At 63.7% G+C, this 112,989-nt stretch carries 103 protein-coding genes, 3 tRNA genes, 1 other RNA gene and 11 pseudogenes (1 of these 118 only partly in view); 60 read left to right on the top strand and 58 right to left on the bottom strand.

Annotated features, from left to right (window positions below):
* Nucleotides 1-2,149: the 5' portion of a pyruvate dehydrogenase (acetyl-transferring), homodimeric type gene (aceE, locus tag ACLLJI_RS12415; RefSeq protein ID WP_434612660.1), read on the bottom strand. Its footprint begins 605 nt before the window's first position; the window shows 2,149 of its 2,754 coding nt (coding positions 1-2,149); its start codon is at nucleotides 2,147-2,149; its stop codon lies off the left edge, out of view.
* A gap of 407 nt (nucleotides 2,150-2,556) precedes the next feature.
* Here aceE and ACLLJI_RS12410 point away from each other — a divergent pair, with 407 nt between their 5' ends.
* From ACLLJI_RS12410 to ACLLJI_RS12350, 13 genes and pseudogenes are all read left to right on the top strand, one after another.
* A complete protein-coding gene (locus tag ACLLJI_RS12410; RefSeq protein ID WP_283560909.1) occupies nucleotides 2,557-2,976 on the top strand; it encodes a DUF3052 domain-containing protein in 420 nt (139 codons plus the stop codon).
* Nucleotides 2,973-3,494, top strand: a complete 522-nt coding sequence (locus ACLLJI_RS12405; RefSeq protein WP_434612657.1) for a peroxiredoxin — start codon at nucleotides 2,973-2,975, stop codon at nucleotides 3,492-3,494. The genes ACLLJI_RS12410 and ACLLJI_RS12405 overlap by 4 nt, the downstream gene beginning before the upstream one ends.
* A gap of 144 nt (nucleotides 3,495-3,638) precedes the next feature.
* Complete coding sequence (locus tag ACLLJI_RS12400; RefSeq protein WP_434612655.1) at nucleotides 3,639-4,538, top strand: Sir2 family NAD-dependent protein deacetylase; 900 nt, start codon at nucleotides 3,639-3,641, stop codon at nucleotides 4,536-4,538.
* Between the two features lie 168 nt (nucleotides 4,539-4,706).
* Nucleotides 4,707-4,779: transfer RNA gene (locus tag ACLLJI_RS12395), tRNA-Val, on the top strand.
* A gap of 516 nt (nucleotides 4,780-5,295) precedes the next feature.
* Nucleotides 5,296-5,478 (top strand): annotated as a pseudogene (locus ACLLJI_RS12390) (DUF4411 family protein); the annotation flags it as partial.
* A gap of 465 nt (nucleotides 5,479-5,943) precedes the next feature.
* The gene (locus tag ACLLJI_RS12385) at nucleotides 5,944-6,120 is read left to right on the top strand and encodes a hypothetical protein (RefSeq protein WP_434612653.1); all 177 of its coding nucleotides are present in this window, start codon (nucleotides 5,944-5,946) and stop codon (nucleotides 6,118-6,120) included.
* A gap of 495 nt (nucleotides 6,121-6,615) precedes the next feature.
* Nucleotides 6,616-7,413, top strand: coding sequence for an IclR family transcriptional regulator (locus ACLLJI_RS12380; RefSeq protein WP_434612651.1), 798 nt, complete (start codon nucleotides 6,616-6,618; stop codon nucleotides 7,411-7,413).
* 182 nt (nucleotides 7,414-7,595) lie between these two features.
* Nucleotides 7,596-7,973, top strand: a pseudogene (locus ACLLJI_RS12375) (MFS transporter); the annotation flags it as partial.
* 362 nt (nucleotides 7,974-8,335) lie between these two features.
* A complete protein-coding gene (locus ACLLJI_RS12370) occupies nucleotides 8,336-8,869 on the top strand; it encodes a pyridoxamine 5'-phosphate oxidase family protein (protein ID WP_434612649.1) in 534 nt (177 codons plus the stop codon).
* Between the two features lie 75 nt (nucleotides 8,870-8,944).
* On the top strand, nucleotides 8,945-10,006 hold the full coding sequence (locus ACLLJI_RS12365) for a zinc-dependent alcohol dehydrogenase family protein (protein ID WP_434612647.1): 1,062 nt from the start codon (nucleotides 8,945-8,947) through the stop codon (nucleotides 10,004-10,006).
* A 104-nt stretch (nucleotides 10,007-10,110) separates the two neighbouring features.
* A complete protein-coding gene (mgtA, locus tag ACLLJI_RS12360; RefSeq protein ID WP_434612645.1) occupies nucleotides 10,111-12,747 on the top strand; it encodes a magnesium-translocating P-type ATPase in 2,637 nt (878 codons plus the stop codon).
* A 94-nt stretch (nucleotides 12,748-12,841) separates the two neighbouring features.
* Complete coding sequence (locus tag ACLLJI_RS12355) at nucleotides 12,842-12,964, top strand: hypothetical protein (protein WP_434612643.1); 123 nt, start codon at nucleotides 12,842-12,844, stop codon at nucleotides 12,962-12,964.
* A 172-nt stretch (nucleotides 12,965-13,136) separates the two neighbouring features.
* Nucleotides 13,137-14,538: pseudogene (locus ACLLJI_RS12350) on the top strand (IS1380 family transposase).
* Between the two features lie 314 nt (nucleotides 14,539-14,852).
* On the opposite strand, the pseudogene ACLLJI_RS12345 reads toward ACLLJI_RS12350, so the two are convergent.
* The 5 genes and pseudogenes from ACLLJI_RS12345 to ACLLJI_RS12325 all read right to left on the bottom strand — a co-directional run.
* A pseudogene (locus tag ACLLJI_RS12345) lies at nucleotides 14,853-15,536 on the bottom strand (ISL3 family transposase); the annotation flags it as partial.
* 16 nt (nucleotides 15,537-15,552) lie between these two features.
* A complete protein-coding gene (locus ACLLJI_RS12340) occupies nucleotides 15,553-16,863 on the bottom strand; it encodes an ISL3 family transposase (protein WP_434621468.1) in 1,311 nt (436 codons plus the stop codon).
* A 156-nt stretch (nucleotides 16,864-17,019) separates the two neighbouring features.
* Nucleotides 17,020-17,653: pseudogene (locus tag ACLLJI_RS12335) on the bottom strand (ISL3 family transposase); the annotation flags it as partial.
* 522 nt (nucleotides 17,654-18,175) lie between these two features.
* Entirely contained in the window at nucleotides 18,176-18,883 is a 708-nt protein-coding gene (locus tag ACLLJI_RS12330; RefSeq protein WP_434612641.1) for a hypothetical protein, read from the bottom strand.
* Between the two features lie 56 nt (nucleotides 18,884-18,939).
* Complete coding sequence (locus tag ACLLJI_RS12325; protein WP_434612639.1) at nucleotides 18,940-19,665, bottom strand: hypothetical protein; 726 nt, start codon at nucleotides 19,663-19,665, stop codon at nucleotides 18,940-18,942.
* Between the two features lie 271 nt (nucleotides 19,666-19,936).
* On the opposite strand from ACLLJI_RS12325, the gene ACLLJI_RS12320 reads away from it, so the two are divergent.
* Together ACLLJI_RS12320 and ACLLJI_RS12315 are read left to right on the top strand one after the other, a co-directional pair.
* The gene (locus tag ACLLJI_RS12320) at nucleotides 19,937-20,122 is read left to right on the top strand and encodes a hypothetical protein (RefSeq protein WP_434612637.1); all 186 of its coding nucleotides are present in this window, start codon (nucleotides 19,937-19,939) and stop codon (nucleotides 20,120-20,122) included.
* 504 nt (nucleotides 20,123-20,626) lie between these two features.
* Nucleotides 20,627-22,894, top strand: coding sequence for a putative transposase (locus ACLLJI_RS12315; protein WP_434612635.1), 2,268 nt, complete (start codon nucleotides 20,627-20,629; stop codon nucleotides 22,892-22,894).
* A 9-nt stretch (nucleotides 22,895-22,903) separates the two neighbouring features.
* On the opposite strand, the gene ACLLJI_RS12310 is transcribed toward ACLLJI_RS12315, so the two are convergent.
* A complete protein-coding gene (locus tag ACLLJI_RS12310) occupies nucleotides 22,904-23,110 on the bottom strand; it encodes a hypothetical protein (protein WP_434612633.1) in 207 nt (68 codons plus the stop codon).
* A 154-nt stretch (nucleotides 23,111-23,264) separates the two neighbouring features.
* Between ACLLJI_RS12310 and ACLLJI_RS12305 the strand changes: the two genes are divergently transcribed.
* The gene (locus ACLLJI_RS12305) at nucleotides 23,265-23,684 is read left to right on the top strand and encodes a hypothetical protein (protein ID WP_434612631.1); all 420 of its coding nucleotides are present in this window, start codon (nucleotides 23,265-23,267) and stop codon (nucleotides 23,682-23,684) included.
* Between the two features lie 529 nt (nucleotides 23,685-24,213).
* Here ACLLJI_RS12305 and ACLLJI_RS12300 read toward each other — a convergent pair.
* Nucleotides 24,214-24,618: a recombinase family protein gene (locus ACLLJI_RS12300; protein ID WP_434612629.1), complete on the bottom strand. Its 405-nt coding sequence runs from the start codon at nucleotides 24,616-24,618 to the stop codon at nucleotides 24,214-24,216.
* A 323-nt stretch (nucleotides 24,619-24,941) separates the two neighbouring features.
* Between ACLLJI_RS12300 and ACLLJI_RS12295 the strand changes: the two genes are divergently transcribed.
* From ACLLJI_RS12295 to ACLLJI_RS12285, 3 genes and pseudogenes are all read left to right on the top strand, one after another.
* Nucleotides 24,942-26,420 carry a tyrosinase family protein gene (locus ACLLJI_RS12295; RefSeq protein WP_434612627.1) on the top strand — a complete coding sequence of 493 codons (1,479 nt, stop codon included), beginning with the start codon at nucleotides 24,942-24,944 and terminating at the stop codon, nucleotides 26,418-26,420.
* 490 nt (nucleotides 26,421-26,910) lie between these two features.
* Nucleotides 26,911-27,504, top strand: a complete 594-nt coding sequence (locus tag ACLLJI_RS12290) for a recombinase family protein (RefSeq protein ID WP_434612625.1) — start codon at nucleotides 26,911-26,913, stop codon at nucleotides 27,502-27,504.
* A gap of 812 nt (nucleotides 27,505-28,316) precedes the next feature.
* A pseudogene (locus tag ACLLJI_RS12285) lies at nucleotides 28,317-28,447 on the top strand (IS4 family transposase); the annotation flags it as partial.
* Nucleotides 28,448-28,592: 145 nt separating this feature from the next.
* Here the strand turns inward: ACLLJI_RS12285 and ACLLJI_RS12280 are convergent.
* Complete coding sequence (locus ACLLJI_RS12280; protein WP_434612623.1) at nucleotides 28,593-29,783, bottom strand: aminotransferase class V-fold PLP-dependent enzyme; 1,191 nt, start codon at nucleotides 29,781-29,783, stop codon at nucleotides 28,593-28,595.
* Nucleotides 29,784-30,207: 424 nt separating this feature from the next.
* Between ACLLJI_RS12280 and ACLLJI_RS12275 the strand changes: the two genes are divergently transcribed.
* The 8 genes from ACLLJI_RS12275 (at nucleotide 30,208) to ACLLJI_RS12240 (ending at nucleotide 39,335) form a co-directional block, all read left to right on the top strand.
* On the top strand, nucleotides 30,208-32,067 hold the full coding sequence (locus tag ACLLJI_RS12275) for a glycoside hydrolase family 15 protein (protein WP_434612621.1): 1,860 nt from the start codon (nucleotides 30,208-30,210) through the stop codon (nucleotides 32,065-32,067).
* A gap of 47 nt (nucleotides 32,068-32,114) precedes the next feature.
* Nucleotides 32,115-32,891 carry an SDR family NAD(P)-dependent oxidoreductase gene (locus ACLLJI_RS12270; RefSeq protein WP_434612619.1) on the top strand — a complete coding sequence of 259 codons (777 nt, stop codon included), beginning with the start codon at nucleotides 32,115-32,117 and terminating at the stop codon, nucleotides 32,889-32,891.
* A 343-nt stretch (nucleotides 32,892-33,234) separates the two neighbouring features.
* Nucleotides 33,235-34,509: an ergothioneine biosynthesis glutamate--cysteine ligase EgtA gene (gene egtA / locus ACLLJI_RS12265; RefSeq protein ID WP_434612617.1), complete on the top strand. Its 1,275-nt coding sequence runs from the start codon at nucleotides 33,235-33,237 to the stop codon at nucleotides 34,507-34,509.
* Complete coding sequence (egtB, locus tag ACLLJI_RS12260; protein WP_434612615.1) at nucleotides 34,506-35,861, top strand: ergothioneine biosynthesis protein EgtB; 1,356 nt, start codon at nucleotides 34,506-34,508, stop codon at nucleotides 35,859-35,861. The genes egtA and egtB overlap by 4 nt, the downstream gene beginning before the upstream one ends.
* 3 nt (nucleotides 35,862-35,864) lie before the next feature.
* On the top strand, nucleotides 35,865-36,644 hold the full coding sequence (gene egtC, locus ACLLJI_RS12255; RefSeq protein ID WP_434612613.1) for an ergothioneine biosynthesis protein EgtC: 780 nt from the start codon (nucleotides 35,865-35,867) through the stop codon (nucleotides 36,642-36,644).
* A complete protein-coding gene (gene egtD, locus ACLLJI_RS12250; RefSeq protein WP_434612611.1) occupies nucleotides 36,641-37,627 on the top strand; it encodes an L-histidine N(alpha)-methyltransferase in 987 nt (328 codons plus the stop codon). Before egtC ends, egtD begins: the two co-directional genes overlap by 4 nt.
* An 84-nt stretch (nucleotides 37,628-37,711) precedes the next feature.
* Nucleotides 37,712-38,926 (top strand): methionine adenosyltransferase, encoded by a 1,215-nt coding sequence (gene metK / locus ACLLJI_RS12245; protein WP_434612609.1) that lies wholly within the window; start codon nucleotides 37,712-37,714, stop codon nucleotides 38,924-38,926.
* 244 nt (nucleotides 38,927-39,170) lie between these two features.
* Nucleotides 39,171-39,335 (top strand): hypothetical protein, encoded by a 165-nt coding sequence (locus ACLLJI_RS12240; RefSeq protein WP_434612607.1) that lies wholly within the window; start codon nucleotides 39,171-39,173, stop codon nucleotides 39,333-39,335.
* Between the two features lie 24 nt (nucleotides 39,336-39,359).
* Here the strand turns inward: ACLLJI_RS12240 and ACLLJI_RS12235 are convergent, their stop codons facing one another.
* The 7 genes from ACLLJI_RS12235 to ACLLJI_RS12205 form a co-directional block, all read right to left on the bottom strand.
* A complete protein-coding gene (locus ACLLJI_RS12235; RefSeq protein ID WP_434612605.1) occupies nucleotides 39,360-39,917 on the bottom strand; it encodes a tyrosine-type recombinase/integrase in 558 nt (185 codons plus the stop codon).
* Nucleotides 39,833-40,447: a DUF4158 domain-containing protein gene (locus tag ACLLJI_RS12230; protein ID WP_434612603.1), complete on the bottom strand. Its 615-nt coding sequence runs from the start codon at nucleotides 40,445-40,447 to the stop codon at nucleotides 39,833-39,835. Before ACLLJI_RS12230 ends, ACLLJI_RS12235 begins: the two co-directional genes overlap by 85 nt.
* A gap of 174 nt (nucleotides 40,448-40,621) precedes the next feature.
* The gene (locus tag ACLLJI_RS12225) at nucleotides 40,622-40,795 is read right to left on the bottom strand and encodes a hypothetical protein (RefSeq protein ID WP_434612601.1); all 174 of its coding nucleotides are present in this window, start codon (nucleotides 40,793-40,795) and stop codon (nucleotides 40,622-40,624) included.
* 347 nt (nucleotides 40,796-41,142) lie between these two features.
* On the bottom strand, nucleotides 41,143-41,922 hold the full coding sequence (locus tag ACLLJI_RS12220) for a DUF427 domain-containing protein (protein WP_434612599.1): 780 nt from the start codon (nucleotides 41,920-41,922) through the stop codon (nucleotides 41,143-41,145).
* A 62-nt stretch (nucleotides 41,923-41,984) separates the two neighbouring features.
* On the bottom strand, nucleotides 41,985-43,067 hold the full coding sequence (locus tag ACLLJI_RS12215) for an SDR family NAD(P)-dependent oxidoreductase (RefSeq protein WP_434612597.1): 1,083 nt from the start codon (nucleotides 43,065-43,067) through the stop codon (nucleotides 41,985-41,987).
* A complete protein-coding gene (locus tag ACLLJI_RS12210; protein ID WP_434612595.1) occupies nucleotides 43,057-43,710 on the bottom strand; it encodes a hypothetical protein in 654 nt (217 codons plus the stop codon). Before ACLLJI_RS12210 ends, ACLLJI_RS12215 begins: the two co-directional genes overlap by 11 nt.
* Before the next feature lie 76 nt (nucleotides 43,711-43,786).
* Nucleotides 43,787-44,962 (bottom strand): zinc-dependent alcohol dehydrogenase, encoded by a 1,176-nt coding sequence (locus ACLLJI_RS12205; protein WP_434612593.1) that lies wholly within the window; start codon nucleotides 44,960-44,962, stop codon nucleotides 43,787-43,789.
* A gap of 153 nt (nucleotides 44,963-45,115) precedes the next feature.
* Here ACLLJI_RS12205 and ACLLJI_RS12200 point away from each other — a divergent pair, with 153 nt between their 5' ends.
* Together ACLLJI_RS12200 and ACLLJI_RS12195 are read left to right on the top strand one after the other, a co-directional pair.
* A complete protein-coding gene (locus ACLLJI_RS12200; protein ID WP_434612591.1) occupies nucleotides 45,116-45,727 on the top strand; it encodes a hypothetical protein in 612 nt (203 codons plus the stop codon).
* Nucleotides 45,728-45,898: 171 nt separating this feature from the next.
* Nucleotides 45,899-46,372 carry a hypothetical protein gene (locus ACLLJI_RS12195; protein WP_434612589.1) on the top strand — a complete coding sequence of 158 codons (474 nt, stop codon included), beginning with the start codon at nucleotides 45,899-45,901 and terminating at the stop codon, nucleotides 46,370-46,372.
* 317 nt (nucleotides 46,373-46,689) lie between these two features.
* On the opposite strand, the gene trxA is transcribed toward ACLLJI_RS12195, so the two are convergent.
* The 5 genes and pseudogenes from trxA to ACLLJI_RS12170 form a co-directional block, all read right to left on the bottom strand.
* Complete coding sequence (gene trxA / locus ACLLJI_RS12190) at nucleotides 46,690-47,016, bottom strand: thioredoxin (RefSeq protein ID WP_434612587.1); 327 nt, start codon at nucleotides 47,014-47,016, stop codon at nucleotides 46,690-46,692.
* A 23-nt stretch (nucleotides 47,017-47,039) separates the two neighbouring features.
* Nucleotides 47,040-47,252 (bottom strand): annotated as a pseudogene (locus tag ACLLJI_RS12185) (DUF4193 family protein); the annotation flags it as partial.
* Nucleotides 47,253-47,776: 524 nt separating this feature from the next.
* Nucleotides 47,777-48,960 (bottom strand): IS3 family transposase gene (locus tag ACLLJI_RS12180; protein WP_434612585.1). Its coding sequence is split into 2 segments (ribosomal slippage): nucleotides 47,777-48,720 and nucleotides 48,720-48,960, totalling 1,185 coding nucleotides; the frame shifts between segments, so codons are not numbered across the junction.
* Nucleotides 48,961-49,026: 66 nt separating this feature from the next.
* Nucleotides 49,027-50,040 carry a YncE family protein gene (locus tag ACLLJI_RS12175; RefSeq protein ID WP_434621508.1) on the bottom strand — a complete coding sequence of 338 codons (1,014 nt, stop codon included), beginning with the start codon at nucleotides 50,038-50,040 and terminating at the stop codon, nucleotides 49,027-49,029.
* A gap of 5 nt (nucleotides 50,041-50,045) precedes the next feature.
* Nucleotides 50,046-50,378, bottom strand: coding sequence for a hypothetical protein (locus tag ACLLJI_RS12170; protein WP_434612583.1), 333 nt, complete (start codon nucleotides 50,376-50,378; stop codon nucleotides 50,046-50,048).
* Nucleotides 50,379-50,488: 110 nt separating this feature from the next.
* On the opposite strand from ACLLJI_RS12170, the gene ACLLJI_RS12165 reads away from it, so the two are divergent.
* Nucleotides 50,489-51,082 carry a Chromate resistance protein ChrB gene (locus ACLLJI_RS12165; protein WP_434612581.1) on the top strand — a complete coding sequence of 198 codons (594 nt, stop codon included), beginning with the start codon at nucleotides 50,489-50,491 and terminating at the stop codon, nucleotides 51,080-51,082.
* A complete protein-coding gene (locus ACLLJI_RS12160) occupies nucleotides 51,027-51,428 on the top strand; it encodes a chromate resistance protein ChrB domain-containing protein (RefSeq protein ID WP_434612579.1) in 402 nt (133 codons plus the stop codon). The genes ACLLJI_RS12165 and ACLLJI_RS12160 overlap by 56 nt, the downstream gene beginning before the upstream one ends.
* Nucleotides 51,429-51,625: 197 nt before the next feature.
* Here ACLLJI_RS12160 and ACLLJI_RS12155 read toward each other — a convergent pair whose 3' ends face one another.
* Nucleotides 51,626-51,916: a hypothetical protein gene (locus ACLLJI_RS12155; protein WP_434621756.1), complete on the bottom strand. Its 291-nt coding sequence runs from the start codon at nucleotides 51,914-51,916 to the stop codon at nucleotides 51,626-51,628.
* Between ACLLJI_RS12155 and ACLLJI_RS12150 the strand changes: the two are divergent.
* A pseudogene (locus ACLLJI_RS12150) lies at nucleotides 51,917-52,054 on the top strand (ISAzo13-like element transposase-related protein); the annotation flags it as partial.
* A 27-nt stretch (nucleotides 52,055-52,081) separates the two neighbouring features.
* Here ACLLJI_RS12150 and ACLLJI_RS12145 read toward each other — a convergent pair.
* Together ACLLJI_RS12145 and ACLLJI_RS12140 are read right to left on the bottom strand one after the other, a co-directional pair.
* The gene (locus ACLLJI_RS12145) at nucleotides 52,082-52,693 is read right to left on the bottom strand and encodes an ISL3 family transposase (protein ID WP_434612577.1); all 612 of its coding nucleotides are present in this window, start codon (nucleotides 52,691-52,693) and stop codon (nucleotides 52,082-52,084) included.
* A 25-nt stretch (nucleotides 52,694-52,718) separates the two neighbouring features.
* Nucleotides 52,719-54,995 (bottom strand): putative transposase, encoded by a 2,277-nt coding sequence (locus ACLLJI_RS12140; protein WP_434612575.1) that lies wholly within the window; start codon nucleotides 54,993-54,995, stop codon nucleotides 52,719-52,721.
* 104 nt (nucleotides 54,996-55,099) lie between these two features.
* Here ACLLJI_RS12140 and ACLLJI_RS12135 point away from each other — a divergent pair.
* The 5 genes and pseudogenes from ACLLJI_RS12135 to ACLLJI_RS12115 form a co-directional block, all read left to right on the top strand.
* Nucleotides 55,100-55,663: pseudogene (locus ACLLJI_RS12135) on the top strand (zinc-binding dehydrogenase).
* A 142-nt stretch (nucleotides 55,664-55,805) separates the two neighbouring features.
* Nucleotides 55,806-57,242, top strand: a complete 1,437-nt coding sequence (gene gndA, locus ACLLJI_RS12130) for an NADP-dependent phosphogluconate dehydrogenase (protein WP_434612573.1) — start codon at nucleotides 55,806-55,808, stop codon at nucleotides 57,240-57,242.
* 201 nt (nucleotides 57,243-57,443) lie between these two features.
* A complete protein-coding gene (locus tag ACLLJI_RS12125) occupies nucleotides 57,444-57,698 on the top strand; it encodes a type II toxin-antitoxin system Phd/YefM family antitoxin (protein WP_434612571.1) in 255 nt (84 codons plus the stop codon).
* The gene (locus ACLLJI_RS12120) at nucleotides 57,695-58,114 is read left to right on the top strand and encodes a type II toxin-antitoxin system VapC family toxin (protein ID WP_434612569.1); all 420 of its coding nucleotides are present in this window, start codon (nucleotides 57,695-57,697) and stop codon (nucleotides 58,112-58,114) included. The genes ACLLJI_RS12125 and ACLLJI_RS12120 overlap by 4 nt, the downstream gene beginning before the upstream one ends.
* Nucleotides 58,115-58,127: 13 nt before the next feature.
* Nucleotides 58,128-58,541, top strand: a pseudogene (locus tag ACLLJI_RS12115) (GNAT family N-acetyltransferase); the annotation flags it as partial.
* Nucleotides 58,542-58,634: 93 nt separating this feature from the next.
* On the opposite strand, the gene epsC reads toward ACLLJI_RS12115, so the two are convergent.
* The 3 genes from epsC to msrA form a co-directional block, all read right to left on the bottom strand.
* Nucleotides 58,635-59,234, bottom strand: coding sequence for a serine O-acetyltransferase EpsC (epsC, locus tag ACLLJI_RS12110; RefSeq protein WP_283560894.1), 600 nt, complete (start codon nucleotides 59,232-59,234; stop codon nucleotides 58,635-58,637).
* A 158-nt stretch (nucleotides 59,235-59,392) separates the two neighbouring features.
* A complete protein-coding gene (gene cysK, locus ACLLJI_RS12105; protein ID WP_434612566.1) occupies nucleotides 59,393-60,328 on the bottom strand; it encodes a cysteine synthase A in 936 nt (311 codons plus the stop codon).
* A gap of 81 nt (nucleotides 60,329-60,409) precedes the next feature.
* Nucleotides 60,410-60,934 (bottom strand): peptide-methionine (S)-S-oxide reductase MsrA, encoded by a 525-nt coding sequence (gene msrA / locus ACLLJI_RS12100; protein ID WP_434612564.1) that lies wholly within the window; start codon nucleotides 60,932-60,934, stop codon nucleotides 60,410-60,412.
* Nucleotides 60,935-61,055: 121 nt separating this feature from the next.
* On the opposite strand from msrA, the gene ACLLJI_RS12095 reads away from it, so the two are divergent.
* Together ACLLJI_RS12095 and ACLLJI_RS12090 are read left to right on the top strand one after the other, a co-directional pair.
* Complete coding sequence (locus tag ACLLJI_RS12095) at nucleotides 61,056-62,012, top strand: Nif3-like dinuclear metal center hexameric protein (RefSeq protein WP_434621505.1); 957 nt, start codon at nucleotides 61,056-61,058, stop codon at nucleotides 62,010-62,012.
* A 60-nt stretch (nucleotides 62,013-62,072) separates the two neighbouring features.
* Nucleotides 62,073-62,810, top strand: coding sequence for a zinc ribbon domain-containing protein (locus ACLLJI_RS12090; protein WP_434612562.1), 738 nt, complete (start codon nucleotides 62,073-62,075; stop codon nucleotides 62,808-62,810).
* 210 nt (nucleotides 62,811-63,020) lie between these two features.
* Here ACLLJI_RS12090 and ACLLJI_RS12085 read toward each other — a convergent pair whose 3' ends face one another.
* Entirely contained in the window at nucleotides 63,021-63,797 is a 777-nt protein-coding gene (locus ACLLJI_RS12085) for a YaaA family protein (RefSeq protein ID WP_283560889.1), read from the bottom strand.
* Between the two features lie 306 nt (nucleotides 63,798-64,103).
* Between ACLLJI_RS12085 and ACLLJI_RS12080 the strand changes: the two genes are divergently transcribed.
* From ACLLJI_RS12080 to ACLLJI_RS12065, 4 genes are all read left to right on the top strand, one after another.
* Complete coding sequence (locus tag ACLLJI_RS12080; protein WP_434612559.1) at nucleotides 64,104-65,582, top strand: glyceraldehyde-3-phosphate dehydrogenase; 1,479 nt, start codon at nucleotides 64,104-64,106, stop codon at nucleotides 65,580-65,582.
* 127 nt (nucleotides 65,583-65,709) lie between these two features.
* Nucleotides 65,710-66,099: RNase P RNA component class A (rnpB, locus tag ACLLJI_RS12075), an RNA gene on the top strand.
* 426 nt (nucleotides 66,100-66,525) lie between these two features.
* Nucleotides 66,526-67,278 (top strand): HNH endonuclease family protein, encoded by a 753-nt coding sequence (locus ACLLJI_RS12070; RefSeq protein WP_434612557.1) that lies wholly within the window; start codon nucleotides 66,526-66,528, stop codon nucleotides 67,276-67,278.
* 141 nt (nucleotides 67,279-67,419) lie between these two features.
* Nucleotides 67,420-67,608, top strand: coding sequence for a hypothetical protein (locus ACLLJI_RS12065; RefSeq protein ID WP_434612555.1), 189 nt, complete (start codon nucleotides 67,420-67,422; stop codon nucleotides 67,606-67,608).
* 92 nt (nucleotides 67,609-67,700) lie between these two features.
* On the opposite strand, the gene ACLLJI_RS12060 is transcribed toward ACLLJI_RS12065, so the two are convergent.
* From ACLLJI_RS12060 to orn, 6 genes are all read right to left on the bottom strand, one after another.
* The gene (locus ACLLJI_RS12060) at nucleotides 67,701-69,332 is read right to left on the bottom strand and encodes a peptide chain release factor 3 (RefSeq protein ID WP_434612553.1); all 1,632 of its coding nucleotides are present in this window, start codon (nucleotides 69,330-69,332) and stop codon (nucleotides 67,701-67,703) included.
* 107 nt (nucleotides 69,333-69,439) lie between these two features.
* Complete coding sequence (locus ACLLJI_RS12055) at nucleotides 69,440-70,312, bottom strand: acyltransferase domain-containing protein (RefSeq protein ID WP_434612551.1); 873 nt, start codon at nucleotides 70,310-70,312, stop codon at nucleotides 69,440-69,442.
* 81 nt (nucleotides 70,313-70,393) lie between these two features.
* Nucleotides 70,394-70,966 carry a peptide deformylase gene (def, locus tag ACLLJI_RS12050; RefSeq protein WP_434612549.1) on the bottom strand — a complete coding sequence of 191 codons (573 nt, stop codon included), beginning with the start codon at nucleotides 70,964-70,966 and terminating at the stop codon, nucleotides 70,394-70,396.
* Between the two features lie 51 nt (nucleotides 70,967-71,017).
* The gene (locus tag ACLLJI_RS12045) at nucleotides 71,018-72,172 is read right to left on the bottom strand and encodes an acyl-CoA dehydrogenase family protein (protein WP_434612547.1); all 1,155 of its coding nucleotides are present in this window, start codon (nucleotides 72,170-72,172) and stop codon (nucleotides 71,018-71,020) included.
* Nucleotides 72,173-72,374: 202 nt separating this feature from the next.
* Nucleotides 72,375-72,450, bottom strand: a tRNA-His gene (locus ACLLJI_RS12040).
* Between the two features lie 172 nt (nucleotides 72,451-72,622).
* Entirely contained in the window at nucleotides 72,623-73,225 is a 603-nt protein-coding gene (gene orn, locus ACLLJI_RS12035; protein WP_283560882.1) for an oligoribonuclease, read from the bottom strand.
* Nucleotides 73,226-73,501: 276 nt separating this feature from the next.
* Between orn and mptB (ACLLJI_RS12030) the strand changes: the two genes are divergently transcribed.
* Nucleotides 73,502-75,202, top strand: a complete 1,701-nt coding sequence (gene mptB, locus ACLLJI_RS12030) for a polyprenol phosphomannose-dependent alpha 1,6 mannosyltransferase MptB (RefSeq protein ID WP_434621502.1) — start codon at nucleotides 73,502-73,504, stop codon at nucleotides 75,200-75,202.
* A 224-nt stretch (nucleotides 75,203-75,426) separates the two neighbouring features.
* On the opposite strand, the gene ACLLJI_RS12025 is transcribed toward mptB (ACLLJI_RS12030), so the two are convergent.
* On the bottom strand, nucleotides 75,427-76,689 hold the full coding sequence (locus ACLLJI_RS12025) for a glycosyltransferase 87 family protein (RefSeq protein WP_434612544.1): 1,263 nt from the start codon (nucleotides 76,687-76,689) through the stop codon (nucleotides 75,427-75,429).
* Nucleotides 76,690-76,723: 34 nt separating this feature from the next.
* Nucleotides 76,724-78,085 carry a glycosyltransferase family 87 protein gene (locus ACLLJI_RS12020; RefSeq protein WP_434612542.1) on the bottom strand — a complete coding sequence of 454 codons (1,362 nt, stop codon included), beginning with the start codon at nucleotides 78,083-78,085 and terminating at the stop codon, nucleotides 76,724-76,726.
* 280 nt (nucleotides 78,086-78,365) lie between these two features.
* Between ACLLJI_RS12020 and mptB (ACLLJI_RS12015) the strand changes: the two genes are divergently transcribed.
* The 3 genes from mptB (ACLLJI_RS12015) to ACLLJI_RS12005 all read left to right on the top strand — a co-directional run bounded on the left by mptB (ACLLJI_RS12015) (nucleotide 78,366) and on the right by ACLLJI_RS12005 (nucleotide 81,530).
* Nucleotides 78,366-79,943, top strand: coding sequence for a polyprenol phosphomannose-dependent alpha 1,6 mannosyltransferase MptB (gene mptB / locus ACLLJI_RS12015; protein WP_434612540.1), 1,578 nt, complete (start codon nucleotides 78,366-78,368; stop codon nucleotides 79,941-79,943).
* Nucleotides 79,944-80,235: 292 nt separating this feature from the next.
* Entirely contained in the window at nucleotides 80,236-80,433 is a 198-nt protein-coding gene (locus ACLLJI_RS12010; RefSeq protein ID WP_434612538.1) for a hypothetical protein, read from the top strand.
* Between the two features lie 101 nt (nucleotides 80,434-80,534).
* Nucleotides 80,535-81,530, top strand: a complete 996-nt coding sequence (locus tag ACLLJI_RS12005; protein WP_434612536.1) for an NAD-dependent epimerase/dehydratase family protein — start codon at nucleotides 80,535-80,537, stop codon at nucleotides 81,528-81,530.
* Here the strand turns inward: ACLLJI_RS12005 and ACLLJI_RS12000 are convergent.
* A complete protein-coding gene (locus tag ACLLJI_RS12000) occupies nucleotides 81,527-81,706 on the bottom strand; it encodes a hypothetical protein (RefSeq protein WP_434612534.1) in 180 nt (59 codons plus the stop codon). The genes ACLLJI_RS12005 and ACLLJI_RS12000 overlap by 4 nt on opposite strands.
* A 35-nt stretch (nucleotides 81,707-81,741) precedes the next feature.
* Nucleotides 81,742-82,587 (bottom strand): SDR family oxidoreductase, encoded by an 846-nt coding sequence (locus ACLLJI_RS11995; RefSeq protein WP_434612532.1) that lies wholly within the window; start codon nucleotides 82,585-82,587, stop codon nucleotides 81,742-81,744.
* Between the two features lie 289 nt (nucleotides 82,588-82,876).
* Here ACLLJI_RS11995 and ACLLJI_RS11990 point away from each other — a divergent pair, with 289 nt between their 5' ends.
* Both ACLLJI_RS11990 and ACLLJI_RS11985 read left to right on the top strand, forming a co-directional pair.
* On the top strand, nucleotides 82,877-83,374 hold the full coding sequence (locus ACLLJI_RS11990; RefSeq protein ID WP_434612530.1) for an SRPBCC family protein: 498 nt from the start codon (nucleotides 82,877-82,879) through the stop codon (nucleotides 83,372-83,374).
* A gap of 84 nt (nucleotides 83,375-83,458) precedes the next feature.
* Nucleotides 83,459-84,022 (top strand): GNAT family N-acetyltransferase, encoded by a 564-nt coding sequence (locus ACLLJI_RS11985; protein ID WP_434612528.1) that lies wholly within the window; start codon nucleotides 83,459-83,461, stop codon nucleotides 84,020-84,022.
* A gap of 3 nt (nucleotides 84,023-84,025) precedes the next feature.
* Here the strand turns inward: ACLLJI_RS11985 and ACLLJI_RS11980 are convergent, their stop codons facing one another.
* Both ACLLJI_RS11980 and ACLLJI_RS11975 read right to left on the bottom strand, forming a co-directional pair.
* Nucleotides 84,026-84,244 (bottom strand): hypothetical protein, encoded by a 219-nt coding sequence (locus ACLLJI_RS11980; protein WP_434612526.1) that lies wholly within the window; start codon nucleotides 84,242-84,244, stop codon nucleotides 84,026-84,028.
* 255 nt (nucleotides 84,245-84,499) lie between these two features.
* Nucleotides 84,500-85,153, bottom strand: coding sequence for an SDR family oxidoreductase (locus ACLLJI_RS11975; protein WP_434612524.1), 654 nt, complete (start codon nucleotides 85,151-85,153; stop codon nucleotides 84,500-84,502).
* Between the two features lie 243 nt (nucleotides 85,154-85,396).
* Between ACLLJI_RS11975 and ACLLJI_RS11970 the strand changes: the two are divergent.
* Together ACLLJI_RS11970 and ACLLJI_RS11965 are read left to right on the top strand one after the other, a co-directional pair.
* Nucleotides 85,397-86,365: pseudogene (locus ACLLJI_RS11970) on the top strand (4-alpha-glucanotransferase); the annotation flags it as partial.
* A 28-nt stretch (nucleotides 86,366-86,393) separates the two neighbouring features.
* On the top strand, nucleotides 86,394-87,671 hold the full coding sequence (locus ACLLJI_RS11965; RefSeq protein WP_434612522.1) for a 4-alpha-glucanotransferase: 1,278 nt from the start codon (nucleotides 86,394-86,396) through the stop codon (nucleotides 87,669-87,671).
* On the opposite strand, the gene ACLLJI_RS11960 is transcribed toward ACLLJI_RS11965, so the two are convergent.
* Nucleotides 87,634-88,155 (bottom strand): hypothetical protein, encoded by a 522-nt coding sequence (locus ACLLJI_RS11960; protein WP_283560872.1) that lies wholly within the window; start codon nucleotides 88,153-88,155, stop codon nucleotides 87,634-87,636. The two genes, ACLLJI_RS11965 and ACLLJI_RS11960, sit on opposite strands and share 38 nt — an antisense overlap.
* A gap of 222 nt (nucleotides 88,156-88,377) precedes the next feature.
* Here ACLLJI_RS11960 and ACLLJI_RS11955 point away from each other — a divergent pair, with 222 nt between their 5' ends.
* Nucleotides 88,378-89,571 (top strand): zinc-dependent alcohol dehydrogenase, encoded by a 1,194-nt coding sequence (locus ACLLJI_RS11955; RefSeq protein WP_434612519.1) that lies wholly within the window; start codon nucleotides 88,378-88,380, stop codon nucleotides 89,569-89,571.
* Between the two features lie 68 nt (nucleotides 89,572-89,639).
* Here ACLLJI_RS11955 and ACLLJI_RS11950 read toward each other — a convergent pair whose 3' ends face one another.
* The 8 genes from ACLLJI_RS11950 to ACLLJI_RS11915 all read right to left on the bottom strand — a co-directional run bounded on the left by ACLLJI_RS11950 (nucleotide 89,640) and on the right by ACLLJI_RS11915 (nucleotide 96,534).
* Nucleotides 89,640-90,215 carry a DUF3618 domain-containing protein gene (locus ACLLJI_RS11950; protein ID WP_434612517.1) on the bottom strand — a complete coding sequence of 192 codons (576 nt, stop codon included), beginning with the start codon at nucleotides 90,213-90,215 and terminating at the stop codon, nucleotides 89,640-89,642.
* Between the two features lie 2 nt (nucleotides 90,216-90,217).
* Nucleotides 90,218-90,679: a phage holin family protein gene (locus ACLLJI_RS11945; RefSeq protein WP_283560869.1), complete on the bottom strand. Its 462-nt coding sequence runs from the start codon at nucleotides 90,677-90,679 to the stop codon at nucleotides 90,218-90,220.
* Entirely contained in the window at nucleotides 90,676-91,338 is a 663-nt protein-coding gene (locus ACLLJI_RS11940) for a hypothetical protein (RefSeq protein WP_434612515.1), read from the bottom strand. The genes ACLLJI_RS11945 and ACLLJI_RS11940 overlap by 4 nt, the downstream gene beginning before the upstream one ends.
* 368 nt (nucleotides 91,339-91,706) lie before the next feature.
* Entirely contained in the window at nucleotides 91,707-92,822 is a 1,116-nt protein-coding gene (locus tag ACLLJI_RS11935; RefSeq protein ID WP_434612513.1) for a YihY/virulence factor BrkB family protein, read from the bottom strand.
* A gap of 242 nt (nucleotides 92,823-93,064) precedes the next feature.
* On the bottom strand, nucleotides 93,065-93,526 hold the full coding sequence (locus tag ACLLJI_RS11930) for a hypothetical protein (RefSeq protein WP_283560866.1): 462 nt from the start codon (nucleotides 93,524-93,526) through the stop codon (nucleotides 93,065-93,067).
* Nucleotides 93,523-96,051, bottom strand: coding sequence for a molybdopterin oxidoreductase family protein (locus tag ACLLJI_RS11925; RefSeq protein WP_434612510.1), 2,529 nt, complete (start codon nucleotides 96,049-96,051; stop codon nucleotides 93,523-93,525). The genes ACLLJI_RS11930 and ACLLJI_RS11925 overlap by 4 nt, the downstream gene beginning before the upstream one ends.
* Nucleotides 96,052-96,245: 194 nt before the next feature.
* A complete protein-coding gene (locus ACLLJI_RS11920; RefSeq protein WP_434612508.1) occupies nucleotides 96,246-96,368 on the bottom strand; it encodes a hypothetical protein in 123 nt (40 codons plus the stop codon).
* A 34-nt stretch (nucleotides 96,369-96,402) separates the two neighbouring features.
* Nucleotides 96,403-96,534: a low affinity iron permease family protein gene (locus ACLLJI_RS11915; protein WP_434612506.1), complete on the bottom strand. Its 132-nt coding sequence runs from the start codon at nucleotides 96,532-96,534 to the stop codon at nucleotides 96,403-96,405.
* A 504-nt stretch (nucleotides 96,535-97,038) separates the two neighbouring features.
* Between ACLLJI_RS11915 and ACLLJI_RS11910 the strand changes: the two genes are divergently transcribed.
* Nucleotides 97,039-99,246: a catalase gene (locus ACLLJI_RS11910; RefSeq protein WP_434612504.1), complete on the top strand. Its 2,208-nt coding sequence runs from the start codon at nucleotides 97,039-97,041 to the stop codon at nucleotides 99,244-99,246.
* Between the two features lie 145 nt (nucleotides 99,247-99,391).
* Here the strand turns inward: ACLLJI_RS11910 and ACLLJI_RS11905 are convergent, their stop codons facing one another.
* The 4 genes from ACLLJI_RS11905 to ACLLJI_RS11890 all read right to left on the bottom strand — a co-directional run bounded on the left by ACLLJI_RS11905 (nucleotide 99,392) and on the right by ACLLJI_RS11890 (nucleotide 101,284).
* Entirely contained in the window at nucleotides 99,392-99,814 is a 423-nt protein-coding gene (locus tag ACLLJI_RS11905; protein ID WP_434612502.1) for a hypothetical protein, read from the bottom strand.
* A 665-nt stretch (nucleotides 99,815-100,479) separates the two neighbouring features.
* The gene (locus ACLLJI_RS11900; protein WP_434612500.1) at nucleotides 100,480-100,734 is read right to left on the bottom strand and encodes a hypothetical protein; all 255 of its coding nucleotides are present in this window, start codon (nucleotides 100,732-100,734) and stop codon (nucleotides 100,480-100,482) included.
* Nucleotides 100,731-101,141 carry a hypothetical protein gene (locus tag ACLLJI_RS11895; protein WP_434612498.1) on the bottom strand — a complete coding sequence of 137 codons (411 nt, stop codon included), beginning with the start codon at nucleotides 101,139-101,141 and terminating at the stop codon, nucleotides 100,731-100,733. The genes ACLLJI_RS11900 and ACLLJI_RS11895 overlap by 4 nt, the downstream gene beginning before the upstream one ends.
* Nucleotides 101,135-101,284, bottom strand: coding sequence for a hypothetical protein (locus tag ACLLJI_RS11890; RefSeq protein WP_434612496.1), 150 nt, complete (start codon nucleotides 101,282-101,284; stop codon nucleotides 101,135-101,137). The genes ACLLJI_RS11895 and ACLLJI_RS11890 overlap by 7 nt, the downstream gene beginning before the upstream one ends.
* Nucleotides 101,285-101,489: 205 nt before the next feature.
* On the opposite strand from ACLLJI_RS11890, the gene ACLLJI_RS11885 reads away from it, so the two are divergent.
* From ACLLJI_RS11885 to ettA, 4 genes are all read left to right on the top strand, one after another.
* Complete coding sequence (locus ACLLJI_RS11885) at nucleotides 101,490-101,729, top strand: VOC family protein (RefSeq protein ID WP_434612494.1); 240 nt, start codon at nucleotides 101,490-101,492, stop codon at nucleotides 101,727-101,729.
* An 804-nt stretch (nucleotides 101,730-102,533) separates the two neighbouring features.
* Nucleotides 102,534-102,606: transfer RNA gene (locus ACLLJI_RS11880), tRNA-Arg, on the top strand.
* Nucleotides 102,607-102,856: 250 nt separating this feature from the next.
* A complete protein-coding gene (locus ACLLJI_RS11875) occupies nucleotides 102,857-103,432 on the top strand; it encodes a single-stranded DNA-binding protein (protein ID WP_283560855.1) in 576 nt (191 codons plus the stop codon).
* 97 nt (nucleotides 103,433-103,529) lie between these two features.
* Nucleotides 103,530-105,212, top strand: a complete 1,683-nt coding sequence (ettA, locus tag ACLLJI_RS11870; RefSeq protein WP_434612491.1) for an energy-dependent translational throttle protein EttA — start codon at nucleotides 103,530-103,532, stop codon at nucleotides 105,210-105,212.
* A gap of 200 nt (nucleotides 105,213-105,412) precedes the next feature.
* Here the strand turns inward: ettA and ACLLJI_RS11865 are convergent, their stop codons facing one another.
* Nucleotides 105,413-106,333 carry an acyl-CoA thioesterase gene (locus ACLLJI_RS11865; protein WP_434612489.1) on the bottom strand — a complete coding sequence of 307 codons (921 nt, stop codon included), beginning with the start codon at nucleotides 106,331-106,333 and terminating at the stop codon, nucleotides 105,413-105,415.
* 93 nt (nucleotides 106,334-106,426) lie between these two features.
* Between ACLLJI_RS11865 and ACLLJI_RS11860 the strand changes: the two genes are divergently transcribed.
* Nucleotides 106,427-107,020: an acyl-CoA thioesterase gene (locus ACLLJI_RS11860; protein ID WP_434612487.1), complete on the top strand. Its 594-nt coding sequence runs from the start codon at nucleotides 106,427-106,429 to the stop codon at nucleotides 107,018-107,020.
* Nucleotides 107,017-107,685, top strand: coding sequence for a hypothetical protein (locus ACLLJI_RS11855; protein WP_434612485.1), 669 nt, complete (start codon nucleotides 107,017-107,019; stop codon nucleotides 107,683-107,685). Before ACLLJI_RS11860 ends, ACLLJI_RS11855 begins: the two co-directional genes overlap by 4 nt.
* Nucleotides 107,686-107,784: 99 nt before the next feature.
* Here the strand turns inward: ACLLJI_RS11855 and ACLLJI_RS11850 are convergent, their stop codons facing one another.
* Nucleotides 107,785-108,303: a globin gene (locus tag ACLLJI_RS11850; protein ID WP_434612483.1), complete on the bottom strand. Its 519-nt coding sequence runs from the start codon at nucleotides 108,301-108,303 to the stop codon at nucleotides 107,785-107,787.
* A gap of 14 nt (nucleotides 108,304-108,317) precedes the next feature.
* Complete coding sequence (locus ACLLJI_RS11845; protein ID WP_434612481.1) at nucleotides 108,318-109,016, bottom strand: mechanosensitive ion channel family protein; 699 nt, start codon at nucleotides 109,014-109,016, stop codon at nucleotides 108,318-108,320.
* A gap of 292 nt (nucleotides 109,017-109,308) precedes the next feature.
* Here ACLLJI_RS11845 and ACLLJI_RS11840 point away from each other — a divergent pair, with 292 nt between their 5' ends.
* Complete coding sequence (locus ACLLJI_RS11840; RefSeq protein ID WP_434612479.1) at nucleotides 109,309-109,641, top strand: hypothetical protein; 333 nt, start codon at nucleotides 109,309-109,311, stop codon at nucleotides 109,639-109,641.
* Between the two features lie 86 nt (nucleotides 109,642-109,727).
* Here ACLLJI_RS11840 and ACLLJI_RS11835 read toward each other — a convergent pair whose 3' ends face one another.
* Together ACLLJI_RS11835 and pepN are read right to left on the bottom strand one after the other, a co-directional pair.
* Nucleotides 109,728-110,198: an OsmC family protein gene (locus ACLLJI_RS11835; RefSeq protein WP_434612477.1), complete on the bottom strand. Its 471-nt coding sequence runs from the start codon at nucleotides 110,196-110,198 to the stop codon at nucleotides 109,728-109,730.
* Between the two features lie 6 nt (nucleotides 110,199-110,204).
* The gene (gene pepN / locus ACLLJI_RS11830; protein WP_434621499.1) at nucleotides 110,205-112,754 is read right to left on the bottom strand and encodes an aminopeptidase N; all 2,550 of its coding nucleotides are present in this window, start codon (nucleotides 112,752-112,754) and stop codon (nucleotides 110,205-110,207) included.
* Between the last annotated feature and the right edge of the window lie 235 nt (nucleotides 112,755-112,989).

Here is a 112,989-nt window from a genome sequence, read left to right as displayed (position 1 = left end):
TGTAGACCGTGATGTAATACATCACGTTCCGCGACGAGTCGCCGGACGCGGGTCCCTTGCCGTACATGCGCTCCAGGCCATCGCGCATGATGACGCCGATTTCGTACCCGTAGGCCGGGTCGTAGGTCACCACTGCCGGGTTCGTGGAGGCCAGCAGCGGGGAATGCCCGTCGGCGTGCTGCAGCCCTTCGCCGGTGAGCGTGGTCCGGCCGGCGGTGGCGCCGATCACGAAACCGCGCGCCATCTGGTCCGCGGCAGCCCACAGGGAATCTCCAGTGCGCTGGAACCCGAACATGGAGTAGAAGACGTAGACCGGGATCAGCGGCTCGCCGTGGGTGGCATACGCGGTGCCCGCGGCCGTGAACGCAGCGACGGAACCGGCCTCGTTGATCCCAGCATGCACAATCTGACCGGAGATGGATTCCTTGTACGCCAGCACCAGGTCGCGGTCCACGGAGAGATAGTTCTGGCCGTTCGGGTTGTAGATCTTCGCCGTCGGGAAGAACGCGTCAATGCCGAAGGTCCGGGCCTCGTCGGGGATGATCGGCACGATCCGCTTGCCGAACTCCTTATCCCGCATCAAGTCCTTGAGCAGACGAACGAAGGCCATCGTGGTGGCGGCGTACTGCTTGCCGGAACCGCGGTTCGCCACCTCATAGGTCTTGTCACCGGGAAGGGCAACCTCGGCATGCTCGGTGCGGCGCTCGGGCAGAAACCCTCCCAGCTTGGCCCGGCGATCCATCAGGTACTTAATTTCCGGTGCATCCATCCCCGGGTGGTAGTACGGGGGCCGGTACAGGTCCTTTTCCAGCTCGGCATCACTGATCGGGATGCGGAGGTGGTCGCGGAACAGCTTGAGGTCCGGCATGGTGAGTTTCTTCATCTGGTGCGTGGCGTTGCGGGCCTCGAAGTTGGTGCCCAGCCCGTAACCCTTAACCGTGTGGGCAAGGATGACCGTGGGCTTGCCCTTGAACTCGGTGGCGGCCTTGTATGCGGCGTAGACCTTGCGGTAGTCGTGACCGCCGCGCTTGAGGTTCCATACCTCGTCGTCGCTCAGGTCCGCAACCATTTCCTTGGTCTGCGGAGTCTGGCCGAAGAAGTGCTCACGGACAAAACCGCCGGACTCGCCCTTGTAGGTCTGGTAATCGCCGTCGACCGTGGTATTCATGACCTTCACCAGCGAACCGTCGTCGTCCTTGGCCAGCAGGTCATCCCACTCGCGGCCCCAGACAACCTTGATCACGTTCCAGCCGGCGCCGCGGAAGAAAGCCTCCAGCTCCTGCATGATCTTGCCGTTGCCGCGCACCGGCCCGTCCAGCCGCTGGAGGTTGCAATTGATCACGAAGTTGAGGTTGTCGAGCTTGTCGTTGGCCGCGAGTTGCAGCAGTCCGCGGCTTTCCGGCTCGTCCATTTCGCCGTCGCCCAGGAACGCCCAGACCTGTTGGTCGGAGGTGTCCTTGAGACCGCGGTTGTGCAGGTACCGGTTGGACTGCGCCTGGTAGATCGCGTTCATCGGGCCAATGCCCATGGAAACGGTGGGGAATTCCCAGAACTCCGGCATCAGGCGCGGGTGCGGGTACGAGGAAAGCGCGTGCCCTTCCTTGGATTTTTCCTGCCGGAAGCCGTTCAGGTCCTCTTCGCTCAACCGGCCTTCCATGAACGCGCGGGCGTACATGCCGGGGGAGGCGTGGCCCTGGAAAAAAATCTGGTCTCCGCCGCCGGGGTGGTCCTTGCCGCGGAAGAAGTGGTTGAATCCGACCTCATACAGCGTCGCGGCACCGGCGTAGGTGGAAATGTGCCCGCCCACGCCGATATCGGGGCGCTGCGCACGGTGCACCATGATGGCGGCATTCCAGCGCAGCCAGGCGCGGTACTTGCGCTCGATCTCCTCGTTACCGGGAAACTCCGGCTCCTGGTCCGCGGGGATGGTATTGACGTAGTCCGTCGTGGTCACCATCGGCACGCCGACGCTCTGCGCGCCGGCCCGCTGCAGCAGGCTGCGCATAATGAATTGGGCACGTTCGGTGCCCTGATCCTGAATCAACGCATCCAGGGACTCGATCCACTCAGCGGTCTCCTCTGGATCCCTATCAGGCAGCTGGTGGGTCAACCCGCTTAGGATATGGGAATTCTCTTCGCCTGCGGCCACGTCAGACCTCTCTTAAAGACAGTATTTCCGGCCCTCAGCTGTGGCTGCGGGCGCACACCGAACACTCTAGTCCGGGTTAGGCCCTACCAAGTAGCCGGCGGCCTGCGGGAAGTGCCCGGGTCCCCGTACCATTAGGGGTAGTACTGTTGGCGGCGTGCTCCTGGCCGCTGACACCGCGCTGGATGTCTGCGCCGAAAACGCATGTCCCGCAGGCACTGGCTTGAAGCTGAACGCGTTAGGGTGTTGGCTTGTAGTAACGCAAATCACGGCGGCGCCGGGCGGATGCTGTCATCGACGGCTTCCGAAAACGAGCCAAAAGGTTTTGCAGCGTGACCGCAGTTCGTAAAATAGACATCAAGACGACAACTTCAACGAAGCGCGGATGCGTTTCAAGCAGGAGGAACAACGTGAGCGAGGCCGACGCCGGCACAGTAGTTAATGTGGCGGGCAAATTGGGTTTCAAGGATGGCGATTTGATCCAGGAACTCGGGTACGACGACGACGTTGATTTTGCTCTGCGCGACAGTGTTGAAGAACTGGTCGGGTCCGAGCTGCTTACCGAGGAGGACCACGACGTCGTTGACTCTGTTCTTTTGTGGTGGCGGGCCGACGACGGCGATCTGGTGGACGCGCTGGTGGACTCGCTGACGACCTTGGATGAGGGCGGCATCGTGTGGGTGCTGACGCCGAAAAACGGACGCGTCGGTTATGTCCCGCCATCGGAAATCCAGGAGGCCGCGCCGACGGCCGGCCTGCACCCAACTACCACTGTCGGCGTTTCGACCGACTGGGCGGCCACCCGGCTCGCGCCGCGCAAGAAGCCATGACCGCCGCAGCGGCGGACGTGACGGCGGCGGCGGCGAACGCACCGGTGGCGGATGAACCGGCAGGTGTGCCGGTTGTGGGCGAGGCTGCTCCCGACTTCGACCTTCCCAATCAGTTCGGCGAGCGGATCTCGCTTGCTTCGCTGCGCGGCGGGAACGTCGTCGTCGTGTTTTATCCCTTTGCTTTTTCCGGAATCTGCACCGGCGAAATGTGTACTCTTCGGGACAATCTGGGCGAATTTGCCACCGCCAAGGCCCGGGTGCTGGCCGTCTCGGTGGACAGCAAATACACGCTGCGCGCGTACGCCGAGGCCGAGGGGCTGGACTTTGACCTGCTGGCCGACTTCTGGCCGCACGGCGAAATGGCGCGCCGCTATGGGGTTTTCGACGACGAGCGCGGCATGGCGGGGCGGGGAACCTTTGTCATTGATGGAGCCGGGATCCTGCGCGACGCCTTCAGCACGCCGACGGGCCAGGCCCGCTCCCTTGACCGGTACCGCCAGGCCCTCGTGGAACTCTGATCTGGCGGATGTGGAAATGCGCCCGGGGCCGAGTGCCGGTACTGCTGGGGTGACGGGCTCTGCGGTGGCGGGCTCTGCGGTGGCGGACTCCGCGGTGGCGGACTCCGCGGCATGATGGATACGCGTCCGCCGGTCGGAATCGGCATGACTGGATTTGCCAGCGCACCGGCGCGTGTCGGCGTCCCCGAACCTTCCGCGGCAGAACTGCCCGTGCTGGAGCAGATCACGGCGCTCTTGGGCGGCCTGAAACTGGCCATTCTGACCGGCGCGGGGCTTAGCACCGATTCGGGCATTCCGGATTATCGGGGACCCGGCTCCGTCCCGCGCAGCCCCATGACTTACCAGGAGTTTGTCGGCGACAGCGCCCTGCGGCAACGATACTGGGCCAGGAACCACCTCGGCTGGCGGCACCTGCGCCACGCCGGCCCGAACGCGGGCCACTATGGCGTGGCCACACTCGAACGCAGCGGGCTGACCACGGGCATTGTCACCCAGAACGTCGACCGTCTGCACGAAGACGCAGGTGCGCTGAACGTCGTCGATCTGCACGGGCGCTTCGACAGGGTCGTCTGTCTGAGCTGCCGCACTGTCGTCAGCCGCAGCCATCTCGCCGACGTCCTCGACACCCTGAATCCGGGGTTCGTTGAGCTGGTCGAGGCGGAAGGTCCCATCGAAGCGGCCCCGGACGCCGACGCCGCGTTGGAGCAGGAAGCCTACATCGCGCGGTTTGTGATCGCCGACTGCGAAATCTGCGGCGGAATGCTCAAGCCGGATTTTGTCTTCTTCGGCGAAAGCGTCCCCAAGGAACGTGTTGAGCGGTCCTACGCGATCGTGGACGGAGCGGATGCCCTGCTGGTGGCCGGCTCGTCGCTGACGGTCATGAGCGGACTTCGATTTCCCCGCCATGCCAAAAAGACCGGCAAGCCGGTGGTCATCATCAACCGCGGGCCAACCCGCGGCGATGACACCGCCAGCATCAAGCTCGACGCCGGCGTGAGCGAGAGTCTGCAGTACCTGGCCGACCAGCTGGCTCCGCCCGGCTGAGGCGCTTGCCGATTCCCGCTGTCCCAACTGTTGTTCGGCGCGGCTGAGTCCCTTGCGGTTATGCCCCGATTCTGCCCGGTTAGCATCGACGGCCTACTTTCGGGTACAGTTATTCCTCGTTGGCTGGCGCAGGAAATCCGCAGAAGCGGACGGTCGCGGCAGCGTAAGGGGCCTTTAGCTCAGCTGGTAGAGCGCCACGTTTACACCGTGGATGTCATCGGTTCGATCCCGGTAGGGCCCACAAAGATAAAGCCTCGGCAACCAAGGTAAAAGCCTTGTGTTGCCGGGGCTTTTTGCTGCCCGATGGGGCCGTCGACTCCGAGAGGAGGCCGTTGCGCTGATGCCTATAGCGTGAAAAATAGCGTGATCAGCCACAGTCGCTCGGCCTCGCGTGAAGCCCGGTCAAGGAGTAGCATCAATGTCTGCGTTGAACGGATCAGGGGTATCTGGAATCCCTAGTTCTCAGCGCATATCACCAAGCAGGACGAGCTCAGGGTGCGGGGATCGGATCGAGAGCTGAGCAAGACTGTGGCGGAAAATGGTCCAGGCCTTGGGCAGGGAATCAACCAATGCGTTCGTCCAGGTTCTCGGCCTGGACTGCACCCGCGAGAAGATCAGGCACAGCACCTGCCTAGTGGCCATGATCTTCCCCGACCATCCTTCAACGGCGGAAGGCGGGAATCCTTAAAAATGATGGGTTCGACGGCCTGTTTCAGGCGGAACTCGGTCGGGTCATGAAGCGGAAGCCAAGGCCTCGGCCGACCTCCACTGTTTAGTGACGCGCGAACGACCAAACCCGCAGAGCCGCAAGCGCGTTAGGATTCCAAATGTTTGTAGCGCCCTCGGGGCCAGGCATATGGATCCATTCACTATGTTTCGCCAGCTCGGGTTAGTGTTTCGCGCGGATCCGGAATCGTCCGGACAGCTCGATCTGGGATAGTCCGGCGGCTTCGCCTCCTGGAGCACGTGCGCTGCGCACCGGGAGACCACGCTACAAGGCCAGCGCGTGCGGGGGTGGCCCGTGCCGCCGTCGTTGCTCTTTTCCTGACCATACTGTTGGACGTGCTGGGCATGGACTGGAGGCATGCAGTAAACGGCCGGCGACCGGGAGGGCGTCATGAGAACCTCCGCCGCTCAGTGGGACGCAATCAAGGTCTTGAGCTAGTGGTGACTGAACCGATCCAGGGCATCGGCAAAGCCGCGCTTATGCGGTTGATTGGGCGCCGCCCGTCAACAGTCGGTCCTACACATACCCTCCAGCGGGTTTTGTCGGTGGGCCCGCATAACGTTCAGGACTATGGAACATGTAGTGGTGCGTACGACGGCGGCCGGGTTGCCTTTAGCAGTCCAGCGCGCTGGGCGCGAGTGGTTGATAGGCGCCGAGCCGCTGCGATGGTTCGAGCGTGTGAGCTGGTGGGAAAGCCAGCGGCGGATGCCCAAGGGGTTGGGCCGGGTGGATATAGAGGTTTGGCGTGTTCAGGCACGGCTGGGAAGGAACCTTCGGAGTGAGCTCACCACGATGGAACTGCTCAGGGACCAGCAGGGTGGAGGGTGGAAACTGCGCTCGGTCACAGCTGCCTGATCATGTACGGCCGACGACGGGCGGCGGTGCTGGCTGGTCTGAACCGTTGCGGAAATTAAAAGACTCCGCACCATCGCTATTGGGGGATGCGATGGTACGGAGCCAGTACTCGAATATAGCCGGTGGTCGGGATGACCGCAAGGCCTCCGGGCCCCGCTCGTTCAATTGGACCCACGGACAACTTCGGGCGGGTGCCGGCGACGAGCGTTAAATTGGAAAGCCCTCCGCTGCGGCTATTGGGGGATGCAGCAGTGGAGGGCCTGAAACAAATATACACGGCCCCGGACGGAAAAGTAAAGAGGGATGTTCTACGTCCTATCTTAATCCATGAGCCAACCGTCCTGCCGGCGCCCGGTAGGACGGTCGGCGGAGGCGGCGCGAGCCGCGCGGCGAGGGGTGAACAACGCGAGACTGTCCTGGCGCAGCGGCGATGCTCGGGGAGAGGACAGTATGATGGTTTCTGTTCATTCCAATGAACCCACCTGGAGGATGGTCATGACTGATGCCCGGATAGCACGCACCGTGGATGGACAAGGCAGCGCGTCTCCAGCGCCCGCGGTGACCCGGGCGGCTGCGGTCCTGGAGGCTCTGGTCGATGCGCCATCGGGGCGGCTCACCCTCAGCGATCTGGCCCGGGAACTCGGAATCCCGAAATCCTCCACTTCGAATCTACTGCTCGCGCTGGAAGAAGCCCGACTGATCAGTCGGCAGGGATCGGGATTTTCGCTGGGCCGAAAGCTGGTGGAACTTGGTGCCGCGTATTTGAGCCGCCTGGATGAGGTCCAGGAGTTTTACCGCTTCTGTGAGCAGGCACCGACGCTGTCCGGGGAGACGGTCCGGATTGCGATGCTCGATGGCGGCCATGTGATTTACCTGGCGAGGTATGAGGGCCACCCGGCTGTGCGGCTGACGTCGAATATCGGCGACAAGATGCCCGTGTCCCTTTGCGCCGTCGGGAAGGCGCTGATTGCGCGACTGCACGATCAGGACCTTGCCCTCATGTTTCCCGATGACCTGCAGTTGCCGGTCCTCACGCCTCAATCCCTGCGGACAGGTGCGGAGCTGAAGGCGCAGCTGCGCAGTATCCGCCAACAGGGGTTCGCGTTCGAGGATGAAGAGTCCGCCACCGGCGTAGTTTGTCTGGGAGTCGCCGTGCCCACGCGTGGTGCGCACCTGCCCAGCCTGGGCCTCTCGGTTACCGCATTGAAGGCGACCTATTCCGAAGCCCAAGGCGAGGCGATGGTGGAGGAGCTTAAGGAGCTGGCACGCTCGCTGGGTAACCCGATGGGGTGAGTCTTGGAGGGGAACACGGACTCTCGGCTAATCGTTCAGGTGACTGTACGTTGTTCACTATAATAATCAGCGTCTCAGCCGCTGCCGCTACCCCGGCAGACCAACGAGAGTCTGGAGCCAATTGAGGGAGTGTCTGTGATAAATCAGCCCGAGGCACGCCAAACTGGACGGCTGCGGCGCGTGCGGGCACGTTCGCGCCGATTGCAGTGGCGGACAAAAACGTCCTGGAGGGCTGGCTCTGGCGCGTTCCGTTCCTGGCCGGCCTGTTGCTGGTCGCAGTGGCGATCTTCATCCGGCTCCGGCTGAACGAACCGCCGGTTTTCCAGGAGCCGGAGAAGCACAAGAATGTGGTCAAGAACCCCATCGGCGAGCTTTGGAGGAGCTCGAAGAAGAACGTCCTGATCGGTATCGGGCTGCTGATGGGAGAGAACGGCAACTCCTCCCTCTATTCCGCGCTTTTGGTCGACTTCATCAGCGCCAAGGCGGGTGTCTTCCCCGGCGACAGATTCATTGGGCCCGCAGGACTGTTCATCGACGAGGGGTTCTCCGCGGTACTGATGCGCCGTGGCCGACGCCTATAGTGGGCCACGAGAACTGGACCTAAGAAGCCAGCCATGATGATGCCGTGGTCATCGTTCTGCTGACAGGGATCGGGCCTTGGGTTTCAGATTTCCTATGGAATGTCGGTCCCCGGGCATGATAGCCGTCGGCTGAAGGACGACGGTGGCAGGTGGCCACGAGCGAATCGAACCGTTGAGGGAGTGCGTGGATTCGGCATGACGCCGGCCGCAAACTCCGCCACCACCGCAGGCGCCGACGCGCGGGCCCGGAACCGCCGCTTAAGATGTGGATGATCGCAGCAGCAGGCCCGGCAGCAAAGCAGTGTCCGGCCCTGCGGAGAGGATCTGCGGCAGTGGAGAGTGTGTCCGACGAAGTCAAGGCGTCATTTGTAGACGAATGTGTCAACGCGGGACGTGTCATCGGGTATATGACAGGCAACGAGCAGCCACAGGTAGAAGACCTTCCGGAAAACGTCTGCTGGGAGTTCCTGCGCTCCACTGGCGTGGGTCGGCTGGCTGTCATCGTCGATGGTCACCCTGATATTTTCCCGGTGAACTTTGTCGTGGACCATGGCACCGTGGTGTTCCGGACGGCGAAAGGTACAAAACTGACAGCGGCCGTATCCGAGTCGCCGGTTGCCCTCGAGATTGATGGCTACGATGCCAAGGCAGAACAGGCCTGGAGCATTGTTCTCCGTGGCGAAGCAGAGCAGATCCGGGAAACCCAGGAACTGGTGGACACCCTGTCCCTTCCTCTTTTCCCGTGGCAGGCAGGGGCCAAAGAACAATTCGTACGCATCAATGTGGCTATCATCAGCGGGCGCCGCTTCAAGGTTGCCAGGCCGGACATCTGGGCCACCCCCCTCTCCGACGCGCGGCGGGCGTCCTTTGAATAGCCCACGAGTGCTGGCGCATACCGGTTAAGCGGGACATCCCGGCCACGGGAGAATGTTCAGTCAAGGAGCGATATCGTGAAGGCACTTGTGTACGGTGGGCCGGGCAAGATGACGTGGCAGGACGTCCCGGATCCGGAAATCATCCATCCCGCCGACATCATCGTGCAAGTTGACACGATCACCATCTGCGGAACGGATCTGCACATCCTCAAGGGCGATGTGCAGGCCGTGCAGCCCGGCCGAATCCTTGGCCCCGAAGGTGTCGGGACCATTACGGAGGTCGGATCGTCCGTCAGCACGCTGGCGGTGGGGGACCGGGTCATCATCTCCTGCATCACGTCCTGCGGGCACTGCTCCAATTGTCGGACCGGACTCTCCTCCCATTGTCTGGGCGAGGAAGCACAGTCCGGAATCGGCTGGGTCTTCGGACATTTCATCGATGGCACTCAGGCCGAATCCGTGCGCGTCCCGTATGCGGAGAATTCGGTGCATAAACTACCCGCCGGGGTCAGCGATGAACAGGCCGTCATGCTTTCGGACATCCTGCCCACGGGTTTCGAAATTGGCGTCCAGTACGGTCGGGTCAAACCCGGAGACGTGGTGGCTGTCATCGGGGCAGGCCCGGTTGGATTGGCGGCCATCATGACGGCCGGGCTCTACGGTGCCGCAACAATTATTGCCATCGATTTGGACGAGAAACGCCTCGACCAGGCCAAGGCTTTTGGCGCGACGGACGCAGTCGTCTCCGGCTGGGCCAACTGGAAAGACCAAGTGCTGGCATTGAGCGACGGGACCGGTGTTGATGTGGCAATTGAGGCCGTCGGGATCCCTCAGACCTTCAGCATGGCCACGGAACTGGTCCGCCCCGGCGGCAATGTGGCTAACATCGGGGTGCATGGCAAGCCGGTCGAATTGCATCTGGAGACGTTGTGGATCCAGAACATCAACATCAGCATGGGACTGGTCAACGCGGACACGACGCCCCTGTTGCTCAAGCTTGTGGCACAGAAGAAGATCCCGGCGGAGAAGTTTGCGACCCACCATTTCAACTTCGACGACATACTGGGTGCCTACGACACCTTCGCGCGGGCGGGCGAAACAAAGGCGCTGAAGATCGTCATCAGCCGCCAGAGGTAGCGCTCTGAGAATGCGACGACGGCGGCCCGCGACAACGTCGCCGTTTGGCCGTGTTGCGGACGGCTTGTTGTGATCCCGGAGCCACTATTGACGGAGGCATTTCTATGGCAGAGCTGGACCTACAGGAAATTGGCGGGTCGGCGCAGCGCACCGCGGAGCAGATGCTTCGGGAGCTGAAGTCGGGTGTTGCCGGACTGACCGGGGCAGAAGCCGGACGCCGTCTGGCCACCGTGGGCCCCAACGCGGTCAGAACGCACCAGGCCAGTCCCTGGTCGGTGTTGGGCCGGCAGCTGCGCAGCCCGATCCTGATTCTTCTGGTCATTACCGCTGCCCTGTCCCTGTTTCTTGGTGATGCCACCAACTCGATCGTCATCGGTGTAATCCTGCTGGTCAGTGTCGGCCTGGGCTTCAGTAACGAATTTCGGGCAGAGCAGGCGGCCGAGGCCCTGCATTCGCGCGTTACCCACAGCGTCGTCGTCACCAGGGACGGCAGCCCCCGTGAGATTGACGTCGTCGAACTGGTTCCCGGGGACCTGGTCCAGCTGGGGCTGGGAGCCATAGTTCCGGCGGATATCCGGTTGCTGAGCAGCAAGGATCTGCTGTGCGATGAGAGCATCCTTACCGGGGAATCGTTGCCCGTTGCGAAGGATCCCGCACCGACCGGCACGGACGCTGCGCTGTCTGATCTGACCTCGTGCATCCTGATGGGCACAGTGATCCAGTCCGGCAGCTGCACCGGCGTGGTGGTTGCCACTGCAGGAAGGGCGGAATTCGGCCGCATCGCTCTGGGCCTGGGCGAGCATCAGCCTGAGACCGAATTCCAGTCCGGTCTCAAGAAGTTTTCCTTTCTGCTGCTGCAGGTCGCCATCGGACTCACATCGCTGATCTTCATCGCGAATCTGCTGCTGCACCGGCCCCTGCTCGAATCGCTGCTCTTTTCCCTCGCGATCGCAGTCGGAATTACCCCGCAACTGCTGCCGGCCGTCGTGAGCACCTGCCTGGCCTCCGGCACCCGGCAGCTGGCGCGACGGAAAGTCCTGGTCAAACGCCTGGTCTGTATTGAGGACCTCGGGGATATGGATATGCTGGTCACCGACAAAACGGGTACCCTGACCGAGGGACGCGTCAGCTTCACCTGCACCGTGCCCGTCGACCCGGGCATCTCCAACGACCAGCTGTGCACCCTCGGCCTGCTCGCCACCGAAGCCGACTACTCCTGTGAAAAAGTCACCACGGTCGGGATGAACCCCTTGGACGCAGCCCTGTGGGAATCCGCCCAAGCCGCCGCCTTCGTCACCGCCGCCCACCAACGCTTGGACATCATCCCCTTCGACCACCAACGCCGGATGACCAGCGTCCTCGTCAGTGACGGTGCCGGAAACCCAACCCTGATCACCAAGGGCTCCCCGGAGGACGTGATGCGCCTCTGCCGGACCATTCCGTGGCAGGCGCAGGCTCTGTTGGATGAACAGTTCGACGCCGGCTCAAGGGTTGTCGCCGTCGCCACCCGTCCGGCCCCGGGGCTGGCCGCCATTGAACCAGCGGACGAGAAAGACCTGATGCTTGTCGGCTTCCTCATCTTCCTGGACCGGCCCAAGAGCAACGCGAAACAATCACTGGAAAAGTTGGCGTCCTTGGGCATCACGGTCAAAATCGCCACCGGCGATAACGCGAGGGTGGCCGAAAAAGTCTGCAGGGAGATTGGGCTGAACTCGGGCGGCACGCTCACCGGAACCCAGATCGATGCACTCTCCGACCCGGAATTAAGCGAAGCCGCCCGAAGTGCCAGCATCTTTGCCCGCGTCTCACCCGAGCAGAAGGCCCGGCTGATCCAACTGCTGCGCCAAAATGGCCGGGCTGTCGGCTTTATGGGCGACGGCGTCAACGATGCCCTGGCGCTGCACCATGCCGACGTCGGGATTTCCGTGGAGAGTGCCAGCGACGTCGCAAAGGATGCCGCAGACATCGTGCTCATGGACAAGGACCTCGGTGTCCTGGCCGAGGGCGTGATGGAAGGGCGGCGGATCTTCGCCAACACGATCAAATATGTCCTGATGGGCACCTCGAGTAACTTCGGGAACATGTTCAGCGCCGCCACGGCGTCCGTGGTGCTGAGCTTTCTGCCCATGCTGCCCGGACAAATCCTGTTGAACAACCTGCTCTACGATTCCGGGCAGCTGGCCATCCCGGGGGACCGCGTGGACAAGGAACAGCTGCTGGCACCCTCGCACTGGAACATCGGCTTCATCCGGCGATTCATGCTCCTCTTCGGCCCGATCAGCTCACTCTTCGACTTCGCGACCTTCGCACTGATGCTGCTGGTCTTCCAGGCCGCGCCCGGGGAGTTCCGGGCCGGCTGGTTCATCGAGTCCATTGCCACCCAAACCCTGATCATCTTCGCCATCAGAACCCGACGGGTACCGTTCCTGCGCAGCCGACCCTCATTGGGACTGATCGCGGCCTCCCTGGCGGTAGTCACGGTGGGAATCTACCTGCCACTCTCACCATTGGGCGCCGTGCTGGGTTTTGATCTGCTGCCGGTTCCGTTTTTCCTGGCCCTGCTGGCGATGACCGTGATCTACCTCGTCATGGTCGAATTCGCCAAGCAATGGTTCTTCTCCCGCGCTGCCCAGCAACCCTCCCCTGCCGCGCATCCCCGCGGCCGGACCCATCACCTGCACCGGCGGGCAGCACGGTTCAGCGTCCCAGCGTCCCTTCCGTCCACAACCGTACGGTTATGAGACGGCGACCTGCGCGTTTCGAGTGCGTGCGGTGACGCTATACACGGCACTGAGCGGCTCCGGGAAGTACGCCGAGCTGGTCGAGGCTTGAGCCGTGATCGAACCCGCCGACGACCTGCACCGCACCTGTGCCGAGTGTGACGCGGACTGCGCGCCCGAGCCATTCGAGGTGGACCGGGGCAGGGCGCCATACACCGATACGTTCACCAGCTGGTAGCGCGCATGCCTGTAACGCGCAGGCCACCCGCCAGCGCCGCCGGACTAGCTAGCCTCGAGATTTCATCGGGGTGTGACCGTGCGACGTCAATAAAGTCTGAAAGGTGCCTCTGACGTGGGAAAATGTAGTTACCACACAACATTTCCTAGACACATTCAGGAGCACCTCGCAGGTGAACCAGCTTACCGGTTTTTACCCCTCTGTCCGAGTTGATGCCGCCGGCGACGGTGTCGTGTCCCAGGCCGGAGGGGTGGTCCTGACCGAGATGGTGAAAAGCTCGGGCATCGCTGCGGGGTTGTCGGAAGCGTTGGCGCCGTGGCGCAAGCCATTTGCCATCCACAATCCGGGAAAGATCCTCACCGATTTGGCGCTGTCTTTGGCAACGGGCGGGGATTTCGTTTCTGACATTGACCGGCTCCGCAACCAGCCCGATGTTTACGGGCACGTTGCCTCAGACCCGACCATCAGTCGACTCCTCACCACGCTCTCACGGGTAAGGCCAGGCAAAGCCAAGGTCCTGGCAGCCATCAACACTGCCCGTGCCGCAGCCAGGGCTCATGTGTGGGCGCACGCCGGCGAGGACTCCCCGTTGCACGGTGTCAGCACGGAAAACCCTTTGGTAATCGACTTGGATGCGTCCTTGCTGAATTCGCATTCCGAGAAGGAAGACGCCCGCCCAACCTGGAAGAAGGGGTTTGGCTTCCATCCGTTGTGTTCCTTCGTTGACCACGGCCTCCTGGGTACCGGGGAGCCATTGGTGACACTACTCCGCCCCGGTAACGCCGGCTCAAACACCGTGGCGGACCACATCCAAGTCGTCAAGGACTTCCGTCACGCAGCTGCCCAAGGGGTACCGGTCCGGGCGGAAGATCATGATCCGCACCGACTCCGCCGGGGGCACGCACGGATTCCTGGACTGGCTGACCGCCAAACACCGCAACTTCTCCTACTCCGTCGGGTTCCCCATCCACGGCCCCGCTGCCGACGTTTTGCCATTGGTCCGCAAAAACGGGTGGAGCAAGGCGTACGACAGCGACGGGGCCGAGCGTGACGGCGCGTGGGTCGCCGACATTACCGGGATGCTCGACTTGAAGTCCTGGCCGGACGGGATGCGGGTCATTGTTCGCAAGGAAGTCCCGCATGTGGGTGCGCAGTTGCGGATCACTGACATCGACGGGCACCGGTACACGGCCATCGCCACGAACCAAGAAAAAGGCCAGCTGGCCGCCCTGGAGGTCCGGCACCGGCTCAGGGCACGTTGTGAAGACCGGATCCGTAACGCCAAGGACACCGGGTTGGCGAACCTGCCGTTGCAAGCCTTCGCCGGCAACGAGCTCTGGTGTCATCTGGTCATGCTCGCCTCCGAGATCATGGCCTGGACCCAAATGATCGCCTTCACCGGCACGAGGGCCAGGCGCTGGGAACCCAAGAAACTCAGGGCCCGGCTGTTTGAAATCGGCGGGAAAATCGCCACTCACGCCCGCCAAACCATCCTCCATCTGGCCGCAACAGCACCAGATGTGCAATTGCTGCTCAAAGGGCTGAAACGTGTTGCGGCACTGAGCCCGCCATAGGCAAAACCGCCATCCGTCCGCACTCACCAGAAAGCAAAACCAGCACCACCGTGACCGGCGTGGAACCCGTCACCGACAACCGCCACCAGGTCAGCGGCCAGAATGTCGCACCCAAATGCCAAAATAGGAACCATCAGGCAGACAGTCAGCCCTGATCCACAAGAAATCCCGCCTCATGAAATTTCGAGGCTAGTCTCCAGCTACTTTCAGCACAGCGCTGAACGCGCTGACCCGACGATGAGATGAATGGCGCTGCTATCGCCGAAAACCTCGGCGATAGCTTGAAGCGTCTTTCATACTCCATTTCCGGCTCTTCAGAATTGAGGGTGTAGTTTCGGTCTGAATCCGCCGGATTCCAGCAGTGATCTTGCGACGTAGTTGGTGAGGTTGCGGAAGCCAAGAGCGGATCCGCGTAGGTGTTCGAGCCGGCCATTGATGGCTTCCGTTGGCCCGTTGGAGGTGCCTGGTCGCTCGAAGTATGCCAACACATCTGCTGCCCGGCGATTGAGGGTCCGCCCGAGTCTTCTGAGCTCGGTGAGTGCGCTGGGAACACCGGTGCTGACGGCTGCGATCACGGCCTGCATCAACTCCCGCCCTTTGGGCCGGTCTGGTTCCCGGTAGGCGGCAACCATGCGTTGGTAGATGCCCCAGCTCGCTTCAACTTCGACATGCGTATCCGTGGAGAACAGGGTTTCAAGGCGTTGACGTTGCTTGTCCGTGAGCAGATCCGCCCCGGTATGAAGCGTCAGCCTAGCCGAATACAGTGGGTCGCCGGCCCGTCCACGGTGCCCGCAGCTCTGCTGCTGGACGCGCCGGCGGCAGCTATCCAAAGCCTCCCCAGCCAAGCGGATGACATGGAACGGATCCATGACCGGAACAGCGTCGGGGAGCTCTTCGGCGGCGCTCTTGAACCCGGAGAACCCGTCCATGGCAACGACCTCGATCCCTTGCCGCCACGGTTGTGGGCGTGCTTTTAGCCAGGTGGCGAAGACCTGTTTTGGGGGCTCTTCGCATTTAGGCATGGTTTGCCGCTTTTTTCCGGTATGGGCGATGGCCGCCGGCTGCGAGTAGGCATCTGAGTCTGTAGTGGTCGAAGTTCCGGAATCCGCGGGCGATCCGCCGTGTGGTCTCGATAACACCGTTGATCGCTTCGGTCGGTCCGTTGGAGGCCCCGTGTGTCTCGAAGTACGCGAGGATCGCGCTCTTCCATTGCCGTAGGGTCCTGCCGAGTCTGGCGATCTCCGGGATCGGACAGGACGGGAAAGAAGTGAGTATCCCGGTCACCAGATCCCGGCCTCTGGCCGGGTTGGAGTGGTATACATCCCGGAGCTTCTGGTAGCACTGCCAGGCCAGCGTGACTTCATGGCCGGGATCTCCGGCGATGAGTTTGTCCTCCAGCCGTTTGGCCTGTTTGTCGTTGAGGTGTTCGGCACCGATCTGCAGGGTGCGGCGGATCCCAAAGAGCGGGTCCCCTTTACGTCCGCGGTGTCCCAGGGTGCTTTGTTGGACGCGGCGGCGGACATCGTCCAGAGCAGCACCACCAAGCTTTACGACGTGGAATGCGTCAACGACGGTGATTGCTTCGGGTAGCTCATCACGGACGGCGTTGGCGTAACCACGGAATGGATCCAGTGTTGCGACCTTGATCCCCTCGGCGAAGTCCTTGCCCTGGGCCTTGATCCAGTCCGCGTAGACCTTCCCCGACCGTCCCGGCATAAGATCCAGCAGCCGGGCATGAACACGGCCCTTCTCATCGCGGGTGTGGTCCACGATCCCGGTGACCATGCCCGTGCCGGGGAAGCCGGTATGGGACCAGACATGCTCGTCAACGCCGAGGGCGTCCACCCCGGTCAGCCGGACCTTGTCCGCGAGCCGCCGGAGTGCTTCGGCTTCGATTCCGTCCCAGACGGTCCGCCACGCCACGCCGAGCTGGTGTGCCAGGGCCGAGACGGAGGTATCGAAGCGTTCCAGTGCGTCCACGGCCCAGTGCACGGCCCGGGTCGTGAGTTTCGCCCGACGACCGGCCAGGGCGTGTTCCTCGGTGAAGGTGCCTCTGGGGCAGCCGGTGTCCGGACACCGCCATACCCGCTTAACCCAGACCAGGGACACCGGCCGCCCCAACGACGGTGCGTCGTGCAGGCGGACTTTACGGCGGCCGTGGCCGATCGCCACAACCCCGCAGTCCGGGCAACCGGTGGTGTTCTGATCGGTTTCGACATGAAGGAGGAGTCTGCTGGCAGCATTCGCGGCAGAGATGACGTGCACGCCGTCGACGGCGAACATCGTGTCTGCCCGTTCGCACCAGCGCCCATTCGGGCAGGACATAGAATTAGACAAGTCAGGGTCTCTTTTATGATTGGAAGCTTGGTCGCTACCAATTCAAGGAGACCCTGACCTCGTTCCGCCTCACGCCACGCCGCGCAGGCCGGAGAACATCCCACAAATCCCAATTCTTAGGCCGCCCTAACCATGCTCAAATGCGAAGAGCCGTTTTGGGCGGCCTTCGACCATGTCCAGCAGGCGGGAAGGGCCCGTGCCATCACGGATCGGTGTGAGATCAATGATGACGGTGACGTACTTGTCTCCGCGGCGGGTGTGCCGCCAAACATGCTCATCGACACCAATGACCTTGACCGCGTCGAACCGGTGCGGGTCATCAATCAACACACACTTGCCTTCGGCCAGGACGGCCTTGTTCGCGGTATTTCCAGGTCACGCCCAGGCCTTCGGCAACGCGGGCGACAGTGAGGTGTTGGCACACGATTCCTTCCAACGCCCACCGCAGCCCGCGGCGGGAGAGTTTCGCCCGCGGTTCGGCGGCCTTGGACGTGTCTTGCCGCCATACTTTCCCACACCCAGAGCATTTGTACCTGCGCACTCTCAGCAGCAGTGTGGTTGGGCGCCAACCGAAGGGTTCATGGCCCAGCCGACGAGTCACCGTGTCCCGAGGGATGCCTTGACTCCCGCAGTTCCGGCACCAGTCATCCGGATCAACAACACGGCAGGCCAGGACGGCCTGATCGCGGCTCAGGTACTGCCCCGTGGCCTCGAGTCCGAGCTCATCGAGGCGGCAGAATGTGGTCAGGTCAGGGCTATGGAAGGTAGCGTGGAACACGAGGGCCAAGAGGCAAGAGGAATCAAGATCTAGACAATCCGATTCTCTCCCAAGGCCCTCACCTCAACCGAAACAACCTCCCGCCCCGGACTCCTCACGCGGCAACGCTGACTACACTCTCAATTCTGAAGAGCCACTACACTCTCAATTCTGAAGAGCCGATTATGCTGTTGTATTTCGAACCCGTCTGTATAGCCCGCCCCCGGAATAGGAAGGCCAGCCGGGTCGCCTGATGGATTAGGAGATACAGTCATGAGAATTCACAGCGCCAAATTCGGGGGATCGCACAAAGTACAAGTAAGTCGACGGCTGACCTTCCGTAAAGGAACCGGAGCGGGATCGCCCGAGCTGGATTCATCCACGGCCGCCGTGTCAGTCTCCTACATGAATCCACCTCAATCGCGCTGAGGAAAGACTTGCCTTCGTCTGCACACGCATGCAGGTTTTCGTGCAGTTTCGTCCTCTTCATGCCCGAAGATACTGGGGTTCCGTGCGAGCCATGTTAGGGCGCGATGGCGGATACTAAATCACAGTGACCTGCTGGAATTTGACCTTGTCTTTGTCATCGCGCGCTGTGCCCATTTGACCGGGAGCGCCGCTGGGCCCCGCAAGGCCCGGTGTGGATGGCTGGCCAGGGTCAGTGGTCGCGTGGCTGAAGTCGCCTCGGGCGCCGCTGTCTCCGGTGACCCCCGCAGCCCCACCCGGGCCCGGGTCTCCACCTTTGCCGGGGTCTCCTGACTTCGCCTTGAACACGCTTTGGCCACCGCTCTGGTCGGAAATGTAGAAGACAAGGATATCGCCGGCCGCGCCCGCGTCGCCGCCCCGGCCTCCGACGCCGCCTTGGGCTCCGTTCCCTCCTGCGCCGCCATAAGCGCCGGGTTCGCAGTCGTTTCCGTCGCCGCCCTTGCCGCCCTTGCCGCCGTTGCCGCCTTTTCCGCCGTTGCCACCCTTTCCTCCGTTGCCGCCTGAAGCGTCGACTGATACGTCGCTGCCGAGGACTCTCACGTGTAGTTCAACGGTGCCGCCCTTGCCGCCCGGCAAACCATCCGCGCCGGGCCCGCCGACCCCGCCGTCGCCGCCACGCCCGCCACGTGTGGCACCAGTGTCTCCGACGAAGAACCAGCCGCTGCACACCGCATTAAACCCCCCTTGTCCCTGCGGTCCGTCCCCCCCTGCGGCGCCAACCGCGCCTTCGCCGCCATCCGTTCCTCGCTTGTCGATGCCACCCATGATGAGTCTCCTGTTCCGGTGAGGATGAGTGTCTGATGGCTTACTGCTGAAAAAGTTCAGCGCCAGCCGCTAGTGACCGCCTCTACTCGAGCTAAGATCTCGGACACGGCTAGACGATCCGTATAGCCCTCAATGGGCGGATGAGGCCCAGGCTTGCTCATTTCTTCGACCACCAGCGGAATCTCTAGTGGGTTAGTGGGAACACCGACCATCTCGTTGCAGGTGAGCAGGAAGTGGCTACTTTCCGGGAAAATCCAACCATGCGTATGGAACTTCACGTTCCCGGCCGTTAGCGCGTTGATCGATCGCTTGAGGAACAACAGGCCACGCACTTCGAGGTCGCGGTCCAGAAACCGGACCTCCTTCCACACTGGAAATGCGTCGCGGACCGGTGAAATGAAACGCGCACCTTTCTCAGCTGTCAGCTTCGCCAGGGCGGGAGAATGGCCGCGAGCAATAAGCATCGACGTTGCGCGCCTGACCGCGTCACGCACCATTACGACCTCGAGCGGTATGGTTGCAATCCCATCGAACTCTCGGGACGACACAACGCCATGGTTGCCCTCGGAGAAAACCACATCGGGCACAGAGGCATGCTCAAGACTTCGTCGGATATCGTTCAGGTCTTCCTCCGGAATTGCGGGGTGGATGATTCCGAGGCGATAGAGGTCGCTGATCGAACGCGGTCTTTCTTCGACCAGAAACTCAGCGGCCGGAGAGTCAGGGCTGTCAGAGAAGACGACCGGGTCGCGCGACTCCTCAATTACATATGTGCCAGACATGATCCTGTCCTTGCTTGAACGGAACCTGATTGCGGGAAGGCGGGTACGGACACGAAGCGGGGACCTGCGCGCGGCTTGTCAGAGCTAGGTAATCCAACCAGCCGGCAATTACGGCTTTCTCTTAGAGACGCATTATAAAAAATGAGCTATTAGCCTGTCAACTGTTCGACGAGACTCAGCTAAAGTACTCGCGAAATGGGGTGCGTGCCTCATTCGAGAAATGCTCGCGAAACCTCTGGTCACGGCCGGGCACTCTTGGTGTGCTGGAGGGATGGGTTATGGGTTGACGTTGTCTGCGCGCAGGGAAATCACGAAGAAGGAAGCTGCGGAGTATTTTCGGGCTTCGAAGAAGGGCCGCGGTGAGGTTCTGGACCGTTTGGTGGCCGAGGTTGGTTGGTCCCGGGCCAATGCCCGCCGTCAACTCCACAGTGCGCTGATCCGGCGCGGGCCGGCCTAGGCGGTGAAGCGAAAGCCCCGTCCGCGTAGCTACAGCTATGACACGGTGTTGGTGTTGCAGCGGGTCTGGGTAATCGCCGGGGAGCCCTGCGGGAAGTACCTTGCCCCGGCCATGGCAGCGACCCTGGCGAACATGGAGGCCCATGCCAGCCCGGGGTCTTTTCGGTCCTTCTCGGACGCGCTATGGCCCAGCCGTGAGGGAGCAGCTGCTGGCCATGAGCGCGGCAACCATCGACCGGTTGCTGGCCCCGTACAAGCTCAAGCTCTACCCGACTGGGAAATCCACCACCCGGTCCCGAAAGAACCGCCATACCGAGCAGATTCCAATCATGACTCGGATCCCAATCATTGACAGGCAACCAGGGCTCAGGACTCTGGACATAGGGCGTGACTGTCGCGATGGCTTCCGTGTGATTCCGGTGTTTTTGTTGAGTGGTCGGCTGTTAATTTTCCCTCAGACGCGATAGAATCTAAGCAAGATAATCGGCGGCTTCGGGAGGGGTGGATGATGGGCGTGATGACATCTCAACTGCCCCTTCCGATGGCCATGGACGCCGGTGCCGTCCCGATTGGTCTGGCGGTGTCGCTGGTCGAGGATGAGACGGGTGGCAGGGCTTTTGTTCATGGGGAACTCTCTTACGCCTGGGATGTCGGGGAAACCGCGACGCGCCGGTTCACGGCGGCGAAACTGGCGGACATTAAGGCCGCGTCGGTGGCGGAGATTTCTGCCGCTTTCGGTGTGGATCCGGGCACGTTGTGGCGCTGGCGCAAGGTCCTGGCCATGGATGGGGTGTTGGGTCTGGCCCCGGAAAAGCCGGGCCCGAGGGGGCCCAGCCGGCTGACGGAATCCATGATGTCCGAGATCCGCGCCTTGCGCTCCACCGGCCTGCCACTGCGCGCAGTCGGTGCGAAAGTGGGTGTCTCCGAATTCACCGTCCGGCGGACATTGGCCATGGAAACCGCCGCACAGGAACCGGCCACTGCGCACCCGTCCCGGCAGGACCCGGAAGCCGGTCCCGTCATCACCGAACCGGCGGAAGGGCTGCCGGTTCTGCCGGCTGCGGCGGACCGGTCCGGGGAACGGGCCTGGGCCCGGACCGGGCTGCTGGAATGCGCGGCCCCGGCGTTCGCCCCGGCGGCCCGGGTGCCGTTGGCCGGGCTGTTCCTGGCCCTGCCCGCCCTGGTGAACACCGGATTGCTGGAGTGTGCGAAGGAGGTGTTCGGGGCGTTGCCGAACGGGTTTTACGGTCTGGACACCATCCTCACCGGGGCGGTGTTTCAGGCCCTGGCCGGGGAACCCCGGGCCGAGGGGATAACCCGGATCGACCCGGTCGCGATGGGACGGGTGCTGGGTCTGGACCGGGCGCCGGAAGTGAAAACCCTCCGCCGCAAAACCGCGGCCCTGGCCGGGACCGGCAGGGCCGGGGAACTGCTGACCGCGATGGCAACCAGACACCTGAACGGCAGCGGTGACGAGGAGGGCGGGGGTCTGGCCGCGGTGCTCTACGTTGACGGGCATGTCCGCGCCTATCAGGGCACGAGGAAGATCGGGAAGGTCCATTCCACGAGGTTGAAGTTCCCGGTCCCGGCGACCGAGGAGACCTGGGTCGCCGACGGACACGGGTCCCCGGTGCTGGTGGTCATGGCCGAACCCGGGGCCGCGCTGACCGGGGAACTGCGCCGGCTCCTGCCGACCCTGCGATTGATTATCGGCGATGACCGCAGGGTGCTGGTCGGTTTCGACCGGGGCGGCTGGTCCCCGGCCCTGTTCCAACACATGAGTTCAGCAGGTTTTGATGTGCTGACCTGGCGCAAGGGCACCACCGGGGACATCGACGACTCCCTCTTCAGCGAGGTCACGCACACCGATGAACACGGACAAACCCGGTCCTGGGCCGCGGCCGACATCCGGGTCGAGGTGCCTGTCGGAACTACCGGGGAAGTGTTGTCGATGCGCCAGATCAGCCGCAAGGTCAAGGTCCCGGCAGGCGGGTTACGGCAGATCCACATCCTCACCACCGACACAGACCTCGCTACCGGGGAAGCGATTTACCGTATGGGTGCCAGGTGGCGGCAGGAGAACTACTTCCGCTACGCCAGGATCCGCTTCGCCCTGGATTCCCACGACGCCTACACCAGTACCGATGATGATCCGGAACGGTCGGTGCCGAACCCGGCCAAACGCAAGGCCTACCAGAACGTACTTACCGCCAAAACCCGGTACGGGAAGGCCCTCGCCGACACCGATGCCGCGTTGCTGGCGGCCCGGACCCCGGCGCCGGGAACGGCCACGGTCCTGATCACCAATGCCGGGCACAACGCGATCACCGCGGACCTTTTCACCGCCCAAACCGTCTTCGAGGAGGCGCAGGCGGTGCATAAGGAGATCCCGGCCCGGGTACCCCTTGGTGACATCGCCCCGGGCCAGCAGGTCCTGGACACCGAGACGAAACTGCTCACCCACGCGATCCGGATGGCCGCGTTCAACACCGCGTCCACCCTGGCCAGGGAGATCCGCACCAACACCGGCTACGCCCGCGCCGACGACGAAGCCCACGCCCTGATCCGGCAGGCTCTCACGACCAGCGGCGACATCGACCCCGGCCGGGACGGCTACCTCACCATCCGCCTCGACCCCCTCCCCACCAAACGGGCCACGGCCGCGATCGCCGAACTCTGCGACCACCTCACCAGCACCGAAACCCGTTACCCAGGCACGGACCGGATCCTGCGATTCGAGACAAAGAAACGCGAAACGTCGCTCAGCGATTAAAGCGCTAGGTCAGGAGTCCTGGGGCTGGTCGCCATCGATACCGTCGCGCACTGCGGAAACACGGCTAAAGGCCAATACGCCTTCACGCTCACCGTGACTGATCCGTTCACTGGCTGGACGGTGAACCAAGCCATCAAAAACAAGGCCGCCAAATGGGTTGCCCAAGCCTTGGCTTAAATCCAGCACCAGTTCCCGTACCCGATCGACCATTTGCATAGTGATTATGCCGAGGACAACGCTAAGCCGAGGGACCGTGCTGCGGTCCATGTTCTGCGGGGAATTGGGATTCTTTCCTCGGCTTAGTTCGGACAATGGCTCTGAATTTCTTAATGATCCCGTCGCTGCGTGGGCTGATAGCCAGAACATCCGCATGACCCGCTCACGGCCCCACCACTCGAACGACAACCCGTTCGTGGAGCAAAAAAACGGGGATATCGTGCGCCGCTCAGCATTCAATTACCGCTACGACACTGAGACCGAACTCGCTCTACTCAACGAGCTCTGGCCATTGGTGAACCTGCGCAAGAACCTGTTCCTGCCCACCAAGAAAGCCATCGGCTACTGGCTCACCCGAACGGGGAAACATGTCCGGGACTACGATGCGCCCCGCACCCCAGCGGACTGGGTCAAGGACACCGGCATCATGCTGCCGCCGGAGCGTGCAGCCATGGAAAAGCTATACCGAAGCGTTGATTTAGCTGCCTTAACCAGACGGATCGTGGACATCCAAGACCAGCTCATCAGGCTCGCGGCAGCCAAGACTCACTCCCAATCAACACGGGTGGCCTAATAATTTCGCGAGCATATTAGATGAGGCACGCAGTATTCATTTGACGAGCATCTTGACATGAGGCACTACGCTGTTTTATCTAAATGTCGGGAATCAAAAGCACTTACCACCGCCGACGAAGGCAGAGCAGGCTGGGCAAACTGACGCCGATTGAATATGAAACAATCAACCGGACCGCGCTCACCGCGGACTAAGACCCCAAGTCAACAAAAGTCGGGGTAGTCTTCAACGTCCTGATCATCGGATAGCACACCCGGTGAACCTGTAACTAAGGTCGCCTTATTTGCGACGTCTCACAGACCGAGCGAACGCTGCGGCGGTAATGCTCTAGTTTTCGCGAAGTTGTGCCATTTTCAGTACTCGTCTGCACCCGCTCCCGCGGAATTCCGGGGCTGTGCAGACGAATGCGAACATGGAAATGTCAGAGGTCCCTTGCATAGAACTGCATTCCGCTCAATACTCCCCTGCGCAAACCGTCACTTTTTAGAAGTCGACTACACGAAACGGCAGCGGCTATTGAGCCGAAGCCTCAGCAGCGTCTGCTGCCGGAACCCACCGGTAGAGGGTGGGAACAGATACACCGAGGCTGCTGGCAGCTTCCCGCGGCGGTGTTCCTCGGTTGAGAAGTTTCCGTCCGGATCGGATCTTGGCTTCCGTCATGACGCGTTTGCGGCCGCCGACCCCTGCCTTGTTCGCGCGCGACCTGCAGGCCGGCCTGTGTACGTTCGACCATGAGCTCCCGTTCCATCTGGGCCAGGGATGCCATCACGTTGAAAAAGAAGCGTCCGGAGACGGTAGTGCTGTCGATCGCGTCGGTGAGGCTGACGAAGCCTATCCCACGTTCGTTCAGGCCTCCGGCAAAGTCCAGGAGGTCTTTCACGCTCCGGCCGAGACGGCCCAGCTTCCACACCACCAGGGTGTCGCCGTCGCGCAAGGTGTCCAGAGCCTGGTAAGGCCAAGGCGTCGAACTGCAGGTCCCGGGTTGTGGATTGCAGTGTTTTGTGACGATGTTTTTGTGACGATCTCTGTCGTACGCTTAGCTGAGGGAAGATTGGTGAGTGGAATCACACAGCCCTAGCTAGGGAGACGGATGTGCTAGATCGTCACGTAACCAGCGCTTTTCGGGACGCAACCGGACACACACTTGCCGTGTGTGGTGACGGCGCGGACTGGTCGCCGCGCAGCGTTTCTGCGGTAATTGAGGACATTCGAGGCCACCTTTTCGCGTACTACGTGCAGATTGACTCGGAACCTCGCGTGACTCTTTTTGTGGTTGATGATCCTGCGGGCCCTTACCTACGCACAGGACCTGATGACTCTGAGGCCAACAATCTGAACAGGCTTCCCGACTGTCTCAGTGGGCACACGTCCGACGGTTCACCGCTACCCCCCGCGGTGAGGCGGAACGTCGCCTCGATTTCTGTCGCCGAGCGCGATCGTCTTCGCGACGCAATCCTTGAACTTAACCGGAGGCTATATCCCGACGGTGTCACGGAATGGTTCAAGCAGGACCAAATTCACCAAGCGACTCACGTCCATGGCAGCGCGGCGTTTCTGCCGTGGCATCGCGAGCTCATTAACCGTTTCGAGGCACTGCTCCGTCGGGTGGATTCCGGCGTCGCGTTGCACTACTGGGATTGGCAGACGGATCCGCGGAAAGTACCGGATGGTCGCGGCGGAGAGGTCGATCTGTTCACTGAGGAGTTCATGGGAGCTGCCCAGGACAGGATGGGGCCGCCTTTCGATGGCTTTGACAACGACGGGGTGCGGAGGGGGAGCCGATATGAGCCGCCCGGGTCATATCATCCTGAGCTTCCGCCGACGTTGGTAACAAGGTTTGTAGCCGATGGGGCACCAAATCAGGGTCCAGAACCATGGCCAATCACCAGCGACAACCAGATCATCAGCAGCGGCGACGACAAGCCCCGCGCACAACAATTCGACGCAATGCAAACTGAACTACAGCGTCAGCACGGGCTTGTTCACTTCTACATCGGCGGAAATCTCGCGGGAACGACTGGTCCGGGTCGTGTTGCCTCAGTGCCATCCGATCCTGCACACTTCGCATTTCAGGACCCTTTCGTCTTCCTCCTGCATTCAAACGTCGACCGTCTATGGGCCAGTTGGCAGCTGCGCCGGGTCGGCGATTCTCGGGCCTATTCGTGGCGACTTCTACCGGACGAGACTTATGGCGAAAAGGGAAGCGACCATTCGATCACCGAGAACATGCTGCCTTGGAGTGGGGGCAAGGGAACACAAATACGACCCTGGATGCCGCCAGACAACCAGCAGAAGGTCAAGACGTCCAGTGACCGCTCAATCGTGGCGCCGCCCCTCTATGATCGTTACATCGACGAGGACATCTGCTTTTCCTGGCAGGCCATGCAGCTCGCTCGGACTCTTCCAGACGGTGACGTAATCTCAGTCGGTATCGAATACGGAGCTGTCAACCCGCTCAATATCGAGTTCGTCCTCGAGGCTGCTCCTCAGGTCCGCTGGTGGAAGATGATTCGGGTATCCGACGGGGAGGATCCGGTCGGTATTTTTGACATCTTCACGGAAGGTGCCCGAACATCCGATCGCGTGACCTTGTGGGCGTCTCAGGTACGAAGCGGTCAGCAATTGGAGTTTCGCAAAGCGAAGTTCGGCGGCGCCAAGCGTTGGGTTTATCGCTTGGGCGATCTCGACCGGCTGCCGGCTGGTGCTCGTGTGACTTTTCGCTGGCTCAAGGATTGACGGTCCAGCTAACCGCGCGATGCCGGACGCGCTTATTGCGGTAACAGGGATGGCCCGGTGTCGGCCACTCGTGGCCGGGCGGCTCAGGACATCACGGGGTTGCTCACCAGAGCTGACGACCCTGGTGTCCCGGCTGCCAAGCGCGTGTTCTACTTATCTGAACTCGATTGCCTCCAGCTGCATCGCCACTTCAAGACACAGACGACGCCCTCGAGGTCGCTGCAGAAGTAAGTCCACACTTGGCCTCACCAGATCATCCTCTCACCATCGGACACAGACATACTCGCCATCAAACGTTCAAAAGCAGGACTCCGAACCTAAGGGACTGGCGCGTCTCGAAAATCTACAGCTTCTTGAGACATTGTCATGCGTCGCCATGCCTTGACCCTCTGCGCTGGAGAGGCGGGGCACCAGATGTCTCGAAAAGCCATCCCACCATAAAGTGTCTTAGCTGGTTGCCGGTCAGGGGTTTCTAAGCCGAAATGATGGTGTGAGACATTTGGGATACACGCGTGTGAGTACATCGAGCCAGGATGCGAAGTTGCAGCTTGATGCGTTGGTCACTGCCGGGGTGCAGAAGAGGGATGTGTTCGCCGATGTCACTTCCGGTAGCCGGACTGCGATCGAGCGACCCGGGATGAAGAAGCTGCTTGAATACGCCGAAGCAGGAGACACCGTGGTTGTCGACCGGGTCGACCGGCTCGGCCGGTCCCTGATCGATGTTTTGAACACCGTAAACCTGTTGCGTGAACGCGGCGTGCAGGTCCGGTCCATCTCGGACGGGATCGACCCGGCGACCTCGACCGGGCGGATGATGCTGAACATGCTGGCCTCCTTGGCCGAGTATGAGCGCGAGCTGATCGTTGAGCGCGTCAACGCCGGGATCGCCGCGGCACGACAAAGCGGCACCCTTTTTGGTCGGCCACTCTCCGACCCCACGGTGATCGCCGACAAGCTCGCGATCGCGAAGGACGCCCGCGCGAAAGGGCGCACCGCGGAAGACGCGGCACACCTGGTCGGGTGGAGTCGTGCGACGCTTTACCGCCACCTCGGCGCAGACGCCAGATCCCTCAAGAGTCGGTGAACCTCAATCGCCCAGTGGAGCGTTGCAGAGAAACTCGCATGGCTGGGCCAGCACGATGATGGCGCCTTAGGGAGGCGCATCTCCGACGAGCCGGGGGTGCCGCTGCTGACACTGACACGCTGGTCCCCGAAATACCATGCCAACCCAAGAACCCGCGGCCTGCAGCGTAACCCACCAGCCAATGCGAAGGCCTCCAAATAGCCATGGGTCACTACGGCGAGTCCTTGGGTGAAAGGAACGCTAGCAGCCAGGCCAAGAAGGCGTCGGCGCGCTGGGAAGCCTTGCGACGGCATGTCGAAGACGGGGTCCCCCTCACGGTCTTGGCCGCGGAAAACCATGTTGGGTTGAGGACCCTCCAGCGTTGGCATTGGACCTTCAAGACGTGCGGAAAGGATGGGCTGGAACCGTCCGCACCCCGAAAGAGCGGACGCCGCTCACCGCCGGAACTCATCAACTTGGTCGAGGGACTCGCCCTCCTGAAACCGCGCCGGACCACGGCCGCGATCCACAGGCAAGCCAATGCCCTGGCCGTCCAACGCGGCTGGGCGCCCCTGTCTTACTCGACGGTACGCTCGATCACGACCGGGCTGGATCCGGGAATGCTGACCATGGTGCATCAAGGCTCCGTCGCATACCGCGATCGATATGAGCTGGTGTGGAGGCGGCGGGCCGAGCGCCCGAATGCGGTCTGGCAGGCCGACCACACCGAGCTCGATATCTTGGTTCTGGATGCCGAGCAGCACACGGTCCGGCCATGGCTCACCACCATCCTGGATGACTACTCCCGTGCCATCTGCGGATACATGCTTTTCAGGTCCCTGATCGCCGGGGTCGCCCAACACTTCGAAGAAGACCCCTTAGGATTTCCTTCACCAGGACTCTCCGGGCTGCCAGGCGTTCCCTCGCCGGCAGCCCGGCTTTTCCCCCCTCAAAAACAGGCTAAAAACTGCTTCGTGGCCTTCGCCACCGAAATCCTCCACGAGCTGCTGCCTCCTGCGAAGATCCAGATCCAACCCCCGGGTCATCAAACGCAAAATGTCCAACTGGCCACTCAAACGCATCCCCAAGCCTAAGTAAACGGTATTGGGTCAAGTGCCGTTCACGCCAAGGGTGTCAACCAGGCGCAGGATTTCGTCCTCGGTGTTGTAATAGTGCGCCGAGGCCCGCACGACCATCGTCGGCGCCGATGCCCACTGGAGGGCCGGGTCGGACGGGGCAGTGACCAGGGGGGCCACGGAGACATTGATCCGGTGTTGCGCCAGCCGCCACCTGATGGCCTCGGCGTCGCGTCCCTGCACCGAAAACGTGACGATGCCACACCGGGTAAGCCCCCGGTCGTGGACGGTGAGGCAGGGAACTGCACCGAGTCCGGCCCGCAGCAGTTCCGCCAGGCCGGCCACACGGGCCTGGATAGCGTCCAGTCCCAGGTCCAGGGCGTAATCAACTGCCCGTCCCAGGCCCAGCCTGCCGGCAGCGCTGGCCTCCCAGCTCTCGAAACGGCGGGCATCGCCGCGGACTTCATAGGAGACGGGACCGGAGCCGACGGCGGAATGCTGGTCCAGCAGGACCGGTTCAAGCCGGTCCAGCACCGATCGACGCACATAGAGGAATGCGGTGCCGCGCGGTCCGCGCAGAAACTTCCGCCCTGTCCCCGTCAGGACATCACAGCCCAAGGACTGCACGTCCAGCGGCAGTTGGCCCACCGACTGGCAGGCATCGAGGACAAACATCACCCCGGCAGCACGGCAGCGCCGGCCCACCTCCGCCGCCGGATTCACCAGACCGTTAGCCATCGGCACATGGGTCAACGCGACCAACGCCACGTTTCCGCGATCAAGCTCGTGCTGCAGCTGATCCACATCCACCTGCCCGTAGGAATCGTCCTCGAGCACTACTATCCGCAGATCATGGCGAAGCGCCAGCTGCCGCAGCGCAATGACGTTGCTGACGTACTCCGTGCGGCCAATCAGGATCCGCGCCCCGCGGACAAAGGGAATACTGTACACAGCCATCGCCCAGGCGCGGCTCCCGTTCTCGGCCAGGGCAATCTCCTTCGGCTCCGCCCCGACCAGCCGCGCCACGGAGGAGTACACGTTCTCCAGCCGATCAGCAGCTTCTTCCGCCGCTTCGTAGCCGCCTATCTCTTCCTCACGGCGCAAGTGAGCCACAACGCTGTCCATCACGGGGCGCGGGACCAGCGCGCTGCCCGCATTGTTCAGGTGAGTCACCCGCTGAACACCGCGGGTCTCACGGCGCACGGCTTCGACATCGATCGGCATACACAACATCCTGCCCCATTCACGCTAAGCAGCAACCCCCCAACCCGGCATTTGGGGGTCGGGATACGGCTCCTCGGGCGGTCGGTGGATGCCGAGGTGACGGGGAGCGGACGGTCAGGCCTCTCTTTGTGGCCGGAGTTGGGAAGCTTTGCTTCGGTGCCCGCAGGACGGATGGTGTTTGAAGCATCCAAGTCGTTCGGCCTGCACTGCGGGCAAAGCAGGGTGGCCAGGTCGGTGAGGAAGGCTTTGATCTCCAGCATGTGGGCGGTACGTGGACCCGCGGAGCTGAACGCGCTGCGACGCGGAGGGTAAAGGCTATGGTGGGGTTCAAGGCTTGGAAGCAATGTCGTGGTGAGGATCGTTGCGCTGGGGAGGCGCTGCAGCAAGACACGTGTAGTCGGGCAGGAAAAATCGGAGGACGTGTATGAATACGAGGAATTCCGGTGGGGAGGAGCAGGCGGCGGCGGTCATTTCGGATTATGGTCTGCTTGGTGACTGTCAGGGAGCGGCTCTGGTCTCGCGGGAGGGATCGGTGGACTGGTGGTGCCCAGTGCGGTTTGATGGGCCCAGCGTCTTTGGCCGCCTGCTGGGTGTGGATGCCGGGTACTGGCTCATCCGTCCGACAGAGAATTTCACGGTCAGCCGGCGGTACCTACCGGGCACGATGGTCGTGGAAACGGACTTTCACTGTGAAAGCGGGGATCTCCGGCTCACGGATGGCCTTTCTTTGGGAATGGGGGAGCGGGGGCACCAGATCGGGCACAGCTCCCCGCATATGCTCGTCCGGCGGCTGGAGGTAAGCCGGGGGCACGTCCAGGTGAGGGTCGAGTTGGCGCCAAGGCCGGAATACGGGCTCATCACACCGGGCTTCACACGGACTGCAGCAGGGTGGGAGATAGCAGGAGGCGCTGACCGGTTGTCCCTGACCGGCGACATCGTACTCGATGTCGAAAACGGGTGTGCGGGCGGAACGTTCATCCTTAACGCCGGTGAGAGCGCGGCGTTCGCCCTGCAACACCGTAGTTCGGTCGACAGTTCGGTTGATGGTTCGGTTGACGATGTTGGTGGAGAGCCGGGCGGTGCGGCCCGGCTCAGGGACACGATCGAGGCGTGGCGGTCCTGGAGCGAGATCCATCAAAGCTATCAGGGGCCCTACCGGGAGCAGGTGCAGCGCAGTGTGCTGGTGCTGCAGGCTCTGACGTACCGCCCGACCGGGGCAGTGGTCGCTGCGGCGACGACTTCGTTGCCGGAGGAACTTGGAGGAAGCGCGAACTGGGATTACCGGTTCGGGTGGCTGCGCGATGGCAGCCTGACCCTTAAAGCGCTGTGGATTGCTGCGTGCGCCGATGAGGGACAGCAGTTTTTTGATTGGATCACTTCTTCAGCTGGCCCGACGCGGGAGGGCCACCTGCAGATCATGTTCGGTGTCGGCGGAGAACACGATCTGAGCGAACATTCCCTCGACCACCTTACCGGGTACGCGCAGTCCCGCCCGGTACGGGTCGGTAATGACGCCTGGGACCAGACGCAGCTCGATGTCCTCGGGGAGGTCTTCGAATGCGCGTGGATACTGCGTGATCAGCTTCGGGAACTACCAGCCCAGACAGTGGGGTTTCTGGTGGCGGTCGCTGACCGGGCCGCGGGGACCTGGCACGAAAAAGACTCAGGAATATGGGAAGGACGAGAAGGCGATCGGAACTACCTGACATCGAAGCTGATGTGCTGGGTCGCACTGGACCGGGCGGTGAAACTTGCTGACCGCCTCGATGCCGCTGACAGGGTGGCGCGGTGGGAATCCGAACGCGATAAGATTCGGGCGGCGATTCTGGAGCGGGGTTGGAACAGCGACGTCAATGCGTTCACCGGTGCCTTCGATTCCGATCACCTCGACGCCGGTGTCCTCCTGATGCCGATGATGGGATTCCTGCCCGCCAACGACAACCGTGTCCTGGCCACGATGGACGCCATTGAACGGGATCTTTCCACCGGGGCCCTGGTCCAGCGGTGGACGGATGCGGGAGATGAGGGCGCGTTCATTATCTGTTCCTACTGGCTGGCCGCCGGACGGGCCATGGCAGGCCAAATCGGGCAGGCGAAAGAAATCTTCGAGACCGTCACCGGGTACGCCAACGATCTCGGGCTTCTCTCCGAAGAGGTTCACATTCATGAGGGGACCCTGATCGGTAATTTCCCGCAGGGACTCTCACACATCGGCCTCATCACTGCCGCCTCGGCTATCGCGCAGGCCGAACACCATGAAAACCAGCAGGACCGCCAACGCTAAACCCCAAAGCACCAATGAGCACCAACTAAAGGAGATGGAAAGAAGTTATGGGAAAACTGGAGAACAAGGTCGCATTCATCACCGGATCCGACTCAGGGATAGGTCAGGCCACAGCCGTCGAATTCGCCCGTGAAGGCGCCGACATCGTCGTGCATTACCTCGAGGACGAAAAAGGCGCCAACACCACCCGGGAGCAGGTCGAAGCCCACGGTCGTAAAGCGATCGTGGTTCAAGGAGATCACGGCGACGAAGCCAAGGTGCAGGAAATGTTCCAAGCCGCATTCGAAACATTCGGGCGGATCGATATCCTCATGAACAACGCCAGCGTCGACGCGTCCGGCACCTATGTCGCGGATCTGGAGATCGCCGACTTCGAACGTACGATGCGCAGCAACCTCATCGGGCAGCTTATCTGCTGCAAACACTTCATCAACCATCGCAAGCAGCAGGGCGGCGGCGGGAAAATCATCAACACAACCTCGGTCCATCAGGAGCAGGCACGGGCAGGCGCGGCAGATTATGACTGTTCCAAAGGCGCCCTGCGCAACCTCACCCGCACCCTCGTGCTGGAGGTTTCCGAGCTCGGCATGACGGTCAACAACATCGCCCCCGGCATGGTCCTGACCCCGTTCAACCAGAAAGCGATCGATGACCCCGAATACCGCAAGGAGCAGGTTAAGAGCATTCCGCTGAAGCGAGCCGCTGAGCCCGGGGAGATCGGTCGTCTGGCAGTATTCCTGGCTTCCGCCGACGGAGATTACGTGACCGGGGCGACGTACGTGATGGATGGCGGGCTGATGCAAATGTCTGGTCAAGGCGCCTGATCCCGCATTGCACAACAAGCAGCACAGGCCGGGATCCGGGTGACCCGACAGGTTTCACACCGGCATACCCATCCCGCCCGTCGGAGAGTTGCGGCCGGGCGGAGTGAAAACCTCAGCCCGGCGCGGGCCCTCAAGTGAATCACGAAGCCGGGCGCTCTTTGGCCGGGAGGGGCCGGGGAGGCGCCGGGAACCATCGGTACAGCCGCCCTCAAGAAAATCACGAACCGCGTTGGAAAGAACGTGTTGTTGCCGACGGATAGGAACAAGAACTACACGGGCTTCGTTGCTGGTTGAAGGACTGTTTAGCTATTGAAGTGATCGCATCACGATGAAAGGATTATTGATGGTGTCGGGGTTGGAGCGGGGTTCCAGAGCGCTGTCGGAGACCGAGGCGGAGATCTATGTCGCGTCGGTGTGTTTCAAGACCGGCCCTCCAGGGGCAGTGGGCGTGGAAATCGAGAGAATTGTGCACGATGCGTCCGATTATCGGCGACCGGTGCCGGTAGCTGAAGTGCAGGCCGTTGCTGGTCAGGTGACCGATCTTCCCGGTGGTGGGGTCATCACCTTCGAGCCGGGAGGGCAGCTTGAGCTGAGTTCGGCTTGCGGAGCGGACCTTCCCTCGGTCATCGAAGCTACAAGAAGAGACCTCGCCGGCATTGACGGTACTTTCGGGGACGCGGGACTTTCCTTCAGCAGCGTCGCCCTGGATCCAGTCCGTCCGCCGGTGCGGACGCTGGATCATCCCCGGTACGCAGCCATGGAAACCCATTTTGATCGTTCTGGGCCTGCCGGTCGGACCATGATGTGCTCCACTTCATCCCTGCAGGTATGTCTGGATGCCGGTCTTTCCGGAAACGGTACCGGCAGCGCCGTGCAGCGCTGGCAGCGTCTTCACCATCTCGCGCCGGCGCTCGTCGCACTTTTTGCCAACTCCCCCTTCCGCAGCGGGGCGCCCAGCGGCTGGCAGAGCACACGTCAGGCAGTGTGGCTGAAAACCGACCCGTCCCGTACGTCCCCCGTTCCGGATTCCGAGGATCCTCCGGTCGCGTGGGCACGCTACGCCCTCGATGCGTCGATCCTGTGCATACCGGCGTCACAGGGTTCATGGGAAGCACCGCGAGGACTGACCATGCGGGAATGGCTCCGCGGACAGGGGCCCCGGCCAGTCACCGGTGCGGACCTCGACTACCATCTCAGCACCCTCTTTCCCTTCATCCGCCCCCGAGGATTCCTTGAGATCCGGGTGATCGACGCCCAGGTCGGCTCCGACTGGGAAGCGGTCGCAGCCATAACGACCGCCTTGGTGGAGGACGAACGGGCAGCCGACACCGCTGCCGATGCATGCACTCCGGTGACTGCGCTGTCCGATCCAATGACCGTCGCGGCACGGGATGGGCTGGCGGACCCTGTCCTTGCTACAGCGGGGCGGGTTTGCGCTGAGGCAGCACTGGGCGCGATGGAACGGCTGGGCGCCGATGCGGCCACACGGTTCCGGGTGGAATCGTTTCTTGAGAACTACACCGCGCGGGGCCGCTGTCCCGCAGACCAGCGGATCGACGATTGGCGCCGCACGGGCCGGTTCTCAGATTCCGCACAGCGAAAGGAAAAAGCCCAATGACGAATCCGCAAATCTCGCCGGACACCGGCGCTGTCCCCGAGAAACTTCGTGCCTCCATAGCGGAGGGCTTGGAGCGCGCGCGTCGTCGTACCCATGCCCTCACCGCGTGTGACGAGGAGGAACTGCTCAAACAGCATTCACCCCTGATGTCTCCCCTGGTATGGGACCTTGCGCATGTCGGCAGCCAGGAAGAACTATGGCTGGTCCGCGACGTCGGCAGGATGGAGCCGCTCCGCCCGGAAATCGACAAACTCTACGACGCCTTTGAACATTCGCGCAGCAGCCGCCCCTCGCTGCCGCTGCTGACACCGTCGGACTCCCGGGGCTACCTTGCCGAGGTACGCTCCAAGACGCTGGACATCCTTGAGCGGGTTCCCCTTGAAGGGTCACCGCTGCTGGAGGGCGGGTTCGCTTTTGGCATGATGGTCCAGCACGAACAGCAGCACGCGGAGACCATGCTCGCGACCCATCAGCTCCGGGTAGGCGAACCTGTGCTGCACCCGGTGAATCCGGAGCCCGGTGTGCTGGCCCGCGGTGTCACCGGGCTTCCGCGGGAAGTGCATGTGCCGGCCGGCTCCTTCACGATGGGCACCTCGGTGGAGCCCTGGGCACTGGATAACGAACGGCCTGCCCATGAGGTGCACGTTCCCGGCTACTGGATCGACACGGTTCCGGTAAGCAACGGTGCCTTCATTGATTTCATCAACGACGGCGGATACTCGAATCCGGGCTGGTGGACCGCTGAGGGGTGGAGCCACCGCAACGATGATGACCTGACTGCACCGAAGTACTGGAGGCGGGACGGTCACCAGTGGTGGCGGACCCGGTTCGGCGTTCTTGAGCCGGTCCCCCTCGATGAGCCGGTACAGCACGTGTCCTTCTTCGAGGCCGAGGCATATGCCCGCTGGGCGGGGCGGCGCCTGCCCACAGAGGCAGAGTGGGAGAAGGCTGCTCGCCACGACCCGGTCAGCGGCCGCTCCCGGCGCTACCCGTGGGGCGACGAGGACCCGACGGCCCGCCACGCCAACCTGGGCGGTGCAGCGCTGCGGCCTTCCCCTGTCGGGTCCTACCACGAAGGGGCATCTGCGCTGGGCGTCCACCAACTGATCGGCGATGTCTGGGAATGGACCTCCAGCGACTTCGGTCCCTACCCGGGATTCCAGGTGTTTCCCTACGCCGAGTACAGCAAAGCCTTCTTCGGCGGAGGTTACAAGGTGCTGCGCGGTGGGTCCTGGGCTGCCGACAAAGCAGCGAGCCGGGGAACGTTCCGGAACTGGGATTACCCTATCCGGCGCCAGATCTTCACGGGCTTCCGGACCGCCCGGGATGCCGCTTCAGCCGGAGGGGAGTAGCGGATGTGCCGTCACCTGGCTTTCCTTGGACCGCCGACGCCGCTGGCCACGCTGATTTCGGGACCAGAACATGGCCTGCTCCGGCAGTCCTGGGCGCCGCGACGTCAACGCAACGGCACTATGAACGCGGACGGGTTCGGCGTCGGCTGGTATGCCGCGGAAGATCCCCTCCCGGCCCGCTACCGGCGCGCTGTGCCCATGTGGACGGACCAGTCCTTCGCTGACCTGGCGCGGGTCACCACCAGCACAGCGGTGCTTGCCGCCGTCCGTTCAGCCACACCCGGTACGACGCCGGACGAGGCAGCCGCCGCTCCCTACACCTCGGGGAAATGGGTGTTCAGCCACAACGGGCGGATCGACAACTGGCCCCGGTCCGCGGAGGCACTGGCTGCGACATTACCGCCGGCCCGGCTTCTTGCCCTCGAAGCCCGGGTGGATTCGGCCCTGCTGTGGGCTCTCGTCCTTGAGCGGCTCCAATCCCCGGATTACGCTGTCAAGTACTCCGCCGCCGACGTGCTGGCACGCGTTGCGACCGACGCAGCCGCCGCGAGCACGGGCAGGTACAACTTCCTTTTGACCGACGGAACGACCATCGCGGCCACAGCGGCCGGCGATACCCTTTTCTGGCGCTCAGATAACAGGGGAACCGTCGTGGCCAGTGAGCCCTCCGACGACGATGCCGGATGGCATGAGGTCCCGGATCAGTCCCTGCTGGTAGCCACCTCGCACGGCGTCGACATAAGCCCGATAACCCCCGCAGAGATGGAGCCCACGCTCACATGAACCCCTCAAAAACAGCACTTGAGATAGTCCATCACCTGCCGCCGCACTACCTCGAGCGCACCCTCCGCGAGGACGTGCGGGCAGGGCTGAGCAAACCGGCGAAAACGCTACCGCCCAAGTGGTTCTACGACCAGCGGGGCAGCGAACTGTTCGAGCAGATCACACAGCTGCAGGAATACTTCCCCACCCGCGCCGAACGGAGTATCCTCGAGGACCATGCGTGGGAGATGGCGGCGGCAAGCCCGGCAGAGACGCTCATTGAACTCGGCTCCGGCTCATCGAGGAAAACCCCCCTGCTGCTTGACGCATTGAAGGACGCCGGGGACCTCCGGAGCTACGTTGCCGTGGACGTCAGCGACAGCGCGCTGACGGAGGCCAACAGCGGGCTGTCCCGGGCCTATCCCGATCTGATCCTGCAGGCGGTGGCCGCTGATTTCGAATCACAGCTGCAGCTGCTTCCGAAGGACGGACGACGGATGGTGGCGTTCCTGGGCGGTACGATCGGGAACCTCGAACCGGATCCCCGTGCACAGTTCCTGACCCAGGTGCGGGAACTGCTGGGGCAGGAGGGCGGATCATTGCTGCTGGGCACGGGCCTGGTGCAGCCGCCGGAGATCCTGATTCCCGCCTACGACGACCCCAGCGGTGTGACAGCCGACTTCAACCGGAACGTGCTGCGTGTCCTCAACGCCGAGTTGGGGGCGGATTTCGACGTCGAGGCGTTCGAGCATGTGGCCGTGTGGAACGCGGCTAAGGAGTGGATCGAGATGAGGCTCCGAGCTACGCGGGCCATGCAGGTGCAGGTACCCGGCGCAGGGCTTGAAATCAGTTTCGACTGGGGCGAGGACCTGAGGACCGAGATATCGGCGAAGTTCCGTCGCGAGGGAATTGTCGCTGAGCTGGAGGCGGCGCGACTGACCGTCGTCGGGCAGTGGACGGACGCGGACGAGCGTTACGCGATGACGCTGGCCGAACCCTCCTGAGCCACCGATCAGCGGAACGGCTGTTCAATTTCGGAGAAGCCACGTTCGCGTGTGACTGTCCGTCCAATCAAGTGAAGTGAGCACATGAATTCAGGCATTCCAAATACTTCCGTCCTGCGGCTTTTCACCTCGGAATCAGTAACCGAGGGCCACCCGGATAAAATGTGTGACCAGATTAGCGATGCCATTCTTGATGGTCTGCTGGCGCAGGATCCCAACTCGCGCGTGGCTGTCGAAACGCTGGTTACCACCGGGTTGGTTCACGTTGCAGGTGAAGTGACTACCGAGGCTTATGTTGAAATTCCGGAGATCGTGCGGCGGACCATCCTTGAGATTGGGTACGACTCCTCAGCCAACGGGTTCGACGGAGCACGCTGCGGGGTTTCCGTGTCGATCGGGCAGCAGTCCCCGGAAATCGCCTCGGGGGTCTTCACCTCCATTGAAAGTCGTGAGGGCACCGGGTTGGACCCCTACGACACGCAAGGGGCAGGCGACCAGGGCATCATGTTCGGGTACGCCAGCGACGAAACTCCGGTCCTGATGCCTACACCCGTATGGCTGTCACATCGTCTTTCCGAACGGCTTACCTCCGTGCGCAAGGACGCTACGCTCCCCTACCTGCGGCCTGACGGCAAAACCCAAGTCACCGTTGGTTACGACGGGGATCGTCCGGTGTCGGTCGACTCGATCGTTATATCATCCCAGCACGCGGCAGGCGTATCACTTGAGGAACTTCGGGCGGACCTCATAACGCACGTGATCAATCCCGTCCTGAAGACCACTGATCTTGATACTTCCACGGTCCGGCACATTCTGAACCCGGGCGGAGAATTTGTGATCGGAGGGCCGGTAGGGGATGCGGGATTAACCGGACGTAAGATCATTGTCGACACCTACGGTGGGATGGCCAGACACGGCGGAGGCGCGTTCAGCGGCAAGGACCCCTCAAAAGTCGACCGCTCGGCGGCCTATGCCATGCGGTGGGTGGCCAAAAACATTGTGGCTGCCGGTTTGGCCCGCCGCGTGGAGATCCAGATCGCCTACGCCATTGGGATGGCGCAGCCCGTGGGGATCTACGTCGAAACCTTTGGCACCGAAACGGTGGATCCGACCGCTATCGGATCAGCAGTGCGCGAGATCTTCGACCTGCGGCCGCTCGGAATCATCAATGCACTCGACCTCTTGCGCCCCATCTATCAAAACACTGCAGCCCACGGGCACTTCGGCCGCGAGACCGAAGGATTTACCTGGGAGCTGACAGACCACGTGGACAAGCTGCGAAGCTATTTCAACGCTTAAGTACGAACGTAAACGCTCACCCATCGCATACGACCACTAGATCCACTAGGAATCCATCCTCTAGCGGCGATAACCGGCTACTGACGCGTTGGATCATTCCGTTAGCTGAAGCCACCGTAGCCCGAGAGAGTTTAGGGCGGCAATGCACCGCCCGCCGTGAGGGTGCACAGACGGTTATGTGCACCCAGATGCAAGAGACCGGGCAGGATTTGTCGTTTGAAGGGCGCTGGGAGCGAACGTCCTTATGGAAAACGAACAGCACCGTGACTGCACCGAAGACCAGGTGCGCAAGGACCTCGAAGGGCTGGTTGGGCATTTGGAACTGCGGGAGTATGAACCGTCCGATCAATTGGAAGTTCACGAGGTAAAGGACCAACCCGTATACAAGGCCCAGTCCTCCCGAGGGTGACCCAGGCCGCAAGGTAGCGGCGGGTCAGACGGGGAATCGAGTGATGGCTTCGTTGTAGTGGTCTTGGGCGTCGGCGAGGGCGAGGCGGCTGTAGATCTCGAGGGATTTACGGCTTTCGTGTCCGCTGTAGGGCTGGATGAGGGCGTCGTCCATGCCCTGGGTCTTGAGCCAGGTGAATAGGAAGTGCCGGAGTTGGTGGGGGCTGATGGGGTGGGTGAGCCCGGCAGTTTTGGCGTAGCGGGTGAGCATTGCCCGGACCCCGCATGTGCTGTAGGGCTTTTTCCAGTTGGACTCGAACAGGTGGACCGCTCCGCGGTGCCGCATTGCGTCCATGTGCAGTGCGAGGGTTTCAGCGAAGGTGGCCGGGAACGGGACGAGACGGTCCTTGCCGCCTTTGCCGAGGTTGACCCGGATGCGGTTGGCATCGAGGTCGACGTCGTCCAGGCGCAGTGCGACGAGCTCGGCGACCCGGACGCCGGTGTAAAGCAGGGTCTTGATCAGTACGATGTCGCCGGTGCGGCGGCCCTGCCAGACGGTTTGGTAGTAGAGGCGGATTTCGTCCTGGGTGGGGACGCAGGGCAATGTCTTGGGTTGCCGGCGGGCGGATCCAGCCGGGCCAGGGTGGCGGCGCAGAATCGTTCGGCCGCGATGGCCCGTGCCTTGGCTACCAGCCGGTCGAGACGACCCAGGGGTTCGAGCCGCTCAGCACGGCAGCGGACCAGCAGTGCCTCGCGCATCCGCTCGTCGGACGCCTCGAAGGGGGCGATTTCGGCAGCCAGCCAGTCGGCAAGGGTCTCCTCGTCGGCGCGGGTTGCCGAGCGGAACCCCAGCGCGCCGCGGATCTGCGCCCGGTGGTACTCGATGGTACGCCCCGCCCATGCGTACCCGGCGCACAAGCCCGGATCGACCCGTACCTGGCTGGCGACATAGTCCACCGCGGCCGACGGCACCTCCCCGCCGTGGCGGGGGAACCGGCCCTCCAGCTCGAAGAACTTCGGCAGCAGGGCGAAACCGAGCCGGGTGGGTCCGGTCTTGTTGCCGACCAGGCGCCAGTCGTCCTTGACCAGAGTCCAGACACCCACCAGTTCTTCGGGCTCGCACTCACGGCGCATCCGCACATCACCTTTTCCTTCCTTTGCCCGCTTCCCGCCTCTCAGAGGAAGTGCCGAGAAGAAGTGGAGGCGGAACTTTCAAAGTATCGACCAGCCTGACACCTCGCGCAACGACGCACAAGAGGCTCCGAATGCCCCCGAAATGCCGACTACCGAAACCAAAGCGGTACTTCGCTAGGCAGGTGCGGGGGCCAGTTCGCCGAGCAACGCACGGACGCGGCGGTCGATGTCCTCGCGGATCAGCCGCACCTGATTGACGGGCAGGCCGGCCGGGTCGGGCAGGTTCCAGTCGAGATAGCGCTTGCCGGGGTAGACCGGGCAGGCGTCCCCACAGCCCATGCTGAGCACGACGTCCGCGGCGTGGACTGCGTCCTCGGTGAGCGGTTTGGGGAACTCCCGCGACAGGTCGAGCCCCCACCTCGGCCATCACCGCCACGACTGCGGGATTGCCTTGTGACCTCTTCGTTATGCGCGCCCTTCAATAGGCAATCCGGGCCGACAACGGCGACCAGCGAGACCATCGTTGGTCCAGCCTGCGTTGCGTTAGCTGAGGAACGTTGCTGCAATCAGGTTGCCGAAAGCACTCACGTCGCCTCCGGTTCATCCTCAGCCGCTGACCCGGCGGCAGTAAGAGATTCAAAACGGATGGCATGCCAGCAACAGGGCTCATGTAACCGGGCTCGGTCCCGGGGAAATTATCCTAGCCGTGACCGTGCTGGCCACCATTTGGGCACAGGACGTGTTTGCGGTACGCCGTCGACGGAAATGTCCAGTTCCTCGTGCAGGAAGGCGACTGCCCCGGCGATGTTGCGGTACGGGAAGAATGGTTCGGAGTAGGACCATGCAATGTCAGTGAGAGAGGATTTGCTGGTAACGCTCCAGTAGTCGGTGGCGAAGCCCTTGTAGGGGCAGATGCTCTCCGTGGTCGTCGGCGTGAGAAGGTCAAAGTCGATGTCTCGCCTCGGCAGGTAATAGCGCAGTGGCAGCCCTGTTTCCCAAAGAAAGATCGCATCGCGAGACTCGCCGAGCACGACGTCGTCGTGGCGCACTGTCACCAATCGCGAGCTGGACAGGGCATCGATGTGGACGAAGGGGTCATGCGGATGCTCGAATACTTCCTGATTTTCTTCACACCAGTGCTCAAATCCGCCGCGTTCCCACGTCACTCCCGTATAACCGGCAAAACCCTTTATCCGCCACGCCCCATGGCGGATAAAACGGTCATCAACAACTACATCGAACCAGGACTCGACCTCGGAATTTGGGTGGTGGTAGCGCAATTCGTCCGGGGCTCCGGTGGGTATCAGATGCTCTGAGCGGACGTCCTCGTCCCGGAACAAGTACCGCGGTACCGGCAGTTCTTCTTCCCATACGAGTAGCTGATCGCGGCTGTCGACCACAAGTACGTCGCCCACGAATCCGCGCACCCATCGCGTACTCGGGAGTGGTTCTCTCGGGTTTTGTTTCATTGACATGGCATCCTTCCAACTTTTGTGGCTGTCCTGACTGCCTCAGCTCGTCCCGGCACAAGCTGGGCTCAACTGTGATCATGCGTGAAGTGGTTTGTTTTCGAGCGATGGTTTCTCCTTGTTGGAGCGGCGCGTTGTCCTCCTCTTATGCGTCGGATCAATGACCAGACGGTAAGGATGGCGCCGGCTGCGCCAAAGCGTCTGGTCCGGCTGGTCCGCCAGTTCCCGGTGATCTGGTTGCTTGAGGGGTCCGGGGTGAAGACCGTACCGTTTGAAGGGGCTGTGGGGCCTTTCCGTAGTGTAAGCAGGTTCATGACCGGGTTAATGCATTGGTCGTAGAGCCGTGGAAAGAGGCTGTGGATCGGGATGATGGTTTGTTGGATCTGACCGACCACTGTTACCGGCCGTGGTCGTTTCGAGTTCCGCAGGATCACCTTAGCGACACGGTGTGGGGAAATGACGGGGGGTAGTGGGTGGACGTGCTTGCCGGTGTAGTTCGCGGCGTGCTTGTAGATGGGGGTGTTGATTGTTGCCGGCAGTACGAGGCAGATGTGAATGTCTTTGGCTTTTCGTAACTCCTGGCGCAGTACTTCCGTGAAACCGAGCAGCCCGAATTTGCTGGTCACATAGGGGGAGACGTATGGGGAGGTGATTTTGGAGTACACCGATCCGATGATGATCAAGGTCCCCCGGCCCTGGCTTCGGAAGTACGGCAGCACAGCGCGGGCAGTGTGGATCGGGCCGAGAAGGTTCGTCTCGATGATTCGGCGGAACACGTCGGACGGTGTGGTTTCGAAGGTTCCGTAACTATAGACGGAGGCATTACCGACGCATACGTCGATCCGTCCGAAGGCTTCAACTGCCGAGCGCATGAGGGCTACTACCTGGGATTCGTTGCTGATATCGGTGGGCGTTGTGATGACCTGCGCCCCGTACGCGGCACATTCGGCGGCGACCTCTTGCAGGGTTTCGGGACTGCGGGCCGCGAGAATGAGCCGGGCACCGTCTTTGGCGAACGCATGCGCGGTGGCCCGGCCAATGCCGCTGGAAGCGCCGGTGATCACGACCACGGCACCATCGGCACTGTCGGCGCCGTCTATGCCGACGGTGCCGTACGGCGCTGGTGCAGGGTCGTGGTGGTCAGCGGACACGGTCGGAAACCCGCAGGACGGTTTCGGTGGCGATGCCCAGCACGATGTGGGAGACCAGGCCCCTCACGTGTGCCTGCCACGGGTAGTGCGTTGGCCCGGCGGCGATGCCAAGGGCCGGGGCGACGGTTTCATCCATCAGCGCGAACAAACCAAATCCGTACAGGGCGCCATAGCCCGCGCGCAGTGCCGGGACTTCATGGCGTGCTGCACCGTAGAGGGCTCCGGGCAGGACCCCCAGCGCGTAGTGCATTGCTATTCCGGCCGAGTTCGGTTCACCGGTGGGCAGGTCAATTCCTGTCATGTCGGCTGCTTTTTCGATGGCGGCATGGGCGACGTCCTTGCCGCCGGCCCGGGCCTGGTGTTCGCGTTCTAGCGCGGCGGGATCTTCGTGGTTGTACAGAAACCATCCGACGCGATCCATCGCCCACACACCGGCCGCACCGGCTGCTGCCCCCAGAATCATATCCAAAGCGATGCTGCGCTCCGGCGTCACATGATGCGCAGGCGCAGGCGCAGTGGCCGGGTCCCCGGCAGGACTGGGCAGGACGGGAGACGGTTCCGTGGGCTCCTGACGGGAGGGCTCCGGTGGACTGGTGCGTCCGTCGGGGAGGTTCTCGGTGGTTGTGGTTGTGGGATGCGTCATTTGGAGTGTGTCCTTTCTCCGGTTCAAGGGCAAAATCCCCGGCACCGGAAAAATCGGGTGCCGGGGAGGGGGTCGATCAGGGTTTGAGGACGACCTTGATGCAGTTGTCCTGCTTTTTCTGAAACACCTCATACGCTTCGGGCGCTTCATCCAGGGAGACTTCGTGGGTCATCAAATCGGTAACACCGAGCGGATCGGAAGGATCCTCGACCAAAGGCAGGAGGTCATCGATCCACCGTTTGACGTTGCACTGGCCCATGCGCAGCTGGATCTGCTTATCGAACAGGGTCAGCATCGGCATCGGATCCGCCATGCCGCCGTAAACACCGCTGACCGAGACAGTACCGCCGCGGCGGACAGCGTCAATGCAGGCATGCAGCACATTCAGCCGGTCCACCCCAACCTTCTCGATGGCTTTCTGCGCGAGCGGGTCCGGCAGCAGGCCGGCTGCCTGCTGGGCGAAAGCCCCCACCGGGGAGCCATGGGCTTCCATGCCCACCGCATCCAGGACCGAGTTCGCGCCCCTGCCCTCGGTCATTTCACGCAGCTCATCGCCAATGGTGTCGCTGTAATCCAACGTTTCCACGCCGTGCCGTTCGGCCATGGCACGCCGCTCAGGCACAGGTTCAATACCGATGACCCGGTAACCCAGATGCTTACCAGCGCGGGCGGCGAACTGCCCTACCGGGCCCAACCCGAAGACCGCCAGGGTGCCGCCGTCGGGCACGCCCGCGTACTGCACGCCCTGCCAGGCAGTGGGCACGATGTCGGAGAGATAGAGGTAACGCACATCGGGCAGGTCATGGCCCACTTTGATAGGGCCGTAATCGGCGAAGGGAACCCGCAGGTATTCCGCCTGCCCGCCCGGAACCGAACCATACAGCTCGGAGTACCCAAAGATGCGCGCACCGAGCCCGTTTTCCCGGACCTGCGTGGTTTCACACTGCGACTGCAGGTTCAGGGAACACATCAGGCATGTCCCGCAGGCGATGTTGAAGGGGATCACCACCCGATCGCCGACGCTCAGATTCGTGACGGCGCTGCCGACTTCCTGGACGATTCCCATGGATTCATGACCCAGGACGTCGCCCTTGCTCATGTAGGGGCCCAGTACCTCATACAGGTGCAGATCCGAGCCGCAGATCGCCGTGGAGGTGATTTTGATGATCGCGTCGGTGGGTTCCTGGATGATGGGATCCGGTACCTCTTCAACGCTGACCGACCGCTTTCCCTGCCAGGTAAGTGCCCTCATGATCCCAAGCTCCTCTTTGTGGTAAGTATGCTTATCAGTCCCAGTATGTTCACGTTTACTGCCGGAAAGAAAGGAACCGCTTGTGTTGGGTCCAATTTCGCACCGCAGAGGTCGGCAGTCATCGGTCGGCAATTACTGTCCAGGAAAGAGGGGTTGATCGGGTTGAATAACCACCGCACCACCCGGGCAGGAGTCCCGGTGGCAGGACTGCGCTCTGCAGGCCTTAATATGGTTTCGGGTGCTGCCGCGGGTGCTGCCGGCGTCTGGGCCATGGACCAGGTGGGGTGGTTCATGCTTCGGAGCGAAAACACGCACACTCTCACCCGAGACCTGCAGGCCCGCTTCCCCGCGGATGCAGCCGAGAATGCGGGAACCGCAGCCCAGATCCGCGGTGTGCAGGCGGGCACACCGGGCAGGCCCGGCACTGCCAGCGCGTTAAGAACGGCCACGCAGGTCAGCGGGGTCAGCTCGACCGACCAACAGCCGGGACCGGGCGCGACCGTGTTTCACTATGCTCTGGGCATGCTGCCCGGGGCCCTTTACGGTGCAGTACGCCGGATACGACCGTCGGTGCGCACCGGATCCGGTGTCCTGTACGGTGTGGCGTTGTTTGTGGTCATGGACGAGACCGCCGCTCCGCTGACCGGGATTGCCTCCGCACCGGGCCGGTATCCCTGGCAGGCACACGCACGCGGCCTGGTCGCCCATGTCGTGCTCGGCGTGACGACCGAAATCCTCCTGCGCGCAACGGATCGCCTTCGATGAACACCGCTTCCAACGAACACCGGCCGGTACACAGCTGCCTGGGAAGCCTCCCCCGGGAGGGTGGCTTAACCGGTAATACCGCCGAAAGCTCCACTGAAACTCTATCAATGATGGCCACACTGGCTTTTGCGGTGGTTGCGGATAGTGCCAGGCAAGACAATAATCGACAGCATGCTTACTAAAGAAAAGCCTTCCATGATGGGATCGATCGTCCGGGGTATGGCGGCAGGTGTCGCCGGGACCGTAGTGATGACGGCCTTCCAGAAATTCGTTGAAATGCCTCTGACCGGGCGCGAAACCAGTTACGCACCCGCGGACTTCGCGGAACGGATCCTGCCCATCCATCCAACGACGCAGCAGGGGCGCGAACAGCTGAACTGGGTCACCCACTTCGCACTGGGAACCATGTGGGGCTCGGCCTACGGCGTCACAGCTCACACCGGCCTGCATGGAGCCAAAGCAATCGCCGTCGTTTTCCCCGTCGTTTACACCGGCGATGTCCTGCTCAACACTGCCCTCGGGCTGTACAAGCCCGGCACCTGGACCGCGGAGGACTGGACCGTGGATTTGGTCAACAAATTCGTCCAGGCCGCAGCGACCGGCGTGCTCTACGACCACGTTTTCAAACCAACCCAAGCATCCTAGATAATCTCCCGGCAGGAACCCCCAGGCCGGACATCCGCCAGCGAAGCACGCGATCCCAGAATCTCCCGGACCGCTGGATTTACAGAGTAAGAGACAGTAAAGCCAAGACGACTGCGGGTGCGTGGCCATGAAGTGGGGCGCCCAGGAGGGCTAGTCTCAGGCGCCCACAATCGCTACCGGTTTCGTGCCCCGCGGAAGGTGCAGTTGCCGGGAACGGAGGGAGTCCCCCAGCCGCGCCGTTCCACTCCAAGTCTGCCGGATAAACACTGCCGGTGGGGGTGGATCCGGGGTGGATTACAAGTACTGGTTTGTAGCTGTCAGCTGATGAAGGCCGCGAATTCCTGCTCGAGGACCTGTTTGGGTTTCGCTCCGATCGAGGTCGCCGCAATTTCGCCGTTGTTGAAGACGTAGACGGCGGGGATGGAAGTGATGCCGTATTTGGCCGCGATCGCGGGGTTATCGTCCACATTGACCTTCACGACATCAACTTTTCCTGCGTGCTCAGTGGCAATGTCGTCCAGGATGGGAGACAGCATGCGGCATGGTCCGCACCATTCTGCCCAGAAATCTACGATGACTGGTTTCGAGGCCTGAAGTACGTCCGCGTCGAACGACGCATCGGTGACGTTTTTTGTGGTGCTCATCTTTGTCTCTCCCTCGTTGGGTTCTCGTCGTCCTGCTCGGGAATGACCTGGATGAGCAGCTCTTCGTGCGACAGATCAGCACCGGGCAAATCAAAATCTTCAGCCGTGTCGCTATCCTCGAGGTCGATGACCGCTGTCTGAGTGGTTGCGCTGCGCTGAGCCTGAATCGCTTCGAGCGACTCATTGACGGGCTGATCTTCTCCCCTGACGCGTGGTTCGTCGTAATCAGTTGCCATGAAGCGGTTTTCTCCTTCAGATGAGCTTCACTATCGCAGGTGTGCAGGCAACAACCCAGCAGATGCTGCGCCTATTCCCGCACTGGTCAAGGCCCAGCCCGGCCCGTTCATTCACGCACCCATCGTTACGAGCAAGGAGGAAAGGCCTCACGCGGCGTCGCTGGTGGACCGTCGCGGCTAGCCCTTCCATCTCGGGGTTAAGCGGGTGCTTTCCCCAGTACACCTGTTGCGACAGATCCGGGTGAGGTAAAGCCGCTCTTCTCAGGGGACCGGTTCCAGGCAGTACGGGGGAAGCGTTTTGCCGCGGCGGTGGGATCGGGAGCCGGGCGTGCAGGAGCTCACGAGGAAACGTGTGGGTTGTGTCAGTCTTGGCGGGACCGTTCGTGCTGGTGTCCGGGTTGTGTGCATGCATGCCGTCGGAGCGGCGCCGGTTTCGGCGGCCGGTCACCGTACCGCGTCCATGACGCGCAGGACGGGGTGTGAGCTGCCGCGAGGAATTCGGACAGCGGAATTGGTGGATTCTTCTACGCTGCAAGGGCTGGCTGTTGATAACCATAGTGGACTTCATTAGGGCGTCGGTAATCGAGCGCAGAGTGTCGGCGCCGACTATTGTAAAACCCCTCAATATAGCGGATCACGTCGCTGCGGGCTTGTGATTTCGTCGCGTAAACGGTCCGGTAGACACGCTCGTTCTTGAGCATCGAGAAGAAGGATTCCGCCATACTGTTATCCCAACACACGCCCGTGCGGCCCATCGATGAGCGCATCCCCAAGCCGGTCACCAAGGCCCGAAACCCGGCCGAGGTATACACGCTGCCGCGGTCGGAATGCCAGATCGCGTCCGGCTCTATCAGGGTCGTTGCGGCGGCGTTGTTAAGGGCGTCGGCGACGAGTTCGGTGCGCATGTGATCGGCGATGGACCAGCCGACGACCTTCTTGGAGTAGCAGTCAATGACGGTGGCCAGGTAGATGAACCCTTGCCAGGTGTGGATGTAGGTGATGTCGCCGACAAACTTCACCCCGGGGCGAGTGGCGGTGAAGTCACGGTTGACGAGGTCGGGCATGTTGGCCGCAGCCAAGGCGTCGGCCTCGGTCGTGACCCGGAATGGCCGGGGTTGGCAGGCCACAAGGCCCTCCTGGCCCATGAGCTGCCGCACAAGTTCGGGTGAACATTCAGTCTGCTCCGCGGCGAGGTCGGCGTGGATCCGACGATACCCGTAGGTGCCTTCAGACTCCTCGAAATAGTGTTGGATCCGCGCTATCAGGGCCTTCCGGCGAGTGGCAGTCGCCGATTGCGGGCGCGTCAGCCAGTGGTAGAAGCCGGACGTCGAGACGCCTAACCAGCGGCACATCTTCACGACCGAATTCAGGTTGGCGGGCTCAGTTTTTTGGGAGTCGATGTATTCGTACTTGCTCACTACCGCTGCTCCCGCGCGAAGTAAGCGGCCGCTTTTTTTAAGAAGAGAGTCTCGGCTCGAAGCTCCTGATTTTCCCTCTCGAGCTCCTTCAAGCGAGCCCGTTCCGGCAACGTCAGGTCCGTCTCGGTGCCCCCGTTGGCCTCACGGTATTTGTTCAGCCAGTTGCGCAGAGTCTCGGGGCCGACACCGTAAGCGGTGGCAACATCCCTGATGGGTCTGGACGTGTTGATCACCTCACGACACAACTCGTCTTTGAACTCCTGGGTGAAACGCCGGCGTGCTGCAGTCATGCTGATCTCTACTTTCAGTAGACCCCCATTTTAAGAGGGCCCACTGTCCGAAAACTCCACAGCAGCTCAGTGGCCGTTGACGTCCTGGAGGGGGAAGTAGACGCGGTGGGTGGCCTGGTCGACGGCGACAGTGTGGGCGTTATCGGCGAGCTTGGCCGATGCTTTCCGGTGCAGGGCCCGGTTCTGTTCGTCGAAAACGGTGACGACGCCGCTTTCGGAGGCGGCGTAGAGCCGGTGCAGGCCCTCGTCGAAGGCGAGCACGTCTGGGGTGTCTCCGGTGTCGAAGCGTCCCGTCTCCTGGCCTGTGTCCAGGTTGAGGACGAGGAGTGTGGCGTTGCCTTCGCAGGCGATGAAGGCCAGTCGGTTGGCGCCGTCAACGTACAGGCCGTGGTTGCTGGCGCAGTCATTGAGCCGGGTCCTGCCGGTGATGGTGTCGGTGGCCGGGTCGATGGTGAGCAGTTCGTTGGTGCTCTGGACGTTGACCATGATCTTGCCGCTGGCGGGGTCGTAGACTGTGTTCCCGGCCTCGCCCCCGATCTCGATCGAACCCTTGGCCCGGCCGGTGGCAAGGTCGATCACGGTCTCGGCATGGTCGTGTTCATTGGACACGTAGGCCTTGCCGTGAACGGGGTCGTAGGCGATGCCGTCGGGGGTGTTCCCCGTCGGGACCCGGCCGGTGACGGCGAGAGTTCCGGTATCGATGAGGGCGGCCTCGTTCGTTCCCGAGGCAGCAGCCAGGACCGTGTGCCGGTCCGGGGCCAGTGCAATACCGTGGACGGAGGAGATACCCGGGATGGTGGTGATGACGTTCAGCCGGTCCAGGTCCACGACGTGGATGGTCCCGTCCCCGAGATGGGTCACATACAGCCGTTTGGCTGCCGGATCGATGGCCTGGTAGTCCAGGCGGCTCGCTGCGCCGGGCAACGAAATGTCCTGCACCGGCGTCAGTGGTAGGTCCGACGCGGGCCCGGGGGCAGGCCCCGAGCATGCGGTGACGAGGGCCAGTACGCACACCGGCAATACCCGGCGGAAGGCCGCGACGTGCCGGGGCCCTGAACCACTGCGGGTGCCGGTCTTCATGAGGTTCACAGGATGATGACGTTGACGACAATTGCGGCCAGGCCCCCGGCCAGCGCCGGGAGAACCTGGTGCGGCAAGGCCCTGCCGGCCGCGGCAACCACGCCAGGTGCAAGTGCTCCGGCGATCAGACACCCGACATCTCCCACGCTGACGGCCGGCATGAAGTCCTCATTCAACGACAGGGCATTGGCTATCAGGCGCCAGAGAATGACGGCCAGCAACGCCCCGATGCCTGCGATCAGCGTCCGGCGGGCAGTCCACCGGCTGAACCCCGCTACGAGGCCGACGGCTACGGCTGTCAGGAGGGCCGAGAGGAGGATCAACAACGGGGAAATCATGGGGACTCCTTGAAACTTTTCACGGGCGCCCGCTCCATCGATCGACGTGCGTGACGGACCCGACGCTAACAAGCACAGGCGGGGGATGCAACCGTGGTTACAATTCTAGGATGAGCAGTGATTCCCTGATGCCCGGAGGCTGGGTTCTTTTGAGTTACCGCATGCCTCGTGAGCCATCGAGCCCCCGGGTTGCGGTTTGGCGAAGGCTGCAGCGGCTGGGCGTGGCGCAGCTGGCCGACGGCCTCGTGGCTTTGCCCGCTGACGCCCGCACACGGGAGCATTTTGACTGGATCGCCGCCGAAGTCCTCCAGGCCGGAGGCTTAGCCACGGTGTGGCTGGGGCATCCGTCGTCCCGTCAGCAGGAGCGCAACATCGCCCAGGCCATGACGGAGGACCGCCGCCAGGAATATGTCGCCCTGATCCAGGAAGCGCAACAGGCTCAAACCCTGGCCGACCCAGAACGTGGCCGCGCCGTGAAGCGCCTGCGCGGACAGCTGCACAAAATCGGCAGACGCGACTATTTTCCTCCCCTCGAACGTGATGTCGCGGTCACGGCGGTCGGCGAACTTGCGCGCACGGACGCCGTCGTGGGAGCAGCCCGGGCAGTGGGGGACCGCGGTGAGGTGGGCAACGAGGCCAGGGGTGCACGTGGACCGGGCCGGCTGCGCCTGGCTGATCCGCCGGCTCATCGACCCGGCCCCTGAATTCATCTTCCTCACCGACCCTGCGGACGTCCTGGGTGACGCTACTGCCTTTGATATGCCCGGCGTCGACCTCACCCACCACGGGGCCGATTGCACCTTCGAAACAATGCTTCACCGGTACGAGATCCAGGACCCGGTCATGTGGAAGCTGGCTGAGATCGTTCACGAAGCCGATTTGGACGACGAACGATACGACGCCCCGGCAGCACCGGGTCTGGACGTCATCATCAGGGGCCTGTCGATGACCCTCACCGACCACGAAGTCCTGTCCGCGGCAGGACCCATCTTTGACGGCCTGTATGAGTACCTCAAGCGCAGCCACATCCTGGGCCGCGAGAGCGCCTGACACAACCAACAGGGCGACACCTAACGCTGCCAAAAACCTGCCATTTAGCTCTGAAACTCACAGAAATGGGTGGTGTTTGGTCACGGTGGCTGGGTGGGCTGGCTCTATCACAGACGGGCCGTTAGCGATCCGGCCCTACTGACACCGGGCGGCGGGAGAAGAGATCACCCCTCTAATATACCTACGAGCGACTACTGTCAGTTGGAAATGGCGGTGGCGCTAAATTCCAGCCATCGCACCGTGGCCAGCAGTGTGGCGATCTTCTTCTCGTACGGCAACCGGTCAAGCTTGTTCGCCGTCTCGTTCCTGCCCTCCTTCGCCAGAGCGATCAACCGCCGCTTGGGCACCCCGGCCACATCCACCTCGCCCAAGTGCAGCCCAGCGATCTCCGATACCCGGTCCAGCGCGATGACCATGCCGCGCCCGGTCGTGTACTTCCCCGCCTTGCGCCACATCTCCAACTGCGACCAACGGCTACGCTCGGGCACCTGCAGTCCAACACCAAGCAGATCGAGGGAACTGCCCATCCCGACCGTGAGGCCCAATTCGCCTATCTCAACAGCCGAAGCGCCGCGCATATAGACGCCGCCCAGCCGGTGATCAGCATCGACACCAAGAAAAAAGAGGCTCTCCTGACGTAAGTGTGGGCCAGGTTATTTCTGGTACGGGAGTTTGATTTCCACTGGGCCGCAGGCGAGCATGATCAGGGCGAGAGCGGCTTCTGGGGTGTGGAATCCGTAGGATCTGCGGGTCATGGTTCTGATCTTGTTGTTCAGGCCTTCGTGGCGGCCGTTGGAGAGTTGCCTGGTGACGGCGGCGTGGATCCCGTCGGTGTGGGAGCGGATGGTGGCGGCGGCCCAGGCGAACTCGCGGATGTTGGGTGTGGCGGCGAGTTCGCACCAGGTGGTGATCATCTCCATCACGTCAGCGGGGTTGAGGTCGCCGGCGAAGACTTCCCTCAGGGATTCCTTGAGCTGGTAGGCGTCCCATAGAAGCCCTCCGGCCTGTTCGAGCCCGGCCAAGGTGACTTGTTGCTTCCCGGTGAGGTTCTGCGGGTTTTTCAGCAGCACCCAGCGGGTTCCCTTGAACTTCTTCGCGATGTCCTGATCGGGCAGATCACGGGCCCGTTGCCAGATGGAACGGCGGAAGGATTCCAAGGCGTTGGTGGCCAGCTGGATGACGTGGAATGGATCGTAACAGATGACCGCGCCGGGGGCGTTGGTCCTCACGGACTTGGCAAAAGCCGGTCCCATGTCCATGCTCACGGCCTCTATCACCAGGACTCCTGACCTAGCGCTTTATTCGCTGAGCGACGTTTCGCGTTTCTTTTGTCTCGAATCGCAGGATCCGGTCCGTGCCTGGGTAACGGGTTTCGGTGCTGGTGAGGTGGTCGCAGAGTTCGGCGATCGCGGCCGTGGGCCGTTTGGTGGGGAGGGGGTCGAGGCGGATGGTGAGGTAGCCGTCCCGGCCGGGGTCGATGTCGCCGCTGGTCGTGAGGGCCTGCCGGATCAGGGCGTGGGCTTCGTCGTCGGCGCGGGCGTAGCCGGTGTTGGTGCGGATCTCCCTGGCCAGGGTGGTGGCGGTGTTGAACGCGGCCATCCGGATCGCGTGGGTGAGCAGTTTCGTCTCGGTGTCCAGGACCTGCTGGCCCGGGGCGATGTCACCAAGGGGTACCCGGGCCGGGATCTCCTTATGCACCGCCTGCGCCTCCTCGAAGACGGTTTGGGCGGTGAAAAGGTCCGCGGTGATCGCGTTGTGCCCGGCATTGGTGATCAGGACCGTGGCCGTTCCCGGCGCCGGGGTCCGGGCCGCCAGCAACGCGGCATCGGTGTCGGCGAGGGCCTTCCCGTACCGGGTTTTGGCGGTAAGTACGTTCTGGTAGGCCTTGCGTTTGGCCGGGTTCGGCACCGACCGTTCCGGATCATCATCGGTACTGGTGTAGGCGTCGTGGGAATCCAGGGCGAAGCGGATCCTGGCGTAGCGGAAGTAGTTCTCCTGCCGCCACCTGGCACCCATACGGTAAATCGCTTCCCCGGTAGCGAGGTTTGTGTCGGTGGTGAGGATGTGGATCTGCCGTAACCCGCCTGCCGGGACCTTGACCTTGCGGCTGATCTGGCGCATCGACAACACTTCCCCGGTAGTTCCGACAGGCACCTCGACCCGGATGTCGGCCGCGGCCCAGGTCCGGGTTTGTCCGTGTTCGTCGGTGTGCGTGACCTCGCTGAAGAGGGAGTCGTCGATGTCCCCGGTGGTGCCCTTGCGCCAGGTCAGCACATCAAAACCTGCTGAACTCATGTGTTGGAACAGGGCCGGGGACCAGCCGCCCCGGTCGAAACCGACCAGCACCCTGCGGTCATCGCCGATAATCAATCGCAGGGTCGGCAGGAGCCGGCGCAGTTCCCCGGTCAGCGCGGCCCCGGGTTCGGCCATGACCACCAGCACCGGGGACCCGTGTCCGTCGGCGACCCAGGTCTCCTCGGTCGCCGGGACCGGGAACTTCAACCTCGTGGAATGGACCTTCCCGATCTTCCTCGTGCCCTGATAGGCGCGGACATGCCCGTCAACGTAGAGCACCGCGGCCAGACCCCCGCCCTCCTCGTCACCGCTGCCGTTCAGGTGTCTGGTTGCCATCGCGGTCAGCAGTTCCCCGGCCCTGCCGGTCCCGGCCAGGGCCGCGGTTTTGCGGCGGAGGGTTTTCACTTCCGGCGCCCGGTCCAGACCCAGCACCCGTCCCATCGCGACCGGGTCGATCCGGGTTATCCCCTCGGCCCGGGGTTCCCCGGCCAGGGCCTGAAACACCGCCCCGGTGAGGATGGTGTCCAGACCGTAAAACCCGTTCGGCAACGCCCCGAACACCTCCTTCGCACACTCCAGCAATCCGGTGTTCACCAGGGCGGGCAGGGCCAGGAACAGCCCGGCCAACGGCACCCGGGCCGCCGGGGCGAACGCCGGGGCCGCGCATTCCAGCAGCCCGGTCCGGGCCCAGGCCCGTTCCCCGGACCGGTCCGCCGCAGCCGGCAGAACCGGCAGCCCTTCCGCCGGTTCGGTGATGACGGGACCGGCTTCCGGGTCCTGCCGGGACGGGTGCGCAGTGGCCGGTTCCTGTGCGGCGGTTTCCATGGCCAATGTCCGCCGGACGGTGAATTCGGAGACACCCACTTTCGCACCGACTGCGCGCAGTGGCAGGCCGGTGGAGCGCAAGGCGCGGATCTCGGACATCATGGATTCCGTCAGCCGGCTGGGCCCCCTCGGGCCCGGCTTTTCCGGGGCCAGACCCAACACCCCATCCATGGCCAGGACCTGGCGCCAGCGCCACAACGTGCCCGGATCCACACCGAAAGCGGCAGAAATCTCCGCCACCGACGCGGCCTTAATGTCCGCCAGTTTCGCCGCCGTGAACCGGCGCGTCGCGGTGTCCCCGACATCCCAGGCGTAAGAGAGTTCCCCATGAACAAAAGCCCTGCCACCCGTCTCATCCTCGACCAGCGACACCGCCAGACCAATCGGGACGGCACTGGCGTCCATGGCCATCGGAAGGGGCAGTTGAGATGTCATCACGCCCATCATCCACCCCTCCCGAAGCCGCCGATTATCTTGCTTAGATTCTATCGCGTCTGAGGGAAAATTAACAGCCGACCACTCAACAAAAACACCGGAATCACACGGAAGCCATCGCGACAGTCACGCCCTATGTCCAGAGTCCTGAGGCCGGTGCCGACGAAGCCGTGGTGGAAATTGTGTACGGCGGCGTCTGCGGCTCTGACCTGCATTACTGGCTGGAGGGGGCGGCCGGCGAATCGATTCTGAAGGCTCCCATGATCCTTGGCCACGAAGTCGTGGGGGTCGTCGCGGTGCCGGCGGCGGACGGCAGCGGCCCGGTGGAAGGAAGCGGCCGTCGAGGCCGACATCGAGATCGAGTCGTCGGGCAGCCACCACGGCTTCGCCTCGGCGATCAACGGAGCGGCGCGCGGGGGCATGGTGGTCATGGTCGGGCTGCTGCCTTCGGGGCCGCAGCCCGTGGCCATTTCGCTGGCCATCACCCGCGAGCTTGAGCTGGTCGGCTCTTTCCGGTTCAACGATGAAATTGATGAGGTCATCAAGGCGCTGGCGGATGGTTCGCTCTTCGTTGATCCGGGGTGACCCACGAGTTCGCCCTAAACCGGGGTCTGGAGGCCTTCGAGGTGGCCATGGATTCCGCGGCCTCCGGCAAGGTACTGCTGAAGTTTCGCCACTGACGCAGGGTCAGCCAGTGACTCGGCTGGACCGTTACGGATACCCGCACGTCACATTCTGATTCATGAAACGGAGTTTTCTTCTGGTTGCGTGACCTCCGGGCTAGGCTGGAGGTAAATTTCCAAAACCAATTATGGAGGATGTATGTCTGCACAAATCGGCGTAACGGGTCTGGCTGTTATGGGGGCGAACCTGGCCCGGAATCTGGCCCGCAACGGCTTCACAGTCGCGCTGCACAACCGCTCGGTTGCCAAAACCGACGCGCTGCTGGAAAAGCACGGAGGCGACGGAGATTTCGTTCGCACCGAGACCCTGCAGGAACTGGTGGACTCGCTGGAGAAGCCCCGCCGGGTGCTGATCATGGTCAAGGCCGGAGCGCCGGTGGATTCGGTGATCGAGGCCTTGGAGCCGCTGCTGGAACCTGGCGACATTGTCATTGACGCTGGTAACTCGCACTTCCAGGACACCCGCCGCCGCGAAGCCGCACTGGCTCAGAAGGACCTGCATTTCGTGGGCATCGGTGTTTCCGGCGGTGAAGAGGGCGCGCTGAACGGCCCCTCCATCATGCCGGGCGGATCGCGGGAGTCCTATGAGGCACTGGGCCCGCTGCTGGAGAAAATCTCCGCGCACGTGGACGGCAAGCCGTGCTGCGCGTGGATCGGCACGGACGGTGCCGGCCACTTTGTGAAGATGGTGCACAACGGCATCGAGTACGCGGACATGCAGGTCATCGGGGAGGCTTTCGATCTATTGCGCGCCGGCGCCGGCATCGAGCCGGCCGAGCAGGCGAAGATCTTCACCGAGTGGAACAAGGGCGAGCTGGCTTCGTTCCTGATCGAGATCGCGGCTGAGGTCCTGGCCCACACCGACGCCAAGACGGGCAGCCCGTTTGTTGACGTCGTCGTCGACGCCGCGGGCCAGAAAGGTACCGGCCGCTGGACTGTCATCTCCGCGCTCGAACTGGGTTCGCCGACGTCGGGCATTGCCGAGTCCGTTTTTGCGCGGGCGCTGTCCTCGCAGACGGCGCAACGCACCGAGGCGCAGGACAAGCTCGCCGGCCACGAGGAAAGCATCACCGTGGGCGAGGGCTTCGTCGAGGACGTCCGGCAGGCCTTGTTCGCGTCCAAGCTGGTCAGCTACGCGCAGGGCCTGGATATGCTCACCGGCGCGGCCAAGGAATACAACTGGGACCTGAAGCTGGACGAGATTGCCGGTCTGTGGCGCGGCGGCTGCATCATCCGCGCGGAGCTGCTAAAGGACATCACCAAGGCTTACTCGGCGCAGGATAAGCCGGCGAACCTGTTGTTCGCGCCGGCGTTCAGCGAGGCCATTGCCGGTGCGCTACCGGCGTGGCGCCGTGTGGTGGCCACCGCCGTCCAGCTGGGCATTCCCGTTCCGGTGTTTTCCTCCTCGCTCGCCTATTACGACGGTCTGCGGCGCAAGCGGCTGCCTGCCGCGCTGACGCAGGGCCTGCGCGATTTGTTCGGTGCGCATACCTACCATCGCGTTGACGGTGACGGCACGTTCCACACACTCTGGGGCGAGGACAAGTCCGAGGTTGAAGCGGTGGACACGCACTAACAGCCCCACACCCATCGGTGACGCATTAAGGCCCATGTTTTTTAGGACATGGGCCTTAATTGCATTATCGGTGAGGAGACCTGCCGGTCAGTGCGTGTGCAGGGCAGTTGTGGCTACAATTAACGGCATCAAAGACGCCAGAAATACTTGCGAGGAACCGGAGGTGGCCATGGATATTGGAATACGGAACCGGAGGCGGCCATGGATATTGGAATACGGGACCTGAGTGACTCGCTCAGCCGGCACTTGCGCGCCGTTAGCGCGGGCGCATCCGTGACCATCACTGACCATGGTCGGGCAATTGCCCGGATTGTTCCGATGGAGGGATCATCGGCCTTTGAGGTGCTGCTCGCGGGTGGATTGTTGCGGCCGCCCGCTACGGCCGGGGGAGATCTTCCGGAACCCGTCGGCATCGCTGGGACGGTCAGTGACTTGGTCGATGAGCAGCGACGGTGATTGCCTACTTTGACACCTCGGTGTCCCTTCCGTTGTTCATCACCGAACCCGGTACTCAACGGTGCCGGCGTTTGTGGGCCGCTGCTGAGGTGGTGACCCGTCTGGTCTTTGTAGAGGCTTCCGCGGCCTTGGCGCAGACCGGGCGTCTCGGTCGTTTGACCGACAGTCAGCACGGTGACGCCCTTGCCCGGATGGGCTTGGTATGGGGGCTTTGTCATATCCGGGAACTGGACGATCTGCTGATGCGGGAGGCGGGGCAGTTGGCTCGACGCTACGGCCTGCGCGGCTATGATTCCGTGCACTGTGCAGCTGCTGCTGGCTTCACGGACACGGACTTCGCGGCGGCGAGTGGAGACCGCCGGCTGCTGAATGCCTGGAGCAGCCTTGGTGTAACCACCATGGACCCCAACGCCTAGTTAGACTCTCTGAATGGCCGGCTCCCTTGGTATCTTCACCGCCCGACTCATCCTGCACCCCGTCACGCTGACCGGAACGCAACGGATCCACGCCGGGACTGCCCTGCCGAGGGATATCTGGGCCGCAGATTATCCGTTCAACGGCGACCGCGACGCGCTGGCGGCCGGCCTCGGGGGAAACCAGTTCACCGCCAAGCCGGCGCTGTGGGCGTACTACCAAATCCGCCGCCGGATCGACGGTGCCGCCGTGGGCGGGATCGGATTCTTCGGGGCGTCAAACGCCGCTGGTGCCGTGGAGATCGGCTACGGGCTCGCCGAGGGGGCGCGGGGGAACGGCTATGCGGCCGAGGCCCTGGCCGCGCTGACGGCCTGGGCACTTTCCTCCAGGGCATCCCAAGTCCATGCGGAGACGACGCCGGATAATCCGGCATCCCAACACTCGTTGATTACGCCGGCCTGCGGCTGGTATCGCGGGGCGATGAGGTGCTTCGCTACTCGACGCGCTGACGCTTCTGCTGCCTCAGATGTACATGGCCGGATCGATGTACTCGGCCGGGTCCACGGCCGGGGCGGACTCCCGTGCCGCATCGCGGTGCCGCCATTTCGCAGGGATGCCAGTGATGATGGAATCTGCCGGTGCATCCTTGACGACGACGGCGTTAGCGCCGATGGCGCTTCCGGCACCTATGGTGATGGGACCCAACACCTTGGCGCCGGCACCGATGGTGACGCGGTCCCCGATGGTCGGGTGCCGTTTGATCTTGGCCAGCGAGCGGCCACCGAGAGTGACGCCGTGGTAGATCATCACGTCGTCACCGATCTCTGCTGTTTCCCCGATGACCACGCCCATGCCGTGGTCGATGAAGAAGCGCCGCCCCACCGTGGCTCCTGGATGGATTTCGATGCCGGTGGAAGACCGGGCCAGCTGGGACAGAGCCCGGGCGGGAAACCTCAGCGCCGGGTGGGCCCACATTCTGTGCGTCAGCCGGTGCACCCAGATCGCGTGTAGGCCGGAGTAGACAAAGAAGTTTTCGAAGGAACCACGTGCCGCCGGGTCGTGCGACCGGGCGGCTTCGAGGTCCTCACGTAACCGGGCGACGGCCCGAACGAGTAAAGTCACGAACTTCCTTCAGTTGAATGTTCGCCGGCTGAATGTTCCCCGGCAGTGTTTCGGGCGGATGTTCCCTGGCAATGTTGCGCCTAGATCCCCCCGGCCACGGTGCGCGTAGGTTTTCCGCGGCTGCCGCAGTCCGCGGCTGCCGCCGCGCCGCGGGAGGATCAGCCCCGGATGTCGTCGTAAAGGACAGTGGAGATGTAGCGCTCACCGAAGTCCGGAACCACCGCAACGATCAGTTTGCCGGCATTGTCCGGGCGTTTGGCCAGCTCCAAGGCGCCCCAAACGGCAGCGCCCGAGGAGATGCCGCCCAGGATGCCCTCCTCGGTGCCCAGTGCCCTCGCCACCCGGACCGAGTCCTCGATCGTGGCGTCAAGCACCTCGTCGTAGATCTCGCGGTCCAGCACCTCCGGAATGAAGTTCGCGCCGAGGCCCTGGATCTTGTGCGGTCCGGGGGCGCCGCCGTTGAGGATGGCGGAGTCCTTGGGCTCTACCGCGACAATCTGGATTCCGGGCTTGCGTCCCTTGAGGACCTGGCCCACGCCGGTGATGGTTCCGCCCGTGCCGATGCCGGCCACAAAGATGTCAATGGCACCGTTGGTGTCTTCCCAGATTTCCTCCGCCGTGGTGGTGCGGTGGATCTCGGCGTTGGCCGGATTGGCGAACTGCCGGGCCAGGACCGAGTTTTCCGTGCTGGCCACGATTGCCTCGGCCTTCTCGACGGCGCCGCGCATGCCTTCGGACCCGGGCGTCAGGACAATTTCGGCCCCGTAGGCGCGCAACATGACCCGGCGCTCGGTGGACATGGTCTCCGGCATGGTCAGGATGACCTTGTAGCCGCGGGCAGCGCCCACCATCGCCAGCGCGATCCCGGTGTTACCGGAGGTGCCCTCCACGATCGTCCCGCCGGCCTGGAGCGCACCGGCCTTTTCCGCGGCATCAACGATCGCCACACCGATCCGGTCCTTGACGCTGTTGGCCGGGTTATAGAACTCCAGCTTCACGGCCACCGTGGCATCCAGACCTTCGGTGAGACGGTTCAGACGCACCAGAGGCGTGCTGCCCACCAGCTGCGTGACGTCGTCGTAAATGCGGCCCATTGATTTATACCTTCTTCTCTGCAGGGAAAATTGCCGTAAAGCATATATAGCGCCAGTTTATTCAGCGCGGTGATGATCGGGCTAAGCCGCAAGCCACGAAGAGTAATATTTCCGGGCCTTGGCCAGCTTCGGATTGATAATCACCTGGCAATAGCCCTGCTCCGGGCGTTTCGCGTAAAAGTTCTGATGTTCCTCCTCGGCCACATAGAACTCCGGCAGACGGGTCACCTCGGTGACGATGGGCTTATCCCAATGGGCCTGGTTCCGCTCAATGGCGGCGCTGAAGGCTTCCTCCTGCACGGCGTCGGCGTAGAACATCGATGAACGGTACTGCGTGCCCACGTCGTACCCTTGCCGGTTCAGCGTGGTGGGATCGTGGGAGACAAAGAACATGTCCAGGATTACTTCCTCGGGAACGATGTTCTCGTCAAAGGAAACGGCCACCACTTCGGCATGGCCGGTCATCCCGTTGCAGACGTCATAGTAGCCGGGACGGCGCACATGGCCGCCGGTATAGCCGGAGACCACGTCCGTCACCCCCAGGGTCTGCTGATACAAGGCATCCAAACACCAGAAACAACCTCCGCCGAGCACAAATGTCTTCATATCCTGTATCAATGTCCGGGCGGCCCAGAAGATTCCCGCGGCACGAAAATTGCCGCGGCGCCCGCGCGGTCCGCGTCTTATGTTGGACAATGGGAGCCGGACCTACGGAAGAATGGGACGCATGGAACCGGTGGATAAAGCGGACGACGACGGCGGCACGCAGTTCGGTGGGAGCGCGGGCGAGGCGCGCGCGGAAACCGGGGCTCCACCGGCGTCCCGGCCGGGATTGGCCGACGTTCTGCTCGCGGTGGAGGAGCTCTGGCCGGAATCTCTGGCGGAGGATTGGGACGCCGTTGGTCTGGTGGTCGGGCGCCCCGATGCCACCGTGGAGCGGATCATGTTCGCGGTTGACCCCAACCTGGAAGTCATCGACGAGGCCCTTGACTGGGGAGCGCAGCTGCTCATCACCCACCATCCGCTGCTGCTTAAAGGGGTTAAATCGGTCGCTGCCACCAGCGGCAAAGGCCGGGCAGTGCACCGGCTGATAGAAGGGGGCTGCGCCCTGCTGACCGTCCACACCAACGGGGACAGCGCCGTCGGCGGAGTCTCGGATGTGTTGGCCGATGCTCTGGGGTTGATTGCGGTATCGCCGCTCACCCCGGCGACGCTCGGATTGCCGGAGGAAGGCATCGGCCGGGTGGGGGAGCTGCCGGGGATCATGAGCCTGGGTGATTTTGCCGAACACGTTTTCCGGGTGCTGCCCTCCGTCGCCGGAGGAGTGCGCGTAGCGGGGGACCGGCAGGGGCTGGTGCGCCGGGTTGCCGTCTGTGGGGGCGCCGGTGACAGCCTCTTCGACGAGGTCCGGGCCAGTGGGGCCGACGTTTACGTCACGGCGGATCTGCGCCACCATCCCGCCTCGGAGGCCCGGGAGTCTGCCGTCAACGGCCGTCCCTACCTGGTCGACCTGTCGCATTTTGCCAGCGAGTGGCTCTGGCTCCCGGCGGCGGCACGAGCGCTCGGCAACGTGCTCAGGGACCAGGAATTCGACGTCGAACTTGTCGTCAGCCAGACCAACACCGATCCGTGGGATTTCATCCTGACACCAGGACTGGGCGGCGGCGGCGCGGGTTGGACGTAACCTAGGACGTAGAAGGGCGGCCGCGTTTTTGCCGGGCGCCGGCACACCGAGAGGATTTCGATGGCGAAGGCAGCACCCGCGGAGCAGTTACGTTTGCTGGAATTGCAGGCACTGGACGCGAAGATCAGGCAGCTGGACAACCGCGCCAAAATACTGCGGGAAGACCCGCGTCTGACCGATCTGTACGCCGGCCTGGCCGTGGCACAAAGCGACCTGGTGGTCCGGACCACCGAGGCGGCCGACACCCAGCGTGAACTGACCCGTGCCGAGACAGATGTGGAGCAGGTCGCCACCCGAATAACCCGTGACGAGGCCCGGCTCAACAGCGGCAGCGGCCTCTCCAAGGATCTGGTCGCTTTGCAGAAGGAGCTCGAATCGCTCGCCCGGCGGCGCTCCACTCTCGAGGACATTGAGCTCGAGCTGATGGAACGGCTCGAGGGCTGCGCGGCCCGGGCGGCCAAGCAGCAGGGCGTGGTGGATGACATTGACGGCTCGCTCGGTACCATCCGCAATGACGTGGATGCGCAGTTGGCCGAGGTTTCCGCAGAGCGTTCGGCCGTGGTCCGGGACCGGACCGCACTCGCGGCGTCCTTCGATGCCGCGTTGTTGGCCATCTACGAACGGGCTTTGACCAAACGCGGAATCGGCGCGGCGAGGCTTTTCCACGGAACTTCGGAGGGCTCCGGGATGCAACTTAGTCCGGGAGACCTCGCGGACATCCGCAAGGCAGCCGACGACGACCTCGTCATGTGCCCGGACGCCGGTTGCATCCTGGTCCGCTCGGCGGAGTGGAGCTGACCGGCTAACCCGCTGGTTGAGCTTGTCGCCCTGGTCGACCCGCCATAAACGCTGCCGGGTCGGCCGTGCGGCTAAAGCTGCGCGGAGTTGGCCCGCTACAGTGCGCAGGAGTCGATCGTGCGCCGCGCCGACACTCAACGGTGCGCAGGATGATCTGCCAGCCACCAGCCACCGGCCGCGCGGCGGGCGATCCGGGCAGAGGAGAAGCTGTTAGCGCAGGATGAGATTCAGCGAGTGTGCCTTCCGTGTCGTCCCCGGGATGAGTTCGGCCTCCCAGCGCCCGTGAAACGCGGGAGTGCCGGCAAATTTGAGCAGCTGTGCGGGCGTCTGTGGGGCCTTGCCCGGTCGGGTGAGCAGCTCGCGTGCCAACTCCCCGCGGGTGTGCTTGGCGAAATGTGAAACGACGGTCCGTTTGCCGTCGATCTCCCGAAAGACATTCACGGCCACGGTCTGGGCTGCCGGCGGAGCCCAGGCGGCGGCGTAGGTGCTGGAACGGCAGTCGACCAGCAGATGCCCGGCAGCGAATTCCTCCAGTGCCGGCGCCAGCCGCGGCTTCCAGTAGGCCGCCAGCTTGCCCAGTTCCGGCAGGCCGACTGCCATCGAGAGGCGGTAGGCCGGAATCCGGTCCGCGAAGCCGATCACACCCCACAGCCCGGACATCACGACGACTGCCTCGTCCGCCTTGCGCCGCTGGGCGGCGGAGAGGGTGCGGTAGCCCAGCGCATCGTAGAGCACGCCGGAATAGACCCGGTGCGCTTCCGCCGCCGGTTCGGTCCCCAGCCGGATGTTCCGGGCCACCTCGACAGCAAGCGATGCCCCGACACCCAAATGGGTCAGCGCATCGTCTTTGCCGGAAACATGGGCCAGCGCCTCCATCACCTGCGCCCGAGCGGCGTTCAACACCGGGAAGTGAAGCTCATCGAGACGGAGGGGGAAGCCGGAGAGGACCGGAGTTTTGCCTTCGGAAGGCGGCAGCAGAATACGCACCCGATGAGCCTAACCGGTGCGGCACCGCGGTCGCCGCGCGGAACGTGCGGGTCGTTCCCTGGACGTGATCCTTAGCACGTTCGGCCATCCGATGAGCCATGCAGGCGCCACCTCATCTAGAATGAATAGCGGGCAGGGCGGCCCGAAAACTCACCGCTCACCTCATCCCGCGTTTGACCGCAGGATGAATTTTCCGGAACGTTCGGCAATCCGCGCCGCGTGACCGGGCGCCGTGTCCGCACCGAGGGGATCCGGCAAGCCGCCGGCACCGAAGGCGTTTCCGGTTGGGACAGGAAAGGGAAATCTGTGAAACCGACCTCTGATGTAGCTCTGGACATCTGGATCAGGCGCGAGGCCTTGGCCGAAGAAATGATTGGCCTGATCGGCCGGCTGTACCGGGAAAACAACGTGGTCATTTCTGTCCACGGCCGCAGCTTGATCAACCAGTCCGCCATCAGCGTGTTGAAGGCGCACCGCTTCGCCCGCCACGTCGACAACGTCGAACTCCGCCCCGAGGAGACGCTGCCGCTGCTCCAGGCGCTGAGCGCCCTGAAACTGGGCCCGGCTTCGATCAATCTTGCCAAGCTGAACCTCCTCTATGCGCAGGAAGGTGCAGGCAGGACGCGGGACGAATTCCTGCGCGCCGAACTGGCCGACGTCGTCGACCGCCAGGGCACCGACGAGCGCAACAGCACCGACGTCGTGCTCTATGGCTTTGGACGGATCGGCAGGCTGCTGGCACGGATCCTGATCGAGCATGCCGGCGGCGGCGACGGGCTGCGGCTGCGCGCCATTGTGGTTCGCCGCGGCTCGGACCAGGACCTGGTCAAGCGGGCCAGCCTGCTGCGACGCGACTCCGTGCACGGCCCGTTTGTGGGCACTATTACGGTGGATGAGGAGCAGAACACCATCCTGGCCAACGGCACGCTGATCCAGGTCATCTACTCGGACAATCCCGCCACCATCGACTACACCGCCTTCGGCATTCACGACGCCCTGGTGGTGGACAATACCGGCCGCTGGCGCGATGCCGACGGCCTGTCCCAGCACCTGCTCAGCCGCGGCGTTGCCCGCGTGCTGCTCACGGCCCCGGGCAAGGGCGAGCTGAAGAACATCGTGCACGGCATCAACCACGACGCCATCAGCGTTACGGACAAAATCATCACGGCCGCATCCTGCACCACCAACGCCATCACACCTGTGCTCAAAGCGGTCAACGACAAGTTCGGCATTATTCACGGACATGTGGAGACGGTGCATTCGTTCACCAACGATCAGAACCTTACAGATAACTTTCATAAAGGTGACCGCCGCGGCCGTTCCGCCGCGTTGAACATGGTGCTGACCGAGACCGGCGCGGCGAAAGCCGTGGCCAAGGCGCTGCCGGAGCTGGCCGGGAAACTGACCGGCAACTCGATCCGCGTCCCCACGCCCGATGTCTCGATGGCGATCCTGAACCTCACGCTGGAGCGCGGCACCACCAAGGAAGAGATCAACACCTACCTGCGCAATATGTCCTTGCATTCGGACTTGCACAAGCAGATCGACTTCATCGATTCCCCCGAGGTCGTGTCCACCGATTTTATCGGCTCGCGCCGCGCCGGGATTGTGGATGGGCTGGCCACGATCAGCACGGATAAGCATTTGGTGCTGTACGTCTGGTACGACAATGAATTCGGCTACAGCTGCCAGGTGGTCCGTGTGATGGAGGAAATGGCCGGGGCGAATCCGCCGGCCTTCCCGGCCGTGGACCGGGTGCGTCCCTTGGCCGGCTCCGTCCGCTAGGTACAGTTGCGACCACAGACCGGACCCGACGACGGCCGGCCGGCCCGCCGTCGTCGTCGGACGCCGCCGTTGTGGAGCATCCACGTCGTCGGACACCGCCGGTGTGGCAGTAGACTGTAGAGCTGGATGGGTTGGCCAGGCGGCCGCGCGTCACGAAAGTGGCTCGAGGAACGTCCGGGCTCCACAGAGCATGGTGGTGGGTAACGCCCACTCGGGGTAACCCGCAGGAAAGTGCCACAGAAAACAGACCGCCCGCCCGCTGCGTGGAAACACGTGTGCAGGCAGGTAAGGGTGAAACGGTGGTGTAAGAGACCACCAGTTCCTTGGGTGACCAGGGAAGCTAGGTAAACCCCACCGGGAGCAAGGCCAGACAGGGCATGTTTGAGGGCTGCTCGCCCGAGTGTCTGGGTAGGCCGCTGGAGGGCGTCGGCAACGGCGTTCGTAGATGGATGGCCGCCACTCCCGCGCTGGTAACGGAGCGGGATGACAGAACCCGGCGTATCGGCCAACCCATCCAGCCCAAAGGTCCAGGCGCGCGACAGCCCCAGTTCCGCATAATGCCGGCATCAATTATCCCGCACCGACTCTCTGAGGTGCGCTTAATGGGGTCAAATCGGCATTCCTGCCCCATTTGGAGCACCCCGGGTTTAAGGTGTGGATATCGTCGGCACGGTGTCGTGGCTCCTGCCTACACTGAGTGGCAGTCAGTCAGCATTCCACCAGTACTCAGGCAGCGGCGATGTCACCAGGAACCACGTCTCCCCGATCAGTCGGGCGCGCCCGCGGGTCCGGCCGTTCTCACCGGTTCCTCAGTGCGGGTCTCGTCGAACGCGTCGGCTCCTCCGGGCACCGGGGTGCAAACCCCTCTGGGCACCGAAGTGCCAGCCCCGCCGGGTCCGCTCAGGATTCCCGCCGCACCGTCCGGCCGGGACGGCGGCCGCGGGTGCTGGCCGTCGCCGTTCCCGCGTTCGCTCTGGCCGTGGCGCTGCTGGCGTGGCTCTATACCTGGGGGCCGCTCAATCCTGTCTCTACGGCGCTCGCGGAGCAGGGACCGCTGGTGGTCGAGTCTGGTTGGAAAGGGCTCGGTAGCCCGATTGTGCGGGTACATTCGGCGGCGGCGCTGAGCGTGCTCGAGATCCTGGAGGTCAAGGGCCGGGCGCCGAGGAACACCTACGACCGGCTCGCCTTCGGCGAGGCGTGGCTCGATGTCGACCGGAACGGCTGCGACACGCGCAATGACATTCTGGCCCGGGATCTGATGCAGGGGCAGCTGGTCACCGGTTCGGGTTGCCTGTGGGTTTCGGGCAAGCTGGCGGATCCCTATACCGGCGAGGAGCTGGATTTCAGCCGGGGCGCGCAGAGCAGTAAGGCCATTCAGATCGACCACGTGGTGGCGCTGGGTAATGCTTGGCAGACCGGGGCCCAGCAGCTTACCGTCGAGCAGCGCCAAAGTCTGGCCAATGATCCGCTGAATCTGCTGGCCGTGGATGGCCCCACCAACGTCCAGAAGAGCGACGGCGACGCCGCCACCTGGCTGCCGCCCAACAGGGCGTTCCGCTGCCGGTATGTGGCGCGGCAGATCTCTGTGAAGGCCGCGTACCGGCTCTGGCTGACGCAGGCGGAGAAGGATGCCATGAAACGCGTGCTCTCAGCCTGCCCCCGGCAGCAGACGCTGGAGTCCGGGTATGGTCCCTGACCCCGGAACGCCGCGGATGGCATAGCTGACCGTGGCGACTACTCCTCCACACCGGGCGAAGCCCGTGCCGGCATCCGCCAGAAGCCCCTGCAGCCGCGCGGCGTTCTGGCGGTGTTCGGGAAACGATGCAATGATGCGGGTATGAGCAATTTTCAGCATGTAGATCCCGTCAAGAGGGCCCAGGATAATCTGGACGAGGCCAATCGGCAGCTGACGCAGGCGCAGCGCGACTACACCAAAGGGGCCATTGACCATAAGCGGCTTACTCAGCTGGAGGAGCTGCGGACCACGGCGGCGCAGGATCTGCAGCGGGTGATGAAGGAAAACTAGCGGCCCGACGACGCCGCCGGGCCGCCACCGGGACGATGCCCCGGGTGCCCCGCCGGGGCGACGCAGGATTTGGGAGGCCTGCCGTCCGGTCCTTAGGACCCGCTGCGGGATTGTGTCCCGATGGCCAGCAGGGTCAGGTCGGGGTTGTTTTTCTCCACCCGGCGAAGCGCCCAAACGTCGTTGAACAGCGCCAGGTATTCGCCGTCGGAGCGGACCAGGACCTCCGCGCCGTGCACCAGGCCCAGGGTGTCGATGGCCTCTGCCGTGGTAAGCCGGGCGAGCGTGTAGGGCAGCCGCTCGAAGCGCATCGGCGCGTTGAAATCGTGCGTCATGCGGTCCTCCACCACCTCGAACTGCATCGGTCCGACGGCTGCGAGTACGGGTGCCTGGTCTCCTCGCAGGTCGGAACGGAGCACTTGGATGACGCCCTCGTGTTCGAGCTGGTCAATGCCGCGGCGGAACTGCTTGTAGCGGCTGGGGTCCTTGGACCGCGCAACCTGGAAGTGTTCCGGGGCGAACAGCGGGATGGCGGGGAACTCGACGGGATCTTCCAGATAGAGGCTGTCGCCGACACGCAGCGCCGAGGCGTTGACAAGTCCGACGACGTCGCCCGGGAAAGCTTCGTCAATTACCTCGCGCTCACGGCCGAAGACCTGCTGGGCATATTTGGTCGCAATGGACTTGCCGGTGCGGGTCTGCGTGACCACCATGCCGCGCTCAAAGATCCCCGAGCAGACGCGGACGAAGGCAACGTGATCCCGGTGCGCCTGGTTCATCCCGGCCTGGACCTTGAAGACGAAGCCGGAGAAGGGCGCAGCCACCGGCCGAAGGGCACCCGCAACGTCGGGGCGGGGCGCCGCGGGCGGGGCGAAGTCGACCAGGGTGTCCAGCAGTTCCTTGACGCCGAAGTTCAGCGCGGCCGACGAGAAGAGGATCGGTGTGGCTTTGCCGGCATAGAAACTCGCCGGGTCGAAGGACAGGTTGGAATCCAAAACCAGGCCGGCCTCGTCCACCGCATCGGTCCAGACGTTCCCCTCGCTGACGGCGGCCTCTGCCGGCGTGTAGTACTCTGTCAAAGCGATATTGGCGCCGCTGTTGTTGCGGGTGAAGCGGACAAAGCGGTCCCGCTTCAGATCCCAAACGCCGCGGAAATCGCCGGCGATGCCGACGGCCCAAGTGAGGGGCATCGGCAGCAGACCGGTTCGTTCGGTGATTTCGTCCATCAGCGCCAAGGTGTCCAGTCCCGGCCTGTCCCACTTGTTGATCACCGTGATGATCGGCAGCCCGCGCTGCCGGCACACTTCGAACAGCTTCATGGTCTGCGTTTCCAGGCCCTTGGCGGCGTCCACAAGCATGACGGCGCAGTCGACGGCGGCCAGCACGCGGTAGGTGTCCTCGGAGAAATCCGCGTGGCCGGGAGTGTCCAGCAGGTTGATTACGGTGTCCCGGTAGGAGAACTGGAGCGCGGCGGAACTGATCGAGATGCCGCGGTCCTTTTCCATCTGCATCCAGTCGGAAATTGTGTCCTTGCGGTTCGATTTTCCGTTGGTGGCGCCGGCAGTACCGATAACCTTGGCGTGCAGGGCAAGGGCTTCGGTGAGCGTGGACTTTCCCGCATCCGGGTGTGAAATTACGGCGAAGGTGCGCCGACGTGCCGCCTGGCCAGTGATCTTATTGACGCGGATCTCATTGACACGGGCGGGGGAGATGACGTCTTGGGACACTGTGCTTCTTTCGCTGCTGCGTTGGTTCCGTGCTGTGCTGTGGTGGTGAGTAGGCCGGGGCGGGGTGGCCAAAATACCTAGTTTACCGCAGTTGACCCCCGATGACTTTAGGGAAGCGGAAGGTGACCGTAGGCCAGCTGCCAGCAGCCGCCGTCGTCGATCCGCTCCAGCACCATCCGCTGCAGCGCCGTGCGGCGCGGCAAGCCGGCCAGATCCGTCATGTTGCGGGTCCGGAAGGTGAAGTACACCGCGTCGGTGGGGGTGTCAATGGGCCGGCAGTAGGGGGTGAAGCGGCGGGCGAAGCGGACAATGTTCGAGTCCGCGTCGAGGTGGGTGGGAATGTAGGGGTCCAGCAGCCAGGAAGCGCAGTCGGCGATCCGGACCGGCCGCTCCGGGAAATAACGGGCAAAGAACGGCCGTGCCTGCTCCAGGCTTGCCTGCACCGCGAGCGGAGCCAGGCCGCCGGATTCCGGAATATGTATGCCCAGCAGCCACTCGCCCGCGGCTGCCCCCGGAATCCCGTCGGTGCCGGCCACGGCTTCCGGAGGACTGTCCTGGCCCTGGTGTATCAGGTACTGCAGCCGCCCGAGCTGGAAGATGCTTCCGGCGTAATGATGCGTGAGCCAGCGGAAGGTGTCCAGGCCGAAGCGCCCGTGCACACGGCGGTTGATGTCCAGGTTCCGGCCGACATCGGCGAGCGTCGCGCGGGTGACCCCATCCGGAATCCCGAGCTCCGCATGCCATTGGACGAGCTCGGGGGTGAAGCGGAGGAATCCTTCGATCCAGTCTGTCTCGGTCACCTCGGGGCGGGGTGGCTCCCCGGAAGCCGTGCCCAGTCGTTCGTTCAGCGCAGCCAGAACCACGACGGCGCCCGGGCCGGGAGAGCCCTGCAGCAGCGCCACGCAGTCGCGGCGGTCGGCCGGTTCCACCGCCAGGTACGACAGAATCTGGTCGGTAGTCAGCGACGGCGGGGAAGTCATGGTCCTCAGCCTATCCAACGGGATCGCCAATCCAGACGGGATCGGCGGTCTCGCCGGGATGGATGGGCTGGACGGACTCCCTCAGTGCCCGAACGGGTCCGGATCCACGCCCGGCATCCACGTCAGCCCCGGGACGCCCCAGCCCTGCTCCTTCGCCAGCCGCTTGGCCTTGCGGGCATAACGGTCGTTGAGCCGGTCCACGTACAGTTTGCCGTCCAAGTGATCGTACTCGTGCTGCATGCAGCGGGCGAACCACCCGGTCGCCTCGAACTCGAGCAGGTTGCCGCCGGCGTCGAAACCCGTGATCCGCGCCCACTCGGCCCGTTTAAGCGGAAAGTGATCGCCGGGAACGGAAAGACAGCCCTCGGTTTCCTCCTCCGGATCGGGGGCCTTGCCGGAGATCCTGCCGAGGGAAATCGAGGGGTTAACCAGCACGCCACGGTCGGGAACGCCGTCGTTATTCTCCATGTGGTAGGTGAAGATCCGAAGCCCCACCCCGATCTGCGGGGCGGCCAGCCCCACGCCATTTGCCACGTCCATGGTCTCGAACATGTCCGCAACCAGGGACTTGAGCGCGTCGTCGAAGGTGCGGACCTCGTCGGCACGGCGGTGCAGGACGGGCTCGCCCAAAATGGTGATGGGCTGAACGGTCATTGTGGTCCCTTGGAGCGTGAAGGTGAGCGTGAGCGGAGGACGGCGGCGGGGTCAGCGGGCAATCTCACGCCCGACGACGTCGCGCATGATCTCGTTGGTACCGCCGAAAATGGTCAGCAGCCGGGACGCCAGGAACGCCTGCGCCACCGGGTATTCCAGGATGTAGCCGTAGCCGCCGTGCAGCTGCAGACAGCGGTCTGTGATGGACTTGACCCGCTCGCTGGCCCAGAGCTTGACGCGCGCCGCCGACGCCGCGTCCAGGCCGCCGTCGTTGAATGCCAGCATGGCCCTGTCGACATAGCCTTCGGTGACCTCGACCTCCGTCAGGATGTCCGCCATTGCAAACCGCGTGTTCTGGAAGTCAATGATCCGCTCGCCAAAGGCGTTGCGGTCCTTGGTATAGGTCACCGTGGCTTGGTAGACGGAACGGGCGACGGCGGCGGAGGCCACGGCGATCGCCAGCCGGCCCTGTGGGAGCTGGGCGGTCGCATATTCGAGTCCCCGGCCGGGCTGGCCGACCAGGTCGCCGGCCGGCACCCGTACGCTGTCAAAGAACAGCTCGGCGGTATCGGAGGCCTTCAGGCCCATCTTGTCCAGCTGATTGCCGGTGCTGAAGCCCTCGCCCTTGCCAACCATAAACAACGAACAGGAATCGCGGGCGCCGCGGCCGGTGCCGCCGTCGGTCCGCGCCAGCACCAGTGCAGCGTCGCCGGAAATTCCGTTGCCAATGAAGGATTTTTGGCCGGAAATCAGCCAGTCATCTCCGTCCCGCACAGCCTTGGTGCGCACCCCCCGCAGGTCGCTGCCGGCACCCGGCTCGGTCATGGCGATTGCGGTGACCGTCTCTCCGGTGACCATGCCGGGCAGCCAGCGGCCCTTCAGATCCTCCGAGCCGTAGGCCAGCAGATGTGGGAGCACCATGTCATCGTGCAGGTGGAACGCCAGCGAGACGGCGAGATGGTTGGCTTTGGCAAATTCCTCATCCAGCACGGAGCGGAACCGGTAGTCCGTCAGGCCCATCCCGCCGAAATCCTCCGGGACAGCCAGGCCCAGCAGCCCCTGGTCGCCCGCTGCCGTCCACATCCGGCGGGAGATCAGATGGTCAGCGTCCCATTGTGCGTAGTGCGGGGCAATTTCGCGCGCGTTGAACTCCTGCGCCACGCCGCGGAAATGTTCATGGTCTTCCTCATAGAGATGGCGCTGCATGTCGGAGGCTCCTCCTGCATTCCGGGACGGGGGGTTCCTGGCCGGCGGCCGCGGGACAGGGCCACCGTCAGATGACACTTCGGGATAACACGTAACCATGAAACTGAGACAACACCTCGGCATGACGAAGGCCGCACCGGATACTTCCAGCGCGGCCTTTGTCGACATGGGCGGCACATCTTCGCAGCACCCTCACAACCTTTGGGGTGAGATACGGGGGTTGAACCCGCGACCTCCTGGACCACAACCAGGCGCTCTGCCAACTGAGCTAATCCCACCATGCGCCGTTCCGCTCCGGATGACTCCGAAATGGATAAGGCAACGGCAAATAGTCTACCTGCTGTTTTGGGGTACTCGTGACATATTCTGCGGACCGTTCCCAGCTAGCTCTGCCCGGTGCCCGGGATTCCGGGCTTTCCGGCCGAAAAAGAGCCGGTAATAGGCCGTCTATCAGCCCTTGAACCGCTGCGAAATCTTTTTGGCGGTGGCAGAATCGGGGCCCGGGGCCGGGACGAAGACCGCCTCGCGGTAGTACTTCAGTTCGTTGATGGAGTCCTGGATGTCGCCCAGGGCACGGTGGCCGCCGAACTTCGGCGGGGACTGGAAGTAGGCCCGGGCATACCAGCGCCGGGAAAGTTCCTTGATGGTGGATACGTCAACGACGCGGTAATGCAGATGCTCGACGACGGCGGGCATGTCGCGTGCCAGGAACATCCTGTCCGTCCCGACGGAGTTGCCGCCCAGCGGTGCCTTTTTCGGCTCCGGCACATACATCTTGATGTAGGCGAGCACCTGCGCCTCGGCCTCCGCCATGGACAGGCCATGCGGGAGCTCGTCGAGCAGCTTGGAGGTGGTGTGCATGTCCCTGACAAAGTCGTTCATCTGGGCCAGCGCTTCGGCTTCCGGCCGGATCACGACGTCCAGGCCTTCGCCCAGGATGTTCAGTTCCGAGTCGGTGACCAGGACCGCCACCTCAATGAGGGCATCCGCCTTCAGGTCCAGGCCCGTCATCTCGCAGTCAATCCATACAATTCGTTCGTTTGATATAGGCACCAGTCAAATGTACCGTGACGCCGGCGCCGGACCTCGGGCGGATGGTGCTGGTCACATGCCCGTTGGATCCCGGACCCGTGCGTGTCCCGGTGCTAAAATGGCTCATCACTTGACTCAACCCTGACCCTCCATTGACCAGCTGCGAACGATCGCCTTAGGGCACCAGAGGACTGTAGAAAAATGACGGCAGGCGATTCGCGCGTGAGCACGGGAGACCGGCCCGAGACGGGGGTCGACGGCGACCCGTCGGCCCCGCAGCCCGGCGTCGTGGGGGCCGTGCCCGAGCCGACGTCGACAGCTCCGGCTGCGGCGGCATCGCACGCCACATCCGTGGCTGCACCGTCGGGCCCGGCCGGTTCGCCTGCGGGCGGGACCGGCGAACCCGTCAAGCCGAAGGCCTACATCGCCATCGTTCAGGGCTTTGTCGGATCGCTGATGATGTTTGTCGGCTCCATCGGCGCCGGCTGGATTGCCAACGGCTCGCCGATGGTCCGCAACCCCGTGGTCATCTCGTTGCGGACAGAGGGGTGGGGCGTCACGACCTCCACGGTGCTGTTGACCCTAGGTGCGATGCTGCTGATGCGGTCGTGGCTCCGGCTGGGTCAGCGGCTGCAGAACTGGGGACCGGGCGCCCTACGCTCGGTAGTGATCGCGATCGGGGCGTGGTCGGCGCCGATGCTCTTCGCCGTGCCGATCTTTTCCCGCGATGTCTACGCCTATACCGGGCAGGGCAGGCTGGTTCTGGAGGGCCTGAACCCTTACACCACGGGTATTTCCGCGCTCAGCAACTGGTTTGCCCTCGGCGCGGACCCGGCTTGGGCGGAAGCGAAGACCCCGTACGGGCCCTACTTCCTCTGGCTCGAACGCGCCGTCGTGCAGTTCACCGGCGCCCAGCCCGACACCTCGGTCTTCCTGTTCCGGCTACTCGCCGTGGCCGGCGTCGCCCTTTGTGTGCTTTACGTGCCCAAGCTGGCGCGCCTGCACGGTCTCAGCGGCGCCCGCGCGTTGTGGATATCGGTGGCAAACCCGCTTTTCCTGATCAGCTTTGTCGCCAGTGCGCACAATGACGCGCTGATGGTTGGGCTCGCCGTCGCTGGCACCTATCTCGCCGCCACCAAACGCCCGATCTGGGGCATCCTGCTGGTGACCGCGTCCATCGGTGTCAAGCCGATCACTGTGCTGCTGCTGCCCTTCATCGCGCTGCTGTGGGCCGGTCCCGCCGCGTCGCTGGGCAGGAAGTTCCTCTTCTGGGGTGCGACGGCGGCGATCAGCTTCGGCGTGCTGGCGCTCAGCGGCATCCCTTACAACCTGGGACTGGGCTGGGTCTGGGCCATCCTGGATCCCACCCCCGGCTACACCGGCTATTCACCGTCCGGGTTCCTCGGGCAACGGGTGGAGGCTCTGGCCAACGTGCTCGGTCTGCACGGGGGGATGCTGGCTGGGATTCTGCGGACGGGGCTCAAATATGCCGGCGTCGGGCTGGTGGTTCTCCTGATGTTCCGCGGTGACTACTCAAAGCTGATCCGCCGGATGGCACTGGCCTTTGCCGCGGTGGTGATGCTGTCGCCGATCATCCAGCCTTGGTACGTTCTCTGGTTCATCCCGTTCCTCGCCGTCACGGGTATCCGCAATGACTGGCAGATCAAGTCCCTGTACGTGATCATCACGTTCTTCGTGGTGTTCGGGGCCCAGGACCAGCTCTCGGTTTGGTCCTTCGTGCAACTGCAGTTCCATGCCTCCACGCTGGCGTACTTGGTGGCGCTGGGCTTCATCTTCTATCTGCTCTTCATCGATGTGCACACCAGGAAACTGCTCCTGCATAGGGGGCTGTCCGCTCTGCTGCGCGGCACGAAGGCCGGGGTTGCCCCGGCGGCGGTGTTGGAGGCGCCGGCGACCGAGGCCATCACACTGGTGCCGCTGGCCTTCCAGGGCGGCGTGTCCGTCGAGCCGCGTCCACCCGCACGGCGTTCTGACTAAGGCCGTCTGATTGCGGCCACATGGTTAGGCCGCCTGACTGGTGCCGTCTGGCGCCGATCCGCCATCATGCGGGCCGTGCTGCCGAGCTATAGGCGCCGACCCGCCATCCGCCGCGCCGCACCAGCTATGGACCGCTGCCCCGCATCCAAGGTGCGTGTCGGGGCCATTTCCGGGATCCTGCCGCCATACCGAAACTCCAGATTCGGGATGCCGGAATGTGGGGCTCAATTGGCCGCGGCGGTGAGGGCGCCGGAAACCGGTCGCGGCCTGCGGGCCAGCTCAACCGTGCGGCGCACGGACCAGTACAACAACACCACCAGGAGTACATTGCGGGTACTCAGCACTGCCGCCATCACGGGGTTCGCGTGGATCAGCGGTGTATAAAACAGCGGATAGATCACGAATGTGGTGATGGCAATGGCCATCAGCAGCGCGGCGGGGACCTTCCAGCGGGCCCAGTCGTGCGTCAGCCCCGCGATGACCACCGGCGCCAGCCAGATAATGAACTGCGGTGATCCCACCTTGTTGAACACGATGAACGCGGTGGTCATCATCAGGGCGCCCTCCAGGAACAGTTCCTCGCGTTCGGCACCCTGGTGCAGCGCCCAGACGAGCAGCAGCGCCGCCACCGCCGCCGCCAGCAGGAACAGCGGCTGCATCAGAAACGCCGCGGCGGATGCGCCCGGCCCGTAGACCTCGGTTGAATTGATGGCAAGATTATCCGCGATCTTTGATCCGCCCAGATGGAAGACGCTCAGCCAGACCCACGGCGTGGAGAAGGTAGCCTCCAACTGCATGCCCCGCTCGCCTTGGTTGGTCAGGAAATCGAACAGATGATTTCCACCGCCGGCCAGATACGTGCCCAGCATCACGACGGCGCTGACCAGGACACCGGTGGCGATGATCTTCACCCGCTTCCGGCTGACGATCACAATCGGCGCGATGACGGCCGCGGGCCAGACCTTGATCCAGGTCGCGATGCTCAGCAGCACCGTAGCCACCAGCGGCCGCCTGGCGGCAAAGAGAAGCGCCACCAGGACAATCGGGGCGGTGATGCCCTCCACCCGGGCAAACCCGAGGTAGCCCATAAAGATCAGGAAGACCAGCCACCACCAGGCCGGCGCGATGCCGGTCCTCCGGCGGGGACCGCGGGTCAGATACAGCATGGCCCCGGCGTTGAGCGCCGTGATGATCAGCATCCACATCAGCAAATAGACACCCGGGCCGGCAACATTGGCAAGGAAAATGGGGATCTGTGCCAGAACAGGATAGACCCAGGGGCTGATGCTCCCTTCCATGTCCGCCGGATTAAAACCAGCCAGGGCCCATTGGCGGTACTGCTCCGTGTCGCTGAACGTGGTGCCGTGAATAACGAAGGACATCATCCACGCCAGAAAATACAGGTGGACCACGGCGAAGCCCCACCACACGCTGGATGGTCTGGTAAACCACGCCACCGCTGCCGGTGGAAGGATGGAATTGCGCACGCTCAGGAGCAGAGCAAAGAATTTCCTGGAAATCTCAGGACTCCCTGCCGGCGTTCACGGGCGCTTCGGCTCGCTTGCCCAATACGTAGAGCCGCCGGACGGACCAGCAGAACAGCACCACCAGCAGCACGTTCCGGATGGTCAGCACCAGCGCCATCACCGGGTTGTTGTGGCTCAGCGCGTCATAAAACAGCGGGTACACAAAGAACGTGGCCACGGCTATGCCGATCAGCATGGCGGCAGGCACGCGCCATTCCTTCCAGCAGTGCGCCAGCCCGACGGCGACGGCCGGGGCCAGCCAGACCATGAACTGAGGCGAGCCGACCTTATTAAAGACGACGAACGCCGTCGCCATTGTCAGTGAACCGGCCAGTAGCAGCTCGGTGCGGTCCGCGCCGCCGCCCTGTCCGCCGTGCCGGTTGCCGTTATGCAGCGCCCAGAAGATCAGACCGGCCACCAGGAGTGCGGCAACAATGAGCAGCGGCTGCATCAGGTAGGACATCAGGACCGTCCCGGGCCCGTCGACCTGCATGGAGTTGATGTCCGTATTCATGTACATCCGTGTGCCGCCGGCGTTCAGCACGGACAGCCAGAGCCATGGCGTGGTGAACGTGGCCTCCAGCTGCATGCCGCGATCGCCTTGTTCAGTCAGGAAATGGAACAGCTTGGGCAGGACGCCCAGGGACAGCGCCGCGGCCGCCACCACAGCGGTGACCAGAATGCCGGCAGCCAGAACGCGAAGTCGCTCCCTCACGACGGTGAACAGCGCCAGCACGACGGCGGCGGGCCAGACCTTGACCCATGTCGCGATGCTGAGCAGCACGGAGGCCACAAACGGGTTGGCGACGCCGTAGACGAGCGCAATGAGCACGAGAGGTGCCGTCAGGCCGTCCACGCGGGCAAAGCCAAGCCAGCCCATCAGGAGGACGAACACCAGCCACCACCAAGCAGCCCGGACGGCACCACGGTTCTTGCCCCAGTTGGTGAGCTTACCCACCGCCAGGCCGTTGAGGACGGTGATCATCAGGACCCAGATCAGCAGAAACAGCCCTTTGCCCGCGATTCCGGCGATCGCTATGGGCAGCAGCGCGAGGATCGGATAAACCCACGGGCTGGGACCGCCGGAGAGATTTTCATCACGGAACCCGGCGGCGGCCCATTCCCGGTAAATGAACGTATCGCTGAACGCCTGGCCCTGCACGACCCAGATCATCATGAACCCGATGAAGAACAGGTGGATGGCAATAAAGCCCCAGAGCAGGCCCCGGGGGGTATTGAGCCGCGCCGCCGCCGGGCCTGACAGCAGACGTTGCCGGGCCCGCGTCAAGGCGCCGAAGAAAGAGTCCGTAGAAATGTGAGCAGTCCTTCTCAAATATGGATCTCCGTGGCTGGCCATGGAGCGGATCGGTGTCCGGCGGGTTCGTGCAGCCGCCGCGGAGGGGACCGCCGGCAGGCCGGGGGTGCGGGATAAAACCGCGCACGGAAAGTTCCCGCCCCTTGATATTACCGCAGGTGGGCGCCGGGACCGTGTGGGCGCACGCCCGCGGTGTTAGAATCGCCGTGGTCCCGAGCATCATCTTCGGGTGGCGGGATCAGCCGATATCGAGGCCAACCGTTGCCTGCCGCGAGCCCCCAAAGGCAGCGCGTATCTCCTTACCGAAGAGGACTCTTCATCGATGTTGACCGACAAACCGCGCGGGACCCCGGCTCTTAGCTCGGCGGTTAGTGGCGGGCGGTCCGGGATCGTTGGTCTGCTGGTGGCCTGGTCACACAAGGGCGACGCCGGCGCAGCCGGGACCACGAAGGTTGCCTTGGTACAGGGCTTTGTTGCGTCCATCCTGATGGTGCTGGGGTCAATTGGCGTCGGTTGGCTTGCGGGCAGTTCCGCGCTGATCCGGACGCCGGTATTCATTGCAGCGCGGACGACGCCGGTTGGAGTCATCAGCTGTACCGTGATGCTGTGTTTCGGGGCTCTCCTGTTGGTGCGCTCGTGGTTGCGGCTGGCCCAGCGGATCAGTGTCTGGGATGAGTCCGCCCGGCCCGTGCTGCGCAAGGCGCTGCTGCTCTGGGCGCTGCCACTCGTCGTCGCCCTTCCGTTGTTCAGCCGGGACGTTTACGCCTACATAGGCCAGGGCCGGCTGATGAGCCAGGGGCTTAACCCGTACACCAACGGAATCTCGGCGCTGAACAACTACTACCAGCTTGGCCCGGACACGCTCTGGACGGAGGCTCCTACACCTTATGGCCCGCTGTTTCTGTGGATCGAGCAGTTCGCAGTCTGGATGGGGTTTGGAATTCCCGAGGTTTCCCTCATCGCGTTCCGGCTGGCGGCGGTGGCCGGCGTGCTGCTGCTGGCCGTCTTTGTGCCCAAGCTCGCGGCGCTGCACGGGATCAACGCCGAACGCACCCTCTGGCTGACTGTTCTGAACCCTGTCCTGCTGATCAACTTCATTGCCAGCGCCCACAATGATTCCCTCATGCTCGGGCTGGTGGTGACCGGGGTGTATTTTGCCGCTATCAAGAGACCGTTCCTGGGCATCGTGCTGGTCACGGCGTCCATCGCGATTAAACCAATCACGCTGATTGCGCTGCCGTTCGTTGGCCTGCTGTGGGCTGGCTCCAAGGCCGGCTGGGGACGCAAATTCTGGTGCTGGTCGCTCACCTTTGTACTGTCCATGGGCCTGTTGTGGGTCGCCGGAATGGTCAACGGTCTGGGCTTCGGCTGGGTGGCCGCACTGCGCACCTCCTCGACAGTGTGGATTTGGTACGCACCGGTAGGAATGCTGGGGGCGGTGCTGGGCTTTTTGGCCGGTCTGTTCGGTGCCCCGGGCAGCGCAGTGACGTCCGCCGTCGACCTGGTCGGGACCGTGCTGTCCGTGTTCGCCGTCGTTTGGCTCGCGTTCCGAGGCCCGTTGGGAAGCACCTATAGCGCTACCATCCTAAGCCGGATGGCGTGGGGCTTCGCCGCCGTCGTGCTCCTGGCACCGATGATCCAGCCGTGGTACATGGTCTGGCTGCTAGTGTTGTTCGGCGTCGTCGGTATCAAGGAAAACTGGCAGCTGCGCATGGTGCTGTTCCTGACCGCGTTTTTCATGCTGATCGCCCTGACGGACCAGCTAAGCGTCTTTCAATGGATCCCGATTGGAATTGTGCGCGCGGTGGCGATCGTGGTGGGCGTGTCGTTCGCGTTGTACGTGGTCTTCATCGACCGCAAAACCCGCGTGCTGTTCCTGCGCCCCGGCGAGCTGCTCTAAACGTACCCGGCCCGTTCCGCCTCCTCCGCCCCGCAATGCGGCCGCCCTCCGCCCCGTCCCGTTCCGCCTCCTCCGCCCCGTCCCAACTGGGTAGCAGCAGATGCACCCATTCGGCCGTTTGAGTGCAGTATCTGCTACCTACTTGGGTCGGGAGGGGATGCGCGGATGGGCCAGCGTGGGGGTTGACGGTTTCGGGGAGCCGTGGTGTGCTGATCCGTACCGGATGGTCGAGCCACAGGCCGTACCGCGCTGTGGGGTGAACACCATCGCCCCACCAATGAAGGAGATGCACATGACCCCTGGAATGAATGACCACCCCCAACAGTCTGCAGAACTGAACCCGGCCGTGGTCCCCGCGACCCGCCGGTACCTCCCTCCGGGGCATGTGAGGGATAACGATCCCGCCGACGATTATGCCGATGTGAGGATTCCGGTAGTGGACTGGGACATCGAAGATGGCTTCCTGGACAGCGAAGAGGTCGTCGTCTAGGGGTAACGGAGCCGGACATACGGCGCCGCCGACGTTACCGGCTGAGCCGGACCGCGTTCGGATGGCGATCGCCGGAGTCCTCCGGCAGACAGGAGCGGAAAGTGCGTGTGGTCGTCATCGGTGCCACCGGGCATGTCGGCGGGTACTTGATCCCGCGGCTGGTTCAAGCAGGCCATGAGGTTATCGCCGTCAGCAGGGGACTGCGCTCGCCGTACCATGAGCATCCCGCGTGGGCCGAGGTTACCCGGATTACCGCAGACCGGGAGGCCGACGACGACGCCGGCACCTTCGGTGCCCGGATCGCTGATCTGCACGCCGCCGTCGTGATTGACATGATCTGCTTTACCCCATCCTCCGCGCAGCAGCTTGCGGACGCGCTCCGCCGCGCCGGCAGCCTGCTGATCCACTGCGGAAGCATTTGGGTGCACGGGCCGGCGGTGGAGGTCCCGGTGACCGAGGATGCCGCCCGGCGCCCGAGCGGCAGTTACGGCATCGGCAAAGCCGCGATCGAGGAACTCCTATGGCGTGAGTCCCGATCCGGACTGCGCGCGGTCATCCTTCATCCCGGGCATATCAGCGGTCCCGGGTGGCCGGTAATCAATCCTGCGGGCAACCTGGATCCGGGCGTCTGGCGGCAACTGGCGCGCGGCGAGCGGGTCACGCTGCCCAATTTCGGGCTGGAAACCGTCCATCATGTCCATGCCGACGATGTTGCGCAGGCCTTCCAGCTCGCCCTGGACCCGCCGGAGGCAGCCATCGGGGAGAGCTTCCATGTAGTGTCGCCGCGGGCGTTGACCCTGCGCGGTTTCGCCGAAGCTGCGGCGGGCTGGTTCGGACGCGAGGCGAACCTGAACTGTGTGCCGTTTGAACAGTTCCGGCAGATGACGGCAACCGAGCACGCCGACGTTACCTACGAGCATATCTCGCGCAGTCCATCCATGAGCATCGCCAAGGCCGGCGACCTTCTGGGCTACGCGCCGCGGTACACCTCGCTGCAGGCGGTGGCGGAAGCGGTGCATTGGCTGCACCGCAATGGCCGGCTGGCCCTCGGCCCGGTGGCCGCCCACTGGCCCGAGGCCCAGCCGGAAGCCGACTAACGGTCCCGCTGGCAGCCCCGTCGGGCACACAGGGCTCCGCCGCCATTGACGACGTCGTCACCGTTTCGCCTGCAGCGCTCGCGGCCGGGGGTCGGCTCCTGCGCACCTTCGGTGGAGCGCTTCGAGCGCCCGAAGACCAGCCGGCGGATCCGCCCGCCCTGGCACATAACGACCATCCGACCGCCGTCCGGGCGCGCGCTGCGACCGGCCCTCACCCGTGGCGTACTCCGTGGCCGGCCAGCACTGCCCGATATCCCTCGCGGTAGCTGGGATACATGAAGTTAAATCCGGTGGCGCGCAGCAGGGCATTGCTGCAGCGCTTGCTGGCGCGCACGGCAGCACCGGCGGCTCCGACGGGAGGCTGCGGCAGCCCGAGTTCGCCGGCCAAAAAGGTCAGGACGTCGCCGAGCTCCGCCGGGGAGTCGTCGGTGCCGAGATAGATGGTGCCGGGGGACGGCACCGCGGTGGTCAGGTGAACGATTGCGGCGGCGGCGTCGTCACGGTGGATGCGGTTGGTGCACTGGGGCCCCTCGGGGATCCGGGCGCTGCCACTGGACACCTGGTCGATCAGCATCGTGCGTCCTGGTCCGTAAATTCCGGCCAAACGCAGTACGACGGCGTCGGGCCGGATTGCGTGCAGCAGTTCCTCGGCTTCGCGCAGGATCCGGGCGGTCGCCGTCGCCGGCTCGGGCGGGGTCTGTTCATCAACACTCCCGCCGCCGGATCGACCGTAGACCGCCGTGGAGGAAACGAAGAGGACCCGCTCCGGCCGGACGACGTCGCGCTCGAAGGCACCGAGCACCTTTGCCACGACGTCCAGGTAGCTGGCACGGTACGCCGCCTCGGTCCGCTCACCAGCCGCGGTGGTGAAGACGACAATCCGGGCGTCTGCGGGAACCGCCGGCAGCTCCCCGGTCAGGTCCACGGCCTCCCCTTCGATGCCCGACGGCAGGTTCTGCGGCCGACGCCGCCATCCCACGACCCGGTGGCCTGCCGCAGCAAACCGCAGGCCCGCCTCCGTGCCGAGGTCACCGCAGCCGGCAATAAGCACCGTCATGTCTGTCCCGCATCCCCTCCCGCGCCCCGGTGCCGGCTTGTGCGGCGACCCGGTTCCGCTGATGTCGTAGTCTCGCAATTCTATGCCGTCTCCGGGAGGACCACCGTCAATAGTGCCGGACCGTGTACGCGGCCGCGTCGTGGCGGCGGGTACCCAAGTTCCGACCAGGCGCGGGCGGCGGCGGGCCCGGCGTCCGGTCCTGGTCCTCTTGCCCACGGCGGGAACCAGAGGCGGTAGCGTAGGCCTTCGCAGCTCTGCGCCCTGGCAGGCCTATGGAGGGAGTCACCGCGTGAAACGCACGTTCAGCGTCTCAGACAGCATCATCATCGGCGCCGGTCCAGCCGCGCTCTACGACCGGATCAGCGACGTGGCGCGGATGGGGGAGTGGAGCCCGGAAAACCGTGGCGCGACCGTCCATGACGACCGCGCGAATGCGTATGTGGGCATGGTCTTCGACGGGCGCAACAAGCGCGGGCGGTTTGGATGGACGACTCAGTGCACCGTGACCGCGGCGGAGCGGGGACGGAAATTCCGTTTCAGGGTGCATGCCATCGGGCTCGAGACTCCGCGGCTGCGCGGACCAATTGCCACCTGGGAGTATCGTTTTGAGCCCGCGGAAGCGGGGACGCGGGTAACGGAAACCTGGACCGACGACAGGCGGGCCTGGCCCGATGTGGCCGCCCTGATATTCGACGCGGTCGTCACCCGTGGCCGGACTTTCGCCGGATTTCAACGTGGCAACATCCGCAGGACACTGCAGAACCTCAAGACCGCTGCGGAGGGTTGATGCACGGTAGGGCCCGCGCAGGGCAAGGGCACGGCACGGCACGGCACGGGCGTAGTGCTGCAGAGCGGAGAGTACGCTCTGACCATGGCTGAATTTCCCCTTCCCCCGGCCACCCAACGGTTGCGGCTCCGCCGCTTCACGGCCGCCGATCTTGATCCGTTCTTCGCATACCAGTCGCTGCCCGATACCGCGCGGTACCTACTGAACGAGCCGAGGAGCTACACCGAGTGCATGGCACGGATCGCGATGTACGTCGACGCCGGATTCAGCAAGCCCGGTGATTGGGCGGCGTTTGCCATCGAGGCGGCCGACAAACCCGGGTTTCTCGGCGAGATCGCCCTGAAATGGGATCTGGGCGGGGACAAAGAGCCCAAAACCGGCGAGATCGGCTGGACGTTAACCCCGGCAGGACGGGGCAATGGTTACGCGACCGAGGCGGCGGCGGCCGTGCTTGACCTGGCCTTTGGTCAGCTGAATTTCCACCGGGTACAGGCCCGATTGGACGAACGTAACACTGCCTCGACGGCCGTCTGCGAGCGCTTGGGGATGCTCCGCGAAGCCCGGCTGGCGGAGAACTATTTCCTCAAGGGTGAGTGGACCACCGAGTTGATTTACGCGGTGCTGGCCAGGGACTGGAAGGCTCACTGACCGTCAGCAAGCGTACTTTTCTTGGGTAATCCCATATGGGACCTCATTGCTGACGGCGACCGTAAAGGAAGCTAAGCCCTCTCGGGTGACCAGGATGCCACGCCGGCGGTCCTTCATCGCGTTCTCCCGCGCCATGTCGACGGCCGCGCTGATTTCGTCGTCCATGTTGGCTTTGTCGTTGACCGTTACCCGCAGGGTATGGTCTGAAGTGGTTTCAATCATGGTGTTTCCGATTCTGATCGTTGTGTCCGCGCCGATCTGTGGCCGACGCCGCCGTTGGGCTTTATCCCTTGACTGGGGCGAAACTGTCGAGGGTTTAAAGCAGGCGGTCCGCCGTGGCGGACCGTTAAAAGTGTGCAGGACGCCCAACCCAAAAAGCAAACAGGGATGAGAATGCCCCATGACTTCGGCCCACCCCATGCCCGTCCACCGCTGCCCGCACGCCCGGTCCGGTAAGCGCTCCTAAGTCCGGAGCGCTTACCCGAGAGCGTCCAGCGCCTGATCAATCGGCGTGCCACCCTTGTTGAACGGAATTGTCCTGCCGGCGGTCCCGGGTCGGTCCAGTACGCCGGCCGCCACGCGTGCCACGTCCTGGCGAGCCACGTCCGTGCCTTCGAGGTCCGGTCCTGTTTCGATTAATCCGGTGCCCTCGGCCAGGGTCAGCGTGCTGGGAGCCAGAATGGTCCATGCGAGAGACGTGCCCCGCAGGTAGCTGTCCGCGGCCGCCTTGGCCTCGGCATAGGCGAAGAAGCTGTTGTCTTCGGGCACGCCGTGGTCCGGCCGGGCGCCCAGGTAGGACACTATGACATAGCGCCGCACGCCCGCTTCCCCCGCGGCATCCATGGTCCGGATCGCCGCGTCCCGGTCCACGGCGTACGTGCGGGGCGCCGAGCCGCCGCCCGCTCCGGCGGAAAAGACAATGGCATCGTGTCCGGCGAGTTTGTCCGTCAGCTGCGCAACGGAAAGGTTCTCGATGTCGGCGATGACGGCGGTGGCGCCCGTTGCCGTGACGTCGTCGCCGTGCGCGGGGTTGCGGAACAGGGAGCTTACTTCGTGTCCTGCGCCGGTGAGAATCCGGGCGAGTTCCAGGGCGATCTTGCCGTGGCCTCCGATGAGGGCAATACGAGACATTGTGGTTCCTTCCGTTGCTTCCATGAGCCACTCTAATAACACGGGGTCTGCGCTTAACCATTCTCGTTGTCTTCCATTCTCGGTGCCGCTGCCGACCGGCCGTCCGTGGCCGGGGAATTTACCGGCGTGGCTGGTGGACCTGGAACCTGAAACCGTCCCAAACCCTGCGGACGGCCGGGCCCGGCGGAGCGGACGGCCGGGCCCGATGGAGCGGACGACCGCAGACCCAATAGAGTAGGGCGCATGGCTGATGCTCCGGATTCCGACCCGACCGCACTACATTCGCAGGCGCTGCTGCGGCTGGCACGGGGGCACGGAGTGGGCACGTCCCAGCGCGGCTGGGACGGCATTGAGCGGCAGGTCGCGGCCGCCACCCTGCGCCGGATCCTGCGGGCCCTGGATGTTCCGGCGGACACGCCGGAGGAAATCCGCAGCTCCCTGTTGAAGCAGGACCAGGCGCCGTGGCGGCGCTTGCTGCCTCCCGTCGTCGTTCTTCAGGAAGGGCAGGAATTCCACGTCCCCGTCCACGTCACCCATGGCAGCGAGGTCAGCGTCTGGATTACCGCCGAGGACGGCGGCCACCGCGATGTGCTGCAGCGCGACGACTGGGTGGAGCCCCGGGAAGTTGACGGCGTCCTCACCGGCCGGGCCACCTTCGCTGTGCCGGAGGACCTGCCGCTGGGATGGCACGTACTCCATGCCCAGAACGACGGCGATTGGGCCGAGTGCGCTCTGGTGATCACGCCGCGGCGGCTGGGCACGACGGCGGAACTGGCCGGGCACCGCAGCTGGGGTCTGACCGCACAGCTGTATTCCGTCCGGTCCACGCGTTCCTGGGGGATCGGCGATTTCGCCGACCTGGCGGACCTGGCGGTGATTTCCGGTGCGCAGCACGGAGCCGGATTTGTGCTGGTCAACCCGCTGCACGCTGGCGGGCCGGTGCCTCCGGTGGAACCCTCACCCTACCTGCCCAGCACCCGGCGATTCTTTCATCCGCTGTACATCCGCGTCGAGAATATCCCGGAGTACGGCTACCTCCCGGCCGGTCCCAGGGCCGAGGTCGAGTTGCTCGCCGAACGCCTCCATCGGTCAAACCATGAGGCGGACATGTTGGACCGCGATGCCACGTATGCGGCGAAGCTCGCCGCGCTGGAACATATCCACGCGGTCAAACTCGGTCCGGCGCGGGCGCGTGAATTCAAGACATTCGTGACGTTCCACGGACAGGGCTTGGAGGATTTTGCGCTCTGGTGCGCCCTTACCGAGAAGTTCCCCCCCGGGTGCTCCGGAGTGGGCGGATCGGCTCGCAGGTCCGCAGACGGTCTACGCAGAGGCGCAGCGGGAGGAATTGGGAGAGCGGATAGGTTTTTACCGCTGGATGCAGTGGATCTGCGATCAGCAGCTCCAGACGGCGCAGCGGGCAGCGAAGGACGCTGGGATGCGGATCGGCGTCGTGCATGATCTGGCCGTGGGGGTGGATGCCCGCGGGGCCGATGCGTGGACCCTCAACGGCGTGCTGGCCCACGGCGTCACGGTGGGTGCGCCACCGGATATGTTCAACCAGCAGGGACAGAACTGGAGCCAGCCCCCATGGCATCCCGCGCGGCTGGAGGAAGCCGGCTACCTCCCGTACCGGGACATGCTCCGCACCATTCTCCGGCACGCCGGCGGCATCCGGGTGGACCACATTCTGGGGCTTTTCCGGCTCTGGTGGATCCCGGCGGGAGCCGGCCCGGGCGAGGGCGCCTACGTCTATTACAATCATGAGGCGCTGATCGGGATACTCGCGCTGGAGGCCCAGCGGGCGGGGGCGGTCGTGATCGGCGAGGATCTGGGAGTCTTTGAGCCCTCCGTCCAGGACTACCTGGCCGAGCGCGGAATCTTCGGGACGTCCATCCTATGGTTCGAAAGCGAGCACGGGGCACCGTTGCCGCCGGAGAAATACCGACAGGCCTGCCTCACCAGCGTCAACACCCACGACCTCCCGCCCACGGCCGGGTATTTGGCAGGCGAACACGTGGCGCTGCGGGAATCGTTGGGGCTGCTCAGCCGGCCGGTGGAACTGGAGCGCGCCGCGGACGCAGCCTCGCAGGAAGCCGTTTTTGCCCTCCTGCGCGCGCGCGGATTCCTGCCGGTGGACGAGCACGAGGCCGATGCGGCCGGCGACGGTGCCCGGGACAGGCCTGCAGCAGACGCGGGAGCCAACGACGAAGGACGGGCCCCGGTTCCTGAGGAAGCCCGCGTGCAGCGGACCGTGGAGGCACTGTACGCCTTCACCGCTGCGACGCCGTCGTCATTGCTCGGTGTCGCACTGGTGGACGCCGTCGGCGAGCGGCGGACGCAGAACCAACCTGGCACCCACGACGAATATCCGAACTGGCGCATCCCGCTGGCAGGTCCGGACGGAAAGGCTGTTCTGATCGACGAACTGGCCGATAACCGGCGCTTTGCCGCACTGGTGGCGGCGGTGCAGGAGCCCGTCAGTGATCCGAAACCCGGAAGCGCTCCGGGACCGTAGCCCTGAGCATTTCGTCAAGCCCGGCAATTTGTCTCTGCGCCCGCTCCAGCAGGGCTCCGACCCGGTCTTTGTCAATGCGCTGGTCTTCCTGCGCGAGGGTGAGCAGCGTCTTCCAGAGCAGGGATTTTCCGGTCACCGCGCTCAACAGCGCCTCCAATTCCAGCTGACTGCCCAGACCGCCCCTGCGGTGCAGCGGGTTCAGCGGACCCAGCTTGGAGGCCTGCGCGCCAACCCAAGCCGCGGCCTCCTTGTACGCTGGCATGTGCAGGCCCAGCTCGTGGCTGATGGTTTCCAGCGATTCCTTGTCAGCGGCCACGTCCGCCGTCATCCGCGTGAGCTGCTCTTCGAGGCCGGTTCCGTTCCACGTTTTCACCGATTGTTCGAACAACCGCTCGCCGGAGGATGCCGCCACCAGGTGGATGTGCAGGTAGCCGGCCAGGACGTCGTCGTCCGTCCCGCCCTTGGAAGGCTGATTGCTGTCCATGTGGTCTCCTTGAGTGACGTTGCGCTTATCGCTACCCAGTATCCCGCCAACCCGCCCATTTCGCCAGCATGCTTAGCACCTGGCGGCCGGAGGGGTTAGGTTTAGGCTCAGGCCGGATTTCGGCCGGATGCATGGGCATGCCAAACCGGACGATGCAACCGGGCGACAGGTCGATGTATCCCAATGGACCGGTCGCATGCCGGGGGCAACGAGGAGGTTGTGGTGAAGGCTTTGACATGGCAGGGACGGCGATCACTGAGTGTGGAGGAGGTGCCGGATCCGGTCATCCAGGAACCGACGGATGCGGTGATCCGAGTCACCTCCAGTGCAGTCTGTGGCTCCGATCTGCATCTGTACGAGGTGCTGGGTCCATATATGCATAAAGGCGACGTGCTGGGCCACGAACCCATCGGAATCGTGGAGGAGCTGGGCACCGGCATCACGAACCTGCACAAGGGCGACCGCGTCGTCATTCCCTTCAATATTTCCTGCGGGCACTGTTACATGTGCTCAAAGGGGCTGCAGTCACAGTGCGAAGTGACGCAGGTCCGCAAGCAGGGCACTGGGGCGGCGATTTTTGGCTATTCCGAACTCTACGGTTCCGTCCCCGGCGGCCAGGCGCAGTACCTGCGCGTCCCGCACGCCGACTACGGTCCGATCAAGGTGGGGCAGGAGCTTCCGGACGAACGGTATCTTTTCCTCTCCGACATTCTCCCCACGGCGTGGCAGGCTGTGCAGTATGCCGATGTACCCGACGGCGGCACCTTGGCCGTTCTTGGGCTGGGACCGGTGGGCCAGTTCGCCACCCGCATCGGCAGGCACCTCGGCTTTCGGGTCATTGGCGTCGATCCGGTCACCGAACGCCGGACCATGGCTAGCCGGCACGGAGTGCAGACGCTCGATTATGCCCAGGACATCGGCGACAGGCTCCGTGACCTGACATACGGGAGAGGCCCCGACGCGGTGGTGGACGCCGTTGGCATGGAAGCCCACGGCGCACCCTTGGAGGCCTTCGCACAGACCGCCGCCGGACTGCTGCCGGACAAACTGGCCAGAAAGGCCATCGAAACGGTCGGAGTGGACCGGATGAGCGCACTCCATGCCGCGCTGGAGGCGGTCCGCCGCGGTGGAACGGTGTCCTTGAGCGGAGTCTACGGAGGCCGGATCAGCCCCATGCCGCTGATGACCATGTTCGATAAGCAGGTCCAGCTGCGGATGGGACAGTGCAACGTCAAACGCTGGATTGACGAGTTGCTGCCCTTGGTTGAAGACGCTTCGGACCCGCTGGGTGTGACGGATCTGGTGACTGACACGGTCGGACTGGACGAGGCGCCTGCCATGTATGAGAAGTTCCAAAAGAAAGAAGGCGGCTGCATTAAGGTGGTACTGCGGCCCTGGCAGCCCACAGTGAACTGACAGGGGCCTACAGCGGAACTCCGCCGGGGCCCGGCACTAGCCGGGCCCCAAGCGCAGATCCGTAAGGTCTAGCTGGACTGCAGGTTGTCGCGTGCCTCCTGGGCGCGGCCGCCCACATCAGAGGCAGCGGAGGTGGCCTCCGATTTGATCGTTTCCGCGGAATGCTGAGCCGTGCCCTTGACCTCCTCCACGGCATTCCGAGCTGGCTCCTGCATATCGCCCGCGACCTGTTTCGCCGCATCCGTGACCTCGTCGATCAACGGCTGTGCTTTGTCCTTTGCCACCGAGGCGAGGTGCTTTTCGGCATCGCTGGCCGGAATCAGTGCCGACAAGAGCCAACCGGCGCCGAAGGCGATCAGACCCGCGGCCAAGGGATTGCCTTGGGTTTGTGAGCTGATTTTGCCGGGCATCGAACGGACGGTCTCGCCGGCGTCCTGTGCCGTTTGCTGCGCTGAATCCGAGGCGTCATCAGCAGCCCCCATGATCCGCTCCTTGGTCTGGCGGAGCGTGTTGCGGACCTTCTCGGTCTGGCGGTGGGCCACGTTGGCCGGATTGACCTTGTCGGCCATTGCGTCGACGTCGGTGCTCAACCGGCCTCGGGTATTGTCAATTTCCCGTCGGATTTCCTCAGGTGTCTGGCTCATGACTAGTCCTTTCCGGGCTTCAGCGCCGCGGGGATTTCTTGAACGGTTTCGGTGGTGCGGGGAAGCCCGCGGATGGCTGATATCTCGCGCTTACCCATGAATGCCAGAATGGCGGCGATGATGGCCCAAATGACGGCCACAATCACGGCCGACCATCCAGCGCTGAGCGGTTGTGCCAGGGCTGCCCACAGCGCAACGGAGAGGAAGAGCAGGCAGAACCGTGCGGCCTCCGACGCGCCGGCGAACATTCCCGCGCCTTTTCCCGCCCGGCTGGCCGACTCGCGGAGTTCGGCCTTGGCGAGTTCCACCTCCTGCCTCATCAGGGTGGAAATATCCTGGCTGACTTCGCCGAGCAGATCGCCGAGCGACGTCGATGTGGCCTTGGCCTCGGCCGCGCTCGTACGTTCAGGTATCTGACCACCGGCGGCCGTTGCCCCCGACGAGGAGTGCAGCGGGTCGGTCATGGCAACCGCCCCTCGGTGCCGTCGGGGCCCTCCGGCAGCGGCGGATACACCGTGGGTGGAACCCCACCGGACGCCGGATCGTAGCCGATCGTGGCATCGTCGTCCGCGAAGGTCTCCAGGGACGCGGAGGATTCATACAACCCGGCATCGGCCGTTCCGGGGGTCCCCGCTCCGGCCGGATATCCCGAAGTCAGATGGTACTCGGCGGTCGGCGGCACCTTGATGGCCTCCGGCGGCGCAACCCTGGGAGCCGGGGGCAGCGTCGTGCCCGTTCGGCTTCCGTAGCCGGTATCCTGATCATTGGAACCTCCCGCCAGGCCGCGGGTCATCCGCCCTGCGAGCAGCCCTGCGCCTGCTGCCACGGCCAGGAACATCCCCGGGCGGCGCCGGGCAAAGCGCTTTACCTCGTCCACCAGGGATCCCGGGTCCCGTTCGTCCAGCCAGCCCGCGGCGTCGCCAGCCCTGCGGGCCGCCTCGTGGACCCAGCGCGTCGCGGTGCCGGCCTCCTGCGTATTATTGTCGGCCATGCCTCTGAGTTCGTCACCGATGGAACGCAGCCCTTCGGCGACTTTTTGCTGCTGCGCTCCGGCCTGGGTTCTAAGGTCATCGCCAAGTTCGCCGACCAGGTTCTTCGCCTGCCGGCCTGCTTCCTGTGCCACGTTTTTAGCCTCGTCGCCGGCAACTTGCGCGACGTGCCCCCCGGCTTCGGCGCCCTCGCGGCCGACCTCCTGCGCCTCGTTCTTGGCGCTCGGAGTATTTGAAGGCGAAGCCGGGGTGTTTGCAGGTGAAGTCGGGGTACTTGCAGGCGAGGTCGGAGTATCTGCGGTTGAATCTGCTGGCCAATTACTGCTGTTCATCTTGATTCCTCCGTTGGAATGAGCCGACGCCGGCAACCGGGTGGTTACCGTGCAGCGGGCTTTGAGCGGCTGGATTGAAGATCGGCGAAAGACGCCGACACCGTTCTGCGCGTACTCAAATGCTAACCATAAGCGTACTTATTTAATCAAGACCGGAAGCGGATTTTCAGTTATCCGTTTTTGCGGCCGCCGTGGTCCGCCCCTTTCCGATTCGCGCCCTCCTGCTTCTGCTGCGGCTGCGAACGGCGGAGTGCGCGGCCCTGCGCGACGTCGTCGGCAATTTTTTCCTCCCTTTTCTCGCTTTGCCTGGTATCGCGGGGCGGCAGCTGGATCGACTCTTCCGCTGCAATGCCTGCCTGCAGCTCCCTCCCGCGCTCAACTTCGGCGTCGAACTCGGCTCCGAAGAGCAAAGACATGTTAAGAATCCAGAGCCAGAGCAGGGCGACGATTACACCGCCGATGGTGCCATAGGTTTTGTCATAGTGGCTAAAATTGGCCACATAAAAGGCAAAGCCGAGCGAAGCAAGAACGAAAATGATCAGGCTGATCAGCGAGCCCAGGCTCATCCACCGGAATTTCGGCTGCTTCACGTTGGGGGTGGCGTAGTACAAAATCGCGATGACGACGATGACGAGGAAGACGAGCACCGGCCATTTGACAATGTTCCACACCAACACAGCGGCGCTGCCCAGTCCTATGGCGTCTCCCACGGCCTGTGCCACCGGTCCGGACAGGACCAGCATGAGGCCCATCAGTGCCACCAGGACGATGGCCAGGGCCGTCACGGCAAGCATGGTCGGGCGCAGCTTCCAGAACGGGCGCCCCTCGTCAATCTCGTAGATCCGGTTCATGCCCCGCCCGAACGCACCCACATAACCGGAGGCGGACCACAGTGCAACCACAATCCCGCTGATCAAGGCGAATCCGGCAGCGGACGAATGTGTGAGCGCAGTGAGTGGACCTCTGATCATCTCCACCGTGGATCCGGGGGCAATTTTCTGCACAATTTCCAGCGCCGCCGCCGTGGTCTTCTCGGCCTCCCCCACGATTCCCAGCAGTGAAATCAGGGCGAGCAGGGCGGGGAAAACCGCAAGGACCGCATAATAGGTAAGTCCGGCGGCAAGGTCCGGACACTGGTCCTTTGTGAACTCACGCAGGGTCTTTTTTCCAATGAAAGCCCAGGATTGTTTGCTGACTTCTGTCGGCGAATCGGGTTTCCGGGCGTCGTCAGGGGCGGGTGCTGTGCGGGCCCTGTCGGCGCTGGAATCCGTTTTATCCGTGCTCATCTGAGTCCTCCGTACGGCCGCGACACTGGTGGTGCCCTTAACTGTGGTCTGGATCCGGCCGCTGGTCAACTGCTAAGTGACCTGAGCAACTGCAGCCGGGACCGGACAGTGCTTTAATGCAGTGCCTCAATAAGGGCGCTGGGAGGTGCAGCCCGGTGAGGCCGACGGTCCCGGTGACGTGACGCAAGGCGCCGTGACAGAACGCGGCCGCCGTCGCTTTTCTGCGGCCGGATCTGGCCGGTCTAGTCGGCCGCGATCAGGGCCTGCGGCGCAGCCTGCTTCATCCGTGTTGTCAGCCAGCGCAGCTGGGTGCTGGCTTCGCTTTCACAGCGGCCGACGACGTCCAGCAGTTCGGTGTCCCGCAGCCCCTGAGCGGCCTGCTGGACCATGGTCCAGGTGATGTCCACCAGGTTGGCCAGCAGGTACAGGTCCTGCAGGTCCCGCAGCAGGCCGACGGGTCCGCTGCGGGTTTCGGTCAGGCCATCAGCATGCAGCCGCTCCGGCTCGTCATCCTCGCTCACCTCCCCGTAGCGCGCGACGACGGGCTGCAGCGCCTGCTGATGGGCGTCGCATTGCTTGGCCAGCGTCAGGCAGAGGAAATGAATATCGGGTTCCGCCCCGTGGCCCTCGGCAATCTGGCGGTAGGATCGGGCCAGCGTGGCTTCGGCCTTGTGCAGGAGACCCAGATACATGGGAAGTTTCATGACAGCTCCCCGACTGTGGTTGCGGGAACTGCGGCTCCGAGGACTGGGCCTACGGAAACCGTGCCTGCGGAACCAGCGGGCAGGGCTTCCGGTGCGAACGTCTCCTGCGCCTGTGCCTCCGGCCCGCCAACCGTCACCGGAACGCTACCCGCCGACGCCGGCCGGGACGCCGTCGTCGTCGGAGCAGCGGAGGGTCCCGCTCCTGCGGCCACCCTTTCAACGTGTACAGCCGCACTTTTGAACACGGGCTGCTTGGAAACGGGGTCCCATTCAGTCATGGTCAGCTCGTTGGCTGCGCGCGGACGTCCGTCCGGGCTGCCGCCTTCGTCCCAGTATCCGTAGTGAAAGGGCGCGAAGACGGTTCCCGAGCGGATATCACCGACGCGCGCCGGGACCACGATTTCCCCGCGACGCGAACGGACCGAAACAATGTCGCCTTCGGCGATCCCCAGCCGTCCGGCATCCGACACCGACAGCTCAACCCAGGCATCCGGCGCGGCCCGGTTCAACGGCTTTGAGCGGGCGGTTTTGGTCCGGGTATGGAAGTGGTAGACGGTGCGGCCTGTGGTGTAGCGGAAGGGATAGTCCGCATCGGGTTCCTCATGAGGGGGCGAATACGGCGCCGTCTTGAAGAGGGCCCGCCCGGCCGGAGCCATGGCACGGAACGCCTGCGGTCCCACCGTGGCGCCGGTCAGCAGGTCATGACCATACGTTTCGCAATAGTCCGGGTTTGAGGGGAAAATACCGTCTCCGTAGAGCCGCTTCGTGCCGTCGGGATGCTCCTCGTTGCAGGGCCATTGAATGCCACTTCCCCCGCGGAGCTTCGAATAGCTGATCCCCGTGTAGTCGCACGGCCGGCCCCGGCTGCAGTCCTGCCAAGCCCCGTAGGCGTCTTCCGGACCAACCCAGTCCAGCAGCGGGGCTCCGCCCTTGTTCCGGAAATCCATCCGGCGGGAGTAATCCAGGAAAATATCCAGATCGCTGCGTGCTTCCCCGGGCGGTTCAACCGCCTGGTCCGACAGGTGCACCGTGCGGCTGGCGTTGGTGAAAGTCCCGGTCTTTTCGCCCCAGCCGGCGGCGGGCAGCACCACGTCCGCATACTGCGCGGTTTCGGTCATATACAAGTCCTGCACGACCACAAAGAGCCCGGGACTGGCCAGGATTTTCCGGATCCGGGGGAGCTCCGGCATGGAAACGGCCGGATTGGTCGCAGAGATCCACAGAAATCCGATGGATCCCTGCTCCGCGTAGCGGAAGATCTGCATTGCATGGGTGGGCGGGGCCCAGTGCGGGATCACCTGCGGATCCACATTCCACAGGGCCGCCAGTTCGTTGACGTGGTCGGGGTTTTCCCAGTTTCGGAAGCCCGGCAGATCGCCGTCGGCCCCGCACTCGCGGTTGTTCTGCGCGGTGGGCTGACCGTTCATCTGCAGTATCCCGCAGCCGGGCCGGCCGATCATGCCGCGCAGCAGGTGCAGATTGTTGACCTGGCAGGACGAGGCGGTGGCCTGCGATGACTGGTAAAATCCCTGCAGCACGGTGGATACAACCCGCCGCGAGGTTCCGAAGATCTCCGCGGCGCGGCGGACGTCGTCGGCTTCCACCCCGCAGGTCCGTGCCACCTCCTCGGGCGTCCATGGCTGCACCGCGGCGCTGAGCTCCTCGACATTGAGCGTGTGGTGGGCGACGAAATCCTCATCGATCCAACCGTGGGCAAACAATTCGCGGACCAGGCCGTGCATCAGGGCAAGGTTGGTCCCGGGTTTCAGCGCCAGATGTACGTCCGCGAGGCGTGCGACTTCCGTTTCCCGCGGATCAACGCAGACGACGGCGGGCCGGTCCGGACCGGTGACCCGATCCAGTACGCGGGACCACAGCACGGTCTGCGTTTCGGCCATATTGTGGCCGTAGAGGAACAAGGCATCGCATTCGTCGATGTCGGTATAGCAGCCGGGCTGCCCGTCGGATCCGAAGGACTCCTTCATCGCCGCGGCGGCAGTGGCGGTGCACAGCCTGGTGTTGCCGTCCATATGCGGGGTCCCGATGCCACCCTTGCCGATCACGCCCAGTGCGTAGTACTCCTCGATGAAGAGCTGACCGCTGGTGTAAAAGGCGTGTGAGAGCGGGCCCTTATCTGCCAGCAGCGACCGGCTTCTGGCAACGATGCGTTCCATCGCGGTGTCCCAGTCGGTCTCGACGAGCCGGCCGTTTTCCCGGATCATGGGGCGGGTCAGGCGTTCCTTGGTGGCAACACCCTGCCAGCTGGCAAGGAGTCCTTTAGGTCCCAGCCGGCCGTGGTTGACGGCGTCGACAGCCCGGCCCCGGACGCCGACCATGGCACCGTCCTTCACGGCGATGTCCATGCCGCAACCATTGCTGCATAAGACGCATGCGGACTGGACCCACCGGTCCACATCCGCTTCGCCGACGCCGTCGGCCAGCAGCTGGTCGACCCTGACCGGCCAACTCTCGCCGCGGGCAAACGGTGTCCGTGTGCCCCAAATGTCCGCAATCCGGTCAACCATCGCTCAACCTCTCCACCGTCGTGACGGGCCTCCTGCACCGTCGTGACGGCACCGGTTCCACCTTCGTGACGGCGCCCTCTACCCTTCGTGACGGCACCGGTTCCGATCAGGCTATACCTGATGCTCCGTTCCTTGGGTCTCTGCTGCCGGCTTCGTCCCTCAGCGGTCTGCGCCCCGGGGTATGAAATCCCGGACTACGAATGGTTTGAACCGTTTTTGGCCTCGTCCCGAAGGTGCTGGCGCTGTTTTTCGAGCTGTTCTTCCCCCTCGTGCTCGGCGTCGTATAGCTTGGCGTTGCTGATTTGAAGCTCGAGCATGATCGCATCGAGCTTGACCTGAACGGCGGCGGTGTCACGGTTCTGCGTGTTTTTGAATGATGAAAACCATGAGGAACGTGATCATCGTGGTTCCCTTGTTGATGATCAGCTGCCAGGTGTCGGAGAAGCCGAGCAACGGTCCCGTCGCAGCCCAGATCGCGAGCACGGCCACTGCTGAGTTCGTGCGCTTCGATCCACGACGGTTTGGCTTTGCCCCTGATGATCAGAGGGCGGAGTTCCCGGTTGTATTTCTTCACGGGACATTGCCGCCGGCGATGCTGCTCATGTTCTCGTGGGCCAAAACTATGCCGGAATCCAGCGATCTTCCGGTCCGCCACGTTTTCCACGGCAAGCTGGTAAGGGGCTTTGAACACTACTGCTTTCATGAACATGTCCTTTCAAAAAGCTTGTCAGCCGCCTCGGGCCCATTCGTCCGGGCTTCGAGGGTCCCGCTGGGGATTATGCCTCTTTTAGTAAGCACGCTGATATGTTTCGTATAACCTCGCCGTATCCGACGGGGAGAGCACGGGCCGTGACTTGTCGTACACCCGCGCGGCTCCTGCAACAGTTACGGGTCCTTGAATCCCGCCACCCCGAGCCTTAGGGTGATAAGCACGCTGATCATACGGGGGTCAGGAAGCGTCCAAGAAGTAAGCACCGAGGAGGAAACATGTCGCCATCTCAGAAGCCCATTCCCGGGGCACCGTCTGCGGAGCCGCCGCAGGTTCAAGAGCAAACCGTCCCGCACAGCCCTCTGCCGCCGAAACCGGATCAGCGCGGGCCGGAGTTGGTTTCGCCCACGGGGACCCCAACCGGCGAGCCGGAGGGATCCAGGTCGCAGTCAGGCGCATATCTAACGACGGCGCAAGGCACCCGGGTCAGCGACACGGATCATTCCCTGAAGGCAGGTACGCGAGGTCCCACCCTCCTGCAGGACCACCACCTGCGCGAAAAGATCACGCACTTCGATCACGAACGTATTCCTGAGCGGGTCGTTCACGCGCGCGGGGCCGGAGCGCATGGGGTGTTCCGGTCGTACGGTTCAGCGGCGAACATAACTCGGGCAGGCTTTCTGGCCGCTGACGTAGAGACACCCGTTTTTGTCCGGTTCTCTAACGTAGTAGGTTCCCGCGGCTCTGCGGATACCGTCCGGGATACCAGGGGTTTCGCTACGAAGTTCTATACCGATGAGGGAACCTTTGACCTGGTCGGGAACAACATCCCGGTGTTTTTCATACAGGACGGCATTAAGTTCCCTGATGTGGTGCATGCGGCGAAGCCACACCCGGACCGGGAAATTCCGCAAGCGCAGAGTGCCCACGATACGTTTTGGGACTTCGTGTCGCTTCACACCGAGGCCCAGGCCCATACGCTGTGGTTCATGGCCGATCGTGGTATTCCGCGTTCGTACCGGATGATGGAAGGCTTCGGGGTCCATACCTTCCGGCTGATCAACGCCGAGGGCACGACGTCTCTGGTGAAGTTCCACTGGAAACCACGGCTGGGCGTGCACTCACTGGTATGGGAGGAAGCACAGATCATCAACGGCATGGACCCGGACTACCACCGCCGGGACCTGGCCGATGCCATCGAATCCGGCGCGTTCCCGGAGTGGGAGCTGGGGCTGCAGGTCTTCCCGGACAGCGAAGACGAAATGTTCGAGGGGATCGATCTGCTGGATCCCACGAAATTCATTCCGGAGGAACTGGCCCCGGTTCAAGCCGTCGGGTTGATGACGCTCAATGCCAACCCGGTGAACTACTTCGCGGAAACGGAACAGGTGGCGTTTCATCCGGGCCACCTGGTGCCCGGGATAGATGTCACCAACGATCCGTTGCTTCAGGCGCGCCTATTCTCTTACTTGGACACTCAGATCAGCCGCCTTGGCGGCCCGAATTTTGCCCAGCTCCCCATCAACCGGCCGCAGGCCCCGATTAACGATATGTTCCGTGATGGCATGTACCAGCAGGCGGATCACGCAGGCGTTGCTCCGTACCGTCCCAACTCCCTCGACGGCGGCTGTCCCTTCCACGCCGGAATAGCGGATGCCGCGTTCATCGACATCCCGCAGGAAGTTGCCGCGGGTATCAACGTTCGACAAGCGCCCGCCACTTTTGATGACCACTATAGTCAGGCCACGCTGTTGTACCGGAGCCTGACCGCAGTGGAGCAGCGACACACTATCGACGCGTACACCTTCGAACTTGGTAAGTGCTATGAAACAGCAATCCGGGAACGGCAGCTGAAGTCGCTGGCGAACATCGATGCCGGGCTCTGCGCCGGTGTGGCCGCCGGGTTGGGCCTCCCCGCGCCCGAGCCGGAGCAGCAGCCGGGGAATCCGCAGCCGAGCCCGGCCGTATCGCAAATCGGCCGGAAATGGCCGACGGACGGGCGCGTCATCGGCATACTGACCGATGACGGCACCGACACGGACAAGGTGTTCACGGCCCGGGACGCGATAGCGGCAGCCGGCATGGTGCCGCTGATTATCGCTCCGGCCGCGGGCACCCTGGGAAACACCGAAGAGCCGGTGCAGCGGACTTATCTGACGGCGAGATCCACTGAGTTTGACGCGATTCTGCTGGCTACCTCCGCCTCGGCGGAACCTGCCGCGGGCGCAGTGCCCGTCGAGCCTGCCACGGCCGGAATTCCCCGCGGTCCCGTGGATCCCCAGATACTCCTTATGGTCACCGAGGCCTTCCGCCATGCCAAAGCCATCGGCGGCTGGGGAAGCGCTGCAGCGATTCTGGCCGCGGCCGGAATCGACGGAGCCGCGGAGGGCCTAGTGCTCGGTGAGTCCGACGACGTGGTGACGGCAGTAGGCGAACTGCTCACCGAACACCGTGTATGGAACCGGTTCCGCGTTATCGAGGGGTGAGGCCAGCGGACAGAGCGAGGCAGCGGCTGATCGCACCTGCCGTCGGGTGGGCCGGCTTTGCGTCGGCCCACCCGACAGTGGCTCACGCCCACCCGACAGTGACTCACGTCCGAGGGTGGCTCCGGACAGACAGCAGCTCAGGACATCAGCTGGACTTTCCGGTATTGCCCTCCTGAGGCTGGATGCTGGTCTCGTCACGCGGCCCGGACGTCCCCGTTGGGCGCGCTGTCTTGCCTTTGCGGCCGGTATCTTCCCTGCCCGACTCTTTGCCGTCCTTGTCCGCCACGTCCTCGCCGCGCCGCCCGATGCTCTCGCCCACATCTTTGGGAGCCATTGCAGCGTCCTCCGGCGTTGTATCCGATCCGGGCTGGGCGGGCTCTTTCAGCGGCGCCTTGCTGCCCATGGCCCGGGCAGTTCCGTCCCTAGGTCGGTTGTTCCCGTCGCTTCTGTCCTCATACGGCGGCACCGCGCTGTCGCCCGTATCGATCGCGCCGCCCGGATCGGGATTCGGGCCACGCTGGTAATCGTTGCCTATGCGGTCGCCTTTCGGCGCGTTCGTCTCAGCCATGGGATCCTCCTCGGCATTACCCGCGGTCGACTGCGCCCTGGAATCCGGCAGCGCCGGCCACCTTCCGTGTTGCATGAAACTCACGCGGCAGGTGCATTCACCTTCACCGACCGTGTCTTCCAATGATAAGTCGCCGCGGCATTCCCGTCGACATGATTTCCCGGGGGGATTCCACGAGGGATTCCGCGGGTGCTGCCTGGTGGATCTTCAGCCGCCGTTCTGGCAAAACGCACCATCAACCGCAGTGCGGTGGCGGTCTGCGACACACAATTCTCGGCCAGGCTGATTCCGGCTGGGTGATGCGTTCCCGGGAAGCGCTAAGACACGGCCCGTCGTCGTAGCTGTACTGGATTTCGTCCATCTCGAGTGCTCGTTGGCCGCTGCTGGCCACGGTCCTCGCCCGCTTCCTTCGCGGGAGCGTGACGCCGCAGACCACCTCGCCCTCCGCGCCGAGAATCCGGCGATGCCGTTAAGGAGATCCTCAACGTCCTTACTGTCGAGAATGAGGTTTTGCAAGTAGTCCGCGGACGCTATGTCTGTGGAACACATTCATGGATCCTCACCCCGGGTTCCATCCGTTCGGCGCTCTTCGATATAGCCAAACGATCCCGTTCCGGCGGCCTGACGGGCAGACCGGCCGCCGGCATCAGGATTTCCAAAGCATTTCAGCGGCTTGCTGCGAAACGGTGATTACCACACGACCCGGCATGGGCCCCCATCGGTCCGGCCTGGATTCGCACGGTGGCCAGGGAATCAGCGATCCGCAGATCCACGATGGCCGGCTCCGGCGCCGAGGCTCCGGGCGTCAGGGTTGCGGCCAGGCGGCCGACCGCGGTTCGCCACGACGGATCGGCCGGGAAGACGGTGCTGACGCCGTCCAGCCCAAGGATCAGCCCGTGCAGCTCATCGGTAATCCTCATGCGCTCGTCCCTTCATCTGGGCCGGAGTCCTCCCGCAGGTCGGTGATGCTGATATCGATGGCTGCGAAATTCAGTTTGGTGTGGGTGGCCAAGGCATCCGCCAGCGTTTGTCGGAGTCCGGCGGACAGGCTGGGCAGGTGGTGACCCCAGAACGCTGTCATGTTGACTTCAGCACCGATGGGGGCGCCGGGCACCTCGAGTTCCCCCTGCAGACGATATCTTCCGATCACCACCCCGGCGAGGGTGTCCCCGGTGTCGTCCAGCCGGCGCCGCGCGGCCAGACCCGACCCGGGAAGTCCGGACAGCCAAGGACCGATCGTCGGCGGCGACACCAGCAGCGCCGTGCGGCCGGTCATTGACAACACCGTCTCGGTGCCGATCCAGAGGAGAATAAGGAGGATCACCACGCCCGGACCAGACCGGGATCACGGGCCACCTCCACGAGCGTGGGAACCACGATGGGAACGCATAGGCTCAGCCCCGGCCCGCCGTCGTCGGCTACCACTGCCTTAACCTCGTCGGCTGGGACCCTGAAAACCTCCGCCGGCACAGCCTGACGGTTCTGATCAAGGCGCCGCCGCTGATCCTGTTGTGTCCGGCCCGCGAACCGCCGGCGGACCCGGCCTCGGCACCGTGGCGGCCCGAAACCGCGGTGCTCATGAGGACGAGCGACGACGGTGGGTAGCGCCTACACCGGCGCGCCGCCGTCGTGCTGACGTATTTCCTTTCCGCTGCGCCGGCGCCACCCTAAAGAGGTGCAGCCGGCAGTGCGGTTGGTTCCGGGCGAATTCCCGCCGGTTGTGGCGCAGTTCTATACGTCGATATTCAGGAATTCAGAGATCTTGAGTGTTGCCCGGTACGGCAAGGTCGGGCCGGGGCCGGAAGGGCAGGCGATGACCATTAACTTTGTACTTGAGGGGCAGGAATTCGTGGCACTCAACGGTGGTCCGGAATTCACGTTCAGCGAGGCCATATCGTTCCACATCAGTTGTTGAAACGCAGGAAGAGGTCGACAGGTTCTGGGACAGCCTTTCCGCCGGCGGCCAGGAAGGACCCAGCGGCTGCCTGAAGGATAAATTCGGGTGGGCCGCGCGCCGATCGCGCTCACATGTGCGCCCGCCAGTTTTCCATCGCCGTCCACTATCAGGGTTACCCGGACTATTCCGTCGGCCGTTGGCGTAGCGCCGCAGTCAGTCCTGCTTGCTGAGGACAATGCCGAGCGGACCGACGGCAGTGAAGTCCTCGGCAAGCAGCGGATCATGTGCTTCTACCAGCGACATCCCCGTGGGTTCTGGCCTGGACGTAACCATTGACCCATACATGGTGACGCTTGAACGCAAGCTCATCCGCCCTTCGATTCGAGCCTGCAGGCCCGGAGCGTCCGGGTCTGCGGTTAAATTCGGTGAGCGCTACCGTTCTGGAGGATCCAGCCGACAGCTACGGTTCCGTCTTTCCTGGCCTCCCCTGGATCACCGGAGCCTGCGAATTCGAGGAACAGTTGGCGGCCTAGCTGGGCCTGTATAAGTGATTCCGTTAGCGTCCGGTTCGTTCGGGCTCTGCTGTCCACCGGTCAACATGGTCATTGTCCTGTCCCAGATGCGGTGCTGGTGTCGGGGCCACCGATCCGGTCAAGTGCAAGGGCGGCTTACGTTTACGGATTGCCCAGACTCAAGAGGTCAGCCGATGGCGCGCTGTGGCGCCATCAACGGGAATTATTCAGGGGACCGGTGAAAGCTGCCCTGCTGCCGCCGCCTGTCGTGAGCGTGGTGGGCGGGGCCACGTAGTAGTATTTCAAGGTCGCCCCCGTAGCTCAATGGATAGAGCAACGGCCTTCTAATCCGTAGGTTACGCGTTCGAGTCGCGTCGGGGGCACTTTCCCGCCAGCAACAGTGATTGGGCTGATCAGCGGTCCGGCCATTGTCAGGGAGGCTGCGTCCCGCGCACAGGGCAGCCGTCCCCGCTTTTCCTCGAGCTCCATCATCATGTTCCCTCCTCCACAGGTCAAGATGCCGAGCAGCATCCACACAGAAGGTGCGTCGCCTCTGGCCAGCAAGTCTGCCGCGCAGTTTGCTTGAAGCATCTGCACAGGGCCGCCATCGGTGGCACGAGGAAAGGCATAGCGATGAGCGATGTGATTACGGTCCGGGGGTTCGTTGCAACCGAGGTTCGGCGCTTCACCACAGACGCGGGCGTATGTATAGCGAGCTTTGAGCTGGGGTCCGTTGAGCGGAAGCAGGACAAAGCCACCAACGAGTGGGTGGACGGAGACACCAATTGGTATCACGTCTCCACGTTCCGCCAGCTGGCCCAGAACACGGCCTTCAGCGTCAATAAGGGTCAGCGGGTCATCGTGACCGGCAGGCTGAAACTGCGGCAGTGGATCAAGGACGACGGGAAGACCGGGACATCGGCCGACCTTGATGCCGACACGTTGGGCCACGACTTGTTCTGGGGAACTGCGGTTTTCCAGCGCAGTACCGCGCCACGCAAGGAGGCGGCTGCTCCCGCAGAGGACGACGGTGGGCTGAAGGAGGGCGGTGGCCCTGGTCAGGACGGCGGGTCCGGATCGGCGACGGACTCTACTGACGAGCAGGGAACGGGGGCGTTGGACGTTCCTGATGATGTGTCCGCGCTGGACGGTGTCGGACTGGTGAACGAGTCAACGGGGGAGGTTCTGGCGGCTGACCCGCCTTATTAGTAGGGCCGGCCGCAGACCGGGACTGGGCCGGCCGCAGACCGGGACCGTCAGGTGCGGGGAATGTGAATTATGCTCCGGCACCGGCTAGCCTTGATGCATGGCGGAATTTATCTACACAATGACCAAGGCCCGTAAGGCTGTTGGCGAAAAAGTAATCCTTGACGACGTAAGCATGTCGTTCTTCCCCGGCGCCAAGATCGGCGTCGTGGGGCCGAACGGTGCTGGTAAGTCCACCATTTTGAAGATTATGGCCGGACTCGATACGCCTTCCAATGGTGAGGCGCGGCTGAGCCCCGGATACACGGTGGGGATTCTGCTGCAGGAGCCGCCATTAAATGAGGAAAAGACCGTTCTGGGCAATGTCCAGGAGGGCGTTGCCGGGATCCACGGCAAGATTCAGCGTTTTAACGAGATTTCCGAAGAAATGGCCAGCCCTGACGCTGACTTTGATGTGCTGCTCGCGGAGATGGGCAAGCTGCAGGAGGCCATTGACGCGGCGGATGCCTGGGATCTGGATTCTCAGCTGGAACAGGCCATGGATGCGTTGCGCTGCCCCCCGGGTGACGCGGATGTCACGGTGCTCTCCGGTGGTGAGCGCCGCCGCGTGGCCTTGTGCAAGCTGCTGCTGCAGAAGCCGGACCTGCTGCTGCTGGACGAGCCAACCAACCACTTGGATGCGGAAAGTGTGTTGTGGCTGGAGCAGCATCTGACCAGCTACGCCGGCGCCGTGCTTGCCGTCACCCACGACAGGTACTTCCTGGACCACGTGGCGCAGTGGATCGCCGAGGTTGACCGCGGCCATCTGTACCCCTATGAGGGCAACTACTCCACCTATCTGGAGAAGAAGCGTGCTCGTCTGGAGGTCCAGGGCAAGAAGGACGCGAAGCAGGCGAAGCGCCTGACGGAGGAATTGGATTGGGTCCGTTCCAACGCCAAGGGCCGCCAGACCAAGTCCAAGGCGCGTCTGGCCCGGTACGAGGAGATGGCCGCCGAGGCGGACCGTACCAGGAAACTGGACTTCGAGGAGATCCAGATTCCGCCCGGCCCGCGCTTGGGCGGCGTGGTGCTTGAGGCGAAGAACCTGCAGAAGGGGTACGAGGACCGCGTGCTGATCGACGGGCTGTCCTTCAGCCTGCCGCGCAACGGAATCGTCGGCGTCATCGGGCCCAACGGCGTTGGCAAGACGACGTTGTTCAAGACGATTGTCGGTCTGGAACCGCTCGACGGCGGCGAACTCAAGGTCGGCGACTCCGTGAAGGTCTCGTACGTGGACCAGAGCCGCGGCGGGATCGACCCGAACAAGACCTTGTGGGAGGTTGTTTCCGACGGCCTGGACTATATCCAAGTGGGCCAGGTTGAGATGCCCTCCCGTGCCTATGTTGCCGCCTTCGGTTTCAAGGGACCTGACCAGCAGAAGAAGGCAGGCGTGCTCTCCGGTGGTGAACGCAACCGGCTGAATCTGGCGATGACCCTGAAGCAGGGCGGAAACCTGCTGCTGCTCGATGAGCCCACTAACGACCTGGACGTCGAAACGCTGAGCAGCCTGGAAAATGCGCTGCTCGATTTCCCCGGTTGCGCCGTCGTCGTCTCGCACGATCGTTGGTTCCTGGACCGGGTGGCAACCCACATCCTGGCCTATGAAGGCACCGATGACAGTCCGGCCAGCTGGTATTGGTTCGAGGGGAACTTCGACTCGTATGAGGCCAATAAGATCGAGCGCCTCGGTGCCGACGCCGCCCGGCCGCACAGTGTGACGCATCGCCGGCTCACCCGCGGCTAGGCCCGCGGAGTACTCCGCGGGAGGAGTACGACGGCGAACGTAGCCGGCGACAGCAATGGCCGGTCCCGTGGACCGGCCATTGCGTTCTCCGCATTGCTTTCTTTGCACTGCGTTATCGGCTCTGCGTTATCGGCACTGACTCGACGGCACTGACTCGTCGGCCACGACTTGTCCGCACCATATGAAGCGACGGAGGCAGATCACGGCGCGCCCTGGTCCCCGGCCGTTATGGTTTCCACGGGGACCCGGATCATGCCCTCCTGCGCCACGGAGGCCACCAACTGTCCGGCGCGGTTGAAGATTTTACCGGTGTTAAGTCCGCGTGCCCCGGAAGCGCTGGGGGATTCGGTGACATACAGCAGCCAGTCATCAACGCGGACCGGGCGGTGCCACCACATGGCGTGGTCCAGGCTGGCAATGCTCAGGCCCTTGGAAATCCAGCTGATGCCGTGCCGGCGCAGGGTCGGCTCCAGCAGCGTGTAGTCGCTGGCATAGGCCAGCGCCGCCCGGTGCAGATTGGCGTCGTCGGGCATGGCACCAACGGTTTTGATCCACACACCCTGATGAGGCGCGCGGATGCCGTCCACGCTCAGATAAATGCTGCTCTCGACGTGCCTGATATCAAACGGACGCCCGAAGGCCCAGGACTGAGCGACCGGGTGGTCGAATTTGCCCAGCAATTCCGCGGCACTGGGCAGGGAATCGGGGTCCGGAACATTCTGCGGCATCTGGTCCTGATGGTCGATGCCGATATCGGGAACCTGGAAGGACGCGATCATGGACAGGATCGGGACGCCGTTCTGATAGGCGTGGGTGCGGCGGGCCGAGAATGACCGCCCGTCGCGCAGCCGCTGTACGCCGAAGGTGATCGGCTGGTCCGCATCGCCCGGACGCAGGAAGTATCCGTGCATCGAATGCACCGGCCGATTCTCGTCCACGGTCCGGATGGCTGCAATCAGGGACTGGGAGAGGACCTGGCCGCCAAAAACACGCCGGGCGGGCTGCGGTTGCGAGACGCCAACGAAGATTTCCTCGTCGGTATGGGCTCCATCGGCCTCACTGAGATCCAGCAGCTCCAGCAGAGTGGTCATTGGGTCCTGTACCGCGGGGGAGTCAGTCATGAAAAGACTCTATGTGTCAATCCCGAGGTGCTCAAACATTCGTGGCAGGAAACACGATTGGTTGGCTTCGGGCGGCTGCGGGATGATGGATGAATGGCAACAATGATCCAGATTCCCCTGCAGATCCGCTTCGGCGATATTGATTCCTACGGACATGTGAATAACGTGACGTATCTGCAGTATCTGGAGGACGCACGGGTGCAGCTTTTCCACACGCCGCTGGGAGCCGCGGCTGCGCCCGGGACGGGCCCCGACGAGTCGTTTGACGATCTGGTCGGCGAGGATCTGTATACCTTGGTGGGCCGGCATGAGATCGAGTACTTGGCGCCGTTGGTGTTCCGGCCGGAGCCGGTCTTCGTCAACATCTGGGTCACCCGACTGGGAGGCTCCAGCTTCGAATTCGGCTACACCGTGGGGGAGAAGGACGACTCCGTGATCTACGCCCAAGCCAGCTCGGGTGTGGTCATGGTTTCCCGCCTGACGGGGCGTCCGGTCCGGCTCAGTGCCCACCAGCGCCATGCCCTGGAAACGTGGCTCGGCGATCCGGTGTCCTTTCGCCGCCGGCCTAGGCCGGACGCCGCAGTGGAAGCGGCTCCAAATTTCTCCCCTACAGGGGGCTCTGCGACGGCGCGCTCTACTGCAGCGGATTCTAGGGCAGCGGGCTCCACGGCACGGGTCCGCTCATGACAACGTCGACAGCGCAGCAGATCCTAGAGCTTGCCGACGCGGGAACCGTAGCGGATCTGCGCACCTTCATTTCCCGCGCACGAGCGGCCGACGACGGCGCCGTCCGGCTGCAGGCCGTCGGTTCCGTGCTGGCGGCGTATGTCTGCGTGATGCGGCCAAAGCTGCTGGGCGAGGGAACCCCGACGGTTCTGGGGCTGCGAACGATGGCCCTGCACACGCCGTCTGACGTGGACGTGACCGTGCCGTTGGCCGCGGTCTCCGACCGTCTGGCGCGAATGGCGGCCGACGACGTCCGGCTGGCGGTGCCGCCGATGACGGTCCACGAATCCTGGGCCGGTATCAGCGCACCGCGCGGAGGTTGGGATCGGCTGCAGGAAATCGATGCCGAAACCCTAATCCGGGTGGCCAAGGACGGTGTCCGGGAGGTGGCACAGATAATTCCCGTGAATCCGGGGGCGATGATCGTCAACAATGCACGGGCGGCCGTTTGGGGGCGGCCTGTTCCCGGCATCGCCCCGGCCCTGCCCGCGGGCGCGGCCTTTGCAGCGTACGCGCTGGGTTTCGTGGCACCGGACGAAACTGCGGTGTTGTTCGGCTCCGAGCGATGGCTGCGCCTGAGCACCGGACGCGGGCATGTGTTGATCCGGCCGGCGGCAATCATCTGACCGGTCCCAGCACAGGAGCAGGGCCGTCAAACGGTTGCCCGCGGCACGTGGGGACTGCCGGCCGCCCGCCGGACCGTGGCGAAGGGGAGGGTGGAGCCCTTACGCCGAGTTCACCATGGAGTGGGCCGCGCGTTCCAGATAGTCCCAAAGTGTTGCCTCGTAAAGTGGGGGTAGATTCACCGCGGCCACGCCGGCGCGCATGTGCAGCAGCCAGCGGTCGCGGGCCTGCGGCGTCACGGCGAACGGGATGTGGCGCATCCGCAGCCGAGGGTGGCCGCGCTGTTCCAGATACGTTCTCGGACCACCCCAATACTGCTCGAGGAACATGCGCATCCGTTCCTCCGCGGGGCCCAGATCGTCTTCCGGGTACATCGGCCGCAACAGCGGGTCCTGTGCAATGCCCTGATAGAAGACGTGCACCAGTTTCACGAAGGTTTCGTGGCCGCCGACGGCGGCGTAGAAACTCTCCCCGCTGGCGGGCGTCCCGGTGTCCGCGCTGGTCCGGGCCGCTGGTGCGTGCTGCCGCTCGGTCGTCACCAGAGGGACGGCGGGCACGTTAAAATCCACCGCTGCCCGAACGGGGACGGAATTATCTGCTGTGCTGGTATCGCCGGCCATGAGCCGCCCGCCTCCTACTGAACCCGACGCGCAATGGCTGCGCCGCCGTCGGACTGGTGTGCCATTTCGTCACGGGCATTGTCGTGAGCGTCGACCGCCGTCTGGCCGGCGGCATCGGCCGGACCCTCGGCAGCGGGAGCAATGAAATCGCCTTGGGAGCGGTTGCCTAACCGCAGGATCTCGCCATTCCGCAGATACCAGATAGCGCCGTCCGCGGCGCGGACCCGCGTGATCCGCAGTCCCACGGACTCCACCACGCCGACCACCTCACTTGTCTCGATCACGTCGCCGATTCCGTACTGGTCCTCCATGGTGATGAAGATGCCGGCCAGAAAGTCCCGGATCAGCTGCTGGCAGCCGAAGCCGATCGCGATGCCAAAAATGCCGACGCTGGTCAGGACCGGGGCGATATTGACGCCCAGACTCTGCAGCACGTAAATGACGGCGATGACCACGATCACCACCGTCACTACGGAGTTGAGCAGTGAACCGATGGTCTCCGCGCGCTTAACCCTGCGTTCGCTGTCGAGGGTGCGCAGCACCGGCTGGGCCCATTTCAGGCCGCGGACATTCAGAATGCTGCTGCCGATGCGGATCCGCCGGACAATGCGCGAAATGATGAGCGTCAAGACGGCCCAGATGATTAAGCTGACCAGTACAACGAACCCGACAGCCAGCAGCCGGCTCCAGACCAGGTCCCAATTCCACGTCACTACGATTGTGCCTTCCCGTTGCTTGTTCTGCAGAGCTTGTCCTGCAGATTTCCCCTGCTGTCAAGCCTAGCGCCGTGGGGAGACAGTACGCGCATTCTCATTCTGGGCGGAACGGTTTCCCTCTCCGCAGAGCTCGCCCGGCAGGCGGTGGAACGCGGACATGAGGTGACCTGCGTGGCCAGGGGGACGGCGGGACAGCCGCCGGCGGGGGTTGGTTTTGTGCAGGCGGACCGCTCGCTCGGTATCGAGGTCTATCGAGGTCTATCGAGGGCTCGACGGCGAGTGGGATGAAGTGGTCGACGTCTCCTGGAGTTTGGATCAGGTCCGCGACTACGGGGAGGCCAAGGTCACCTGTGAGCGGCTGAGTTCAGACGCCGTCGGGCCCCGGCTTCATATCTGCCGTCCGTGCCTGATCGCCGGACCGGGGGACGTCAGCGACTGGTTCGGCTACTGGCCGGCGCTGGCCCGCGCCTTGGCGCCGCGGCCTTTTGACCTAACGAGGGAAGACACTCTGGCCGACGAACGTGCCCGCCATCTCGACCGGGACCGTCGGGCCGGGTTGAGCGCAGACGAGGAGCGGCGGCTGGTCCTGGCGTGGAAGGCCACCCAATATACCACCGCTTAACCTTTCGGTGCGTGGGGGAGATACGCCCCTTTTAGAGGCGTTTAGAGGGGTATATCTCCCCACTCACCCGAAGGAGGGGGCCGGGGTCAGGCGGTGACGGTGGGTGCGTGGTGCACTGGGAAGTTGACGCTGCGGGCGATAAAGCACTTCTGCGCGGCTTCCTCGTGCAGCGCGGCGGCCAGCCCGAGGTGTGCTGGGTCCGTCACCGTCAGCACCGGCCGTAGTGTCGCGGAGATGAACTGCCCGCTGCCATCCGCGTTCAACCGCATTACCCCGGCAGCTTCGTCGCGGTAGTTGGTCACCACGATCCCGTGGTTCACTGCGACGTGCAGGTAAGAGAGCATGTGGCACTGGGCCAAGGCGGTGAGCAGCAGCAGCTCAGGGTTCCAACGGTCCCGGTCGCCGTGGAAGGTCGGGTCCGCGGAACCGTGCAGGGTCGGCAGCCCGGCGGCGGTGACATCATGCCCGCGTCCGTACTCGCGGTAGCCGGAGGTGCCGGTGCCGCGGTTGCCGGTCCACGAAACGGTAATTGCGTAGTGATGCTCATGCAGGGCCATGGAGGGCTACTTGTCCGCGGCCCGGGCCTTGAGCGCGCGCACCACGCCGTCGCGGCTTTCCAGCACCAGCCGGCGCAGTGATGGCGTGTCGCTGCCCAACTCGGTCAGGAATGCGTCCGTGGCGTCGATGGTGCCTTGCGAGACCAGCTCCGACGGGTAGAGACCGGTGACGATGGTGGAGCTGATCTCATGCGACTTGGTGGCCCAGACCTTGCGGATGGAGGCGAAATACTTGGCCACGAAAGGCTCGAGCAGCTTCGTGTCGTTGACCCGGGTGAAGCCGCCGATTGCTGACCGCTGGGCGGCATTGGGCATATCACCGTCATCGACGACAGAGTTCCAGACGGCCGCTTTTGCCTCCGGCGTGGGGATGGCAGCGCGGGCTCCGGCGGCCGCCAGCTGGCCGGTCTGGGTGCGGTCGCGGCCCAGCTCGGTATCGATGTCTGCCTCTCCCATCCGTCCGCCGGCCACCAGTGAGGACACCAGCTCCCAGCGCAAGTCCTGATCGACTTCAACGCCGGCCGGACCGCCGTCGCCCGCCACCAGGCGTGCCACCGCGTCCAGCTGTTCACCGGTGCGTGCCAGCGCGGCGAAGGCCTTCACGAACTGCAGCTGCGAATCAGACCCCTCGTCCGCCTGCCCCGCGAGCGTCCAGAGCGCATCCCCGGTCCGGACCGCGACAGCCTCCCGGTGCTCCTCGGCCACGTAAAACATCAGCGTCGTGGTCAGCTGGCGCAGCAGCACGGTAACCACGGAAGAGTCGGATTCCGCACCGATGTTGGCCAGAACGAGGTCCACGTATTCGCGGGCCGGCGTTTCGCCGTCGCGCGCGGCGTCCCAGGCCGACCCCCAGACCAGCGTGCGCGGCAGTGAGTCGGCGAAGTCCTTCAGATGCGCCTTTGCGAAGCTGAGCGAGGCCTCGTCGAGACGGACCTTGGCGTAGGCCAGATCGCCGTCGTTCAGCAGTACCAGGGCGGGGCGGCGGCGGCCGGTCAGCTCGGCGACCTCCGTTCGTTCGCCGTCGACATCCAGCTCCACGCGGTGCGTACGGACCAGCTTGCCTGAATTACTCTCATCTGCGCCGGCCAGATCATAGAAACCGATAGCGGCCCGGTGCGGGCGGATGGTGGGGTGCTCCGGAACGGCCGACTGCAGCACGGCAAAGCCGGTGATGACGCCGTCGTCGTTCACGGTTATTTCCGGGCGCAGGGTGTTCACGCCGGCCGTTTCCAACCATAGCGACGACCAGTCCTTCAGATCGCGGCCGCTGGAGATCTCCAGCTCACGGAGCAGATCCGCCAGCTCGGTGTTGCCCCAGGCATGCTTGCCGAAGTAGGCGCGCACCCCGGCCATGAACTCCTCCTGGCCCACCCAGGCCACCAGTTGGCGGAGCACCGAGGCGCCCTTAGCGTAGGTGATGCCGTCGAAATTGACCAGGACGTCTTCCAGATCCTTGATCTCCGCCACGATGGGGTGCGTGCTGGGCAGCTGATCCTGCCGGTAGGCCCAGGACTTTTCCATCGAGGAGAACGTGGTCCAGGCGTTGGTGTACCGGGTGTTTTCCGCCGCCGCGAGCGTGGACATGAATTCCGCGAAGGACTCGTTGAGCCACAGATCGTTCCACCAGCGCATGGTCACCAGGTCGCCGAACCACATGTGGGCCAGCTCGTGCAGGATGGTGATGGCGCGGCGTTCGACGACGGCATCGGTCACCTTGGAGCGGAATACATACGTTTCCAGGAACGTCACCGCTCCCGCGTTTTCCATCGCGCCGGCGTTGAATTCCGGGACGAAGAGCTGGTCGTACTTGGCGAACGGATACGGCGTGCCGAACTGCTTTTCATAGAATTCGAAGCCTTGGCGGGTCAGTTCAAAGATATTCTCGGCATCCAGGTACTGCATCAGGGATTTGCGCGCAAAGACGCCCAACGGGATCGTCCGGCCGTCGGAGCTGGTGAGCTCGCCGCGGACGTTCTGGTAGGGTCCGGCGATCAGCGCGGTGATGTAGGAGGAGATCACCGGGGTGGGCGCAAAGTTCCAGGTCGCGGACGTGCCGACGGCGAGCGGTTCCGGAGTGGGAGAGTTGGAGATGACGTCCCAGTGGGCCGGGGCCGTGATGTTGAAGCTGAAGGGCGCTTTGAGGTCCGGCTGTTCGAAGACGGCGAACATACGCCGGCTGTCCGGGACCTCGAACTGGCTGTAGAGGTAGACCTCGTTGTCCACCGGGTCCACGAAGCGGTGCAGGCCCTCGCCGGTGTTCATGTACGGGGCGTCCGCCACCACGGTCAGGATATTGGTCAAAGCCAGGGTGGGGAGCTGAATGCGCACACCGTCGGAGACCTCGGCCGCATCGAGTTCGACGCCGTTCAAGGTCACCGAGTGCACAGTGGCGGTGATCGCGTCGATGAAGGTGGACGCGCCGGCAGTGGCGCGGAAATGCACCACGGTGGTCGAGGAGAAGACCGCATCTCCGCGGGTCAGATCGAGCGTGACGTGGTAGGAGTCGACGGCGACAATACCGGCCCGTTCGCGGGCTTCGGCACGGGTCAGGTTCATCCCGGACGGTTGGTTGTCAGACATAGTATCGGCTCCATTGTTCGGCGGTGATGCCCCCGGTGTGTCGGACCACGGCATTGTGGACTCATTGTTCCACTGAATGTCTTTTGCTGCGGGAGGGCGTCAAATTTGTCATGCCGACGGCATAACCGCCGGGGCACTCCGAGGCCTAGGGTGGAACTAACCGGCTGGGCTTACCCGCGCAATCGGTGGCTTACCGGTGGCCCAACGGGAG

Source organism: Arthrobacter sp. A5 (genome assembly GCF_051131705.1).
Classification (GTDB): domain Bacteria; phylum Actinomycetota; class Actinomycetes; order Actinomycetales; family Micrococcaceae; genus Arthrobacter_M.
The sequence above is the reverse complement of the archived record's forward strand: the minus strand, read 5'-3'. Positions and strand labels throughout refer to the sequence as shown.

What these genes read in the sequence shown, in the direction of transcription:
- mgtA (WP_434612645.1), top strand. Translation starts at nt 10,111, where the DNA reads ATGGCAGAGCTGGACCTACAGGAAATTGGCGGGTCGGCGCAGCGCACC.
- ACLLJI_RS12240 (WP_434612607.1), top strand. Translation starts at nt 39,171, where the DNA reads ATGGAAAACGAACAGCACCGTGACTGCACCGAAGACCAGGTGCGCAAG.
- ettA (WP_434612491.1), top strand. Translation starts at nt 103,530, where the DNA reads ATGGCGGAATTTATCTACACAATGACCAAGGCCCGTAAGGCTGTTGGC.
- ACLLJI_RS12305 (WP_434612631.1), top strand. Translation starts at nt 23,265, where the DNA reads ATGACCCGCTCACGGCCCCACCACTCGAACGACAACCCGTTCGTGGAG.
- ACLLJI_RS12010 (WP_434612538.1), top strand. Translation starts at nt 80,236, where the DNA reads ATGACCCCTGGAATGAATGACCACCCCCAACAGTCTGCAGAACTGAAC.
- egtC (WP_434612613.1), top strand. Translation starts at nt 35,865, where the DNA reads ATGTGCCGTCACCTGGCTTTCCTTGGACCGCCGACGCCGCTGGCCACG.
- ACLLJI_RS11950 (WP_434612517.1), bottom strand. Translation starts at nt 90,215, where the DNA reads ATGAGCCAGACACCTGAGGAAATCCGACGGGAAATTGACAATACCCGA.
- ACLLJI_RS12275 (WP_434612621.1), top strand. Translation starts at nt 30,208, where the DNA reads ATGAATACGAGGAATTCCGGTGGGGAGGAGCAGGCGGCGGCGGTCATT.
- egtA (WP_434612617.1), top strand. Translation starts at nt 33,235, where the DNA reads ATGGTGTCGGGGTTGGAGCGGGGTTCCAGAGCGCTGTCGGAGACCGAG.
- ACLLJI_RS11985 (WP_434612528.1), top strand. Translation starts at nt 83,459, where the DNA reads ATGGCTGAATTTCCCCTTCCCCCGGCCACCCAACGGTTGCGGCTCCGC.
- ACLLJI_RS11855 (WP_434612485.1), top strand. Translation starts at nt 107,017, where the DNA reads ATGACAACGTCGACAGCGCAGCAGATCCTAGAGCTTGCCGACGCGGGA.
- ACLLJI_RS11975 (WP_434612524.1), bottom strand. Translation starts at nt 85,153, where the DNA reads ATGTCTCGTATTGCCCTCATCGGAGGCCACGGCAAGATCGCCCTGGAA.
- ACLLJI_RS11910 (WP_434612504.1), top strand. Translation starts at nt 97,039, where the DNA reads ATGTCGCCATCTCAGAAGCCCATTCCCGGGGCACCGTCTGCGGAGCCG.
- ACLLJI_RS12175 (WP_434621508.1), bottom strand. Translation starts at nt 50,040, where the DNA reads ATGAAGACCGGCACCCGCAGTGGTTCAGGGCCCCGGCACGTCGCGGCC.
- ACLLJI_RS11935 (WP_434612513.1), bottom strand. Translation starts at nt 92,822, where the DNA reads ATGAGCACGGATAAAACGGATTCCAGCGCCGACAGGGCCCGCACAGCA.
- ACLLJI_RS12165 (WP_434612581.1), top strand. Translation starts at nt 50,489, where the DNA reads ATGAGCAGTGATTCCCTGATGCCCGGAGGCTGGGTTCTTTTGAGTTAC.
- ACLLJI_RS12230 (WP_434612603.1), bottom strand. Translation starts at nt 40,447, where the DNA reads ATGCGCCGTGAGTGCGAGCCCGAAGAACTGGTGGGTGTCTGGACTCTG.
- ACLLJI_RS12125 (WP_434612571.1), top strand. Translation starts at nt 57,444, where the DNA reads ATGGATATTGGAATACGGGACCTGAGTGACTCGCTCAGCCGGCACTTG.
- msrA (WP_434612564.1), bottom strand. Translation starts at nt 60,934, where the DNA reads ATGAAGACATTTGTGCTCGGCGGAGGTTGTTTCTGGTGTTTGGATGCC.
- ACLLJI_RS12405 (WP_434612657.1), top strand. Translation starts at nt 2,973, where the DNA reads ATGACCGCCGCAGCGGCGGACGTGACGGCGGCGGCGGCGAACGCACCG.
- trxA (WP_434612587.1), bottom strand. Translation starts at nt 47,016, where the DNA reads ATGAGCACCACAAAAAACGTCACCGATGCGTCGTTCGACGCGGACGTA.
- ACLLJI_RS12210 (WP_434612595.1), bottom strand. Translation starts at nt 43,710, where the DNA reads ATGACGCATCCCACAACCACAACCACCGAGAACCTCCCCGACGGACGC.
- ACLLJI_RS12095 (WP_434621505.1), top strand. Translation starts at nt 61,056, where the DNA reads ATGGAACCGGTGGATAAAGCGGACGACGACGGCGGCACGCAGTTCGGT.
- ACLLJI_RS11860 (WP_434612487.1), top strand. Translation starts at nt 106,427, where the DNA reads ATGGCAACAATGATCCAGATTCCCCTGCAGATCCGCTTCGGCGATATT.
- ACLLJI_RS12170 (WP_434612583.1), bottom strand. Translation starts at nt 50,378, where the DNA reads ATGATTTCCCCGTTGTTGATCCTCCTCTCGGCCCTCCTGACAGCCGTA.
- ACLLJI_RS12205 (WP_434612593.1), bottom strand. Translation starts at nt 44,962, where the DNA reads ATGAGGGCACTTACCTGGCAGGGAAAGCGGTCGGTCAGCGTTGAAGAG.
- cysK (WP_434612566.1), bottom strand. Translation starts at nt 60,328, where the DNA reads ATGGGCCGCATTTACGACGACGTCACGCAGCTGGTGGGCAGCACGCCT.
- ACLLJI_RS12090 (WP_434612562.1), top strand. Translation starts at nt 62,073, where the DNA reads ATGGCGAAGGCAGCACCCGCGGAGCAGTTACGTTTGCTGGAATTGCAG.
- ACLLJI_RS12320 (WP_434612637.1), top strand. Translation starts at nt 19,937, where the DNA reads ATGGGTTATGGGTTGACGTTGTCTGCGCGCAGGGAAATCACGAAGAAG.
- egtB (WP_434612615.1), top strand. Translation starts at nt 34,506, where the DNA reads ATGACGAATCCGCAAATCTCGCCGGACACCGGCGCTGTCCCCGAGAAA.
- ACLLJI_RS11920 (WP_434612508.1), bottom strand. Translation starts at nt 96,368, where the DNA reads ATGCTCGAGCTTCAAATCAGCAACGCCAAGCTATACGACGCCGAGCAC.
- ACLLJI_RS11925 (WP_434612510.1), bottom strand. Translation starts at nt 96,051, where the DNA reads ATGGTTGACCGGATTGCGGACATTTGGGGCACACGGACACCGTTTGCC.
- ACLLJI_RS11865 (WP_434612489.1), bottom strand. Translation starts at nt 106,333, where the DNA reads ATGACTGACTCCCCCGCGGTACAGGACCCAATGACCACTCTGCTGGAG.
- egtD (WP_434612611.1), top strand. Translation starts at nt 36,641, where the DNA reads ATGAACCCCTCAAAAACAGCACTTGAGATAGTCCATCACCTGCCGCCG.
- pepN (WP_434621499.1), bottom strand. Translation starts at nt 112,754, where the DNA reads ATGAACCTGACCCGTGCCGAAGCCCGCGAACGGGCCGGTATTGTCGCC.
- ACLLJI_RS11995 (WP_434612532.1), bottom strand. Translation starts at nt 82,587, where the DNA reads ATGACGGTGCTTATTGCCGGCTGCGGTGACCTCGGCACGGAGGCGGGC.
- ACLLJI_RS11960 (WP_283560872.1), bottom strand. Translation starts at nt 88,155, where the DNA reads ATGGACAGCAATCAGCCTTCCAAGGGCGGGACGGACGACGACGTCCTG.
- ACLLJI_RS11930 (WP_283560866.1), bottom strand. Translation starts at nt 93,526, where the DNA reads ATGAAACTTCCCATGTATCTGGGTCTCCTGCACAAGGCCGAAGCCACG.
- ACLLJI_RS12315 (WP_434612635.1), top strand. Translation starts at nt 20,627, where the DNA reads ATGATGGGCGTGATGACATCTCAACTGCCCCTTCCGATGGCCATGGAC.
- ACLLJI_RS12065 (WP_434612555.1), top strand. Translation starts at nt 67,420, where the DNA reads ATGAGCAATTTTCAGCATGTAGATCCCGTCAAGAGGGCCCAGGATAAT.
- ACLLJI_RS12195 (WP_434612589.1), top strand. Translation starts at nt 45,899, where the DNA reads ATGCTTACTAAAGAAAAGCCTTCCATGATGGGATCGATCGTCCGGGGT.
- ACLLJI_RS12280 (WP_434612623.1), bottom strand. Translation starts at nt 29,783, where the DNA reads ATGCCGATCGATGTCGAAGCCGTGCGCCGTGAGACCCGCGGTGTTCAG.
- ACLLJI_RS12400 (WP_434612655.1), top strand. Translation starts at nt 3,639, where the DNA reads ATGACTGGATTTGCCAGCGCACCGGCGCGTGTCGGCGTCCCCGAACCT.
- ACLLJI_RS11980 (WP_434612526.1), bottom strand. Translation starts at nt 84,244, where the DNA reads ATGATTGAAACCACTTCAGACCATACCCTGCGGGTAACGGTCAACGAC.
- mptB (WP_434612540.1), top strand. Translation starts at nt 78,366, where the DNA reads ATGTTGACCGACAAACCGCGCGGGACCCCGGCTCTTAGCTCGGCGGTT.
- ACLLJI_RS12140 (WP_434612575.1), bottom strand. Translation starts at nt 54,995, where the DNA reads ATGATGGGCGTGATGACATCTCAACTGCCCCTTCCGATGGCCATGGAC.
- ACLLJI_RS12340 (WP_434621468.1), bottom strand. Translation starts at nt 16,863, where the DNA reads ATGTCCTGCCCGAATGGGCGCTGGTGCGAACGGGCAGACACGATGTTC.
- gndA (WP_434612573.1), top strand. Translation starts at nt 55,806, where the DNA reads ATGTCTGCACAAATCGGCGTAACGGGTCTGGCTGTTATGGGGGCGAAC.
- ACLLJI_RS12220 (WP_434612599.1), bottom strand. Translation starts at nt 41,922, where the DNA reads ATGTCAATGAAACAAAACCCGAGAGAACCACTCCCGAGTACGCGATGG.
- ACLLJI_RS11835 (WP_434612477.1), bottom strand. Translation starts at nt 110,198, where the DNA reads ATGGCCCTGCATGAGCATCACTACGCAATTACCGTTTCGTGGACCGGC.
- ACLLJI_RS12020 (WP_434612542.1), bottom strand. Translation starts at nt 78,085, where the DNA reads ATGGCCAGCCACGGAGATCCATATTTGAGAAGGACTGCTCACATTTCT.
- ACLLJI_RS12330 (WP_434612641.1), bottom strand. Translation starts at nt 18,883, where the DNA reads ATGGGTGGCATCGACAAGCGAGGAACGGATGGCGGCGAAGGCGCGGTT.
- ACLLJI_RS11945 (WP_283560869.1), bottom strand. Translation starts at nt 90,679, where the DNA reads ATGACCGACCCGCTGCACTCCTCGTCGGGGGCAACGGCCGCCGGTGGT.
- ACLLJI_RS12325 (WP_434612639.1), bottom strand. Translation starts at nt 19,665, where the DNA reads ATGTCTGGCACATATGTAATTGAGGAGTCGCGCGACCCGGTCGTCTTC.
- ACLLJI_RS11850 (WP_434612483.1), bottom strand. Translation starts at nt 108,303, where the DNA reads ATGGCCGGCGATACCAGCACAGCAGATAATTCCGTCCCCGTTCGGGCA.
- metK (WP_434612609.1), top strand. Translation starts at nt 37,712, where the DNA reads ATGAATTCAGGCATTCCAAATACTTCCGTCCTGCGGCTTTTCACCTCG.
- ACLLJI_RS12270 (WP_434612619.1), top strand. Translation starts at nt 32,115, where the DNA reads ATGGGAAAACTGGAGAACAAGGTCGCATTCATCACCGGATCCGACTCA.
- ACLLJI_RS12310 (WP_434612633.1), bottom strand. Translation starts at nt 23,110, where the DNA reads ATGCAAATGGTCGATCGGGTACGGGAACTGGTGCTGGATTTAAGCCAA.
- ACLLJI_RS12000 (WP_434612534.1), bottom strand. Translation starts at nt 81,706, where the DNA reads ATGGTCGTTATGTGCCAGGGCGGGCGGATCCGCCGGCTGGTCTTCGGG.
- ACLLJI_RS12045 (WP_434612547.1), bottom strand. Translation starts at nt 72,172, where the DNA reads ATGCAGCGCCATCTCTATGAGGAAGACCATGAACATTTCCGCGGCGTG.
- def (WP_434612549.1), bottom strand. Translation starts at nt 70,966, where the DNA reads ATGACCGTTCAGCCCATCACCATTTTGGGCGAGCCCGTCCTGCACCGC.
- ACLLJI_RS12380 (WP_434612651.1), top strand. Translation starts at nt 6,616, where the DNA reads ATGACTGATGCCCGGATAGCACGCACCGTGGATGGACAAGGCAGCGCG.
- ACLLJI_RS11905 (WP_434612502.1), bottom strand. Translation starts at nt 99,814, where the DNA reads ATGGCTGAGACGAACGCGCCGAAAGGCGACCGCATAGGCAACGATTAC.
- ACLLJI_RS11900 (WP_434612500.1), bottom strand. Translation starts at nt 100,734, where the DNA reads ATGAGGATTACCGATGAGCTGCACGGGCTGATCCTTGGGCTGGACGGC.
- ACLLJI_RS11875 (WP_283560855.1), top strand. Translation starts at nt 102,857, where the DNA reads ATGAGCGATGTGATTACGGTCCGGGGGTTCGTTGCAACCGAGGTTCGG.
- ACLLJI_RS12055 (WP_434612551.1), bottom strand. Translation starts at nt 70,312, where the DNA reads ATGACTTCCCCGCCGTCGCTGACTACCGACCAGATTCTGTCGTACCTG.